Origin of the sequence: Rhodanobacter sp. C05 (assembly GCF_002001165.1) — a bacterium.
Lineage (GTDB): Bacteria > Pseudomonadota > Gammaproteobacteria > Xanthomonadales > Rhodanobacteraceae > Rhodanobacter.
Genome location: NZ_MUNQ01000016.1, coordinates 114,560 through 229,902 on the forward strand (window position 1 = coordinate 114,560; position 115,343 = coordinate 229,902).

The following is a 115,343-nucleotide window of genomic DNA, read 5'->3' on the forward strand; positions in this document are numbered from 1 at the left end:
AGGGAACAATATCTAAGCGGGCGCACGAAAACGACATCCTCGGCGAGTTCAGCTCAGAGTACGACCCGCTCCATCTCCTGAAGTACAAGATTGGGAAACTCAATGCCGCGCCACCTGATTGGTGGCAGCCACGAGGCGAAGCTCAGATAGATGCTGCGCGCTACCCTGCAACGGATTCGACCCTTGAATGGGCCAACGAAATCTTGGCCTTCGATCAGTTGCTCGTTGAGGGATTTCAGCTCAAACCGTTGCGAAAGCTATTAGAGGATAGGGGAGGGAAAGCAGATGCAAGTTGGGCCTCTCTGCGCGTGATTGCAGAAATCCTTGTTGTATCAGGAAAAACTGTCGATGACGCCAAGGCACTCCTCAAGCCGCTTAGCAGGCTTCATGCTTTGCGCAGCATCCTGAAGGCGCACAGCTCCGTCGAGGAGAAGAACAAGGAAGAGCAAGAGGCGCGTGCGGCATACGGAACACTAAGGGCCCACTTCAAGGATCTCGCGGGCCAATGCGACAAGAGCTTTGACACGATTCTGCTCGCCCTCGGAGCTGGCGATCTAAATCCATGAGCGAAAAACGCTACCCCCTTAGAAGCGGTTTTGGCGAACGACCGTTTTGGGGCATCGATGTTGATTCGTCGAACGACAGCAGAGGGTCAGTTTCCGCCGGTCTACGTGGATCTGCAGCTGATCATACTGGCCGGCGGGCTGGTCATCGTTGATCGGTCGTGTGATGCATTCAATCCGGTGTATGCAGCTGACCCTAGATAGCCTGGATGTCGTCATCGCTGGTGTGTGCTTCTCGCACTTTTCCGAGATATCCAGACCTTCCCTTGGGGCCGCGTGTTTCGCCCGAGGCGCTCAGTGGAAGTCCCGCGACCGCACATCGAGACCTCCGAGCAGCTCGCTCATGTCGAGCAACCGACTGGCAATCAGATGGCACACGCCATCGACTGCTTCCCAGCGTCCATCGATCCCCAGCAATTCTGACTCCAACAGCACCCGCCTGTGCGTTTCGGCGACATCGCGCCAGACGATGACGTTGACCATGCCGTGTTCGTCTTCCATCGTCAGGAACGTGACTCCGCTAGCCGTCTGTGGTCGCTGACGCATCGTGACGACGCCTGCAACACGCGCATAGCTGTTGTGAGGGCGCTTCCGCAGCGTTCGCGAGTCTGTGCATCGAGCGGCGCGCAACCGATCCCTGATCTGCGCCATGGGGTGCACGCCCAACGTCAGTCCGGTTCGTGCGTAGTCCGCGAGCGTGTCCTCGGCCTGCGTCGGCTTCGGCAACGTCACCTCGATCTCTGCCGGGCTGACGTTACCGAAGAGCGGCAGCTGCTTTTCTACGCCGGCGATCTCCCAGTGCGCGTGGTGCCGATGCTGTGACAGACCCCGCAGTGCACTGGCCTGCGCCAGCAAGTCCTGATGGCGCTTGTCCACGGCTGCTCGCGCGCAGAGATCCGCGATGTCGGCAAACGGCTGCTTTGCGCGGGCTGCCATGATCCGCCATGCGGCTTCTTCACTGAACCCGCGCACCTGGCGCAGGCCAAGCCGGATTGCAGGAGGTTCTTCTTCCCGGGTGATGAGCGTGTTGTCCCAGTCACTGCACTTTACGTCGATAGGGAAAACGTCGATGTCATGACGCCTAGCGTCTTGCACGATCTGGCTCGGTGCATAGAAGCCCATGGGCTGGCTGTTCAACAGCGCACAGGCGAAAGCCGCCGGCTCGTGACACTTCAGCCAGCAGCTCGCATAAACGATGCCGGCAAAGCTGGCAGCGTGAGATTCGGGGAATCCATACGACCCGAAACCCTTGATCTGCTCGAACAGCTTTTCGGCAAAGGCGGTGGTGTATCCGCGATCGGTCATGCCGGTCAGGATGCGTTCGCGGTGCTTCTCCAATCCGCCTCGCCGCTTCCACGCAGCCATGTCGCGCCTAAGCCCGTCCGCTTCGCCTGCTGTGTACCCGGCTGCGATCATGGCCAGCTTCATCACCTGTTCCTGGAAAAGCGGCACGCCCAGCGTGCGCTCGAACACTTCTTTCAACTCTTCCGAAGGATAGTCGACGGGCTCCTCGCCTCTGCGCCGCCGTAGATACGGGTGCACCATGTCACCCTGGATAGGGCCGGGCCGAACGATCGCGACTTGTACCACGAGATCGAAGAAGTTCTCCGGGCGGTGTCGCGGCAGCATGGCCATCTGTGCGCGTGACTCGATCTGGAACACGCCCACCGTGTCTGCACGCTGGATCATGGCGTAGGTGGCGGGATCCTCCGAAGGCAACGTGGCCATCGAGTAATCCATTCCGCGCTGGTCGCGCAGCATGTTCAAGCATTTCTGCACACACGTGAGCATGCCCAGCGCCAGACAATCGACCTTCAACAGATTCATGGTGTCGAGGTCATCCTTGTCCCACTCGATAATCGTGCGATCGGGCATGGCGGCGTTCTCCACCGGCACCAGTTCGCTCAATGGCGCATCGGAGATCACGAAACCGCCGACGTGCTGCGACAGGTGACGCGGCATGTCCAGGATCTCGGCCGTGAGCTTGATGATCCGTCGGATAACCGCGCTTTCAGGATCGAATCCACGTTCGCGCAACCGCTCATCGAGTGACTCATCGCCGTCCCACCACGCGAACACCTGGCTCAACTGATCGACCTGATCCAGCGGCAGCCCCATGGCCTTGGCCACGTCACGTACCGCACTCTTGCCGCGGTAGCAGATGACGGTCGCCGCCAGAGCAGCTCGTTCCCGCCCGTATTTCCGATAGATGTACTGGATGACCTCCTCGCGACGTTCGTGCTCGAAGTCGATGTCGATGTCCGGTGGCTCGTTGCGCTCCTTGGAGATGAACCGCTCGACCAGCAGGCTCATCTTCATCGGGTCGACCTCAGTCACGCCGAGCGCGAAGCAAACCGATGAGTTCGCCGCCGAGCCTCGACCTTGGCAAAGAATTCCCTGGCTACGTGCGAAACGCACAATGTCGTGCACGGTGAGGAAATAGGGCTCGTAGCCCAGCGACTCGATCAACCCCAATTCGTGCTCTAACTGCTTGTTCACCTTCTCTGACACGCCTTCCGGCCAGCGCCATCGCGCACCCTCCCCCACCAGCTGGCGCAACCAGCTGGTGGGGGTATGGCCCTCCGGGACGAGTTCCGCCGGATAGCGGTAGCGCAGTTCGTCGAGCGTGAAGGTGCATCGTGCAGCGATCCGGGCACTCTCTTCGAGCAAGGCCTCGGGGTAGAGCTTGGCGAGTACATGCCGGCGACGCAGATGTCGTTCGCCATTGCGTGCGATTAATCCGCCCGCCTCAGCAACCGGCACACGGTGCCGGATCGCGGTGAGCGTGTGCTGCAGGGCCAGCCGTCGCCGGATGTGCATGTGCACGTCGCCCGCCGCCACCAGTGGAAGACCAATCTCGCGGCCGATAGCTTCCAGTTCACGTACGCGCCGCGCGTCGTTCGGTCCACGATGCAGCTCAACGGCCAGCCACGCGCGATCGCCGAACGTCTGTCGCACCCAGCGACCGTGGTCCATGTCGACGACCAAGTCTGGCGCCCACAGGACCAACGTGCCCGGCAGGCCGCTGGCCACGTCGACACGGGTCAGGCGATAGGTGCCTTTCTCGGATGCGCGCCGCCCCATGGTGATGAGACCGCACAGCGACGTGTAGCCTTCCTTGGTTTCGCACAGCACGACGATCTTCGGGCCGTCGTCGAGCTGGATCTCCGAACCGACGATCAACGGCACGCCTGTATTACGCGAGGCTTCCAGCGCGCGAACGATGCCGGCGAGTGAGCACTCGTCGGTGATCGCCAGGGCGGCATAGCCACACGTCTTCGTACGCTCGAACAGTTCGCGTGCACTGGATGCGCCGCGGCCGAACGAGAAGCTCGACAGGCAGTGGAGTTCCGCGTAGGCCGTCATGCGAACCATCCGTGGATCATCCAGCCGGTTTGTTCGTCGGGCGCGCAGAACGCCCAGGCTTCCTGCCCCAGCGAGGTCTCGATGACGTAGTAATCGCGGCAGACTTCACCGCCATCCCACCAACCCGTTTCGAGGCGCTCCGGGCCGGCCAGGATTGTCGGCTCCCCACCGCGCAACGGAATGGGACGTGGAAGCAACCATGTGGGGCGTGGGTGCGGCTCGATCGGGACTTCATCGTGCGTAGCCTCGCGCTGTGCACGCTCAGGCCGGGGGTCCTGTGTGCTGCCCAGTCGATAAACCGCGCCATCCCCCAGCCGCGCGCGCAGTCGTTCGCGCACCTGCTCGATGGGCAACGCATTCGCCGGCCGCTCGTCGAACAGATCACGTCCCGCGGGCACGAACGCCGGCAGATCGCGGGCGATCAGGCGGAGCGCTAGTACCGGCTCAGGTAGCGTCACGTGTTCCAGTCGGCCCCGTGCGAACTCGAACAACAGAGCACCGTCGCGCTCCGAGGCCAGCAAGCCCACGGGCACATCGGTGAAGCGACCTTCGCGGTGCTCCAGGCGCAGCAGGAAGCGCTGCACCCCGCCGTCGCGACCGGCCAGATAGGCGGCCAGATCATCGACCATGCGCCGCACCGGAAAGATCAGCGCGGATTGATTCTCCACCTCATGGAGCAACTCGATGCGCAGATCGAAGGTGTCCGGTGGCCGATACAGCTCCAGGCCGGACGGCAGATCGCCGGTCAGGCGATCCAGGGACGCCAATAGTTCCGCGCCGAAGCGTCGACGCAGCCCGTCACGGGGTAGCGCCAGTACTTGACCCACCGTGCGAATGCCCATGCTCGGCAGCGCTGCGAGGGCGTTAGCGGGTAATCGACTCTTCGCGATCGGTACCCGCTGCAAGGCGTTGCGCAGGTTGTCCACGGATAACACCGCTTGCCCGTCGGAAACCGTGGTCAGCACGTGGGCGGCATGAGCGGTCGGCGCTGCCGCCATGCGATGACGGAACCCCAGATCGGTGAAGTCCGCGCGCAGCATGGATTCAAGGCGTGGCCATGGCCCGAACAGGCCCATACTTTTGCTGACCTCCAGCACGATCGCATGCGGCAGCAGGCTGACCTCGGAGCTGTAGCGGTAAGCCACGGCGGCCAGGAAGTGGAGCCAACGCTCCACCGACTCGCGGTCATACGGAATCGCTTCGAACTGCGATAGGAGTGCCTGCGCAGCGCTCAGCCGCTGCCCGACATGCAAGCCTGCCGCGCGAGCGGTCTCATTGGCCGAAACAATCGTGCGTGCGTTGATCGGCCCGTCGATGAGCACCAACGGTCCCTCTGTGGGACGGCGTCGGAGAATCCCATCCATCGCCAGATGCGGCAGTTTGATACAAGCCCAAAGCATGTCTGGTTGCCATCAATGGACAGAACGCGGCAACGGGATGGCCTGGGCGGGTACGGCCCCGCCTCGGCATTTACGCACCCAGATCTGCGGACGGGGCGGTGCTTCCAGTTCCAGACGCAGCGCGGCAGGTGATGCGTTGGACAGGTGGGAGCGGTCACGGAACACGAAAGCCAGCGCCTGCCCGGTGACCGCAGCCACCTGCAGGCGCCGCAAAGCACGATCGTCAGCGTGATGCGTCCATGCCAGCACCGCGGCGCAGCTTCCCGATCGCAGGCACTGCTCGGTGGCCCAGAGCACATCCTTCTCACCAGCATCGACGAATTCCACACGACGCATGTCAACGCCTTGCTGGCGCCAGCCGGCGACACACGGCGCATACGGAGGTGACACGATCACGACGTTGCGCTGACCTTGGGTCAACCTTGCAAGCGTGGGCAGCACGAGACGAAGCTCACCTACCCCATCGACAGGCAACAAGATTTCCGACAACGAAGCCTCGGGCCACCCGCCTGCAGGCAACACTGCATCAAGTGCACACCAACCGGTGGGCTGATCGCCGACTGATACCTCGTGAGCACGACCACGCCAGACCTGACGAGCATCGAGCAACGTAGAGAGTGGGACCACGGCGTTCATCAGCTACCCCGCAGCAAGCCCGCAAACAATCCTTCGATGGCGAAGTCTTCGGTGGGATCCACGTCAATGGGTTTGAAGCCCGGACTGTTCGGCATCAACCGGATCACATCGCCCTTCCAGTGCAGCCGCTTGATCGTGAAACGGTCGCCATCCACACGCGCGGCGACCACTTGGCCATGACGGGCCACCGGCGTGGCGTGCACTGCAACCAGATCACCGTCAAGGATGCCTTCGTCGCGCATCGAATCGCCCACCACCTTCACCAGGTAGTCCGGTCGCAACCGAAACAGCGAACGGGACACACGCAGGCTGCGATCGACCCGTGACTCCGAAAACAGGGGCTCGCCGGCCGCGATGCGACCGATCAGCGGCAGTTCCAGCGTGTCGGCATCCAAGGGATCGGATTCGCGCACCAGTCGGATACCGCGGGCATGGCCGGGTTCGATCGTCAGCCGACCTTTCGCTTCGAGCGAACGGACGTGTTTGAGCACCGCACTGACGTTGCCGATGCTCAGTGCGTCGCCGATTTCTTCAAGCGTGGGCGCCTGTCCGTCCCGCTCAATCCGGGCGCGGATGAAAGCGAGGACGTTCAATTGACGCTGGGTGATCTGGATGGTCATGGCTCGCATAGTTTCACCTATTTAGGTGAAAATGGAAGTTGAAAAAAAGCCGTACCCAACCACTTGAGACGGATCAATGGCTTAGCACGGTGATCGCATACGGCTTCGAAGGCGACTTCATCCCCAGCGTCCCCCGAAGTGATCTCACGGCGTGAGATAGCTCCGCGATTCACTGCTCCCATCACTCACCCAGGCCACCGCATGAACGCCCTTCCCGATCGCTATGCATCTGACGAACTCGTCCTGAGCAACCCCAGCGATGGCCGCTCGCTGGCGCAGCGGCTCACGAAGCGGTACGCGGCGAGGATCACCGGTGCTTTCATGGTGCCGGGCCGTGAAGGGACATTCGCCCCGTTACCCGACGATCTGCCACCTGCGCTCGCGCAAGCCTTGCGCTCACGTGGCATCGACCAGCTGTATAGCCACCAGACTGAGGCGTGGACGGCGACGCAATCCGGCGCCCATGTCGCCATCGTCACGCCTACCGCTTCCGGCAAGTCACTCTGCTACACGTTGCCTGTCATCACCGCCGCGATGACCCAGAACGCCAAGGCGCTGTATCTCTTTCCGACGAAAGCGCTGGCGCAAGATCAGGTGGCCGAACTACTCGAACTCAATCAAGCCGGCGATCTGGGCGTCAAAGCCTTCACCTTCGATGGCGACACGCCCGGTGACGCACGCCAAGCCATCCGGCTGCATGGCGACATCGTGGTCAGCAACCCGGACATGTTGCACCAGGCCATCCTGCCGCATCACACCAAGTGGGCGCAGTTCTTCGAGAACTTGCGCTACGTGGTGATCGACGAAGTGCATACCTACCGCGGCGTGTTCGGCTCGCATGTCGCCAATGTCATCCGCCGGCTCAAGCGTGTGTGTGCGTTCTATGGCGTGACGCCGCAGTTCATCCTCTGCTCCGCCACGATCGGCAATCCGAAGGAGCACGCCGAAGCACTGATCGAGGATGTCGTCACCGCGATCACCGAAAGCGGCGCTCCGACCGGCGACAAGCACGTGCTGCTGTGGAACCCGCCGGTGGTCAATCCGGATCTCGGCCTACGCGCCTCGGCGCGGTCGCAGACCAACCGCATCGCGCGACTGGCGATCAAGTCGGGCATGAAGACCCTGGTGTTTGCGCAGTCGCGCACCATGGTCGAAGTGCTGACCAAGTACTTGAAGGACGTGTTCGACAGTGATCCACGTAAACCCGCCAGGATTCGCGCCTACCGTGGCGGCTACCTGCCCAAGGAACGCCGCGCCGCAGAGCGTGAGATGCGTGCGGGCACAATTGATGGAATCGTGAGCACATCTGCCCTGGAGCTGGGCGTGGATATCGGCAGTCTCGATGTCGTCGTGCTCAACGGGTATCCCGGCTCCGTTGCCGCCACCTGGCAGCGGTTCGGCCGCGCCGGTCGCCGGCAGCAGGCAGCGCTCGGGGTGCTGGTGGCCAGCTCCGACCCGCTCGATCAATACCTTGTTCGACACCCGGAATTCTTCCAGGGCGCGCCGCCGGAACACGCCCGCATCCAGCCCGACCAGCCGCTGATCCTGCTCGACCACATTCGTTGTGCTGCTTTTGAGCTGCCGTTCATCGGTGACGAGATGTTCGGCACCGAAGTCGCGACCCCTTGGCTCGACGTGCTGGGTGAGGAAGGCGTGCTGCATCGCGAAGGCGAGCGTTGGGAATGGATCGCCGACAGCTACCCCGCGATTGCGGTATCCCTGCGCTCGGTCGCCGATGGCAACTTCGTGGTGGTCGATCGCACGAACGGACGCCAGACGATCATTGCCGAAGTCGACTACACCGCTGCGCCGGTGACGCTCTATGAGGGCGCCATCCACATGATCCAGTCGGTGCCCTACCAGGTTGAACGGCTCGACTGGGAAGGCCGCAAGGCCTACGTCACCCGTACGCACGTGGACTACTACACCGACGCGATCGACTACACAAAGCTCAAGGTGCTTGACTGCTTCGACACGTCCAACGCTGGCTGTGGGCAGGCTCACCATGGCGAAGTGCATGTCGTGCGCCGTGTGCCCGGCTACAAGAAGATCCGCTTCTACTCGCACGAGAACATCGGCTTTGGTCCGGTCAATCTGCCCGACCAGGAGTTGCACACCACAGCCGTGTGGTGGCAGCTCGCGCAGGTCGTGCTCGAAGCCGCCTTCGAAGATCGACACCAGGCACTCGATGGCTTTCTCGGTGCAGCCTATGCGCTGCATATCGTGGCTACCGTAGCCGTAATGGCCGAAACACGCGACCTGCAGAAGTCGGTGGGCAGCGGCGACGGCGCATGGTTCGTGAGTGCGGATATCAACGGTCGCGGGCAGATTCGCGGCAACGACGGACAAGCCGCCACTCCGGCTGCCGACGCCCCATTCACGCCGACCGTCTACCTCTACGACGCCTTTCCCGGTGGGATCGGTCAAAGCGAACCATTGTTCCACCGGCGCGAGGATCTGGTCGCGCAATCGGTGACCCTGATCGAGCGCTGCGATTGTCGTGGCGGCTGTCCAGGCTGCGTGGGGCCGGTGCTTGCTGCCAACGAGGATGTGGAAACGACGCCCAAAGCCTTAGCATTGCGCGTGCTGGCGCTGCTGGCGGCCCTGTGAGTGCGTTAGCGGCGCGGCTGCGCCAGCTTCGTACGCAGTCCGGCCAGCCGTCGTCCGTAGCTCCGCAGAAGTCTGCGCTTTCATCTGACGTGCTTCGCCTGATTCAGGGACGCAGCCGTATACAGAGCATGGCCCAGCGCGCCCCATCCAGTGATCGGATGGTACCTGGGGTCGAGATCACACCAGGGCTGTTTCTGGTCGAGACGATCATGGAGTGGGGACGCCCTACCCCGATGATCGACACCGCATTCGCAAGATGGGACGAACCCGTCGCGCACCATCGCTTGCTGCACTTCGATACGGAGACGACCGGCCTTGCTGGAGGCACTGGTACGCGCGCATGGATGATTGGGGCGGCGAACTGGCTGGCTGATGGGCGCTTTCGTCTCCGGCAGCTGACGACGACCACCATGGGTGCCGAAACCGCGATGCTGAGAACCTTCGCAGGATGGTTGCAACCTGACACCGTGCTTGTCAGCTATAACGGCAAAAGTTACGACTCCCCTCTCTTGCGCACACGTTTCCGCTTGGCAAGATTGCCTGACCCTCTCCTGGGACTTGGACACCTTGATTTGCTGCATCCGGTTCGTAGGCGATGGAAAGGAGCTTGGGAAAACTGTCGTCTGGCTACCGCCGAACGTGAGTTGCTCAGTGTGGTGCGCGAAGACGACTTACCCGGATCGGAGGCTCCTGCTGCATGGCTCACTTACCTGCGTGGAGGTTCTGCATTGAACCTTAGGCGAGTCTTGGCTCACAACGCGCAAGACTTGAAGAGCTTGGCCGGTGTGCTGCTTTACATGGCCAAATTGGCGGAGCTGCCAGCCTAAACGTAAGGCATACAACCAGTCGAAGCGACGACGACTAACGTGGGCGGTGCAGAACCTGTTCGACACGTAAAGAAAATTTTTACTCCAACACTCTATCAGGTGAAGCAAACCAGGCCGTGTTAGCAACTCCGTCAAACCTGGTGACCCGCACTTTGAACTACGAAAATTTGCCTTGTGTCCTGTAAAGCCCAAGCTTCCAACCCCCCAGCGCACCCTTCAATCACTCGCCTTGGGGGGGAGCGGGGGGAACGAGATATGCCGGTGGGTGACACATCTCGACTCGGCGATTAACGCCGAAGAGGAAACGGTGCCGATGGCGGTCATGCCCGGTTCGCCTACGCGGAAGCAATACATTCATTGACATCGACTGCGCACACCGATGAAGTTGATCAGTAGCACCGCTCGATCATGATCAGCGCACCAGCGTCCTGATCAGCGTGAGGCTACCGGCCGGAATCGGCCAGTAGTGGACGTCCAACTCTAGAATTGAACGGCGGCGAAGCCGTACGCCTTGATCGGTTAGGCGCTCTTGGCCCACTTTGCGAGCGACTTTTCAAATGGCCGGACGATGGATTGCCGACCAATGAAGTATTTCCTCTCATCTTTCGCAAGGCCTGCGATGGCGAACAGCATCGCTCTCTGTTGCCACGGGTCCATTGAGGGGTAGCCTTCCTTGAGTTCGCGAACCCAATCTAGGGCTCCATTCATTCGGGCAGCCAAGATCACTTCACGTCTCACGAAAGCGTCGGAAGACTGAAATAGCTTGTGCAACCTCGTAAAGTGATTGATATGCTCGTTCTTGGTGAAAAGACTCAAGACAAGCAGCCTGAAGTACTCACTGGACTTAACCTCAGGCGTGCGAAGTAGCTTAAGCAGCTTCGAGCCAACGCGTTTCCAATCTCTTGGTGGAACGGACTGGACGGATGCGAGATAGAAGCAGATGTTGGCAAAGCAGGGGCCAAGTGCGTCAAGGTGCTCAAGCGATACTTCGATAGCTCCGGGGTGACCGATCTGCGCCAACCGGCGATAGAACCAGCGCAGACGTATGTAGTCGACAGGATCCGCGGCAATGTACTCCTCTATTACTTTTCGAATGGACTCAGGGGAGATTGCAGCCCAATCGGCTGCTGATACTTGCGAGAAAGAGATTGTCTTATATGGATTCCCGCCGGAGTACTTTTTGATGAGCGCAAGAAGTGACCTCTCGTCCGAGTTGATTGGCCGGTCCTCGATCATCTGCGCGCAGATGTGACGGAACTCACTCGGCTCGTAGAATTTTGTCTTGTGACGTTGAAGTGTGAGCCGCTGCTGTTTGTCCAGTACAGTCGCGATAGTCGAGAGCGCCGTCTTTGCGTCCCGGCCTGACTTGCAGAAGACAATGATGTCATCCGCATACCTTATGAATCTTATTCCCGCAGATACAAGACTATTGTCAACTGGAATTAGCGTTGCTTCGGCTATCAGGTGTATAGGGTGCGGTCCGACCGGAACGCCGCGAGAAACACCTGCGGTTGTTGATTCCAGCAAGCCGATGATCCATTTCACCGCCTGATTCGGCAGTCCTGCAGAGATAAGTTGGTTCTCGACCGTGTGATGATAGATCTGGTTGTAGAAGTCAGCGATGTCGCAGTAAAGAATGTGTGAGTACTTCGCTGCGTAACTCTCCGCGGTCTTCCAGAAGTTGTTCCACGCTGTCTTGCTGCTGTATAGGCCGTCAGGCAGCGTGGGATCGAACCGATAGCTGAAGACACGCGTCGCGGGCAGCCGAAGGTCTTCAATTTGTTGACCATACTGAAAGACCAATGCAGACAGAATGATAGAGTCCTGTGGATCAAGCTGAGTCGCTTGTCGGTAGGAAACTTCGTCCTTCGGGACGATGAAGCGACGGCAACTGCCCGGTGGGAAAGTTCCCAGATCGGCGCCTGCGACTTGACCCACAAAGTGAGCTTTCTCTGCAGCCACCGCTTCAACTTCAAGCACCTTGGGGAAAAGGTCGCCATCTGAGTGGGCTTGGACGAAGTCGACCGCCCATTCTAGTGATGCTGAAAGTAGCGTCATGGTAGGAGTGTTTAGAGCGCCTAATTACAAATAGGCGGCCTAAATGCCGCGTTGCATCCAGTATGTTCGGTCCCGGGCGCGGTCGCAATTCGACAAATCCCACAGCCCGTCAGCGAGCTTCCCGATTGTTGCCGTCGCCAGGCGCACGACGCTGCCGGGCATTGCGCGGCACCTTGGATTACACCGGCGATTCAGAGGGTGTAACGGACCCTAACCTAGGGAAATGTTTGAAGTGCCGCCGGCGCGTCTGGGCACGTCAGGCACAACACGAACAGGATCGCGTTCGACTGCGACAACGGCTGCTCTGGGTCGGCAAGCGACCATCCCTCGGATGCTCCCCTAGTTGGCGAGGCCGTTCAAGATTGTGGCGAGCCTGATCGTTGTCCTTGAAAGCGGGGTAGAAACCAGCACAGTAGACGGCACTTGGCTCGCACTATTTCGGCGATAAACTCATGTTGGAACGTGATACATACGAGACGTCTAAGCCGCACCACGTTGCTATATCTGCATATATAGGAACTAACTAGTTGGTGAATCATAGAACTAACTAGTTAATGTTTCAAGGAACTATTATTTTTACGCTTTTAACTTTTCGGACATCTCGTCAAGCAACAGATGCCCGCAACTGGGTCCGCAGCCGGTTTCACAATGTCTGCGTCGGATAGCTGGACTTGGGGGCACGGTTGCTAGGCCAACGTGCGGCGAACCATGAACCACACCGTCCACGGAGCCGGCGCAAGCGGGTGCCTGAACCTGTGCGCTGCTACGCGCTACAAGTAATAGGGGGCGGCAGGTGGAGGAGGCAGAGGTAGCTGGGGGGCGCTGCCTGTCGTATCAAAGCGGCATAGAGGCTTGTCTGCGCGTCGCTCTGGCGTACACGGCGGATGGCGATGCTGCTCAGGATGCAGCGCTAGAGGCGCTGGGCCATCCTGTTGGCCGGAGACATCTGGCTATGGCTGGATCAAGGTTGCGGGGAGTCGACACCAGTAACGAACTGCTCCTGGCGAGCCGGAGGCGAATCAACGCCGGGAATGAACTCTACGAGTAAACGCTTACTGCGATTAATCGCCGCTTTTTTTGGTACCGCGCCCTTTCCAAACGTTCGATGGTTTTCCGGCACAGTCAATTTGATGTAGCGATCGGGCATTGTCATGGAGGTGATCACCTGCCGCAGTGACTCACGCGCTGCGCGATCGTGATCTGCAATCTTGCCTGTACCATTGTATTGATAATGACTAAGACCACGGTCAATAAACAATCCTTTGCCCAACGTCACGGTCTCTTCCCAACATCGTTTTAGCGCCATGGTGGCATTAACGGTTTCGTGCGCAAACCGACCATCCACAAAGATTATCAGGTGGGCATTAACGAACCTCCGTTCGCTAAATTCAAGCCTCCACGCATATCCAGAAAATAGGCCCTCAGGAAGGAATTTCTTGAAGTTTAGAAGAAACTGTTTCCGGTGCGCCACGAAGTCTCGACTGGCCATCGACGACCAATACTGTTGTCGGTAACCCAAATCTATACGAAGCCCATAAAGTGCTGAATAAATTGAACAGAGCTTCCTTGCATACCGGGTAAAACTGGCATGGTTCTTCCTCGCTGCGCGGTCGTGGTCATTCAACCGTTTTCTGAATATTTTGCTACGCGCTTCTGCACGAATGGCACTTATGCAAGCGTTGCACACATCCACATCATCATCGCAAATCATGGTCGCGGCGAAACCCAATCCACTGGTTTGACGATCGAAAAGATCGAATAGTGGATTGAATTCATGATAGTGAAAGTGGAATCTAACTTTTTCGACATCCGTGTTGGTCACGGACTGCAAGAAACTCTTACCGAGCCCCGTACTTCGAATTCGACGGGGTTTTCCCGTTGCCGCTTTTCTGAAGTGATCACCTTCTGATCGGATCAGCTTGGTCATCATCGCCACAACCTCTACCACGGAAGAAGCAAGGGCGGTCTCATCGGTTGTGTAAGCTACGACGCCTTGACCGTGGTCTGCGTAGTAACGCGTGGCTTTGATCAGCGCTATCCCGATTTCTTCCTTGCGATCTTTCATAGCCGCCTGCCTTTGTCGATCGCAGCAATTTCGCACTTGAAGGTGGCCATCACGTGCTTCGATATATGATCGCTCATGGCGCCGAACATAGAACATGCAATGGAGCGTGCACGATAGTGCACTCTCCGCTCCCACGCCGATAAAGAAGCGGCCACGGGGATCCACGCTCAACGAAGCCCAACGTGACAGAAGCAGAAACAAAAGCGGCTGGCATACCCAATGGTATACCAGCCGTTTTTGTTTTCTAAAAAGTGATGAAGTATCATTTACTTACATCATTTTATTGGCGGAGAGAGTGGGATTCGAACCCACGGTAGGCTCACACCTACGGCAGTTTTCAAGACTGCTGCCTTAAACCACTCGGCCATCTCTCCATAAACTTGTCGAACTCAGCACCCGTTCGCCCTGAGCGTAGGCCCGAAGGGCTGAAGTCGAAGGGCTGCCCTTCGACTCCGCTGCGCTCAGGGCGAACGGCTGAAGGTGCAAGGCCGCAAATTCTATCAGGAACCCTTCTGCGGTTGGCTGCTTGGGCCTTTCTTGGACAGCGCAATCAGGCACCCCACCAAGATCACGATCGGAATCAGCGCGCCGATCAGCGGGAACAGCAGCACGGGTTGGCGGATCACCATCGGCACGATCTGGGTGGCGGTGGCGAAGCCGATGGTCCACAGACGCCAGCGGCGGCTGTGGCGGCCGAACCAGAAGCTGGCGAGGACCAGCAGCATGGCGATGACCGAGAGGACGAAGTCGATGGTCGGCAGTTGCCACACGGTGGCGAAGGCCAGCCGGGTGCCGATGAAGGAGATCAGCACCAGCAGCAGGAAGTAGCTGGTGTAGAACTCGACCTTGTCCCACTTCCCGCGCACGGGCGCCGGCGCGTTCATGCCATGCGGTCCAGCCCGGCCATGTACGGGCGCAAGGCTTCGGGCACGCTGATCGAGCCGTCGGCGTTCTGGTAGTTCTCCATCACCGCGATCAGGGTGCGGCCGATGGCGAGGCCGGAGCCGTTCAAGGTATGCACGAGTTCGGGCTTGCCGGTGTCGGCGTTGCGCACGCGGGCCTGCAGGCGGCGTGCCTGGAAGTCTTCGCAGTTGGAGCAGCTGGAGATTTCGCGGTAGGTCTGCTGGCTGGGCAGCCACACTTCGAGGTCGTAGGTCTTGGTCGACTGGAAGCCCATGTCGCCGGTGCACAGCAGCAGCTTGCGGTATGGCAAATTGAGCTTCTGCAGCACCTTCTCGGCGTGGCCGACCATTTCCTCGAGTTGCGCGTAGGAGTCGCTGGCGCGGGCGACCTGTACCATCTCGACTTTCTCGAACTGGTGCTGGCGGATCATGCCGCGGGTGTCGCGGCCGTAGCTGCCGGCCTCGGCGCGGAAGCACAGCGAGTGCGCGGTGAAGCGCAGCGGCAGCGCGTCGGCTTCCTGGATGCTGTCGCGCACCAGGTTGGTCAGCGAGACTTCGGCGGTGGGAATCAGGTAACGCTTGGAGTCGCCGACATGGGTGGAGAACAGGTCCTCCTCGAACTTCGGCAACTGGGTGGTGCCGAGCATGCTGTCGGCGTTGACCAGCACCGGCACGTTGCATTCGAGGTAGCCGTGCTCGCCGGTGTGCAGGTCGAGCATGAACTGGCCGATCGCGCGATGCAGGTGCGCGAGCTGGCCGCGCAGCACGGTGAAGCGCGCGCCGGAGAGCTTGGCGCCGGCATCGCCGTCGAGCCAGCCGTGCCGCTCGCCCAGCACGACGTGATCCTTCACCTCGAACTCGAACGTATGCGGCGTGCCCCAGCGGCTGACTTCGAGGTTGTCGCTCTCGTCCTTGCCGACCGGCACCGACTCGTGCGGGATGTTCGGGATCAGCAGCGTGATGTCGGAAAGCTTGGCCTGCGCTTCGGCCAGCGCCTGCTCGTTGGCCTTGAGCTTGTCGCCGATGCCGGCGACTTCGGCCATCAGCGCGGCGACGTCCTCGCCCTTGGCCTTGGCCTGCCCGATCGCCTTGGAACGCGTGTTGCGCAGGTTCTGCAGTTCCTGCGTCTCCATCGCCAGCTGCTTGCGCGAGCTTTCCAGCGTCTCCATCGCGGAGACGTCCAGCGTGAAGCCGCGGGTTTCCTTGAGGCGTGCGGCGGTTTCGGCGAGGCGCGAACGCAGCAGTGCGGGATCCAGCATGATCGGGTCCAGATGAAGGCTTGAACTGCGAATTATCGCTGGGTGGTGGCAGACACCGCAATGAAGACGCCACGGGTGGCTGTTGCCGCAATGCAACTTGCGGTTGCGTGGGGACTTCACCCCTCCCCGGCCCTCCCCTGCTGCACGCAGGGGAGGGAGCGAAGCAGATCAGCTGGCCAGCTTGCGCTCGCTGCGACCCAGCCACCATGCCATCGCGGCGCCGGCGATCAGCCAGCCGATCAGCTGCTCGATCAGTGCGGCCCAGGTGAAATCGAGCGGGAAGCGGTACCAGTTCCAGTACGGCACCATCGTGCTCAACCACGCGAATACCGCCACCGCGGCCGCCAGCGCGAGGCGGCGCCGAAAGCCGAGTCCGGCCAGTCCCATCACGAAGGCCAGCGCCAGCGCGCTCAAGGTATCGGACGCCCACTGGCGCCCGATCTGCGGCCCCATCTGGGTCATGTCATCCCCTTGCGGCAGGTAGACCACCCAGGCGTAGGGCGAGCGGATGGCCTGTTGCTGATAGGCAATGACCTCCGCCTTGTCGCCCATTTTCTTCGGATCCAGCGACGGCAGGATGTAGACGCCGGCCTGGTCGCCGAGCCCCGCATGCAGGGCACTGAGTACCACGCTTTCGTTGGGCGGCTGCTTGAGGCCTACGTTGCCCAGGCCCAGCGCCATGTGCGCCACCACACCCCAGAGAAACATCAGGATGCCGCCGATCAGACCCGCTACGAGTACGCGCATGATTCACCCTCCCCGGTTGATGCGACGAAATCTAAGCCGGACGCCGAAAACCGTGCAAGGGCGCACGCAGCAGTCGTGCCATGTGTGCTGATTATTTGCCGCGGGCCTTCGCACGTGCTGCGCGCAGGGCCAGCAGTTTCTCGCGCAACTGCAGTTCCAGTCCGCGTTCGACCGGCTCGTAGAACACGCTGCCGACGAGTTCGTCGGGCAGGCATTGCTGGTCGAGGGCGATGCCGCCTTCGGCGTCGTGGTCGTACTGGTAACCCTTGCCGTAGCCGAGGCCTTTCATCAACTTGGTCGGCGCGTTGCGCAGGTGCATCGGCACTTCCAGCGTGCCGCCCTCGCGGATCGCGGCGCGGGCCTTGTTGTAGGCCATGTAGGCAGCGTTGCTCTTGGGCGAGATCGCCAGCCAGATCGCCAGCTGGGCCAGGCCCAACTCACCTTCGGGACTGCCCAGACGCTCGTAGGTATCCCACGCATCCAGCGCCATGCGCCAGGCGCGCGGTTCGGCCAGCCCGACGTCTTCCACCGCCATGCGCGTCATCCGACGTGCCAGATACAGCGGGTCGACGCCGCCATCGAGCATGCGGCACAGCCAGTACACCGCGGCATCGGGATCGGACGAGCGCACGGATTTGTGCAGCGCCGAGATCTGGTCGTAGAACTGCTCGCCCTGCTTGTCGAAGCGACGGGTGCGGTCGGCCAGCACCTGGGCCAGGGTGACCTCGTCGATCTTTTTGTCTTCGGCCAGCTCGGCGGCGATTTCCAGCAGGGTCAGCGCGCGGCGCACGTCGCCATCGGCAGCCTGGGCGATCGATTCCAGCGACACGTCGCCTACCTGCAGCTGCAATTCGCCGAGGCCCCGTTCGCTATCGGTCAATGCACGCTTGAGTGCAGCCACGATATCGTCGGTGGAGATCGGTTCCAGCACGTGCACGCGGCAACGCGACAGCAGCGCGGAGTTCAGTTCGAACGAGGGGTTCTCGGTGGTGGCACCGATGAAGATGATCACGCCTTTTTCGATATGCGGCAGGAAGGCATCCTGCTGGGTCTTGTTGAAGCGGTGCACCTCGTCGACGAAGAGCACCGTGCGCCGCCCCTGCGCGAAATTCACCTCGGCTTCGGCCAGCGCCTTGCGCACATCCGGCAGGCCGGACAACACGGCGGAGATCGCGCGGAAATCCGCGTCCGCATAACGCGCCACCAGCAGCGCCAGCGTGGTCTTGCCGCAACCAGGCGGCCCCCACAACACCATCGAATGGATCTTGCCGGCCTCCAGTGCACGGCGCAGCGCCTTGTCCGCGCCGACCAGCCGCTGCTGGCCGACGATCTCGTCGAGGCTGCGCGGGCGCATGCGCTCGGCCAGCGGCTTGAGTGCGTCGGGTTCGGCGAACAGGCCGGGGGTGCTGGGTGAAGCACGGGATGACATATTGGGATGATAAGACATCCGACCGGCTGCGAGCGGGAACGATCAGCGCGGCTTGATGACTAAGGATGGTCTGAATAATTCGTCATCCCAGCGAAAGCTGGGATCCAATGCCGTTCAAAGCGCTGAAGACGCTGGGTTCCAGCTTTCGCTGGAATGACGGGCAAAGCTTATTCAGACCATCCCCAAGGCTCGCCGCCGGGCAACTCGAATAGCGGAAATAAACCGCATTAACCGATTAATTTAAATATCCGTTATACGCATTTTATTTGTATTTAATTACCAGGCTTAGATTCAGCTTAGCGCATTAACTTTCGATTATATCGAAAGATATTCAATTAATACGGCTGTTACCAAATTGTCATGTTGGCTGACTAGGTTGGCGCCCCGCACTGCGCCCCTATCCAACAACAACTTTGGGACAACCCATGACGCGGCTGACCACGACCACCCTGCTTCGCAAACCCGCCCTGCTCGCCTTCTGCATCGCTGCGGCATTATCCGCTCCGGTCTTCGCCACCGATTCCACCGCAACTGGCAGCGCATCTGCATCGAACAATTCCGTTCTGAATAATGCAGCCGCGAATAATCCCGCTCCGAATAACGATGCGACTGCGACTACGTCAGTACAGAATGCGCAGAATCTCAGCGCCGTCCAGGTCACCGGCACCGCCAACACGGTAGGCAATATCGCGCCCACGCAGGGATCGATGGTGGCCGTGCAGCCACAGTCGATCATCGGCGAGCAGTACCTGCGTGAAAACATGTCGCCGACCGGCGACTACACCGACGCCATCTCGATCTCGCCCAGCGTATCCACGGTCGCGCCGAACGGACCTGGCCTGATGGAAGCGGCGAGCGTCACCATGCGCGGCTTCCAGGACGGCCAGTACAACGTCACCTTCGATGGCATCTCCTGGGGCGATTCGAACGACTTCACCCACCATTCGACCTCGTACTACACCAACCAGGATACCGGTGGCATCGTCGTCGATCGCGGCCCAGGCACCGCCAGCACCCTGGGCAACGCCACCTTCGGCGGCACCATCGCGGTGGATTCGCGCACGCCTTCCGGCACGTTCAGCCTCGAGCCCTCGCTGAGTTTCGGCAGCTGGGACACCCAGGTGCAGGACCTGCAAGTGAATACCGGCACGATCTCCCAGACCGGCGGCACCACGGCGTTCATCAACGTGCAGAACTCGACCTCGGACGGCTATCTGACCGATGCGGGGCAGCGCCGGCAGAACGTGTTCGCCAAGGTGGTCCAGCCGATCGGTGACAACACCACGCTCACCTTCGTCGGCATGTACAACCAGATCCATCAGTACGTGTCACTCGGCGAGACACGCGCGCAGATCGAGCAATATGGCCCGAACTACGGTCTGAGCAGCGACCCGACCAAGCAGAACTATTACGGTTACAACTTCGACCAGATCAGCACCTACATGGGCTACGTCGGGCTGCACTCGGCATTCGACGGCTGGACCATCGACAACAAGCTCTACACGCTCGCCTATAACCACTTCGGCTACAACGGCGAGGACCCGAATGGCGAAACGCCGAACGGCACGGTCTATGGACCCGACAACGTGCCCGGCCAGACGATGCGCAACTGGTATCGCTCCTGGGGCGACATCTTCCGCATCAGCAAGGAGCTCGGGCCCGGCGAGTTGCGCGCCGGCTTCTGGTACGACGACCAGGACAACCTGCGCTGGCAGAACGAGGTGGATGACACCCTGGATTTCGCACCGAACGGCATCCCTGCATCGACAGCCGTCGATCGCGACATGACCGATTCGCTGAAGACCTTCCAGCCGTTCATCGAATACAACTGGAACATCACCGATACGGCATGGCTGACCGGTGGCGTGAAATACGCCGACTTCCAGCGCGACATCAATGCCATCGTGAACCAGAAAACCGGCAAGCCGCTGAACTACAGCAAGGACTGGAGCAAGCCGTTGCCGTCGCTCGCCCTGCACTGGCAGTTCAGCCCGAACTGGACGGCCTACGCGCAGTGGGCGAAAGGCTTCCTGGCACCCAACCTCAACACGTTCTACACCACCAACCCGTCGGCCAGCAGCGACCTCAAGCCGGAACAGACCGTCAACCGCCAGCTCGGCACGACCTGGAGCGATGACCGCCTGACGCTGTCGGCCGACGTCTACAGCATCGACTTCAACAACCTGATCAACAGCCGCAAGATCGGCGGCGTCACTTATTTCTACAACGAGGGCGGCGCCGTCTACAAAGGCTTCGAGACTGAAGGCACCTACCTTCTCGGCGCCGGCTTCAGCGTCTACGCCAACGGTTCGCTCAATCGCGCCAACGACAAGGCTACCGGCGACTGGGTACCCAATGCACCGCACAAGACCGCTGCGCTGGGCCTGATCTACAAGGACGGCCCGTTCCATGCGTCGCTCATCGACAAATTCGTCGGCCACTCCTTTGGCGACACCGGCAACTCGCAGCCGATCGGCGGCTATGCCATCACCAATTTCGCCGCCAGCTATACGTTTGCGCAGGACATGGGCGACCTGAAGGACATCAAGCTCGGACTGCAGGTGAACAACATCTTCGACAACAAGAGCATCTACGACCTGGCCGGCTAGACGGCGCAGGACAATACACCGCTGTACTACACGATTCCCGAGCGCAACTATTTCGTCACCCTGTCGGCCAAGTTCCAATGATGCTTCGCGGTTTCCTGCTGCTTGCTGCACTGCTGCTGCCCGTCGCCCCGGCATTTGCCGCCGACGGGAACACCAGGACGGATGGCATCGACCTGACCCTGCTGCTGGCGCCACCGCCGGCAGCAGGGTCGCCAGCCGCGCTTGGCGATCTCCAGGCTGTCCTCGCTGCACAGGCAGCGCGGACGCCCACCGAGGACGAAGCGGCCAAGGCCGATGCGGTTCGTTCGGTGTTTCGCTTTACCGACGTGCTCGGCCCCGGCCTGGTACCCGCAACGCTGCCGCGCACGACAGCATTTTTCGAACGCGTCGAGCAACTCGACAAGGCCAGCGTCAAGCTGGCCAAGTCCTGGTGGAAACATCCGCGCCCGAGTGAGGTTTCGGACAAGGTGCATCCGCTGAGCGTGGAAAAGCCCGGCGACTGGAGCTATCCGAGCGGGCATGCCACGTTCGGTTACACCACCGCCATTCTGCTGGCCAACATGCTGCCGGAGAAACGGGCGGCGATCTTCGATCGTGCGGCGCTGTATGCCCATCATCGCGTGGTGATGGGCATGCATTTCCCGAGCGACGTGGAAGCGGGCCGGATCGCCGGCACGGTCATCGCAGCGCAACTGCTGCAGGATCCGCGCTGGCATGCGGACTTTGTCGCCGCACGCGACGAACTGAGGAAGTCGCTGGCATTGAAGCCGGCTGGCGACGAATAACCCGGGCCGCCAGGCATGGGCAAACAAGCATGGCTGATGCCGTCGGCCCTGACCTGGCTGCGCCCCCTTTACTGACCTGCTGGCGCAAAAGTAGGCAGCAATACCGGTATCATGCACTCCATTGCGACCTTGGTTCGCAAATGCATTGCCGGGGGGCAGGATCCAGGTGAAAGCGGGGACGCACATTTCGTTTGCATGGGCGACCATGGCGCGTGGCTGCGCCTGCGTGTGCATGGCCTGCACCCTGCAAGTGGCATGAACCACCCGCATCGCCGCCGCTTTCACTCGCGCTGCCTGGGCCTGCTCGGACTCGTTCTGCTGGTGTTCGGCATCGGTGTCACGCATGCATCGGGCAGTGACCCGTGGGCGCCGTTCGATGCACCCTGGTTCGATCGGGCCAGCAGCAGCGAAGGCGTACCGCAGTCGATCATTACCTCGCTGGCGCAGGACCGGAGCGGCCTGGTCTGGGTCGGCACGATGGTCGGCCTTGCCCGCTTTGACGGTTATCGCGCGCAGGTGTTCGACACCCGCAACGGCGGTGCGCAGGGACTGCCCGATGCCTATGTGCGCAGCCTGTTCGCGCTGCCCGATGGCAGTCTGCTGATCGGCACCAATGCCGGCGGACTGGTCCGTTTCGACCCCGCGACCAATCTCTTCCAGACTTATCCGATCGGAGCGAACGGCACCTCGGATCGCAAGATCTACGACCTTGCCGACGACCATGCCGGGGGCGTCTGGATTGCCACCGACTCCGGGCTGGACCACCTCGATCCGCGCACCGACAGGATCACCCGGTTGCACACTGGTGCCGGCATCGCGCCACGCAATTTCAGCGTGATGCAGGACCGTGCCGGCAACCTGTGGCTGGGCAACAACAGCGGACTGTTCGTCCGCCATGCCGGTTCGGCGACCTTCGTCAGGCCTGATTCTCCGGCTGGCATCGCGAGCACGGTGCTGGCCAACCAGATCTGGGCCATGCATGAAGATCGTGCGGGACGGCTGTGGGTGGGCAGCGGGCAGGCTGGCGCGGTCTACCGCGACACCGATGGCCAATGGCATCCGATACCGGGTTTCAGCGGCCACCAGAACGGCGCCCAGCAATCCACCGTGCGCGATTTTCTGGAAACCGCGCCCGGCACCATGTGGATCGCCACCGATGGCAGCGGCGTGCTCGCGTACAAGGTGGGCGACAGCCAGCTGCGCCGGATCAACCACGATGCCGCGATAGCCTCCTCGCTGCCTGGCGACTCCGTGCGCAGCCTGCTGCAGGATCGCTCCGGCAACATCTGGGCCGCCACCGACCTTGGCCTGGCGCGCACCGATCCCAACGCCCGCACCGCCTTCTCGCTGCTGCCCTCGCCGCTGGAACAGAATGCGCTTAGCGACACCAGCGTGCGTGGCATCTACGTCGATACCCGAAGCCGCATCTGGCTCGGGCTGGGTTCCGGCCGGATCGACATGATCGATCTCGTGGCCGGTCGCATGAAACACCTGCAGCTGGGCGGCGACCAGATCCATCGCGACGTGCAGACCTTCGTCGAGGCCGCCGACGGTTCCATCCTGGTGGGTACGCAGGGGCTGGCCCGGATCAATCCCGACACCCTGGCGATCCAGCCCTCGGTGTTGCCGGCACTCGAAAACAAGCCTGTACTGAGCCTGCAACGGGACGGCTCATACATCCTCATCGGCACCTACGACGGCCTGTATCGCTACGACACACATGGCGGCGCACTCGATCATGTCGGCCACGATCCGAATGATCCAGGCAGCCTCGGCAGCAACACCGTACGCGAGATCGCCCGCGTCGGCGACAGCTGGTGGTATGGCACTACCCGCGGCATCAGCATTGCGAGCAGCGTGCTGGACAATCGCGGTTTCGAAAACCTGACGCATCATGACGACGATCCATCGAGCCTGCCGCAGAACTACATCAGCTCGATCACACTGGTTCCGCAGGGCCAGTTGTGGGTCAGCACCTTCGGTGGACTGGGCGTCATCGACCATTACCAGCCTGGCGGCCCTTACCGCTTCCACACCATCGGCATCGCGCAGGGACTGGCCAGCGACAAGGTCAGCAGCCTGCTGGACGATGATCGCGGCGGTCTGTGGGTAAGCACCTCCAGCGGCGTGTCGATGATCGACAGCGATACGCATGCCGTGCACAACCTTGGTCCGCGCGATGGACTGCACATCCCCAGCTACCTTTATGTGGGCGCCGCCCGTGCACCGGGTGGCGAGCTGCTGTTTGGTGGCCTGGGCGGATTGACCGTGATCCGGCCGCACTGGCGGCCGCCGGCCAGCGCCGCGGCCGCGCTGGCCATCACCCATGCTGTCGTCAACGGCGACGAAATGCCGTTCGGGCAACTTCCGCAGGACGGCCAGAAGATCCAGCTGGATCCGCGCAACCGCAACCTGCGCGTGGATTTTGCCCTGCTCGACTACCAGACCCCGCTGGAGACCTCCTACAGCTATCGCATGGAGGGTCTCGACGACGGCTGGAACCAGATTCCCCGCGGCAGCCTGCCCAGTGCCATCTACACGAACCTGCCCCACGGCGAATACCACCTGCAGCTGCGCGCCGAAACCCACGGCATGCAGCCGCATACTGCCGAGACCCGCATCGGTGTCGTGGTCAAGCCGCGCTGGTACGAGACCCTGCTCAGCCGGCTGATTGCCATCCTGCTGTTGATCGCACTGGTTGTCTTGCTGGTGCATCTGCGCACGCTCTACCTCAGGCGGCAGGCCCTGCAGCTGCAACGGCAGATTGATGAGCACACGCGCGACCTGCTGTCGGCCAACCAGCGCCTCGACGAGCTGGCCGGCACCGATGGATTGACCGGTGTCTACAACCGTCGCCGCTTCCTTGAACTGGCCGGCGGCGAACACGAACTGGCGAAGGGGCGTTCCCTGTGCATCGCGTTGTTCGATCTGGATCGCTTCAAGCGGATCAACGATACCCATGGGCATCTGGCCGGCGATGCGGTGATCCGCTGTGCGATCGAGGTGATCCGGCAGCATTGCCGGCAAGGCGATCTGGTCGGGCGCTACGGTGGCGAGGAGTTCGTGCTGTGCCTGCCGGACACCGGCCTGCCGCATGCGCTCGATATCGCCGAGCGCATACGCAGCGAACTGGCCCATGCCGAAGTGATGCATGAGGGACGCTCGATCGGGGTGACTGTCAGCATCGGCGTCGCCGCCCTGCAGCCGAACGAATCCATCGAGCAGTGGCTGTCACGCGCCGACAAGGCCCTGTACGAAGCCAAGCATGCGGGGCGCAATCGCTGCGTCACCGCACACTGAGAAGCCACGATCAGCCCGCGTCAGCATGCGTTCCGGGGCTGGTTGTGTACTGGCAATACAGGCTGTAGGCCAGACCACACAGACCGGTCAGCACAGCAGGAATCAGCAGCGTTCGTTCCTGCAGCACGCCAAACAGCAACGCACCGGCGACACTGCCGAGCATGAAGCTGCCGATCACCAGCACGCAGACGCGCATGCGTAGCGTGTCCACTTGCAATCCGCGCAGGCGTTGCCCGATGTAGATGCCGAGGTCGGTGAACATGCCTGAGACATGCGTGGTGCGGAACACCATGCCGCTGTAGGTGCTGACCATGCCGTTCTGCAGCCCGGCACCCATCGAAGCCAGGTACAAGCCCGTCGAGCTGCCGCCATCGAGCAGCGGCACGGCGGCAAACAACAACAGCGATTCCAGCATCAGCGCCACGCCATAGCGGCGACCGAGCTTCAACGTACGCTGCTGCACCAGCAATCCGCTGAGGATGGCGCCGACCAGGAACGCACCGATTGAAAGCGCCCAATGCACGGCCTCGCCTGCGTCGGCCGTGCCCAGTGCGACGCCAAGCAAGCTGGTGGAGCCGGTCAGGTTGGTGATCGACTGATGGCGGAAACCCATGTAGCCGGCAGCATTCACGATGCCGGCGATGAAGGCCAGCACGCCGCCGCCGATCCAGGCCCAGCGTGGCAACTGGCGCAGGACGGGCACGACCGGATCAGTCTTTCAGTGGCTGGGTGGTGATCACCGGCGCGTCGCCGATCACGTCGGCGCCCTTGGGCGGCACGAAATTGAAGTCGGACGGCGGAATCGGCGCGTTGCGCTGCCAGCCGGAGAAGCGGATGTCGGTGGTGGAGCCGAGCTGGTCGCGGAAGGTCATGCGCGCCAGACCGTTTGCATCGAAGCCGAGATCGGCATGGTCGAACTGCGGATCCTTCGCGGTCGAGCTGAGCCGCAGCCAGACCAGTCCATCATGTTCTCCCTGCTCGACCACCTTGAAGTCCTTGTCCATCTGCTTGAGGTCGGTCAGCACGGTCAGTGGGCTATGCGCTTCCTCGGAACTCTGGATGCGCACGGTGACCTGCTCCAGCTCCGGGTCGTACATCCACACCCGGCTGCCATCGGCAACGATGGTCTGCTTGTACGGTGCCAGCGTGTCCCAGCGGAACTGCCGCGGCGCCTCCAGCGCCAGCGTGCCGGAGCTGGTCTTGCTGGTCTGACCGTTGATGTCGGTCAGCGACTGGGTGAAATGCCCGGTCAGCGAATGCAGGCCGGTGGCAAAGGCATCCAGCCGCGTGCGCGCCGGGCCGGTGGCGGCCTGCGCCACCGCACTCAGCGACAACGCCAGCACAAAGGCGGACAGGACCAGCATCAAGCGTTTCATCGGATTCCCTTGGAACATGGTGACGGCTTTGAAGTGTGGATCGTGCTGGCTTAACGGAAGGGTACGAGCGGGTGCTCAGTTCTTCGGCGGTGGCGGTGCCAGCACTTCGCGGTTGCCGTTGTGCTGCGGCGCGCTGACCACGCCATCCTGTTCCATCTGCTCGACCAGCCGCGCGGCGCGGTTGTAGCCGATGCGCAGATGGCGCTGCACACCCGAGATCGAGGCACGCCGGGTCTGCGTGACGATTGCCACCGCCTTGTCGTACAGCTGGGTATCGGCATCGCCACCGCCTTCCTCACCATCCTGCGGCAGGCCGGAGTCGTTGATGTACTTGCCGTCGCTGGTTGGTTGCGCCTCTTCCAGCACGCCTTCGATGTATTGCGGTGCGCCCTGCGATTTCAGCCACGCGACGACGTGATGCACCTCATGGTCATCGACGAAGGCACCGTGCACGCGTTCCGGCGTGGCGGTGCCGGGCGGCAGATAGAGCATGTCGCCGTGACCGAGCAGCGCTTCCGCACCGCTCTGGTCGAGGATCGTGCGCGAGTCGATCTTGCTGGAAACCTGGAACGCGATGCGGGTCGGAATGTTGGCCTTGATCAGGCCGGTGATCACGTCCACCGACGGGCGCTGGGTAGCGAGAATCAAGTGCACGCCGGCGGCACGCGCCTTCTGTGCCAGACGGGCGATCAGCTCCTCGACCTTCTTGCCGACGATCATCATCATGTCGGCGAATTCGTCGATGATGATCACGATGTACGGCAGCGGTTCCAGCGGTTCGGCGGCGAGATTCGGCATGTCGGGGTTGGGCCGGAACAGCGGATCGAGCAGCGGCTGACCGGCGTTCTCGGCGTCCTTCACCTTCTTGTTGAAGCCGCCGAGATTGCGCACGCCCACGGCGGCCATCAGCTTGTAGCGGCGTTCCATCTCGGCCACGCACCAGCGCAAGGCGTTGGCCGCTTCCTTCATGTCGGTGACCACCGGCGCCAGCAGGTGCGGGATGCCCTCGTACACCGAGAGCTCCAGCATCTTCGGGTCGATCATGATCATCCGCACGTCTTTCGCGCTGGCCTTGTACAGCAGCGAAAGCACCATCGCGTTGACCGCCACCGACTTGCCGGAGCCCGTCGTGCCGGCGACCAGCAGATGCGGCATCTTGGCCAGATCGACCACCACCGGCTTGCCGCCGATGTCCTTGCCCAGCGCCAGCGCCAGCGGCGACTTCAGCTGGTCGTATTTGTCCGAACGCAGGATCTCCGACAGGTAGACGATCTGCTTCTTGGTGTTGGGGATTTCCAGGCCGATCACGTTCTTGCCGGGGATCACGTCGACCACGCGCACGCTGACCACGGAAAGGCCGCGCGCGATGTCCTTGTCCAGGCTCGATACCTGCGAACCACGCACGCCAGCCGCCGGCTCCATCTCGAAGCGGGTGATCACCGGACCCGGATAGGCACCGACCACCTTGGCGTCGATCTTGAAATCCTTCAGCTTGAACTCGACCTGGCGCGAGAGAACCTCGAGGGTTTCCTCGGAATAGCCCGGGCCCTGCTCCGGCGCCTCGTCCAGCAGCGACAGCGGCGGCAGCTCGCCTGGCGTGGCGGCACCGACGAACAATGGAATCTGGGTCTCGAGCCTGGCCCGTTCGCTTTTCGCCACCGGTGCGGGAGGCGCCTCGATGCGCACCGGTTCACGCTTGGCCTGCTTGATGGCGTCGGCCTTCTTGACCACGTCGCGTTCGGTGCGCGCCTGCCGTGCAGCCAGCGCCTCTGGCGCCTCGCGCAGCTTGCTCTTGATCCAGTCGACCAGCTTCAGTACGCCCTGCCCGGTCCAGTCGGCCACCTTCAGCCATGACAAGCCGGTCGCCAACGTCACCGCCGCCAGAAACAGTGCCAGCACCAGCAGCGGCGCACCCTTGTCGAGGGCCTGCGAAAGCGGGCGTCCGACCCACAGGCCGATGATGCCGCCGGCACCCTGCGGAGGTACCGGGTCATCCCCGAAGTCGAGATACAGCAGCGCCGGACCGGTGACAAAGAAAAACACGGCGCCGATCAAGCGCAGCGAGGGCTCCCACGCGTGCGCCGTCCGCTCGCCGTGCTGACGCAGCACCTGCACGCCCAGCAGCAAAAGCAGCAGCGGAAAACAGTACGCCACGTAGCCGAAAATCCAGCGCAACAGATCGGCGATGTGCGCACCGAACGTACCGCCGAAATTCTGCACCAGGTTGATCTGGTTGGCGTTGGTCCAGCTGGGATCGCGCGCGTCGTAGGTGAGCAGGCAGATCAGCAGGTACAGGGCAAGCGGCACCAGCAGCAAAGCGCCGGCTTCACGCAGCCGGCGCTTCAGCTCCTCGCTGAGGCCTTCCTTCGGTTGTTGTTTGACGTTCGCGCTTCGCGCCACCTTGGAAGGCTTCCTTTTGCCAGTCTGGATCAGAGCATACCTTGCAATGCCGGATGTACCAGCTTGCCGCCGTCGACATTGATGCCGCCGGCGAGCGGAGCGAACTCGCGCCACTCGTTGCCGGCAGCCAGACGCTGCACGTACGGCAGGATCGCGGCGGAGATCGCCACCGACGAGGTCTGCGGCACCGCACCCGGCATGTTGGTCACGCAGAAGTGCGTCACGCCGTGCACGTCATAGGTCGGCTCCTTCCAGGTGGTCGGCTTCGAGGTCTCGAAGCAGCCGCCCTGATCGATCGAGATGTCGACCAGCACCGAGCCCGGCTCCATCGTCTTGACCATCGCTTCGGTGACCACACGCGGCGCCTTGGCGCTGGGGATCAGCACGGCACCGACCACGATGTCGGCATCGCGCACTTCCTCGGCGACCGAGGATTCATAGGCGTACAGCGCGGTGACGTTCGGGCCCATCGCCATCATCTCGGCGAGACGGTCCTGGCGCTTGTCGAACACCACCACGTTGGCACCGGCGGCAGCGGCCAATGCAGCGGCATTGCCACCGGCCGCGCCGGCGCCCAGCACCACCACCTTGCCACGCGGGGTCGAGGCCATGCCGCCCAGCAGCTTGCCCTTGCCGCCCTGCGGACGATGCAGCAGGGTCGTGCCGATCTGGGTGGCGATACGGCCGGCGATCACCGACATCGGCAGCAGCAGCGGCAGCACGCCGTTCTCGTCCACCGACTCGAACGCGATGCCGGTCAGGCCGATGTCGAGCAGGCTCTTGGTCAACGCCGGCTCGGCGGCCAGATGCAGGTAGCAGAACAGCAGGTGGTGCTTCTTCAACAAGGCCAGATCGCCGGCAACCGGCTCCTTCACCTTGACGATCAGCTCGCCCGCCTCGTACAGCGCAGCGGCGTCCGGCACGATCTTGATGCCCTGCTTGACGTAGGCCTCGTCGGCGAAGCCGCTCTTCAGGCCGGCACCGGCCTGCAGGAACACTTCGTGGCCACGGCGCACCAGGTCGGCGGCGGCGGCGGGAACGAGGGCAACGCGACCTTCAAGGGTCTTGGTTTCGGAGGGGATACCGATACGCATGGGAGCAGTCCTGTGGGTTCTTAGCAGGGGCGACTTGCGTGCACCCAGCCTGGTTAATAAAGCATCAATGGACTGGAAAGCTTGAATCGGGGTGCTCCCTTCCCCATCCTTGCGGATTCAGACTCCGCCGCGTGCCGCGAAACGGTTGCATGAAACCGCGGCAGGGGCTGAAGCGAATAACGATCAAAGCTGCCAGTTAACCCAAGGATTATACCCATGAGCGCCACCCCCAAACACTCTCGCCTGCTGATCCTCGGCTCCGGCCCCGCCGGCTACACCGCTGCGGTGTATGCGGCCCGTGCCAACCTGAAGCCGACCATGATCACCGGCCTGCAGCAGGGCGGCCAGCTGATGACCACCACCGACGTGGACAACTGGCCGGGCGACGTCGAGGGGCTGCAGGGTCCGGCGCTGATGCAGCGCATGGCCGAGCATGCCGAACGCTTCCATACCGAGATGATCTTCGACCATATCCACACCGCGGATCTGAAGCAGCGCCCGTTCCGGCTCAAGGGCGATTCCGGCGAGTACACCTGCGATGCACTGATCATCACCACCGGGGCCACCGCGAAGTACCTCGGCATCGCCAGCGAAGAGAAATACAAGGGCAAGGGCGTGTCCGCCTGCGCCACCTGCGACGGCTTCTTCTTCCGCGACCAGGACGTGGTGGTGATCGGCGGCGGCAATACCGCGGTCGAGGAAGCGCTGTACCTGGCCAACATCGGCCGCAAGGTCTATCTGGTGCATCGCCGCGACAAGCTGCGCGCCGAGAAGATCATGCAGGACAAGCTGTTCGAGAAGGCCGCCGCCGGCAAGATCGAGCTGGTCTGGAACCACAGCATCGACGAGGTACTCGGCGACGACACCGGCGTCACCGGCGTGCGCGTGAAGGACGTCAACTCCGGCGTCACCCGCGACATCGAGGCGACCGGCTTCTTCGTGGCGATCGGCCACACGCCGAACACCGGCATCTTCGAAAGCCAGCTCGACATGCACGATGGCTACATCAAGATCCACAGCGGCCAGCACGGCATGGCCACGATGACCTCGATCCCGGGCGTGTTCGCCGCCGGCGATGTCGCCGACCACGTGTATCGCCAGGCGGTCACCTCGGCCGGCTTCGGCTGCATGGCCGCGCTGGATGCGGAACGCTGGCTGGATCAGCAGACACCGGCCGGCTGATGAACCTGCGCGGCAGTGCGGCTACCAGCGCCAGCGTGCCTTGATCGAGGCACGCTTCCACCCGGCGATCGATCAGCTGCCGGCAGACGCATGGGACGCGCTGCGCGCCGACGCGAACCCGTTCGTGTCGCACGCGTTCCTCGCTGCGCTGGAACAAAGCGGCTGCATTCTTCCCGACTGGGGCTGGCAGGCGCATCACCTGGGCCTTTATGAGGATGGCCGGCTGCTCGCCGCTGCACCGCTGTATCTGAAAGGCAATTCGCACGGCGAGTTCGTGTTCGACTTCAGCTGGGCCAGCGCATGGCAACGCGCCGGTGGCGAGTACTACCCGAAGCTGCTCAACGCCGTGCCCTACTCGCCCGTGCCGGGTCCGCGCCTGCTCGCCGGTAACGACGAAGCGACACCACGGCTGCAACGCGCGCTGGTCGAAGCGATGCGTCGCGAGACCGAACGGCTCGGGCTGTCTTCGGTGCATGCCAACTTTCTGCAGGAAAGCGAACTCGATGCGTTCGGCACAGAGTGGCTGGCCCGCTCGGACGTGCAGTTCCACTGGCACAATCACGGTTACCGCCACTTCCCTGCCTTTCTCGCCACGCTCAACCACAAGAAGCGCAAGAACATCCTGCGCGAACGCAGCCAGGTCGAGGCCAGCGGCGTGGCGATCGAATGGCGCAGCGGCGATGCGCTCAGCGACAACGAATGGCGGCAGGTGCATGCGCTGTACCAAGCTACGTTCGATGCCAAAGGCAACCATGCGGCGCTGACAGCTGCGTTCTTTCATCAACTAGGCGCACTGGGCCAGACCGCGCAACTGGCACTGGCTCGCCACGACCAGGCCATCGTCGCGATGGCGTTGTTCGTACAAAGCGACCGCGTCCTGTATGGACGCTACTGGGGCAGCTCGGTCGATATGCCAGGGTTGCATTTCGAGCTGTGCTACTACCGCGGTATCGAGCATGCGATTGCGCAGCAGCTGATCCGCTTCGAGCCCGGTGCGCAAGGCGAACACAAGCTGGCGCGCGGCTTTCTGCCGGTGCGCACGTACTCGCAGCACTACCTGTCGAATCCGGGATTTCGTGCCGCGGTCGCCACGGCGCTTGCGCGCGAGGCGGAAGCGGTCGACGCTTACGCTGCCGAACTGCAAGATCACAGCCCGTACGCCGACCGCACCAGACGATGATTCATCTGCCGCAGCTCGCTGTCGATCTGCCGGATCGTTTCCCCGATCCACGCGCTGCGCTGGCCGAGCCGAACGGACTGCTGGCGTTCGGTGGCGACTTGTCACCGCAGCGGCTGCTGACTGCCTACAGCCTCGGCATCTTTCCATGGTTTGGCGAAGGCGAACCGATCCTGTGGTGGTCGCCCGATCCGCGTTGTGTGTTTCGCACCGAGAATCTGAAGATCAATCGCAGCCTGCGTCGCCAGCTGACCGGCAAGGGTTGGCGACTGACCGTCGACCACGCGTTCGACCAGGTGATCCGTGCCTGCGCCGCGCCACGCGCTGGGGAATCCGGTACCTGGCTGGTGCCGGCGATGATCGACGCCTATGCGCAGCTGCATCGCCAGGGTCATGCGCACAGTGTGGAAGTGTGGGACGGCACGCAGCTGATCGGCGGCATCTACGGTGTCACGATCGGCCGGCTGTTCTGCGGCGAATCGATGTTCAGTGCCGTGAGCGGTGCTTCGAAAATTGCGTTGATGGCGCTGGCCCAGTTGTTGCGCGAACTGGAATTCCCGCTGATCGACACGCAGGTGAGCAATCCGCACACACAGTCACTGGGTGCGGTCGAGGTACCGCGTGCGCAGTATCTGTCGGAGGTTGATCGCCTGATCCGGTTGCCCGGGCATGCGGGCAACTGGGCCGACCTCACGCCACGACTGCTGCAACCATGCATGGAGCAGCCTGCACGCTGAGCTGTCACGCCAGATCTAGTTGGCGTCAGTCTCACCCAGTTTCTTGAGTACGTCGTAATGCCCAAGGAACAGGGCCACCAGATTCGGATCGAGCTGGCTGCCAGCGGCGTTGCGCAGGTAATCCAGCACTTCCGCTTCGGGCCATGCCGGCTTGTACACGCGTGCCGTGATGAGGGCATCCCATACGTCGACCACGCTGAAGATGCGCGCGGCCAGTGGAATCTCGTCGCCACGCAAGCCCTGTGGGTAGCCAGTCCCGTCCCAGCGCTCATGGTGGCTATAAGGAATATCGGCCGCATCACGCAGAAAATCCACCCGCTGCAGCAGCTCGAAGCCTAGCCGTGGGTGCTGGCGCATTACCGCCATTTCCTCATCATCCAGCCGGCCCGGCTTGACCAGCACCGCATCGGGCATGGCCAGCTTGCCGATATCGTGCAGCAGCGCACCCAGGGCAAGGTTGCGCAGTGCGTGGCCATGCACCCCGGCCAACCGGGCCAGCCCGCCTGCCACGCGCATCACCCGATCGGAGTGATCGCCGGTTTCCCTGTGCCGGATATCCATCGCCGAAACCAGCACGCGCAAAGTCTGCTCGTGCCCATCCAGCAGCAACTGGTTGGCGGCATTGAGGCGGCGCATGTCGCGACCGATCATCCAGTACAGCACGATGCCGGTGAACAATACGAACACTCCACCCTTGACGCTTTGCAGGATGGTGAGTTCGGCCTGGCCATGCACCAGGGCATTCAGCGCGCGATCGGAAAACCAGATCCATAGCGCGGACAACACCACGTAGTAAAAGGCGATGCGAAACTGGGGACTGATCTTCACGGCAAGGCTCCGGCGAGGGGTCTCGCACGCGGCATTCACGCCACGCTTCGTCGTGGACAGGCGAAAGTTTGAAGCACCGACCACGAAGACAGTGTGACAGAAGCTTCAGCCAGCTCGCACCGTGTATTTGCGGGCGACATAGTCGTCCAGGATGCCCACGAATTCGTTGGCGATGTTGTCGCCGCGCAAGGTCATCGCCTTCTCACCGTCGATGAACACCGGTGCTGCCGGTGCCTCGCCGTTGCCCGGCAACGAGATGCCGATATTGGCGTGCTTGGATTCACCTGGACCGTTGACGATGCAGCCCATCACCGCCAGCGTGAGGTTCTCCACGCCGTCGTACTTCACCCGCCACAGCGGCATCTGCTCGCGCACGTGTTCCTGCACGGTCTTGGCCAGTTCCTGGAAGAACTCGCTGGTGGTGCGACCACAACCCGGGCAAGCGGTAACCAGTGGAGTGAACGAACGCAGACCCATCGTCTGCAACAGTTCCTGCGCCACGATCACTTCACCGGTCCGCGACGCACCCGGCTCCGGTGTCAGCGAGATGCGGATGGTGTCGCCGATGCCTTCCTGCAGCAGCACCGCCAGTGCGGCGCTCGATGCGGTGATGCCCTTGGAACCCATGCCGGCTTCGGTGAGGCCCAGATGCAGCGCGTAGTCGCATCGCGCGGCGAGGTCGCGATACACCGCGATCAGTTCCTGCACACCGGAAACCTTGCACGACAGGATGATGCGATCACGCGCCAGGCCGATCTCTTCGGCGCGCGCGGCGGAATCCAATGCCGAACGGATCAATGCCTCGCGCGCCACATGCGACGCATCCCACGGCTGGGCGCGCTGGTGGTTCTCGTCCATCAGCGTGGTGACCATGCTCTGGTCGAGCGAACCCCAGTTGGCACCGATGCGCACTGGCTTGTTGTAGCGCAGCGCCATCTCGATGATCGCGCCGAACTGGCTGTCCTTCTTCTTGCCGAAACCGACATTGCCCGGATTGATGCGGTACTTCGCCAGCGCCTCGGCGCAGGCCGGTTCGCGCTCCAGCAGCTGATGGCCGTTGTAGTGGAAGTCGCCGATGATCGGCACCTCCACGCCCATCATCGCCAGGCGTTCGGCGATGCGCGGCACCGCCGCCGCCGCAGCCGGCGTATTCACCGTGATGCGCACCAGCTCGGAGCCGGCGCGGGCCAGCTCGGCAATCTGTTTGGCAGTGCTGGCCGGATCTTCGGTGTCGGTATTGGTCATCGACTGCACCACGATCGGTGCACCGCCGCCTACTTTTACCTTGCCGATCTGCACGCCCACGCTGGGACGGCGCAAGGCGGGCTCGGCCAGACGTGGGGAGGAGGAAGCTGTTTCATTCATGGCGAACGTGACCGGATCGTACAGCGGCAACAACGGGGCGGCGAAGCTGCAAGGATAACCGAACCGGTGTGACCGCTTCAGCGTCGCAGTGCTGTCTGCAGCAGGCGACGCTGCACGCGATCGGCGAGCGTGCGCGGCGCTGTCAGTCCCATCCGCGCCAGGGCTTCGGCCTCGCCTGCAGCCACCGGACCGGGCCGGCAGACGGCACGCAGCAGGCGGAATTTGCCGAGCCACGTGCTGCTGGTGGACTTCAGCCAGTTCAGGGCGGGCAGCAGCAGCTGCTCGATTTCGGTGAAGTCGCTGCCGAACGGAAAAGCCGGGAACAGGCCTTTCTGCTGCATCGGCGCCAGCGCCTCATGCAGGTGTCGTGGATGGTGCCGACGCCAGGCTTCCGGTATCGCGAAATCCGCCGCCAGCTTGCCGTGTGCTTTCGCTTCGGCACACAACGCGTCGAGAAAACGCGCATCGCTGATCGACAGCATCGCCTCGATGCATTCGCTGTCGCTCTTGCCGCGCAGGTCGGCGACACCGTACTCGGTGATGATGAAGTCGCGCAGATGACGCGGAATGGTGGTCTGGCCGTAGCTCCAGCGGATATTGCTTTCGATGCCGCCGCGGGTGCTGCGCGTCGCACGCAACAGCAGCGCCGAGCGGCCATCGGGCAATTCATGCGCCATCGCCACGAAGTTGTACTGGCCGCCGACGCCACTGACCACCGCGCCGTCTTCAAGCGTATCGGACACCGCCGCGCCGAGCAGGGTCGCCATCATGCACGTATTGAAGAAACGCGCACCGCGCCGCTGCAGCATCGCCAGCGCCTGATGATCGCCATACAGCTGGTTGACGTTGGAGACCGGGCACATGTCGATCGCATCCGGATCGGCGGCCTCGGTGGCGTCGAGCCAGTCGTACAGTTCCTGCGAGCCGAGGAAGAACGCACCGCGCAGGTAGTGGCCGCCCGGCGTGGACTGATTCAGCCGACCGTTGGCGGAAGCACGCTCCAGCGCAAGATTGTCCCAGCTGCGCCGCTTCAGGATGCCGCCACGCTGCAAGTGCATGAAGCCATCCATCACCATTTCGCTGGCGCCGTACAGACCGGTCTGGAACGGCGCCAGGCCTCCCGTACGTCCAGCCAGTGCGTGGGTGACACCGCGTGGATCCAGCGCCACCAGGGCGCGTCGCCATTGCGTATTGTCGTGCTGGCGCAGCAGCAATGCCTTGACCAGCGCGTCGGACAGAGCACCGATGCCGATCTGCAGGCAACCGCCATCTCTGACCAGCGCACTGGCATGCAGGCCCAGCGCGTATTCCGCCAGATCGACCGGCAGCCGCGGCAGCATGAACAACCGCGGCGATTCCTGCGGGCACAGCTCCACATCGAAATACGCTTCCGCCACCTCGGCGGCACCGCTCATGTAGGGCAGATCCGGATGCACGACTGCCACGCACAACGGCCGCTGCCTGCCTGCGGTCTGCACCTGGCTGAGGAAATCCAGCGTGAGATCCGGATTGCACGACAGGCTGTAGTGCACGCCGTCCGGCCCCTCGCGCCGCGCCACCAGTTGCACCAGCAGGTTGATCTCCTGCACCGCCAGATCACGGGCGACGTGGGTGTAGTTCTGGCTGATGTAATTGCGCTGGGCTCGCGTCGAATGCAGCAGCGCACCGGACTGCAGGTAGAACTCATGTACTTCGACGTTTCCAGGCAACGCATCGCGCGCCTCATCCAGCGCGTACTGCGGATCGATCTGGTCGGCACCGAAATGCCGCTCGAGAAACGGACCGAGGAAACGCTGTTCCAGCCCCGGTGCCGGTTGTGGCTGCGTCAGTGAAAGCGCCGTATACAGACGCAACGATCGGGTCGGTTCGTTCCGGGTCAGCTGGTACAGCGCATTGAGCAGACCGTGTGGTTTGCCCAGACCCAGCGGAGCAGCGATGCGCAGATCCGGGCCCAGCTCGTCGGCGAGGTAGCGTGCACAGGCATCGGTGTCGCTGTAACGGTGCTCGATCGGCATGGTTCGGATCATGCCAGAAGCTCCGGGATGCTGGCGCCTGCGATGACCACAACCGGCCACCAAGTGCATCTCTGTGCCCGCCGCGGCATGCCTGATCGCTCATGGCCCATCGGTCCCACGATGCTGGCAGTCTGGTTCCGGGCCAATCCGGAGTAGCCATCTTTGGCGTCAAACGCCTGCAGCAGGCCGTGACCGCGCATCCCGATTTCACTGCTTGAAGCTGTTCATGCACTTTCCGCGTCAAGCGGATGTTTTCTCACGACTTGATACTGTCAGCATGCTAGGCTCGTATCCCTTATGCATGCGCCGTTCGACGAGACGCCACGCCACATACTGACCCCCAGCTCGCTCAACCGGCTGGTGCGCGATCTGCTGGGCGATGTGTTTCCGCTGGTATGGATCGAGGGCGAGCTGTCGAATGTGGCGAAACCGGCTTCCGGCCACCTGTACTTCACCCTGAAGGACAACGGTGCGCAGGTGCGTTGCGCGATGTTCAAGCCAAAGGCCGGCATGCTGCGCTTCCGTCCGGTCGACGGCATGCAGGTGCTGTTGCGTGCCAAGGTTGGCCTGTACGAACCACGCGGCGAGTTCCAGCTGGTCGCCGAAAGCATGGAGCCGGCTGGCGAAGGCGCATTGCAGCGTGAATTCGAACAGCTCAAGGCGCGGCTTGATGCCGAAGGTCTGTTTGCGCAGGCGCGCAAGCGCCCGCTGCCCCGTTACGCGCGGCGCATCGGCGTGATCACCTCGGCCACCGGCGCCGCCGTGCGCGATGTGCTGAGCGTGCTTGGCCGGCGCTGGCCGTTGGCCGATGTCGAGGTGTTGCCGGTGCCGGTGCAAGGTCGCGAGGCGCCCCCAGCGATTGCCGCGATGCTGCGCAAGGCCTCGGCCAGTGGCCGCTACGACGTGCTGCTGCTGACCCGCGGCGGCGGCTCGCTGGAAGACCTGTGGGCGTTCAACGACGAGACGGTGGCACGGGCGATCCACGCCAGCGCTGTACCGGTGGTTTCCGCCGTCGGCCACGAGATCGACTTCAGCATCGCCGACTTCGTCGCCGACCTGCGTGCACCCACACCCTCGGCCGCGGCCGAACTGCTGGTGCCCGATGCGGTAGCGGTCGGCCGTCATCTGCAGCAACTGCAGCAACGCATGGTCACCTTGCAGCAACGCCGGTTGCAGGCACAGTCGCAACGCGTCGATCACCTGCTGGTGCGACTGCAGACCCAGCGACCGCAGGCACGACTGGCCCGCGACCGCGAACGCCTGCTGCATCTGCAACACCGCCTGGGTGCCGTGCTGCGCGAACAGAGCCAACTGCGACAAACCCGGTTGGAACGGCTGCATGCGCGCCTGCTGGCACAGCATCCGCGCACGCAACTGTCGTTGCTGGCACGTCGGCTGGCCGAGCAGGACCAACGCCTGCGCCGCGCGATCACTTACACGCTGGAACGCCAGCAGACCGCACTACGTCATGCAGGTCATGCGCTGCATGCGATAAGCCCGCTGGCCACACTGGAACGCGGCTACGCGATCCTGTTCGACGAGGCGGGACAGGTAGTGCGCTCGGTCGCCGCTGTCAGCGAGGGCGACACCGTCAATGCCCGCGTGAGCGATGGCGAACTCAGGCTGCGAGTGCTTGACAAATAATCGACGAGGCTTGACAGCCATCTTCGGCTAGTGCGCGAACTATCACTGATCAAAGGCGAAGGATTGACGTTTGATTACCTCCATCCCCTTAAACTCACCTTATCACCAGCCTCTTATTGAATCGCTCACTAAAATACCATCGCACATCACGATATCGATGCCGCGAATGCGCTCGATCCTAATATCATGGGATCGAACCTGTGTGTTCATCACATCCACAAACACACGAAAATCATGCATGCTGGCGGGGAATCTTATCCATCCGCTGGACCAGAAGCTCAGCGAGACTCCATCACGAGGAATAATAAAAAAAGACCTGGCAGGCTCGGCACTTAGACCTTTTCTTACAACATCTTTGATTACCTTGATATCTGACCATTTCAAAAATAATACTGACCTTCCAAAAAAAATCCTAGAAATTCCGTTATCGTTGACCACCAAATCCATACAAATGACACGATCAATAAAAGCTAACACTATATTAAAAACGACACCAAAAATAAAAACAAGATTATCTTCATTGAATCCGCTTTGTCTAATTCCAATAATCGCTAAAAATGCACAAATTATCGCAAAAACACATACGTATATTAGTCCCGTCTTTCGGAATTTGAACGTCATTTATTTATCCTCAATACAGTGAACCGTGGCGCTACAAATCCTTGGTGATAAATAACATACGGGGCTGCTGTCGATGACGGCGGCGGGCTCGTCACAATAGGTTGTTGCATCTGTGGCGGCTGTTGAGCTGGCGGGAACATGGATGTCAAGCTGTGAGCGGCCATCAAACGGGACGGGGAAAATTAAATGTCGCCTGTCAGTGACTCACATCCCCTCAATCGCCGCCGCCCGTCGCCTTGTCAGCCAGCCGCACCAGCGCACTGGCTGCGCTGACGAATTCCGACGGCATCATCACGATGGTCATCGTGTTCTGCTCCGCGCCGACCTCGGTCAGCATCTGCATGCGGCGCAGCTCCATCGCCATCGGCATATGCGCCATCTTGGCGGCCGCTTCGGTGAGTTTCAGCGCAGCATCGTGCTCGGCTTCGGCCTTGATGATGCGGGCACGCTTCTCGCGATGCGCCTCGGCTTCCTGTGCCATCGCGCGCTGCATGGACTGCGGGATCTCCACATCCTTGATCTGCACACGATCGACTTCGACACCCCACGGCTCGGTGACCTTGTCGATGATCTCGCCGAGCATGCTGGACAGCTTCTCCTGTTCCTTCAGCAGCTCGTCCAGCGAATGCTGGCCCATTACGCTGCGCAGGCTGGTGAGTGCGGTCTGACGTACCGCATCCTCGAAGTTCGCCACCTGCACGATCGCCCGTTCCGGATTGATCACCTTGTACCAGACCACCGCACGCACCTTCACCGGCACGTTGTCATTGGTCATGGTCTCCTGCGGCTCGATGTCCTGGGTCATCACGCGCACATCGACGACCTGCATCCGTTCGATGACGGGGATGATCCAGGTCAGGCCCGGCTCGCGGGTGGCGCTGTAGCGACCGAGCCGGAACACCAGGCCGCGCTGGTATTGCTGCAGCACGCGCAGGCCGCTGAAACCGAGAAAAATCAGTACCACAACGAAACCGAATAGAGGCATGGAAATCACCCTGAGTGGACCGAGTCGAGAGCGCCAGTGTACGCGCGTGCCGCCATCGTGCTGCATCCCGGCTTGCACAAGGATTCCGGACTGATCGCCTGTCACGAATGCTGAACATGCCGCCCGTCTATGCTGTCCGGCAACCTGTTTCCATGGTCGCCACGATGCTCAAGAAAACCTATCCCTACTATCTCGCCAACCAGCCGCAACAGCCGAATACCGACCTGGTCGTGCTGGACAAGTACAGCGGCAAGATCGCCACGCGAGTCGCGGTACCGGATGCAAAGGCTACCGAAAAGGCGATCGTCGCCGCCGTCAAGGCCACCGCACCGATGCGCGCGTTCAAACCGTGGGCACGTCAGGCAGTTTTGCAGCACTGCGCGCAACGCTTTGCCGAGCGCCGCGACGAGCTGGCCGAGGCGCTGTGCATCGAGGCCGGCAAGCCGATCAAGGATGCTGCTGGTGAAGTGACCCGCCTGATCGAGACGTTCCGGATCGCCGCCGAAGAGGCCGTGCGCATCAATGGCGAGACGCTGAACCTGGAACTGGCCTCGCGCCTCGACGGTTACCACGGCTACACCAAACGCGTACCGCTGGGGCCGGTGTCGTTCATCACCCCGTTCAACTTCCCGCTGAACCTGGTCGCGCACAAGGTGGCGCCAGCGATCGCCGCCGGCTGCCCGTTCGTGCTGAAGCCGTCGGAGAAAACCCCGATCGGCGCGCTGATCATCGGCGAGGTGCTGGCCGAGACCGATCTGCCAAAGGGTGCGTTCTCGATCCTTACGCTGGACGGCAAACACGCCAGCCCGCTGGTCGAGGACGAACGCTTCAAGCTGCTCTCGTTCACCGGCGGCCAGATCGGCTGGGATCTCAAGGCACGTGCAGGCCGCAAGAAGGTCGTGCTGGAACTGGGCGGCAATGCCGCCTGCATCGTCGATGCGGATCAGAAGCCTCATCTCGATCATGTGGTCGAGCGGCTGATCTTCGGCGCGTTCTACCAGTCCGGCCAGAGCTGTATCGGCGTGCAGCGCATCTATGCCCATGCGGACATCTACGATGCATTGAAGAAGAAGCTGGTCGCCGCCACGAAGAAGCTCAAGGCCGGCGATCCGAAACAGAAAGACGTATTCCTCGGCCCGATGATCGACGAGGCCGCCGCCGAACGCCTGCATGACTGGATCCACGAAGCGAAGAAGGCCGGCGGCAAGGTCCTCTGCGGTGGCAAGCGCAGCGGCAACATGCTCGAAGCCACCTTGATGGAAGACGTGCCTCTCAGCGCCAGGGCCAACCGCCAGGAAGTCTTCGGCCCATTCGCCCTGCTCGCCCCGTTCAAGAAATTCAGCGACGCGATCGCGCTGGTCAACGATTCCGACTACGGCCTGCAGGCTGGCGTCTTCACCGACAGCCTCGATCATGCGATGCGTGCCTGGAACGAACTGGAACAGGGCGGCGTGATCGTCAACGACATCCCCAGCTTCCGCGTCGACAACATGCCCTACGGCGGCATCAAGCTGTCCGGGCTTGGCCGCGAGGGCGTGCGCTACGCGATCGAGGACATGACCGAAATCCGTTTGATGGTGATGCGCGAGAGATAACCTCCACGACTACAGTGCGCCAGGTTTTGTTGCGCGCACGTTCCAGCCCATGGCCTCGTACACGCGGTACTGCGCGATGCCGCCGTATTCGTGCAGGGCCAGATCCGTCATGGCGAAGTTGTATGACAACGGCTCCCATGAGCCGATACCGCTCACATATTCGGCCCGCACCGGCGTGGCCGGGATGCCGAAATGCGTGAAGTACAGCATGCCGCGACGCAGATGGTAGGCCGACGACACCAGCAGCACGCGATCCGCACCGTAAGCCTTCAGCAATGGGGCACTGAACTGTGCGTTCTGCCAGGTATTCATGCTGCGTGATTCCAGCAGCAGATCCGCAGCATCGACACCTAGCCGCTGCAATTGTTCGCTGTAGATCGCGGCTTCCGGATTGCCCAGCGCGCGCGCGTCACCGCCGCTCACTTCGACCTTGCACGACTGGCCACTCTGCCGGCAGGCGCGATACAGCGCCGCGGCCCTGTTGATGCGCCCGTAGGCATACAGACTTGCCTCCACATGACCGGTGTCCACCACGCGAACCGTGCCCGCACCCAGCAGCACGATCACATTGCGCTGTCCCCAGGTGACCGGTGCCTGCACCGCATAAGCTGATTGCAGTCGTGTCAGCAACCACGTCGGCACCGGGCCGCAACCAACTGCCAGCAACAGGATCAAGGCCAGCGCGATCAGCGCACGGCTGCAACGCCGCCACCTCAGCAACGCCAGCAGCATCGCCAGCAGGCTCAGCGCAAGCAGTACATTCAGAGTCATCGGCACAGCCCGCAGGAAAGTGGATCGCATTATGCCCGTGCACTAGACCGACGGGCGGCCTGCCCCTGCTGCGATCCCGTATCATCGTGACTCGCTGCTGCGCGGTTAAGCGGTTCCGTGCAAACTGCCAAACCGCCGCACCTGCCAAATCCGCACACGCATGCAAAAAAAGCCGATCTTCTTCGACCCCACCGGCCGACGGGCCAGCCATGTCTCGCGACTGGCGCTGCTTGCCGGCGTGGTCAGCACGCTGTTCGTGGTGGTGTGTGCGATCAGCCTGTTCGTCGGACCGAGCATGGTCGGGCTGCACCTTGGCGTAACACGGCATGCATTGACCGGGGTAAAGGCCGCAGCACCGGAACTGCTCAAGCCAGCTGCGAAACTGGCCGCCGAAGTGCGCGCCCGGCAGAAACTGCTGCATCCGTCACGCACACATGCCGGCAAGGGCAACGCGCCACGCACTCCACCACCACCGTCACTGGACAAGCCGGCCGGGCGGCCGCTGGTGATCGGTTTCTACGTCAACTGGGATGACAGCAGCTATGCGTCGCTGAAGCGCGGACTGCCCACGCTGGACTGGGTGATCCCCACCTGGATGAGCCTGAGCGGCCCGGACATGGCGCTGCATGCCAGCATCGACGCCAAGGCACTGGACCTGATCCGCACACAGAAACCCTCCACCCCGATCCTGCCCCTGCTGCAGAACGCCGTGGACAGCAACTGGGACGGCAAGGGTCTGGCTCGCATGCTGGCGAATCCAGCAATGCGCCAGGAACGCATCACGCAGATCGTTGCGTTCGTTGCCGCCAACCACCTCCAGGGCGTGACGGTGGACTTCGAGGAAGTCCCGGAGAACGCGCAAAAGAACCTCAAGGCCTTTCTCAACGAACTCAACGATGCGTTCGATCCGCACAACTGGGGCATCGTGCTGACCGTGCCCTTCGACGACGCCTCGTGGGACTACAAAGGCTACGCCGACATCGTCGACTTCGAACTGCTGATGGCCTACGACGAACACTGGGCCGGCAAGAACCCGGGCAGCATCGCCGGCCATGACTGGTTCGAACGCACGCTCGACAAGCGCATGAAGGTGCTCGATCCGGACCAGACCATCGTGGCGATCGGCAGTTACGGCTATGACTGGTCGCCCGGACAGAACGCCGAAGCGCTCACCTTCCAGGATGCGATGGACCGTGCGTCCGATGCGCAGGCCGACATCGCCTTCGACCCGGACACGCAGAACCCACACTTTTCGTACAGCGAAGACGATGGCACCAGGCACCAGGTCTGGTTCCTCGACGGCGTGACTGCGTACAACGAAATCCACACCGCCGACGACTACAAGCCCTACGGCTATGCGCTGTGGCGACTGGGTTCGGAGGACCCGTCGACCTGGTCGGTGCTGGGCCGCAACTACGGAGCACCGGCACCGGACCAGCTGCACACGATCGGCCAGGGCGAGGACATCGATATCGAAGGCCAGGGCGAGGTGCTCGAGATCGCCTCGCAGCCCGCACCGGGCACACGTACCGTCGACGTGGACAAGGACGACGGCAGCATCGATGACGAGGGCTACACCAGCCTGCCCACCTCCTATGTGATCCAGCGCGCCGGCACGCTGCCCCACAAGATCGCGCTGACTTTCGACGATGGCCCCGACCCGGAGTGGACGCCGCAGGTCCTCGACATCCTCAAGGCCAAACATGTGCCGGCGACGTTCTTCATCATCGGCGAGAACGCCGAGATGTCGCCGAAGCTGGTGCAGCGCGAGGTCAACGAGGGCCACGACGTCGGCAACCATACCTTTACCCACCCCAACCTGGGCGAGAGTCCGCCCGGGATCGTGGCACTGGAGCTCAACGCTACCCAGCGCCTGTTCGAGGCGCTGACCGGCCGCTCACTGCGACTGTTCCGTGCACCCTACTTCGGCGACGCCGAACCGACCACGGCGGACGAGCTGGTGCCGATCCAGATCGCCCAGCAGATGGGCTACATCTCGGTAGGCCTGCACATCGACCCGAACGACTGGCAGCGTCCGCCGGCGGACCAGATCGTCAACAGCGTGCTGACCCAGATCGCCACCACCAACCCGGACCGCAAAGGCCAGGTAGTGTTGCTGCACGATGGCGGCGGCGAGCGCTCGCAGACGCTGGCAGCGCTGCCGCGCATCATCGACGGGCTGCGTGCCGAGGGTTACGACTTCGTCACCGTGTCGACGCTGGCTGGCCTCAGCCGCGACCAGACCATGCCACCGCTGCCGCCCGGTTCGCTGTCGCGCTGGGCCGACCGCTCGGTGTTCATGACCCTGGGCATGTTCGGACACCTGACCAGCTGGCTGTTGCTGTCTGCCATTTCGCTCGGCGTGGCCCGGCTGCTGCTGCTCGGCGGTCTCGCTCTCGTCAATCTGGTACGCGAACGGCGCCGCACGCTGCCAGTGCTGGGCAGCGACCCGCCGCTGGTATCGGTGCTGATCCCCGCCTACAACGAGGAGAAGGTGATCGCCAGCTCGATCCGCCAGATCCTCAGGAGCCGCTACGCGAACCTCGAAGTGATCGTGGTCGATGACGGCTCTACCGACGCCACCTCGGAGGTAGTCAGCGAACACTACGCGCATGAACCGCGTGTGCGGCTGCTCACCATCCCGAACGGCGGCAAGGCACACGCGGTCAACACCGCGCTGCACGAATCGAAAGGCGCCGTCGTGGTAGCGCTGGACGCAGACACCCAGTTCGAGCCAGACACGATTCCGCGGCTGGTGCGCTGGTTCCTCGATCCCAGGGTCGGCGCCGTGGCCGGCAACGCCAAGGTCGGCAACCGGGTCAACCTGATCACCCTGTGGCAGGCACTGGAATACATCACCGCGCAGAACCTGGAGCGCCGCGCGCTGGCCGCACTGGGCGCGATCACCGTAGTGCCAGGTGCCGTCGGCGCCTGGCGGCGCGAGGTGCTGGAACAGCTCGGCGGCTTCCCGGCCGATACACTGGCCGAGGATCAGGACCTCACTCTCGCCGTGCAGAAAGCCGGCTACCATACCTTGTTCGACAGTGAGGCGATCGCCTGGACAGAAGCGCCGGATACTGCCGGTGGACTCGCCCGCCAGCGCTTCCGCTGGGCCTACGGCACCCTGCAGTGCCTGTGGAAACACCACGACGCAATCTTCCGCCCGCGCTATGGCGCGCTCGGCATGGTCGCACTGCCGCAGGTATGGCTGTTCCAGATCATTTTCTCGGTGGTATCGCCACTGGTCGATCTGGTGCTGGTGTGGCAGATCATTTCCACCAGCCTCGACTACCTGCAGCATCGCGGCCAGTTCAACGACGAGAACCTGATCAGGATGCTGATCTTCTATGCCGCCTTCATGGCGGTGGACCTCGCCGCCGCCGCGCTCGCCTTCGCGATGGAGAAGAAGGAGAAATGGAGCCTGCTGTGGTGGCTCGTGCTGCAACGCTTCGGCTACCGCCAGCTGATGTATTACGTGGTGGTGCGCTCGGTGTGGACAGCTATTCGCGGACCATCGGTGGGCTGGGGCAAGCAGGAACGCAAGGCGACGGTGAGCACAGCGGACGAAACGGAGCATTGATGCACTACCGCTTAAAACTTGAGACAGCATCCTGCCAAAGTGGCAGCATTCGTCTCATGCTGGACACCCCTCAACCTCCCCGTCACCATGGCGTCCATGAATCTTTCGTTTGACTTGTTTGACCATGCCGAAAGGGCGCCTGAAATTGAGGCGGCCATTTCGCACATGGCCGGACATGGCGAGACAGACCGTGGCGCCATTTTCACACGTCCGGAAGTGGTCGATGCAATCCTTGATCTTGCCGGATATCAATCTGATCGTCCGCTGCATGGGTTGCGCCTGCTAGAACCTTCGTTTGGCGCTGGCGACTTTCTACTCCGTGCTGCACGACGCTTATGGTCAGCTTTTGTGCGCGACGGCGGCACACCCGCAACAGCCGTGAAAAATCTGCGCAACGCCATCACCGCGGTGGAACTGCATCAGTCGACATTCGACCTGACCAGTCAGCGGCTCGTTGATCAGCTCACACAGCAAGGTCTCTGCCCACGCGATGCCGATGCCCTGTGCACGTCATGGCTAATCCGCGACGATTTCCTGCTAACGCCATTGGATGGATCGTTCGACTTTGTCATTGGCAATCCACCCTATGTCCGCCAGGAGCGAATTCCTGCCGCACTGCTGAACGAATACCGACGCCGTTTCCGTACACTCTACGACCGGGCCGATTTGTATATACCGTTTTTCGAACGTGCTCTGGACTTGCTCAATGAGGACGGAGTACTCGGCTATATCTGCGCCAATCGCTGGCTCAAGAACCGTTATGGTGGCCCGCTTCGGGAAAAGATCACGAATGGCTACTGGCTGAAATACTTCATCGATATGGAGGTCACCGACGCCTTCCATTCGGAGGTCATTGCCTATCCCGCCATCACCATTTTCCAACGCGCCATACCTGAACTCGCGACCCGACAATCCACCCGTGCCGCCGGGTCCGACGTCGTCGTCGCCCAATCGCTGCCGTTGCTGGTAGATGCCTTGCTTGATCCTTCAAATTCGTCCGGTGCTGTCTCGGAGTTCAAGCTGGATGCCGTGGGCTCGGCACCACTATTGCTGGATGACATCCCACGACTTGTGCTGCTTCGTCGCATTGAGCACGCGCTTCCGACACTTGAACAGGCCGGCTGCAAGGTTGGCATTGGCGTGGCAACCGGCTGCGACCGTGTTTTCATCGATGCCATGGATGCCCTGCCCGTCGAACCGGAACGCAAGCTGCCACTGGTGATGGCGCGCGACCTCGTAGACGGTAATATCCGCTGGGGCGGCAAGGCGGTGTTGAACCCGTTCGATGAATCGGGACAGCTCGTTCCACTTGAATCGTTTCCCCGCTTCAAACGCTATCTCCACGCACATCGCGACAGCGTGACAAGCCGTCATGTGGCACAACGCAACCCGGAAGGCTGGTATCGGACGATCGATCGCATCCAGCCAGGTCTGCTGGAGATGCCCAAGCTTCTGGTGCCGGACATCAAGGGCGAAGGTGTCTTCGTCATGGATGAAGGACGCTACTACCCGCATCACAATCTCTACTTCATCACCTCAAGCGAATGGGATTTGCGAGCACTTCAGACTGTGCTTCGCTCATCGCTGACGCTGATGGTCGTGGCAACTTATTGCACTCGCATGGCCGGAGGTTTTCTGCGGTTCCAGGCGCAGTATCTGCGCAGGATCCGCCTGCCCCACTGGCATAATGTCGACGATTGCGTGCGCGAACGCCTGATCGCCGCAACCATGACGAAGATCCAGGATGAAGTCGATGCGCCGGTATTCGAATTGTATGGATTAAGCACTGCGGAAGCTCTGCGAACACGGCAAATCGCCGATGTGGCACGCGTTGGAAAGGGATTACTCCAGTGACCATCAGCCTGCTTCCGCCATAGTTCGACGAACTCACTCGCCAAGCGGTTCATACCTTCTGGCATTCACGTAACAGCGGCACCGTCAATGCAGCACACGAAGGCGGGCGCGCAGCGGTCGTTGGCGGCAAGAACATGGATGGCTTCATCGAAGTCGTGCGTGCGGTCGTGACGCACTGCGGCCTAGCTGCCGATACCGTGCATGTACGCAAGTCCAAGGTGGTCCTCCCTGGCTTCTTTCGTGCGACCAAGAGCTGGGATGTACTGGTCGTCCACGAGAAGAGATTGCTTGGTGTTTTCGAGTTCAAATCGCAGGTCGGCTCGTTCGGAAACAACTTCAACAACCGCAGTGAAGAAGTCATCGGATCGGCTGCCGATCTCTGGGTAGCGCATCATCACGGCGCCTATGGCGGCATACCCAGAAACCGGAACGAAGTACGGGAATACGCGCCGGCACTGTTGAACCCGGTGATCCAGTCGGATCCGCGACCGCCATTTCTGGCGTGGCTGATGCTTCTCGAAGAATGCGATGCCTCCATGCGGTCCGTGCGCTGCGATGAACCGCACTTTCCCGTATTCGAGGAGTTTCGCGACGCCTCATACGCCCGCAGGTATCAGATCCTTTGCGAACGACTGGTAGAACGCCAGCTCTACAGCGCAGCGGCGCTGGAGCTGACGCCCACTGGCAAGGACAACCACCGGGCACTTTCACCTGCGACAAGCATCCGGAACATGTTCTCTGAGTTTGCCGGGCGCATCCTCGCTGCCGTGCAAGGCGTATAGCGCTCCTGCAGCTATCGTTCAGTCTTTAGTTGGTGACTCTCAGTTCGCCAGCGGCTCGGTCAGCATCGGGCGACGCACGCTCAACGCGGTACCCGCCGCCGCCACGATGATCGTCACGATGGCCAGCCACTGCAGCAGGCTGAGCTGCTCGCCCAGCAACGCCACACCGGCCAACGCGGCGATGGCCGGCTCCAGGCTCAGCAAAGTGCTGAACGTGCGCGCCGGCAAGCGGGTCAGCGCGACCATCTCCAGCGAATACGGCAGGGCCGAGCTCAGCACCGCCACGCCCAGCGCATACGGCAACAACGCGGGCGACAACAATGCGCTGCCGGCGTGCGCGATGCCGAACGGGATCGCCAGCAAGGCACCGATCGAAGTGCCCAGCGTCACCGCGTCCGCGCCGTAGACCGCTCCCGCCTTCTTCCCCAGCACGATGTACAACGCCCAGCCCACGCCGGCGGCCAGCGCGTACATCACGCCCACCGGATCGAGTGCCTGCACTTGTCCGCGTAGCGGCAGCAACAGGGCCAGCCCGGCAACGACCAGCGCGATCCAGACGAAGTCGAGCAACCGACGCGAACCGAACAACGCCAGCGCCAGCGGCCCGGTGAATTCCAGCGCCACCGCGATGCCCAGCGGGATCGTGCGCAACGACATGTAGAACACCAGGTTCATCGCGCCCATCGAGAGGCCATAGCCCCATAGCACGCGCCAGTCGCGCTGGCTGCCCGACCGCCGCCACGGCCGCCGCCACAGCAGCAGGAGCAGCGCGCTGAGCCCCAGTCGATAGGCAGTAGCACCCTGCGCACCGACCTTCGGAAACAGGTGCTTGGCCAGCGACGCGCCACATTGATACGAGACCATGCTGATCAACAGCATGCCGACCGCGAGCGCGACCGGAGCAAGGGTGGAACGTGATGACATGAGCGCAGCCGCGGCGGGAGAACAGTGCACCCATGATGCCCGCAGACCTGGACGAAACCCACCGTGCAGAGCATCTTGCTGGCACCATTGCTGACAGCATCTGACAGCAATGGTCGGCATGGCTCGCAGGGTGATGCATGAATGTCTAGACTCTACTCACGAGATTTGCGAGCGAATCCATCGCTTCGCAAGCTCGTCGCGAAAACGAACCAGGGGAGACCTTCGAATGCGTCGTCACTTCGTTCTGCTGCTTGGATCATTGATCGTGTTTCCAGCTGCGCATGCGCAAACCACCTACACGTGCATAGATTCAAACGGAAGCGCAACAAAATCTACGAAACCGTGCAAGGGATTGACCGCGCAAGCCATTCATGGATCGACAGGCAGCCCCGAGCGGGACAACTACATTGTTGTGCAAATGTCTCCCGGTGCGCTGAAAGCTGTCGAAGCGAATACGAAAACTTCAAATGAGCGAAAAAATGCTCAACGGACGGCAAATGGGAACGGCGACGTCGAGCACCCTGACGTGGGGTCGCACTAGGGTTATTAGGCGTCCGCTCCCGACCGATAAAGTAGACATCTAAAAAGTGGATCGGCTCTCTCTTATCTCAGCCAGCCCCGCGCACCCGCATCGTCAACCCCTTCAGAAAATTCCGCAGCAGCTGATCGCCGCACAACTTGAAATTCTTGTGGTCGGGCTGACGGAACAACGCGCTTAGCTCCGGCTTGGAAACCGGGAAACCGGCACTTTCAAGGATCTGGTGCATGTCCACATCCTTCAGCTCGAATGCCACGCGCAACTTCTTCAGCACCACGTTGTTGGTGACGCGCTTCTCCACCGGCCGTGGCGGCAGGCTTTCGTCGCGACCGCGACGGTAAAACACCAGGCCGTCGAGGAAGTGCGCCAGCACCTTGTTGCTGCACTCGACGTAACCCGGTTCCTCGTCCTTCTTCAGGAACGCCTGCACGTCCTCCTTCGCGATCGGGAAATTCGCGTCCGCCAGCTGGGTGATCTCCACCACCTTGCCATCGCTGAGGTCGAGCATGTAGCGGATGGCGCGCAGTACGTCGTTGTTGATCATGTCGTTCCAGTAAGCCTTGCCGAGATCGCCATGCTACCGCGCCACACGCGTAACGATTAACCCTGTTTGCATCGGGCCTGCGTTTCATCTCTCACGAATCGAAGGAAACCACTCTGTGAACACGAAAACCCGGTTGCATGAACAGGCTCATCGCAACACGTCATCGCGTTGAAATTTCCAGCCCCGATGCGTGTACAGCGACCGTGGCTGCAGGCTATTCCCCCGCTTGCAGTCATCCCCCAGTCGCTGCCACGCACCGGGGCTGGAGCCACTTGTCTGCGGATCAGTGATCCGGCACCTTCCGACCCGGACAGCCACCCCAGGCGCAAGCAACGCCGTATGGCATCCGAGGACAGATCGTCGGAATTCGCGCGTCACAACCTACCCGGCGGCGAGCGATTTGGCTTACCCTCGCCTCTTATGGATGCTGCGGTCGACCCCGATGCGATGCTGATGCTTGCCTATGCACGTGGCGATCTGGCTGCGTTCGAGGCGCTGTATGCGCGTCACCGCGGCATGTTGTACCGGTTCCTGTTGCGCAGCGTGCGCGACCCGCACCGCACCGACGAGCTGTTCCAGGAAACCTGGAGTCGGGTGATCAGTGCCCGTGCACGCTACCAGCCCCAGGCAAAATTCAGCACCTGGTTGCTGCAGATCGCGCACAACCTGATGATCGACAGTCTGCGGCGCCAGCGGCCGACGGCCGATGGTGACGAGGCCGAAACCGCCTTGGCCAACGTGGCGATGCCCGAGCGGTCACAGCCCGAGCATGTCCTGTCCGAGTTCGAACACCGTCGCAACCTGCAGCGTGCGATCGAGCAACTGCCGGAGGAACAACGTGCCGCCGTGCTGTTGCGACTGGAGCACGAGCTCAGCCTGGAGGAAATTGCCGAGGTGACCGGTGCCGGCCGCGAGACGGTGAAATCGCGCCTGCGCTATGCCATGAATCGTTTACGCGAAGTGCTGTCCGAATGACCGTCCAACTGCCACCGCAAGAGCCTGACGAGATGCTGCCCGGCGAAACCGAGCTGGCGGCACTGTATCGTCAGTTGCCGAAGAACGAGCCCGGCGCGGCACTGGACGCTGCCGTGCTGCAGGCGGCTGCGCAAGCCCTGGCGTCAGCCGAATCGGCCACGGTCCAGGCCACCGACCGCCGGAAGTTGCCGCGGGAACGCGGGGATTGGGTGCGCCCGAAACCCGATTCTGCAGCGAATTCAGACCAGCCCGATCCCGTGACAGCAACGCCATCCTTCAGCCGGCGAAAACCCGGTTCGCGCTGGCTGATCGCACTGAGCAGCGCCGCCACGCTGGTGCTGGTTGCCGGCTTGGCCTGGCGCATGCGCGGAATGCCGTCGACTGCAACCACACCAGATGCCGCCAGCTATCGGCCTGTCGCCAGCAGCCCGGTCGATATGGCGTCGCCTGCTGCCGCCGCCGCACCGTTGCCACCGCCAGCATCAGCGCCGGCTGCCCAGCAGGTCGTTGCGCAAGAGGCCGTCCAGCCGACCGAGCATGTCTCCGTCGCCGCCGCACCCGCAAGACTGCAGGCCGCACGAACGACGTCGGCCAACGGCGTCATGAAGCTGCGCAGCACACCGCCACCTTCAGTCGCAGAAGCGACTGCGTCCGCTGCTGCTGCGCCACTTGCCGATGCCGGCATGAGCAGCACGGCAAAACCCGTCGCAGAAAACTATTCATCGGAGCCGGTAGCGAAAGCGCCGGTAGCGGAGGCTGCAGCGACAGCCCCGGACAACCAAGCCAACCGGGCTGAAGTCGCCGCTGCGCCCGTACCCGCACCGCCACCACCGCCTCCCATGCTGGCCCCCATGCCCATGCAGGCAACCGCCGCCGCACCGATGCCAGCGCCCGCTCCACCAACGTTCACCGAAAAAACGACAGCCGCGAATCCCGCCGATACGCCTGCGCAGGAACTCGACAAGATCCAGCAGCTGTTCGCCCAAGGCCATGACGATGAAGCGCGACAGCGCCTGACCACCTTCCATCAAACGCACCCGCAATGGGAGCTGCCGGCGCAACTTGACGCCCAACTGCACAAGCCATGAGCGAAGGGTTGTCCACGCTGGCCCAGCATTGCCGGCATATGGAAGAAATCAAGAAGAGCCGCTTCCTCGCACTCGCCGCACCAGTGGATTCGACCGAGCAGGCGCAAGTCTTCCTGCGTGAAGTGAGCGACCCGTCTGCGACACACAACTGCTGGGCCTGGCGGATCGGCCAGGACTACCGCTTCAACGACGATGGCGAACCCGGCGGCACCGCCGGCCGGCCGATCCTGCAGGCGATCGAGGGCCAGGGCATCGACCGTGCCGTGGTCGTGGTGACGCGCTGGTACGGCGGCATCAAGCTTGGCGCCGGCGGCCTGGTGCGCGCCTACGGAGGTACCGCAGCGGAATGCCTGCGCCGCGCCGAGCGGGTGCCGATTGTGGCGATGAGCCGGCTCGCCGTGCATTGCGACTTTGCCGGACTGACTCTGCTCAAGGCTCGTCTGAAGGAGCTGCAGGCCGAAGTCGAACGTGAAGTGTTCGGCACTGATGGTGTGGAACTGTGGCTACGGCTGCCGGAAAGCCGCGTTATCGAGGCCCAGTTGCGCGTCAGCGACCTGAGCCGCGGACGCAGCGAGGCAAAACGTCTGGATTGAACCGCCTGGTGGTGGTGCGGAGGATTGAATCAGCCGCCGCGCGCCCCACTTGAATGCCATTGGCCGTGTCCTCTCGGGCCGGTGTCATCTGCAATCCACCCTGCGAGAGCCCATGAGCGACGCCACCAGCGACACCTCCCGCCCTGCCCGCCGCATCGGCGCCCTGCGCCAGCTATGGCCTTTTCTGAAGCCCCATCGTGCGCTGGCGCTGGGCTGGCTGGTGTTCCTCGGCGTGTCCTCGGCATCGACGCTGGTGCTGCCGGTGGCGATACGGCGCATGTTCGACCAGGGGTTTGGCCATTCCAGCGCGGTGGCGATCAATGCCACCTTCCTCGGCCTGTTTGGCGTGGCGCTGGTACTCGCCTTCGCGACCGCGGCTCGCTATTTCTGCATCACCCTGCTCGGCGAGCGTGCGCTGGCTTCGATGCGCTCGCAGCTTTACGCCCACGTGATCCGGCTCGATGTGGGCTTCTTCGAACGCAGTCGCGTTGGTGAACTGACCTCGCGCCTGGGCACCGATACCGAAGTGGTGCAGGCGCTGATCGGCTCGGGCATCTCGGTGGCTTTGCGCAGCCTGGTGATGCTGCTCGGCGCCGCCGCGATGATGGTATGGACCAGCCCGCGGCTGGCCGGCCTCACCGCCCTGGTGATTCCCGCGGTGATGTTGCCGATCCTTGTGTTTGGCCGGCGCGTGCAGAAACTCTCGCGTGCCAGTCAGGATCGCCTGGCGGACGCCGCCGCGATCGCCAACGAGACGCTCAATGCAGCGCCGGCGGTGAAGGCTTACGCGCGCGAAGACATCGAAAGTGTCCGCTACGGCAACGCGATCAACCGTGCGCTGTCCACGGCACGCAAACGCATCGGCATGCGCTCGCTGCTCACGGCAGCGGTAATCGTGCTGTTCTTCGGCGCGATCACGCTGGTGCTGTGGGTTGGCGCGCAGGATGTGCTGACCCGTACGCTGAGTCCCGGCGTGCTGGCCCAGTTCGTGTTTTACGCATTCTTCGCCGCCGGCTCGGTAGCGGGCTTGAGCGAGGTATGGGGCGATGTGCTGCGTGCGGCTGGTGCGATGGAGCGCATCGGCGAGCTGTTCGGCGAACGCTCGGACATTACCGACCCCGCACAGCCACTGGCATTGCCACGACCGATCCGCGGTGCGCTGCGCTTCGACAACGTGGCGTTCCACTACCCCACCCGACCGGATGCGCCCGCGCTGCACGACTTCAATCTCGCCATCCAGCCCGGCGAGACGGTGGCGCTGGTCGGTCCCTCCGGCGCTGGCAAGAGCACGGTGTTCGCGCTGCTGTTGCGTTTCTACGATCCGCAGAGCGGCCGCATCAGCCTGGACGGAATCGACCTGCGCGCGCTGGCTCTGCCCGAGCTGCGCGGTGCGATCGCCTTGGTACCGCAGGAGACGGTGATCTTCGGCGGCAGCGCAGCCGACAATATCCGCTTCGGTCGTCAGGATGCGGACAGCGACGAAGTGCGCGAAGCGGCCCGCGCAGCCGAGTCACATGAATTCATCAGCGCGCTGGCTGGCGGCTACGACGCCGAACTGGGCGAGCGCGGCGTGCGCCTGTCCGGCGGTCAGCGCCAGCGCATCGCGATCGCCCGCGCGATCCTGCGCGATGCGCCCTTGCTGTTGCTGGACGAAGCCACTTCGTCACTCGATGCGCAATCCGAAGCTGCGATCCAGCAGGCGCTCGAACGGCTGGAGAAAGGCCGCACCACCCTGGTGATCGCCCACCGCCTCGCCACCGTGCAGCGCGCCGATCGCATCGTGGTGATGGACGGTGGCCGCATCGTGGCGCAAGGCACGCATGAGAGTCTGCTGGCCGAAGGCGGGTTGTACGCGGAGCTGGCCCGGCTGCAATTCGTGGCTTGAGTAACTGCTGCGGATCGTTTCCAGCCGGGAGCCCGCGCTCGAAAGTGCACGCTGCCCCAGATTTCGGTCGGCGCAGACCGAACGCCATTTCGACATACCTGAACACCGCCCCTACTTTCACCCGAAAGTCACGCGCGCTTTCACGCCGTCGTCCTTAACGCGGTGGTCCCATGCTGACTGCATGAGTCTGCGCTGAGTGTCATTCGCAGACTCGCACTTCGGAACGAGGCCTGCGCAAGCCGGCGTCACCGATTCGTTTCCCCACACAAGGAGTTCCCCATGATCAAGCGCATGCTTCCCCTGTTGATTGGACTGTCGGTTTGCGGCGCTGCTTTCGCGCAGGACATGCCTGCCACTGCCCAGTCGACGACCAGTACCACTACCGCAAATCACACGACTACTACGACTACGACCACGTTGTGGCCAGCCCAACCGCCCGCTGACGGATCGACCGAGGATGCTGTCAAGACCGCGATCGCCAACGCCGGCTACAAGGAAGTGAAGGGCCTGAAATTCAAGAACGGTGTGTGGCGCAGCAAGGCGCGTGGCGGCAACAAGAAGTGGGTCAAACTCGCAGTCGGGCCGGTCAATGGCAAGGTGTATGCGGCCGATACACCGTCCAAGCTCAGCAAGGACGAGATCAGCGCCAAGCTGGCTACAGCCGGCTACCAGAACGTCAAGGACGTGAAGTTCGACGAAGGCCTGTGGGCCGCTGAAGCCAAGACGCCGCATGGCAACGACGTCGACCTGCTGGTCGATCCGGACGATGGCAGCGTGGTCGCCAAATCGCACGATTGATTCACTGCATCTGCGAAGAAGGTCTCGGGAGCCCGGCGCGTTGATGGCGCCGGGCTTCTTCGTTTGATGGAGGAAAACCTGCGCACCGTGCATGCGTGGCTTGCGCTCGCGAGGACGACCACCATTCCTGCCGCGTAACGCGAATCAGTGCACCGATCGCTCCCGCTCCGCATCCACCGCGTGCTTGATCGCGGCCACGAACTCGCGCCGCGCGGCAACCAGTTCGTCGGACGTCGCATGCGGCCACGCACCCACCTGGGCGATCACCAGCTGGCGCGCGGGATCGACGTAGACCATCTGGCCGAAGATGCCGATCGCGGCATAGCTGCCATCGGCATCCGTCCACCACAGATAGCCGTATCCGCGGTCGGGTTCGTCGACGCTTTCCTGGCGGCGCAGCGCACCCTCAAGCCATGCTTTGGCGACTGCTGGCTTGCCGGCGATGCGGCCGCCGTCGAGCATGAACTGCCCCAGCCGCGCGTAGTCGCCCAAGGTGGCCGACAGGCCGCTGCCGCCGGTGTCGCTGCCATCGCATTCGTCCTTGATCCAGTACGCATCGGCGGCCATGCCGTACGGCTGCCAGATGGTCTGTGACAGGTAGGCGGCCAGCGAGCGATGCGTGGCACGCTGCACCAGGATGCCGAGCAGATCGGTTTCCGCGGTGTTGTAGTTCCAGTGCGTGCCGGCGGGCCATTGCCGCGGCTGCTTGCGCAGGTACGACAGCACATGCGCCTGGCCGTCGACGCAGGCGTGGAGATACATCTGCGCCACATCCGACTTGGCGTCGGCGTAGTCCTCGTTCCAGTGCACGCCGGAGGTCATCGTCAGCAACTGCTGCACCGTGACCTTGGCGTAGGCGCTGTCGCGCAACTCCGGGATATAGGTGCCCAGTGTGTCGTCCATGCTGTGGATGTCACCCCGCTGCAACGCGATCCCGACCAGGGTGGAGGTGACCGACTTGGCCACCGAGAACGACTCCCAGCGCTGCTCCGGCCCGAAGCCCAGCGCATAGTGCTGCAAGCGAACGCGGCCGCCCTGCAACACCATCACGCCAGCGAGGTGATGCTGGTCCATGTAGCGAGTCAGCAACCCTGACACTCCCTGCCCGCCCAGGACCAGCGGCTTGCCCTGCGGCAACTCGTGCACATGCGTACCGTGCGCGGCGCGATCGCTGGGAAACAGCGTATACATCTGCCGGAACTGCGCCTCGCGCTGCGTCTGCGGCCAGAACAGCACGGCCTCGCGCTGTTCGCCAATGGTCGGTGTGTGCGGCTCGCTGGCTGCCGATGGCAGCGCGACAGTCAGGCACAGGGCGGCGGCGAGCAGGCGGAGACGGATCGTTGGGCACATGTCGGTGCGTGTCAGTCGGTGCGGGAGCACCATGTTAGCGGTCCGGGCCGTACCGCTGCGCGACGGCATGAAATCAGCTCACGTTGCTCGATACCTCGATGCCACGGTATGGATCAGCCATTGCGGCACGATCGCCCTGAGCAGGTGAACCTTTCTTGATCGAGTGGATGGCGGTTGCCTTCTCCAGCTATTGGCAACGCAGGGAAAGGGTCTTCCGTGCATCGATCTTGTAGTCGCACCTTCCAACCTTGTGGGCGAGCTTCTCGTCGACCGTGCTTCCATCGGCATATTTGCATCGAATCGAGACAAACCGCCCCGCGTCATAGACATATCCAAGCTGCCAGTAACCGGATCGCTCGTGCGCTTCGTCGGGAACCAGAGTAGCCATCTCCTCCGGCGAACCGTCAAAGACATCCACGGAGCGCAGCGTCGACTTGCCTTGAGCGGGGCAGACATCCACCGCATGAATGGGGGATGCGGAACAAGCGCAGAGACACGCAAGCAGGAAACAAAGAGGCAACCTATTCGACAACATAAAAATTGTCCCCGTTGTTGGACCGCCCGTGTGCTCCCCAGCGCAACACTCTTGGCCCGATCGCTTTCGGACTCGGCGGGGTGACGTATTGGTCGTAGACAAGCACTCCGGCGGAGTTTTGACTGACGTAGATCGCGGCGTGACCCTCGTAATGATCCGAGGCGTTGAACGTTGCGATCACTGTGCCTGAGGCGATGTTCGCATTGTTTCGGACAGCCGCCCCCTTCCTCCACTGGCTCGTGATGGGCAAAGAAGGGCAAACCTTCTTTACATACGATACGCACTGCCCGCACAGATCCGTTCCGCGGGTTTGGCCGTCCGTTGGCGCCTGATCGAAAGGCCCGAGGCGAGATGTCGGTGAGCACACCCATTTTCCAACGGGAGCATTGAGGTTGCTTGCATAGTTGCTGGATGTATACGCCATGGCAGACCGTCCTTGTTGCATGTGCGAGCTTTGGTTGTATCGGCATGTTGCCCCGAGTTTGACTCCGTGTCATCCATGGCCCGCCACCAACCCGTGGATCAGGCCTGGCAGAGGGTTCAAAGGCCGGCCAGGGACTCCCAGGGCGTACCTGGCATGGCATCGTCTTGTCATCATCGACAAAAGCTCAACCGTCCCCTTTCCTGGAATCTGGAGACGGCTACTATCACGTACCAGCACCACCACCTCTTTCAACAGGAACAACCATGAGCACTGTTCTGGTAACCGGCGGATCAGGCTTCATCGGCAGCCAGGCCATCCTGCAGCTGCTGGCGGCAGGCCACCTGGTACGCACCACGGTGCGCAGCCTGAAGCGCGAAGGCGATGTACGCGCGATGCTGAAGCAAGGTGGCGTTGAGTCGGACGAACGGCTCTCCTTTGTGGTCGCCGATCTCGAGAGCGACGCCGGCTGGCCGCAAGCCGTCGCCGGCTGCGAATACGTGCTGCACATCGCGTCGCCGTTTCCTGCCACCCTCCCCAAGCACGAGGACGAGTTGATCGTGCCCGCGCGCGAAGGTGCGCTCCGCGTCCTGCGCGCCGCGCGCGACGCTGGCGTCAAGCGCGTGGTGCTGACCTCCTCGTTCGCGGCGATCGGCTATGGGCAGGAAGTGCAGACGGCACCGTTCAACGAAAGCAACTGGACCGATCCCGCCGGCGAAGATGTGCAGCCCTACGCGAAATCGAAGACCCTGGCCGAACGCGCAGCCTGGGATTTCATCGCCAGCGAAGGCGGCGCCCTCGAACTTGCCGTGGTCAATCCGGTCGGCGTGTTCGGCCCGGTGCTGGGGCCGGACTACTCGACCTCGATCCTGCTGGTGCAGCGGCTGATGGACGGCGCCATGCCCGGTTGCCCGCAACTCACTTTCGGTGCCGTCGATGTGCGCGATGTCGCCGATCTGCACATCCGCGCCATGACCGATCCCGCCGCGAAGGGCGAGCGATTCCTCGCCGTCGCCGGCGATTTCCTCTCGATCCGCGACATCGCCAGGATCTTGAAGAACCGCTTGGGCGCCTCAGCCAAACGGGTGCCGACCCGGCAATTGCCGAACTGGATCGTGCGCCTCGCCTCGTTAGGCGACCCAGCGGTCAAACAGATCCTTCCCGAACTCGGCAGGCCGAAGAACGCCACCAGCGAAAAAGCCCAACGCATGCTCGGCTGGGCACCGCGTTCGAACGAAGACGCGATCGTCGCCACTGCCGAAAGCTTGTTGCGGCTCGGACTTTTGAAGGAAGGATCGGCTGGCTCAAAGAACAACTGAATCCGCCATGGTATGAACCTCGCGCTGTTTTTCCCTGGAATCCGGCAAGCATGAGCCCTTCACCGCCATCGCTGCGCCCGCGCAAGAAACCCGTGCAACCGCGTGCGGTCGAGACGTATGCCTGGATGCTGGAGGCGGCGGCACAGATCCTTGAAGCACAGGGCATCGGTGCCTTCAACACCAACCTCGTCGCCGAACGGGCGGGCGTGAGCATCGGTTCGCTCTACCAGTATTTTCCCGGCAAGGATGCGTTGCTGGTAGCGTTGATGCGCCGCGAGAAGGCCCGCTTCGGCGAAGACGCCGCGGCAGCGAGGGATGCACCCGACGGTCACGCTGCGCTGGCGCATCTGGTCAGCGCAGCCGTCCGTCATCAGTTCGAGCGTCCGGAGCTGGCACGACTGATCGATATCGAGGAAGCGCGCCCGGAAGTGCAGCAGGAAGTGGAAAGCGCCAGCGACTTCCGCGGACTGCTGCGCGCTGCACTCGACCATGCCGATCTTCCCCCGCAACCGAACCGCGAAATTGCCATCGACGACGTTGCCGCGCTGGTGCGCCTGCTGGTAGATGCCGCCGGCGCGCGCGGCGAATCCGACGCGCAGCGGCTGGAACGACGTGTATTGGGCGCGATCCTTGGCTACCTCGGCGCGTCACCCGGTGCCGACGGGCGTTGAAATGTGAGCAATGGAACAGCGAACTGAAAGGCGGCAGGCTCGAAGGACTGACAACGACGCTGGCAAGCGCAAAACGGCGCATGCGAGTAGGCCGGCACCGAAACGGGAGAGATCATGGCGTCTCCCGGATCGCACGATCCACTCACTCCCGGAATCCCCATGTCGAACGCGATTTCCCCAATGAAACTCAACCATCTCAGCTTCCCTTCGCACGAGCCGGCGCGCACGGCGGCATTCTTCGAAACCTACCTTGGCTTCACCATCGCGCCGACAGAGGGACACTGGATACTGAAACGCCCCGGTTTCGACGTGGTCATCGAGGATGTCGAAGCGCAGACGCCACAATGGCCGAGCACCTTCCATGTCGGCTTCGAACTGCCGTCACGCGCCGAGGTCGAATCACTCCACACACGGATGGTGGCGGATGGCGTGCCAATGGAAACGGACGTCATCGACCACGAGCGCGGCTCGCGCTTCTTCTGCCGCGCGCCCGGTGGAGTGATGTTCGAACTCAACACCCGCGCCGACGCGGCGCCGAAGTATCACGGCACCTTCGACTGAGTCGGGGCGCACGAGATGCTCGTTCGCGCATCGGCGCTTCTGTCAGAGAAGGGAGACGGAGGCACCTAATTCAAGTTAGTTATCTCTGACACGAATGGCGCTTACTTAAGCGCGAAACCTCACTTCTCGTCATTCCCGCGAAAGCGGGAATCCAGTGACTTCGACTGTTTTCAGATCACACAAGACACTGGATCCCCGCTTTCGCGGGGATGACGGCGCCTGAGTAAGCGCCATTTATCCCTGACACTTTTCCACGCAATCTCCATAGGAAATTCCGTGGATGGAAAACCTGGCTCACTTGATCTTGACTACGACCTTGCCCTTCGCGCGACCTGCCTCGACGTAGGCCAAAGCATCGTTGGTCGACTCGAATGGAAAGATGCGATCAATCATGGGTCGAATGGCCCCTACCTCGATGAGCTGGGTGATCTCGCGCAACTGGTCTCCGTTGGCCCGCATGAAGAGAAACGAATACTTCAGATCACGACGGCTCGCCTTTTTCCTGACGCCGGAACTCAGCACGCGGACGATGAGGCGTACAAACCACGGCGCTCCGATTCCTTTTGCGAAGGTGGGATCAGGAGGGCCGGAAATCGAGATGAGGGTTCCGCCGGGTTTCAGCACGCGCAGAGATTTCTCCAGCGCCGCCGCATCCTGGCTGTGCAGGACCACATCGTAGTTCTGCAGCACTTTCTCGAAATCGTCTTTCCTGTAGTCGATGACGATGTCCGCGCCGAGGCTCTTCACCAAGTCAGTGTTGGCGCTGCTCGTCGTGGTGGCTACCGTGGCCCCGAGATGCGTGGCCAGTTGAATGGCGAAGGTGCCGACGCCGCCTGATCCCGCCTGGATGAAGATCTTCTGCCCTTTCTTCGGCTGCGCTCGTTCAACCAGAGCCTGCCAGGCCGTCAGGCCGACCAGCGGAAGCGACGCCGCCTCTTCCATCGTGATGTTCCTGGGCTTGGGCGCGATATCGTTTTCATTCACGGCAATGAACTGCGCAAACGTACCGATGCGGTGATCAGGCACCCGCGAATAGACTTCATCACCCACTTTGAATTGCCGAACCCGCGACCCCACTTGAGCCACGACTCCCGCTACGTCATGGCCCAGTACCAGCGGCATGCGGTAAGGCAGGATCAGCTTGAACTCGCCACTTTTGATTTTGGAGTCCAGCAGGTTCAGGCCTGCGGCGTGAACTTCGATCAGCACATCGTCGTCGCGAACCTCGGGCCGTGGCATGTCCCCAAGCCGCATCGGATCCTTCTTGCCGTATCGATCAATGATGAAGGCCTTCATGATGTTTTCTCTCGCGTAGATGTATCGAGCCGCAGGTCTTTTCTAACCCCTGCATCCAGCACACCGGCAGGCGCAAATCTGCGCAACCATCGCATGCGGCTCGCCAGCCCCGGGGCATAACGGAGCTTCGGACGGTCAGCCATGGCCGCCTTCAGCACCATCTCGGCTACGACTTCAGGTCCGTCTGCGCCCACGAGCACTTCTTTCACCCGTTTCTCCACGCCTGTGCGAATCTCGCGGTAGACATCGAGGGGAGCGTCGGGTTTCATCAAGTTCGCATCGAACGGCGTGTTGATATAGGCAGGCTCGACGACAGAGACCCGGATGCCCATCGTGCGCAGCTCATGATCGAGCGCTTCCGAATAGCCCGCGACCGCATGCTTGGTGGCGGAATACAGCGCCATGTACGGCATCGGCAGGAAACCGAGCACGGAGCCGATGTTGATGATGCGACCGCTGCCCTGCTGTCGCATGTGCGGGACGACGGCGCGCGTCATCCGGACGATGCCCATGAAGTTGGTATCGAAGATCGCCTGCGCCTGCCCGATCGAGCTTTCTTCCGCACCGGCCGGAGCCACGCCGAAGCCGGCGTTGTTCACCAACAGGTCGATGCGGCCTTCCAATCGAATCACTTCCCTGACTGCAGTTTCAACCGACGCGTCACTGGTCACGTCAAGGGACAACATCGCAAAGCGTTGCTGGTTCCCCTGTGCTCCGCGTCTGCTGGTGCCGTACACCGTATAGCCCGCGGTAGTGAGTCGCTCTGCCGTGGCCTTTCCGATACCTGAGGACGCTCCCGTGACGAGCGCGACGGATTTTCTGGGTTTCATGGGAATGCCTTTCAGTGAGTGGTCGCGAAATCGATGGCGATGATGGCGATGATGGCGATGATGGCGATGCAGAGGCTGCTGGATCTGGACGGGAGTGCCGTTCGTTTCGCGTTCCTTATATGATGATTATCATATTTAATTCCAAGTGAAAGCGCCGACACCGGCGCGCTCAGGCACCGCCAGGGACGAGATGTTTCAACGCCGCCTTCAGCAACGCGTCGGAAAGCTTGGAATCGTCGACAGCACGCGCCATGACCAAGGCGCCAACCATCGTGGCCGCAGTGACCAGCGCGTGCTCATGCGCATCAGGCTGTCCCCAGTCGGGCAACTGACGGGCAATGACATCAATCATTTCCTTGATGCGACGCGTGGCGGCTCGACGCACTTCGGGCGCCTGACGAGGCATCTCCGAACCGAGGGAAGCCACCGGACAGCCCATTTCCAGGCTTTTAACATGCTCCTTCGATAGATAGGCGCGCAGCAACACCTGCAATGCCTGCTCCGGTGGCGCAGTGGCAGCGACGCGCGACGATGCGGCGACGGCCTCCGCGCCAGCGCGATCCGCCGCCTCGGCCAGCATCGCCTCACGCGATGGGAAGTGGGCATAGAACCCACCATGCGTGAGGCCAGCCTCCTTCATGATGTTTGCGACACTGGTGCCGTCATAACCACTGCGACGGATGGCGCGCGCGGCGGTCTCGACGATGCGTTCGTGCGTGGCTTCCTTGGATCGGGTGGTGGCTCGTTTCATATTACGTGTATCATATTTAAGTTTGACGGAAAAAACAAGGCAACGGACAAACAGATCCTTCCTGAACTCGGCACCCCTGCTATCGGCCTGCGTCGGGAATCATTCCGATGGTGCTCATCCATGTCTCGGCCAGGGCTGGCCATTGCGTGATCGGATTCGAGGTTGGCCTCAGCCCGAACGCATGCCCACCGTGCGCATACAGATGCATTTCCGTCGGCACGCCGGCCTTCTTCAGCGCAGCGAAATAAACCAGGGATTGCTGGACGCCGTCCACGTTGTCGTCTTCTGCCTGCACCAGAAACGTGGGTGGCGTTTCACGTGAGACAGGGACATTCGGATTCAACTTGCTGTCGTTGTCGACCGCGAGGTGCCCCGGATAGATGGGCATCGCGAAATCCGGGCGGGCACTTTCCTGGTCGGCAGCATCGACGGGTGCATACAGGCGCCGATTGAAGTTGGTGCTGATCTCCGCCACCAGATAACCACCCGCTGAAAACCCGATGACACCCACCTTGTGCAGATCGATGTGCCATTCCGCGGCGTGATGACGCACCAGCCGCATGGTTCTCTGGGCATCCTGCAACGAAGGTACCGATAGCTGGTAATTGTGCGGACGGCAATCGCACTTCCAGACATAGGGCACACTCGGAACGCGATACTTCAGCACGACACAGGTGATGCCCCTGGACGTCAGCCAGTCGCAGATTTCGGTGCCTTCGAGGTCCATGGCCAGGATCTGGAAACCGCCACCCGGAAACACCACGACCGCAGCGCCCGTGTTCTTCCCCTTGGGCGCATAGACCGTCATCGTGGGGCTGGTCACATTGGACACCGCGGTTACCGGCTTGCCGGCCAACAACTTGTCGCTCACCTTCAGCGTTTCCGGACCGGGAACTTGTTGGGCGTCAGGCGCCGCTCCCGGCCAGATCGGTATTTGAGCGTTTCCAGCTGCCGGTTGCCAAGCCGTCGTCGCTGCGTGCGCGCTTGCACATGCGGCCAGCAGGCACAGGGCAATCGTCCAAAGCTTCATGACGCTCCTCCATTTTGGCGCTCGCCAAAGTTGCACGATCAAGGCAGGGAATCAGGTCCAACCTCTCGATGCTGCAAGCCGCAACGGGCCTGCTGCAGCCGCTTCCGTGGATTTCTTCGGGCAAGCTTGCTGCAGGCACGGGGAGTTCGAGTTGCTGATGGGCCAGGAAAGCCTGGACGATGCGGGCGGCTCAACCCCGCCGCGCGGGCAAGAACCGGCTGTTGCGCAGCAATCCCGCCGAGATCAGCGACACCAACACGCCGACCGGGAAGATTTCCGCGAACGTCATCGGCAGGCGGTACATCGGGTTCGCATACTGCACCTTGAAAGCCTCCATGTCGGCGCTCAACTTCGCCAGCGCCTCGGCGCTCGCACCCTTCGCCTTTTCGCTCGCGATGATCGCGTTCGCATAGGAGGTGGCGAAATCCATGTGCGTCATCGCCTGCACCGCTTCCCACGCGACCACGTAGAAGATCCCGGCGATGAAGCTGACCCCCAGCCCGACCCCGAGCGCCGGCCAGAACCCGATCACCCCGCCTCGGTCCACATCGCGGTGCCGCTTGATCCCCACGAACACCGCGCTCAGTGCGATCAGCATGGTCGTATAACCGATCACCATGCCGTACTTCAGCGGCGGCATACCCGAGAACACGACGAAGGTGACGAGCTCGAAGCCGCCGACGACCAGGCCCGCGATCAGGCCGTACTTCAGGATGGTGCGCAACATGGTGTGACTCCTTGAGTGGTGGACAGGACCGTCATTGACCGCGATCCGGCGCCGCCCGGCAATCGCCCTAATGGATGATTTTGGTGTTTTCACCCCGAAAGGAGCCTCGCATAACTGCTTTTTTGTTCGTCATTCCCGCGAAAGCGGGAATGACGGCCTGGGGGGCAAGGCTCCACGAATAGGGCCGCATCAGGGCACGATCCCCAGCTCGCGCGCCCGGCGGATCGCCTCGGTTCGCCGTTTCGCGCCCAGCTTCTCGAACACTCGTGCCACGTGCGTCTTGACCGTGTTCGGCGAAATGTGGAGGCGCGCCGCGATCTCCTTGTTGGAGTGGCCGGCGGCCAGTTCGTGCAGCACCTCCAGCTCCCGCTCGCTCAGACCCAGCGCTGCCTGCGCCTTCGGGTTGCCGTCGAAGGCGACCGGCGCCGGCGCGGCGAAGACCCGCACGCCCAGCACGATGCCCAGCACCAGGAAGGCCACCGCGACCAGAAACAGGTAGACGTCGCCCGAATGCATCCGCACCAGGCGCTGATAGTCGAGCCACTGCAAGGCAAGCGTACCTGCCGCCAGCAGCGCCCCGTAGCCGACCACCCGCTTCCACATCCCCGCCTCCGCTCGCCCCGTACGAAGTTATCTTAGCTCCGGTCCACGGGCATAAAGAAAATGGCCGCCCGGTTCGACAACGGGCGGCCTCGGTCCAGCTCGTAACGTCTCAAAGAACTGCTTGGTCAGGGCGCACTCAAAGAATCCGGCCTGTTAAGAAGCGCGCTCTGCCCCCGGTTCTGGCTGCGTGCCAATGTTTGCGCCCAATGATTACTTCTTAACGCCTTTATTGTCCTGGCCATTTTGGTGTAACACGACGTACTTTATGTGCCCCGTACTGTCTGGAACAAACTCAACCTCGGCGTTCACAACTTTCCAAAAAAACCTGGTTTTCGATTCAGGGAAAATCGGAAGCTTCCGTTGATTCGTGGCCTGGGCCATCAACTGCCCTCCCTCGATCGTGAAGACCAGGCTGAAGTCCGGTGCCAATTGATATGTCCCAACGTAACCAGCAAGGACGGACCGATCCAACTCAACGGCGGTGCGTACTGGTGGCTGGAAATCAGGCCAGGCGTATGCAGTTGCGATGCTCATCATGACCTGCGAAGCGAGCCGCCCACCTCCTTTGGCGTTAGTCATGACGACTGCGCCCTCTCCATTGTGCTCATACCCAACCAAGAGGCTCTCGAAGCCCTCATCGACGCCTCCGTGGGAGAAATAGGGATCGGTCGGGGAGCCACCGATCTCAAGACCAAGGCCCCAATGTCCTTTGCCTGGATTGAGCATTTGCTTCGTCAGGTCTGGGCTGAGTACGTGGTTGGCTTTGCCCTGCAATGACTGCTGAACCTCGAGCACATACCGAGCGAGATCGGATGGCGTGGTCCAAAGGCCCGCGGCGGCCTTCTCTGGATAAGTATGTGCTCCGCCAGGAATAGGCTCTCCATGGGCACCGTAAGGCGTCGCCGCCTCGACCTTGAGCGAAATCGGCAGGGGCTGCTCATAGGTGCTGTGGATCATGCCTATCGGAATCAGCACCGTATCGTGAAGCAACTCGGTGAAAGGTCGCTTTGATGCGTCCAAAAGAAGTTGTTGCATGACGGTGTAACCACCGCCGGAATATTTCCACTTACTCCCCGGCACGCTTTCCAGTCGAATCGGTTCGTTGTTGGCGGGTTTTTCGCCATTCAGCACCTGAACAAGAGTCGGTACAGGCGTATTGGCCGCGTAACCGGGAAAGCCATGCACGGTAAATCCTGCCGTATGCGTGAGCAGTTCACGCAAGGTCACCGTCGCGCCGGGTGCTGCGGGACTCGCCGGCACCTTCCAGGTCGTGAGTACGCTATTCACATCCGCGTCGAGCGAGAGCTTGCCCTGCCGGACGAGACGAAGGGCTGCCATGGCTGCAATCGGCTTGCTGATCGATCCCGCTTGAAAGAGCGTCTCGGCGGTGACGGGTTCTCCGCCAATCCGCTCAACACCAAAGCCCTTTGCCCATTCGAGGGTCCCCTTGTGAATAACGGCAACGCTTATCCCGGGAACATGTAACGCCCGCATCCGCTCCGCGAGTGTGTGACAGGATGGCGGTTCGCCCTTGACGATGACAGGATCTGGAAGACAGGATTCAATTTCATTGATCCGTTGCCCCAAGTCATTCGGAAACTTGTTAGTGCCTGGCGTCACCTGACCAAACAATGGGCAATTGGCTATGCAGAGAAACGTACATATCGCGACAATCTTTGCACGATGAGCCACTGGCGTTTTCCTTTATCCATAAGGGGAAGGCAAAGGCACGAACTACATCTAGGCGGACCACTGATATTTTGCGCCCGATCAAAAATCCAAGATCAGGTTCACTTTCTCACGGCCGTAAGTGAACCTGACCCCGATAGTCTTGAACGAGCGGCTCGATCTGCGTCTTCAGCACCCGGAACTGTGCATCGACCATGAGCGGATTGGGGTCGTGGCCGACCTTGTCGAGCAGGATGTATTTCTTGGTCGGCGCTTTGATGCGGTCGAAATACGCCTTGGTCACGCTCGGCATGGTGAGGAGGTCTTCTTTGCCTTGGATGATGAAGACCGGCATGGGGAAGGTCGTGCCGAGGGCCGGCAAGTCGATGTGCGAGAGCATGCCATCGCCCTTCATGCCCACGAACTGCATGTACGAGTAGTCCTCACCGCCGGTATACGCCGTCTTGTAGGCCGCGGTGTCGTATGGCGACCGGGAATTCCACCACGTGTCCGGCGCGGGCTGGGTGGTCTTCGCCTCGTACCGGCGTGTGATGCGACGAACGATGCCGAAGGCGCGCGGGTTTTGCCACGGTGGTGCACCAAGGGCATCGAGCGAGGCGACCGCCTCTTTGTCGCCGGCGGCGCGCGTCAGCTCCAAGACGCGCGTGTAGGTGGCATTCTGGTTCGCGTGGTACTCGACCAACTGCGATGTGCCTTGGTAGGCGGAGAACAGCTTGGGCTGCAGCTTGAGCATGTTGATCGCCAGCGCCGAACCCCAGGAGCCGCCGAACAAGATCACCTGCCGCTTGCCCAGGCGATGCGTGGCATAGGCAGCCACCTCCACGCCATCCCTTGCCATCAGCGCCATCGTGAGCGGGCGAGTGGCCGTATCAGGGTTTTGCGCAAACGTCTTGCCGCTTCCGCGCTGGTCCCACTGCACAAGCGTGAAATCCTTCTCCCACGGGCCGTAGAGATTTTCGGCAAAAGGCGTTGATGGATTACCCGGGCCGCCATGCACCATCAGAACAACGGGATTGGCGCAGTCCGCACCACGAATGGTGACCCACTGTTCGATGCCGTCGATCGGCACGAAGCCTTCTTCCGAGATCTTCATGCCCGGCTTACATGCCGCGGACGTATCGCCTGCGACCGAAGGCCAGGACGCCAGCAATCCTGCGACCAAGCCGGCCGCAATCAACCATTTGTTCATACGTTCCCCAAAAGATCGGGGTCAGGTTCACTTACGGCCGTGAGAAAGTGAACCTGACCCATGCTAGAGCCGCGGACCGGACCCACACGAGTCGAATGCAAGCCCTTAGCCCTTTGGTTCAGAACAAAGTCGTCCGACGAGCCTCAGCTTTCGTTGTCCCAGAACACGTCGACCGCGTCGCGGTTCATGATGCCCCATATGGGCGTGCCCAGTCTCACCAGGCCAGTGCGTATGCGATGGAGGGATTCGTCGTAAGCAGAGATGCGAAAGATCATCTGGTACTTCGAGGTGGTGAGCCACATCGATAGCGGGACGGACAGCCAGAACGTGTTGGATTTCGCGTTCAGGATGCGCAAACCGCTGGCGTCGGCCCAGTTCCGCAGCAGCGCCTTGGCGTTCTGGTAATGGCGCCAGCTCAGCCAGATGACTCCGGCGATCAGCAGCAAAAAGAGTAGCGGCGTGGCTCTGGTCATCATGCCTCCAGGAATTTTCCATGCGAAGGCTAAGCGGTGCCTGCACGACCGCGCAAGCCGCCCGGCCGAGGGGACGGATGGCGGCGATGGGTGTGCCTAACCTGATGTGGCGCCCGACGCTTTTTGAATGGCGGCTAGGTGGCGCGCATTTGCAGAGGTCGACCGGCCGTTGTTGGCCGCTGTCATAAAAGGCACCACGCTCATTGAGCGGTTCGGACAGTGACGGTAAGTGAAGCTGCACCGATAGTTCGCATGAGAACTACACCATGTGCTTTATGTCCCGAGGCAGGCTCACCCAGGCGTGCATGCGCCCCCCGTACACCGAGACGCTGGGCGCGGGGAAGGACGGATCCGCGAAGGCACCCACCGGGATGGCCATGCTCTCTACATCGCCTTCCATGGTGTAGTAGACCGTCGAGCCGCAATGCGGGCAGAAGTTGAAGGTGGCTCGACTCCCTTCGTCGCCGACGCAAACGAACTGCTTTGCGTTTCCGCTGACAGTGACCGCACTGGCTGGAAACCGCGCCTGCACGCCAAACACGCTGCCGGTCCGACGCTGGCACGCGAGACAGTGGCAGATCGAGACGCGGATGGGCTCGGCTGAAGTTGTCGCGACCAATTGGCCGCAAGAGCATGAGGCAGAACGAGAAGGCATCAGCGGCTCCCAGGTGGAAAGGAATCGAGATTCTGACAGCGGTGCCGGATTTCTTCAGTCACCCATGCGGAGTGCGTGTCGCGACAACCCGCCGCTCGGCCAACCTGAAGGCGAAGGAATGGTCACTGACACCTTATTCCCTGCGTTTTGCCGGCATGGGTGTGTCCCGATGTGCAAAGGCTCGAGCAGCGTCGGCGAAACCCATCGGCCATAGCTGAAGAAAAAGTGTTGCAGGAAGTGGCTCTGACCAGCTTTTTTATCCCACCCTCATGACCGGTGACCGACTGACCAAATCATGAGAACGACAGCCCTATCTGGGGCTCGCGGACGGTGGGCAACTCCCTTGGGTACGACAAATCCTTCCTGAGGCCGAAGCTCAATGGAGCGATCCTCCAGGTCGACGATCAGTAAGCCATCCAGCACAAAAAAGAACTCATCATCGACATCGTGCTTGTGCCAATGATATTCGCCATGTCTGACGCCGAGACTGATGATGGAGTCATTTACCCGGCAAAGAGTTTGGTCACACCAATCCTCCTTGCATGCGTTGACCATGGCCGCAACATCGATCGTTGCAAGCGCTGGAAATCCGATAGCTGGATCGGTAGTGTTGGGGTGTGCGTCACCGTCTGTCATTGCGTATTCACCTATGACGTTGTTTTGTTGAACCTGTCAATCTCGTGTAAACCTGCCGCAGGCAAGGCGGCGTGGGATACCTCAAGCGCTTCAGCGCCTGAGGCTGTCAGATCGAGCATGACGCCAAGCACGAGTTTCGAACGAGCAACCATTGCCTCACTACCTTGCCATCTCCCGCGAGACGTTCGCTCAAGCGTTCAAAACCGCACGCTTCAACCACCCGGATTGAAGCGACATTGTGAGGCTCGATCTCGGCAAGCACTTCGACTGCGCCACGTGCGAATGCAACTGCCGTCAAGGCTCTTACTGCAGCGCCAGCTATGCCACGGCCACGGCAGCCCTTTGACACTCCATACAGAACTTCGACTCTCCCGGACTTGGGCTGGCCTTTGAAGGCACACCCACCAACAATCGCATGCTCCGGACCTTCCAGAATAAGAAAGGGTGACCACCATGGTTCGGGCTCACCCGCAGAGACCATTTCCAGAGCGCGGCGCATCACAAACGGAGGGGGCAGCGCCCCTTGATGTACAAAGCCAAGTGCGGAGAAAGAGCTGCCCTGCTCCAGGATGGCAGCAAGCTCCGACACGTTCAGTTGATGTAGCGTGACCAGCATGTCATGACACCTGACGATACGTAGAGCTAAAGGCTAAGCAGCTCCTTATCATCCCTGCAAACTCAATTCTGAAGTACACGACCCCAAGCGGTTCAAAGGCGCAGCTGCGCTAGCGCGTGCAACTTCACTGGCATAACCGGGATCCAAAACCGGAGTCAGAATGCACTTTATCGCATGCGCAACCGACATTCGCTCACAGACCCGCGTACGCGCGGCAAACCCCCCAAAGTGGCCATCGTGGCCGTCAAAGGATCGGGAGCATGTTCACTTTCTCACGGCAGTAAATGACCCCAATAGTCGAGCGGGAAAGCTCAAACTAACTTAATTACCTCCGTCCCCTTAGATTTCTGACGAAGGCTCATTGACCGAGGTCTTGTTCGTGTCGCCGAGCTTGCGTCAGTGAGCGAGAGTCGCGTCCCATAGCAGAACTGCCGAACGATGTGGCTCGAACGCGATCGCTACCAACGTCCCATCCGGCCGAAGAGCCAGCTGGGAGTCGCCAATGCGACCAATGCCGATCGACCCAAGTAGAACTTTTTTGGCGATGGGACGACATGTCGGTGTTGCACAATGCAGCAATGCGACAAAGGTCTCATAGTCCGGCGGCGGCGGATCGTTGCCTGCCGGAATTTTTGGGTATACGGCTTTTCCTTCGTAGACGATTGGCGCAAACACCGGCCGATCTTCGGAGTCCAATTCCGCAGCGAGTGAAATATTGTTGTCGACGCGGCTCACAGTGTGTGTCTCACGAACACCGGCGCAGTCGCTGTCGACACAATGCATGATGCGGAGCACGATTTCGCCGTCCATCTCCATTGTGTAGCCTATGACGGGAAGGCCCTGCGATCCTGCACGAAGGACGACCGCACGGAGGTTGGGTCCGCCGCCGCTGGTGGCCATTGTCGGCAGCGTGGCAACTCGCGAAGTGACGGTGTCTGCTTTGATGACGAGTTCGCGCACCGTCATTGCACTGCACATGCGATCTGCGCAATGCGCGAAAAACAGCGATGCATCGGATCCATTGGCACGCCCAGGGCCCGCGAAAGCGATCATGGCGCGCCCGTCGCGACCCACGGCGATCGAGGGATCGCCCGAATCGAACGTATTGATCGGTCCCACGGCGGTCAACATCGAGGGGGATGTACAGGCTGCATCCCGGCACATGGCGAGGCGCAGTTGCGTCGTAAGCGTGCGCTCATCGAACACGGAATAGATGATGATGGGAAAACCGTCCAATCCCATGGCGAGCCCTAACGCCTTGCCTGTCGCGACAGCGGTCGACGAGATTCTGGAGCACGCCCTGTCGTCACAATGAACCAGCAATATCGTGCTGCTAGAACGACCCTCACCCCTTGATACGGCCGCCATGGCGAGCCCGTCGGATCCGATGGCCAGAGCGACCGGGCCGATGAGCGACATGGCGCGCGTGGTTGTTGTGACGGCGTCGGGTCGGCATGGCTTCGTGCGGCAAATGGCAATCTCGAGCCAGCCTTCACGGCCGACCGCAGCGATCACCGCGTGACCCTCCGGATCGATCGCCAGGGCGGTCGAAACCCAGGTGTGTCCCGGCGTGGGAATAGCGATCGCATCATGGGCAATCGCCAGCGCGGGGATGGCGATCGCATGATGGGCAATCACCGGCGCGGGGATGGCGATCGCATGATGAGCAATCACCGGCGCGGGGATAGCAATCGCATCATGGGCAATCACCGGCGCGCCAGGCACAGTGCAGTGCTGCAAAGGATCTTCACCCTTGTGCGAACAAGTCTGCGGCAGCCGGATGCTGGCTGCGGGAGACCGCTCCTTGAATTCCGAAAACATCGCGAGCTTCACTTGACCGCCCGAGAGATCCAGCACCAGATCTTCGCTTGAGTCAGCCAGGCTGCCGTAGCGCACGGAACCGACATCGAATTTCAAGGTTTCCGGATGCAGTTTCCACAGCAGCGCCTGGCGACCTTTGGATGGCCCGTTGAGAAAGGTCGATAACCGGTCCGCATCGTTCCAGCCATCGGGTTTGCGCGGCCCGAGTTGCTCAAGCACTTCGTTGGCCTGCGCAACGAACACAGCTTCTGGAACCTGCGCCTTGGCTTCATCGGAAAAGTTCGCGTAGAGCTCGTGCATGCGGCCTTGATCGAACAGGTCCTGGAGGCGCTCCGCCTCGGCCAGCAACTCATGCACCGAAGGCAACGGCGGCAAAGCGATCTGCGCAGGAGGCGAATCAGGCACGTGTTCTGCGGTCTGTGGAATGAGTGTGGTATTCGCAGGAACCGGGCTTGGCGTCAGCCACCATTGGATCACTTCGAACGAGTGAGGTACGACCACGACAAAAGCCAGCGGTACGATCACGCCGTAGATGGCGATACGCAAGGCAAACGCGGGCATCCAACGCGATCTCATCTGGTTTTCCCTGTCGGCTTGGGTCTACCTTCTAACGCGTGGGCAAGCCGCATGGGGTTAAACCGCCCGTTCGGCATGGTAAGCCGATACGGGTTCCACCCCGTGAACGCGGACACCTCCAAGAAGACCGACGAGCGGCAACACGTCGTGGTAGGTAGATCTCCAACGTCTGTTATAGAGCAACCCGATACAGGCTGTGACCGGCAGCTCTTGGCCGGATGGCGACCCTTGCTCGGTGACCATCGAATGACCGGTGGGTAGGGTCACCCGATGGTCGCCGTGCGACCCTTTTCAGCCGATCACGACCGACTGCTTTCAGGAAAGCGGATCAACCACCATCTACCCAATTCGACGGCATTTTGCGCTTGGGGGTCGAGGTTAGCGGTAGCGCCAACGTCCGCTAGATCCTAGCGCGACAATTAGCCCGCGTTGCTTTCCTATCAGATTTTCGCCCCACATCTGCCTCGGAAGCTGCATGGGCATTCCTGCATAATCGCTAAAACGGAAGGATTCAGATGACAAGGATCAGCGCGGGTTTGATGTGGGCAGCTCTTGCACTCGTTTACTGCGGTACGTCGTTGCCAGTCGCAAAAGCGGCAACATCCACAACCCCCCAGGGAACCCCCGCCTTCGCCATGGCCCGTCCAGGCGCAAGCAAGCGATTTGTGACGGATGGTTCCTCAGGCTACATCATCGACGGCGCCGGCCACCTATGGGCCTGGGGAGACAACAAGGTCGGCGAACTGGGTGATGGGACAACCGTGGATCACGCAACTCCGGTGCGGGTCCAGTTCCCTGCCGACTTAGGGGATGCTTCGATCATCACTGTGGCTGTCAACGGTCACCACTCCGCCTACGCTCTCGACAGCGCTGGCCATCTCTGGGCCTGGGGAGACAATGCCCACGCCCAATTGGGTCTCGGCCATGGGGACCTTGCGAATCGTTCAAAACCGACGCAGGTGCGTTTCCCCGCCGCCTTGGGAGCCGCTTCGATTGTCAGCGTGGCGACCGTCCATAACGACTTCGGCCCCGTTTATGCCGTCGACAGCGTAGGCCATCTCTGGGCTTGGGGAAGCAACTGGCACACCCAACTGACGGATGGGCCAAGCAAGGATCTTTCCACCCCGGCGCGCGTCCTGTTTCCATTGCCTCTCGGGAATGCGTCGATCGTGCGCGTCGAGGTCGACGACGACGACAATGGCTTCCTCTCCATTTACGCACTCGACAGCGCTGGCCATCTCTGGGCCTGGGGAGACAACGAGGCCGGACAACTGGGCAATGGTTCGAAGAGTGGCTCCTTAACCCCTGCCCAGGTCCAGTTCCCCGGATCATTGGGGAGCTCCTCAATCGTCAGCATGGCGACTGGCAGCGCTGGCAACGGCTATGTCTACGCGCTCGACAGCACAGGCCATCTTTGGGCTTGGGGAAGCAACGGGTACGGCCTAGGGCTGGGCTCGACGACAGGTCAATCCACTCCGGCCCGTATTCGGTTCCCCAGCCCGTGGTGGCGGCGGTCGCCCTCGATTGTTCGCGTGATGGCCACCCATAACAGCGAGGGTACCGCCTATGCCATCGACAGCACCGGCCATCTCTGGGCTTGGGGAGGCAACAAATACGGTCAATTGGGCAATGGGACGCTCAAGGATCACGCCATCCCAGTGCGAGTCCAGTTCCCGTCCGCCTTGGGCGGTGCTTCGATTATTCGTGTAGAAGCTGATCGCTACGCCGCTTATGCCATCGACAACGCAGGTCATCTCTGGGCTTGGGGAAACAACCGGTATGGCCAACTTGGCAATGGCTTACTCGCGAATCGCTTCAATCCACCGGCGCTGGTACAAATTCCCGTTGCTCAGGGACCCGCGTCGATCGTCAGCATGGCGGCCATGAGCACCGACGCCCGCTCCGCTTCCGCTTACGCTATCGACAACGACGGCCATCTCTGGGCATGGGGATACAACCGGAACGGTCAACTCGGCAATGGGTCGAGCGAGATCGTCGCATCCCCAATGTTGGTGCCGTTTCAGCAAGACTTACCGGATCAGGCGCAGGCTCCCGCACGCGACAAATGGCGCGCCACTCCGGGTGCCTCGCTCCCGAAACCGCAATTCCTTTATGTAGCGAACAGCCGCAGCATCTCGGCCTACCGTATCAACGCCAGCACCGGCACCTTGACCGATGTCCCGGGCAGTCCGTTCGCGGATCAAGGAGGCCCAAAGTTTCTCGCGGTAAATCCGTCTGCCACCTTGGCCTATGTGGCAAACGTCACCGGGGGCACCGTCTCGGTCTACGGCGTCAACACCACCACCGGGGCCTTGACCGAAATCGCGGGCAGTCCGTTCGCAGCGGGAAGCCAGCCCTATGTCGTCAAGGTAAGCGCAGACGGCGCGATGGTCTATGTCGGGAACCGGATGAGCCAGGCTTTCACACCCTACCGCATCGCCCCCACCACGGGAGCAATCACCCCTGCCACAGGCGACAACGGGAATTCCATTCGCCATCTTGCCGAGTATCTTCCCGCCCCAGATGTGACTGTCAGTCCAGCAGGCCCATTCGCCTACTGGTTGGTCAACGACGGAATCGAGGCTTTCCGCATTGATGCCGCGGATGGCTCCAACCAAGAGATTCCCGGCACCAAGATCGCGAATCCAGATGCCAAATCGATCACGATCAATCCCGAGGGCACCTTGGCCTATGTGACGGAACAGCATCTCAACAACACCGGCGATGTCTTAGCCTACCGCCTCAACGCCACCACGGGCGAGCTCACGCCAGTCCCGCGCAATCCGGTCGCGACGGGACTTCAGAACCCCGTTGCTGTGGCGGTCAACCCCACAGGCACCTTCGCCTATGTGGCGAACAAAGGCTACGGATTCGCCGAAGGCACCATCTCTGCCTACCGCATAAATGCCACCACCGGGGCATTGACCGAAGTTCCTGGCAGTCCGTTCGCGACTGGAACTCGTCCCGCATTCATAACGGCCGTGCAGCCTTGATGGTTGAGTCCAAAACACAGGTTTGTAGCCAACCACGAAAGATCAACATGAAACACACACGACAGACCACTCCTACGACTGTCAAGCTCATTCTCGGCTTGATGGCAATCTTATCGATGACAGCGTGCTCCACGCTCGGGGGGATGCAATCAGCAGCACCCAAACCGCAGTACCTCTACGCCGCAAATGCTGGTGACAATACCGTGTCAGCCTACCGAATCAGCACCACCACCGGCGCGCTCACGCAAGTCCAAGGGAGCCCGTTTGCCATACGAGCGGCCAGCTCCTCCATCACGGTCAACCCCGCAGGCACTTTCGCCTATGTGCTGGACTATTTCGGAGGTAGGATCTCGGCCTATCGCATCAATGACTCCACCGGCGCACTTGCACCCATTCCGGGCAGTCCGTTTGGCATGGGGTATCAAGGAAGCCCTATTGCGATCAACCCAACGGGCACCTTCGCCTATGTGGCGAGCGGATATAGCAACACCGTGTCGGCCTACCGCATCGATGCCTCCACAGGTGCGCTCTCGCCCATTCCGGGTAGTCCGTTTCCTGCAGCACCGGGGGCTCTGTCAGTCACGATCGACCGAGCAGGCTCCTTCGCCTACGTCGTGGGTGGCAACATCGGCACGATCTCAGCTTTCAGCATTGACGCCGCTACTGGCGCGCTTTCTCCCGTCAAGGGCAGCCCATTTGTCACAGGAAACGCTGCCACGTCCGTGACGATTAATTCCCAAGGCACCTTCGCTTATACGGCGGGCAGAAACGGCATTTCGGCCTACCGCATCGATACCGCAACCGGCGCACTCACCCCGGTTGCAGGCAGTCCGTTCGCAGCGGCCGAATCCGGCTCCACATCCGTGGTTGTCAACCCCGCTGGCACCTTCGCCTATGTGACGGGCAACAGCACGATCTCAGCCTACCGCATCGATACGACATCAGGCGCGCTCACCCTGGTTGCGGGCGGTCTGCCCGCTTACGGCACTTCGGTAGTTATCAACCCCGCAGGCACCTTCGTTTATCAGGGGACTGGTGGCGGGAGCGCCGTCTCAGCTTTTAGGGTCAACCCCACAAACGGCGCCCTAACCCCTGTCCCAGGCAGTCCGTTCGCGGCGGGAGCGAACCCAGCGTATCTAGCGATCGCGCAACCTTGAGGCCGTGACGCTCAGCTATGCCTCCATTTACCGGGTCGAGTGCATCTTCGGATTCGTCGTCGGCATGAATTTCACGTTCGGCGCTGTGCTTTCCGCTCTGATCGCAGTTGTATTTGCAACAGTCTCAGTCGTGGCGCATTTCGTCTTCAGGACCATTCTGTCCGTAATACGATCTCCTGTCCGCCAAGTCCCGCTCGACAGTTCGTTCAAGCAGATAAGTGAAGCTGACCGCGATAGTCAGCTCCGCTCGGCCTCGCTGTGAGCGGAGTGAATGACAACCCTCACTTTTCACGGACCGCATTGGTAAAGTCCAGCGACCGATTGTCGGCATCGCGTCAGTGTCACGGGTAGTACGCGGGCAGCTGGAACTTGCCCGATTGAACACTAGCCAGGATGTCATTCAACCCCGCTTGTTCGCCCGGGTCCTTCGACTTTTTCAGGAGGTCGTTGAGAATGGTGACGTAAGCAGTTTTCATGGCCGAACTCGCCGGTACTGCCACATCCGGCTTCACGCCCACATGTTCCCAGTTGGTTTTGGTGATCGGGTTGATGGCACGTGCCACGGGGATGAAGGCCATGAAGCCATGCCCGAGCGGCATCCAGCCGCCTGGATTGGCGGCACCCGCTGTGGTTTCACCGACCAGCGTGGCGCGCTTCTGGGTTTGCAGGTCGTAGGCGCATTCCTCGGCGCCGGAGCCCGTATGCTGCGAGGTGAGCACGTAGATGGGACCGGCGAAGCGGGGCATCGCAGATGGAACCGTCCAGAACTGGCGTGTGTCGTTGTCAGCACGGACATAAATATCATTGAGGTGTCGATCATCGCCCACAGCGAAAAAGTGACTGATCAGATAGGCCACGCCGTCCGGTTCGCCGCCGTGGTTCTGCCGCAGGTCGAGTACCAGCGCCTTGGTTCCAGCGACCAGCGACATGGCCGCGTCGTAAGCGGCACCGACGATTTCCGTATGACCGAAGTTTCGAAGGTCGATGTAGCTGACGTCGCCGGGCAACAATTGCACGCGGCTGATGCCATAGCTCTCGCGGGCCGAAGCGGACCGCATCTGCGCGATCATTTCCGCCATCTCTTTGGCGGTCGCATCTTTGTCACCCTGGCCTTTGTCATCACCGCCTTTGTCATCATTTTGCGGCGGCGGTGACAAGTCCGGCGCGAACTTGACGGCAAGATGCTTGTCGTTGCCGATGGACCTCAAGTCCTTGGACAACGCTTTGGCAAATACCGTCGTAGTGTTGGCATCGCGGTAGTCGCCATGCGCCGCCTTGGCCGAGAGCGCGACGGCTGTCTCGGCAGCAACGTCGGGGAAAACGTACTGAGACTTCAACTGCTGACCCAGGGCCGCGATGACCGCGGACTGCTCGGCAGCATTGATCGGTGTGTTTGATGGCGATGATGTCTGGGCGAACGCGACGGAACTGAAAATCAGAGTCAACAGCGACAGAGGCAATGCATAGCGTAAATACATGAGTATCTCGTCGGGTGGCCACGAATGATGGCCGTTCGAACATAGAGATACGCGCAAGCTGGTCGCAGTTGCACCAGTGCACTTACAACCGATGGGCTGCTGGAAGATCGGGGCCAGATTCACTTACTGCCGTGAGAAAGTGAACCTGACCCCGATAGTTGCTGGTAGTCAGCACCGCCTCGCGCATGGCCGCATGCAAGGCGGCCATGCTCAGTGGTAATCGTCTTCGCGCTGGTGCCGCACCGCCAATACGGTGACGGTTTTGGCGTCATCGATTTCAAACAGCGCCACATAGCCGGATGCGCCGAAGGCGACGATCAACTCACGCAGAAACGTGTTGTCAGGTGCGGCCTTTCTGCAACTGAATGGTGAACTAGCCAGCAAGCCCAGGCCATTGCGGATGGCGTCCAGCGCGCGCTCGGCCGTGGTCCAGTCGCCATCCTCACGTGCCAAGGCAAAGTCATACAGCCGTTCAAGATCGGCCAACGCTTCCTCCGTGAAGCGGATCTTGAATATCATGCGGAAGCTTTCTTTGCCTTGGCCAATCGCGCTTCAAGTTTTTTCAGCACCGCGCCAGACGAAAAGTACACGCCGGTAGCTTTGGCCTGATCACGCGAAGCCAATCCACGGGCGATGAAGGCAGCTTGCTCCTGGCGTTGCTGAATCTGCGCCCGCACCGCGTACTCGATAAAGCCGGACAGACTTTCCCCGTCGCGCAAGACTTCCTCTGCGGCTCGACGCAGAACCGGTTCAACACGCAGCGAAGGGATGGTTGCGGTTTTCATGGAAACTCCGAATGCGATGCAATTGCGATTCATTCTGGCGCAGTTCGATGACAGGGGCAAATCGCCCGGAAAGAAGGTAAGGACGTTCCCTGGAAGCAACGCTTGCTCGCCCTTGGGCAGCTTGAGCAAGCGCACCCACCAAGTTGTCCCCGACCCCATTTCCCGGAAGGCGTCCGATCACTCGACTGAGCGAGATTGCCGTGACTGCAGGGCGACGCGTACCAGATACACGACGATCGCGATGTTGGCGATCAGCGCAACCAATTTGAACCCGCTGAAACGGTGCACCGCTTCGTAGATTTCCAGCGGCACCAGCGAGCCGGTGGCGACTACCGTGAACCATTCCGCCCAGTACTTCTGCAACCACAGCCCGATGCCCTCGGTCGCGAAGATCGCGGCATAGGCCAGCGCGACCAGTCCGATCGCCACGAACTTGCTCGGGCCCATCGACTGCAGCTTCTCCACCAGCCTCCAGCGCAGGCCGTTGCTGTCGCTCAGCGACAACTGCTCCAGCCAGTGCACCAGATGTTCGAAGTTCTGCGAACGATCCAGATGGAAGGCCGCGATCGCCACGAGGATCAAGCCGATGGTCTTGGCGGCCTTGTACACCGCGATGACACGCAGCCACCCATGGTTGCGGGACTTGCGCGTATCGGTCGGCCCGGCTTGGGAGTCGCGGCGGATAACGGACATGGCAAGACATCCCGGGAATCAGAACCCGAGTGTGCTTTTGCTGGCGTGAACAATCGATGCAGCATCGGCGGCCACCGTTCGTCCGGCTCAGCGCGATTTCAACCTGAATTCTTTTTGGACCGTTGCCCGCTCACGTCGTGCTGCCGGGTCCTTGGACGTGCGATCAGGTGAACGCGCATAACCCATTCGACTTAACTTCCTTCGTTCCGGTTTCCGAGCAACTCATCCAGCCGCGCCTTCGCGAAATCGACAAATGGAACGCTCTCCATGAGCTGACAGCGTGCCGAACCGATCGTCTTGCTGCGAATCAGACCGGCGGCATCGGCTTCGGCACCCAGTTGCGGAAAGTAGACGCCGTTGTCATCGCCCACATCGGGTGCCTCCATCCAGAGGCGATCCCTCCCGACCAGAGCGGGAAACCGGCGAAGCTTCGTCCGATGACGAGGCGTCAGCGATTCCGCGTAATGCAGGAACGAGTTGCGGTTGTGGCCCACCCCCAGCAGCAGAATGTAGGTACCCAACCCGTACATTCTGTCGAACGGCGAGTTTTTCCCGAGTGCATACACAAGCGGATGATCGACCGTGATCTCACGGGCACGAACGCCAAGGGCGGCAACGGATGCCTGAGGATGATCGCTGCGCAAGCGCCCGGGACGAGACAGGATCGCGCTGGGAACCGCACCCATCGGGGTCGGCAGGTCATCACGAAAGAGGGATACGTTTCGGCGGGCTTCATCGGCCAACGGGTCGTCGAATGCGCGCGACTGCGGATGTGGATCGGAGACCTGGGGTGTAAACGTCGGCACTACCAGCGTTCCCGCATCACCGACGCAACACAGCACCGCATCGATCACCGCTTGCGCTCCGCCCTCTACCGCACCGAATGCCGACAGCGACGAGTGAACCACGACAACAGCCCCCCGAGGTACGCCGAGGATCCGAAGTTCCTGCTCAAGGAACCTCGCGTCGATGGATTTGGCTGATATGTCTGACACCGACGTTCCCCTTGTCTCGCCCGGTGAATTCAACTCCGAGCTGTTGCAATGTGCACTATGAGGAGCGGACATTGCTAGTTCGATTTAACTTCCTCCGTCCCTGAGGTTCGTTTTCGCAGCGGTTACGCTGCCAGCAGTTTTGCATCGGCCAGCTTGGCGGCCTTGGCATCCAAGGTAAGCATGGGGGCCTTCCCCTCAACCCAGCATGCTGCGGCGTGCAAGCAGTCCGCAAAGTCTGCCGTGCCCTGCCGATAGGCATGCAATGCACGTTCGACGGCAGGCTCGGTCTGAAACTCCAGTTCCCGGGTTTCGAGCAGGGCGTTCAACGCCAGCAGGATGTCGGGTTTGGCAAAGGCGTAGCGGGAGCGCAACACCCACTCCAGTTCCAGCATGACCGTCAGGGGTACGAAAAGGGTTTCATCCCGGCGCGCTGCGGACTCGAGCATTTCCGCGATACGGCGCGACTGGCCGGCGTCGTCATCCACCAGCCAGCGCACCAGGACATTGGTATCCAGCCCGGCCATCAGCGCCGGCCGATGCGCATGTCGTCCAGCGATACCTTGCGTTTGTTCCCGGCGGATTTCAGCATGCCCTTGATCTCACCCATCGAACGAGTCTTGGCACGCATGACGGTGGAACCGTCGTCGAGCTGGGTAAACACTACGCGTTCGCCCGCGACCAGGCCGAGCGCCTTGCGGATGTCGGCGGGGATGGTGACCTGGCCCTTGCTGGTCATGGCGGCTTCGGACATGGCGAGTCTCCTTACTATTTGATAAATAGTAAGGAATCTTTCCAGGCCGCGCAAGCTCGTGACCAAGGGTCTTTCCGTGCGAAACCCGGGTCGGGTCGGAACGCACTTCGATGATCGAGAGCAGTAGTCACTACTGATCGGGGCAGGTTCACTTTCTCACGGCAGTAAGTGAACCTGCCCCCCCCGATAGTCTCGAATGATCACCATGCCAATCCGCCGGCTTCGTTGGGGTGCCGCTCCAGAAATCCGAAACGACGGGATACGCGCCAGCGAGCGCAACTGGCACACTGGCGCGCGCGCGTGCCGGTCAATGGTAGGCGGGCAGTTGCCGCACGATGGGCAACGCATGGCTCATCGGCACGCGCATGGGCAGCGCGAGGTAGCTGGCCTGCTCCTCGCGCACGCCCGGTTTCGTGCCGTGCGGCTCATCGAGCCGCTGCGCGCAATCGACCTCACGGATGAGGTCTTGCAACCTCTCCGCATGCTCGAGGATGGCATCGCCCATGATCGACAGTGTGACGTCGGCGAAATCCGCCTGATCCGTGGCGACCACCACGTCGCCATGGGCGCGGAGAATGTCGCCCAGCCGGGCCAGCTCGTCGATCTGATCCAGGGTGACGCCAGCCACGTAGCGCTTGGTCGCCTCGTTCATCGCCGACCCGGCAAGTTCCGGTTCGGTGCCGTCCGTGTCCGCCGCTGCCGTGACGGCGGCGGCTTTCGGCTCGGCGTCACGTTCGGCCTTGGCCTCGGGCGCAGGCACCCTTTCGCGACGCTCGGCCGGCCAGGAGAGTTCATCCAGCACCTGCCCGATCTGCTCCTCCAGCAACTCCATGCAGATCGCCACTTCACCCGGGCGAATCTCTGCATACCACTCCTGATCCTCATCCGGCCTGCGCGGTCGCGCCAGATGGGTCAGGAACCCCACGTATTCGCGTAGCTGCTTCAGCCGCAGCTGGCTGTCCTCCGGCAGAAAATAGCCCGTCGTTTCCAGATCATCCGAATCGAACGTCGACATGGTCGCCTCCTAGTTCCATAGAAGTACCCGTCCACGGCATGACGACGGACGGGGTGTCGGGAGGTTCGAAACCGCGTACAGACGGCGGGCATATTCCCCCGAAGGGTGTTGTATTAGCCGCCCTCCCGACGCAGGCTTCGCGTCGGCTTGCACCTGCGAACAGGTACAAAAAAACCACCGGTTTGTCGGAGGTGGGTACCGCTGTACGGGGGAGTTTCGACGCTCCTTGAGATGGAGTCTGCTATTGCAGCTGGATGGTGTCAACCGTCGCGCTTTGGCCGCTGCGCTGCGCACCTGACGCACAGAAGTAGGCACTCGGCCATGTGCAAACGCCTGAACTGAGCCGCGCCGCGAAGCGGCGGCGGCTTGTGCATATCCCACTCGAAAGTCGGCCAGTATGATTAGTCTCTGTCGACGCCAACCGGCAGAAACCGCCACCCAAAGCAGACCTTCAAAAGAAGCGTTGAGCATGTTCGAACCGCATGTAGCTAAGATGCATGAAAGCAAAGGGGCACTATGAGTATTTCGCACTATTGGGGTTTGCTTTTGGTGCCGACCGCGATCATATACGTGGCATTGGCAATGAGGCAGCACCATCAAACCGTAGGGGATACAGAGATTTACAGAATTCCCTATGCCTATACTTTCTTATGTTTCGCGGGCTTTGTATTTTTTGAGATCCTCCCGCTCTGGAAAAGCGTCCCGAGCGACGCCGTTTCATTTGTGGTTTACCACGTATTTTTCCCGCTTCCCTTTTTTGTGATTTGGCTCCGAAACCTGATGTATAGAGTTGAAGTTACAGGCAGCAAGGTCGTGGTAGGAGCGTTCCCAAGGCATCAGTTTGATATGCATGACGTCGTCGACTCTGATCTGACGGAAGGGCGGGCGCAGTTGCTGACCCTTCGACTGCGTAATGGAAAAAAACGATACATATCGGGATACATAGCTGACTTCAAACCGCTTGCTGCGAAGCTCGTCAGGCAGGTCGGAAGAATTGATTAGTGGTCCGCCACTGGCCGGTAAGCGACCGTTGGTCGCCGTTCGACGATTCGTCAGCCGACAGGTGTTGCTCGATGGTCGCTGACCGACCCATTTCTGCCGTTCGCGAAGCCGATATGTGGCGACGCTGTATCCTCTTCCACACGAGTCCGGAGGGCGAGCATGTACTGGCAAGTCATAGGTACGAACATTCGCATTCTTGGATCAATGCACCTGCTCCCAGCCAACAACTGCGGATTGCCTGCTTGGGCCACGCAGGCGTTCGAGTGGGCGGAGGCTCTTGTACTCGAGTCTGATCCGCCAACAATTCTTCCCCTGCTCCGGTCTCCCACTGCCGTCGACCTTCAGACGCAGTTGTCTCCCGTTACGTGGGCCAGGATTCACGACTTATGGCCGACGTCTAGTCCGTTGCCTCCATTGAAGGCCGTTCGGCCATGGGCGGCGCTATTTCTAGCAACAGTTCTCACGCAGCGAACGGCGGCCGGAATCGAAGGTCAGTTTATTCAATGGGCAAGCGAGCAATCCAAGCCCGTTGAGTTCCTCGAAACTGCGGAAGAAGTCGTTGCTGCCTTCGAGTCCGCACCGCTCTTGGAGGTGCACCAAGGGTTGGAATTACTGGCATCGGACCTTTCTGCTCCGCAGCGTTCACTTGAAGCAATGTACGCAGCTTGGCTGCGAGGTGACCTAGCAGCGCTCTATAACGTCGCAGCGCAATCGCCGCTGTTTCGCTTTGAAGGTCTGAGAGCCGCTGTTCTGCAGCGTCGGAATCAAGCGTGGGCTCCAGCGTTGTCCAAACTCTTGCAATCACCGCTTCGCACCCTCGTTGCTGTCGGAGCGCTGCATCTCCACGGATCTGGAAATGCAATTGAGTATTTGGGGCAACATGTCCAACTGATTCCACCAGGAGGCTAACCCCTCCATCGAGCGGACGTCCGGATGAGATTCTCTAAAGATAAAGATCGGGGTCAGGTTCACTTTCTCACGAAGTAAGTGAACAAGTGAACCTGACCCGATAGTCAGTACCACCTGCGAATAGCTCTCCTGAACAAGCTTCCCAGTTTCAAGCTCCATCATTGCTTGACACTGCACGTGCGGCGATGCGCAACTTCCACATAAGACGTGCAATTACTGCGATCAACGGTAGCAAGCTCAGTACGGTGTAAAACGCGTTCGCCACGAGTTCGTCAGTCGAGCTTTGTACCGGCCTCGAGCAGTAAGTGCCGGGAGGGCAATCCGTGCTCCAGATGATGGAAATAGCTACTCCCGCCAATACAAGGCACGGGATCGCCAATATGACACTTCCACCGAAACGGTGTGAACTCGTGCTGACGTCCTTGGGCGCGCGCGAAAGCTCGTCGTATTTGTCACTATCGACATCGCTTTCTCCCTGGTTGTACGTTCCCCTCTGTATGTCTTCAAGGATCTCGCAAGCGCGGGCTTGATCCGAAGCAAGTACAAAGATCCGGACGCCTCCCATCGCTTGCGTCCACAACGGGTTGGCCTCCACCGTCTGCAGACCTGCCGTATGAGCATCGATGCCTTCGGCGTGCAGACGGCCCAGCAGCACATGAGCCTCAGTGGGCGTCAGGAAGCGCTTTAGTTGCACGAAACCAGCATGTTCTGCATCGGCCTCGTCGTCTCCATCGGGCTCTGCATCTGTCTCTGTGTTTGGTAACGCAAGTCCCCGGCCAATAGCTTCTTCCTGCGCAATTGCTGCGGCCAAAACCGTCAATTGGCTCGACTGCAGGCGTTCCAACAAAACTTCATCGGAGAACCCAGCGAAGCGCCGGCGCAATTCTTGTTCGCTCATATCACCCCCCTGTGGCGTAGCTCGCTATTCCACAACACCGAAGAACTTTCAATGATCACTGTCCAACCGGACAGCGGCATCCAACTTAGCAAGGAAGCTGTTACGTGACCTCAGTTTCCCGGCAAGCTCGGTTGCGGTTCCCAGTTGTTCTTTGCTTAGCCCACGTGCAACATGCTCCATGGCAATCGAAGCGTTCTTTTGGGTGGAGTCACTGCGCGAAGCTGCAACACTCAGCAAAGCATATGCCACCATTGGGTCCTTACGCACACCAACGCCTCTTTCGTACATAGAAGCTAAATTGACCTGTGCTGACACATCTCCCTGCGAAGCAGCGCTGCGATACCAGGTAATGGCCGCATTGGTGTCCTGAGCGATGCCTAAACCCCGTTCGCAGAGCCAGCCCATACCATTTTGCGCGCTGGCATTTCCCCGCATTGCTGCCGCTCGCCACCACCGAGCTGCTGAGCTGTAGTCTTGCTTCGCACCATCACCTTTGGCGAATGACAGGCCAAGGTTGAATTGCGCCACGATATGACCTTGTTCGGCGGCCTTCTCCCACCAGGCATGCGCCAGCTTTGCGCTCCCTTTAACTCCGCGTCCATCTTTGTATAAGACGCCAAGATGGAATTGCGCCACCGAATATCCCTTTACGGCAGACTGCTTGAACAGATCAACAGCCAATGGAAGGTTTTGTGCAACGCCATGACCGTCCTCGTACATGGTCCCTAGGTTGTATAGAGCTGGAGGGTATCCCTGGTCGGCAGATCTTTGAAACAATTCGACAGCCATACGATAAGTGGCATCATCGACCCCATTTACTGCATATGTTTGGCCCAGCTGGTTTTCAGCTTCAGGGCTTCTCACTGCAGCCATATCACTCGTTGAATTTTTTTCTAACTTGCCGGGCTCAGGCAAGGTCGATTTTGCTTCCGTCGAAACAGGCGTCGCCTCGTAAAGAGTAGCCTTCTGGTCAGGCAATGAAAAATGACTGCCGAGTATGCTCATCACACCCAGAAACGGAAAAATAATCATCCATCCTATGGGTGAACCTCTAGAACGTCGCTGCTGCCGCCTAGGTGGAATAGGCTTCGTTTCCTGCGCATGCCTTTCGTCATAAGCAGCCGACAGACTCGCATTGGTTCGAAGTTTTTGTCTCCACCAATCAAATGCTTCTTGGCTGAAACGTTCATTGAGCTCATGCTTGAACGCTGCATGGCGATCCAGCACACGATTCGCATTAGCGATCTGCCAAGGCTCGACCCTCGTAGTGGGCTTCCGCTTGATCAAGGTATAGAGTCTTACCGCTTCGGCGAGCGTTTCATGATCTGCAGCATTACCGGCTGTTAACAGGCGCCGCAATGTCTGCTGACGCTGCATACGGTGAACAAGATCAGGGCGTAGCGCAGCTAGGTGCCTGCTTGATGTTTCCCAGATGAATAGATCGCAAGCTTTATCCAAGAGGAAAACATCGATCGGCCTGGCAAAGGCTCGTACAAGAACCGCTTGTTCGAATAGTGCCTTTGCGTCAAGTGAGGTCAAGCGTACATCATGGGAATAGGCTGCAAGAATGGCACCCATGGGTGCTGCATAAGGCGCGTAAGCTGCATCGACGAATTCGCGAAATACTTGTTGGGCCAACTCGCCAGCTTCATCTATCGGAACAGTCTTGCGAGTATTACTGGCCGTCGGCGCAACACTGACGGTTGAAGTATTATCCAGCGCTCCATGTACAAGTACGGAAGGCGGCGTTTTCGCTGTCGCCTCGACACGCTTTGCCCATTGCAGCGCCCATTCATACGCCTCGCGAATCCGTTGAAAACGGGCAGCTTCAGTCGCCGGATCGCATTGTTTTATCGCTTTGGCGTAGGCCTTGCGGATAGTACTTGTGTCTGCACTTTTATCTATCCCCAGCGTTTCAAATACCCACTGCATGCGCCTCCCCAATAAAAAGTCTAAGTTCAAGCGTCGATTAAGGGACTACTTTCAAAGCTATCCAGCCACGACTGAAATTGCTCACGGGCCGTGGCGATTTCATGTGGTTCCTGCCTTCCAAGGATTGACTCGAATTGCGCCAGAGCCCTAGATATTTGCATACGGGCCGGCCCCAAAGCCTCCTCGAAGAGGCGATTGCCTCGCGCCATAAGAGCCGCATTGCGCACGTCTTCTCTAGGATGCAACTTAAGACTCGCGAGCGCATCAAGACGTTCTCGGATTTCATCGTTTGACAATACGCCCGAGTGCTCTTCAATAACGATGCTGCCTTTGATGTTTGTACCATGAACAGTCGCCTCGACTTCAAGCAGACCATTCACATCGTAAGTAAAGCGAACGTTCGCCCCAGCCCCACCCGCCGGCATGCCGGGCGGCATGTCGATGACAAACTTGCCGAGAGGGATATTCTCTTTTACAAGGCGCGCTTCACCCTGGTAGACATCGATGCCAAGTTTTGGTTGGCCATCGCGTACCGTATAGACATCTTTGCTTCGACTGGCCGGCACAACGGTATTACGTTCAATAATAGGCAGGTAAAAGCCGTCGACGAAGGCGCCACCAGGACCACTCAGTTGCTGTGACGTATTGATGCCAAGCGTATAAGGACAGACGTCAGTCATGACTATCTCGTCCAACGCCACGTCGTCCATAGCCAAGCCCGCCTGTACGGCAACCCCGAGCGCCACCACCTCGTCGGGATTCAACGTCGTTACGGGGAAACGGCCAAACATGCGCGTGACCAGTTTGCGCACGATTGGCATTCGCGTCGCTCCACCAGCGAGAACAATCTCATATAGATCCGAAGCGCGTATCCGCGCATCGCGAAGTGCACGCTCAACTGGTATCCGTAGTCGTTGCAAGAGTGGATCGCAAAGCTCTATGTAGCGATCTTCGTTCAGACTGTAAGAAATATTCTTTCCGCGTAAGCGAAGTGACAGCTCGGCCAAAGGTGCCGCCGACAGCGTTCGCTTCATTTTCTCTGCAGCTTCCCGCAGTCGTTGTCGATCTCCAGGCGATAAGTCGTTGTTGCAAAGCTCTGATTGACAAGAAGCAAGAATGTCCTCGACAAGAATATCGAGAAAGTCCTCTCCGCCGAGGAAGTTGTCGCCAGCGCTTGCACGCACCTCCATGACGCCCTCGAATATCTCCAAAACAGAGACATCGAATGTTCCACCGCCCAGATCAAAAACGAGAAACTTACGCTCACTTCCGGCGTCGCGTACGCCATAGGCAAGCGCTGCGGCTGTCGGCTCGTTGACCAGTCGCTCCACGCGAAGCCCGGCAAGCTGACCTGCCGCTCGCGTAGCTTTGCGCTGAGCATCACTAAAGTAGGCAGGCACACTAATGATGGCGTCTTGCACTGTTTCGCCAAGGAAAGCCTCCGCGTCGGCCTTAAGTGAGCGGAGCACAAATGACGACACTTCTTCAGGACGGAACTTGCGCTTGCCAAGTTCGCATTCGCGTGCTGAACCCATGTAGCGCTTGAAATTAGCGATTGTCTGTTTTGGGTGTGTCTGCAAGCGATCTTTTGCAGCCTGACCTATCAGTAGTTCACCACTGTCCGAAAACCCGACGCACGAGGGTGTCAGCACTACACCGAGGGCATTGGGTATAAGAACCGGGGCGCCCTCCTTCCACACAGCGACAAGACTATTGGTAGTCCCTAGATCAATGCCGATGATCAAAATATCCCCCTTTACAATCAATCAACCATCATTTTTGGCAACATCCGCGAGCAGCAGAGTGATCTCAATAGCACACCCAACCCGACCGCCCGACGCATATCACCCTTCAGAAACGGCACGTTAACTCGCAAGAGACCTCGAATTATTCGTAGAGATCAAAAAGGCATAGTGCGAAACTCAGGTCAGAGTGCATTTAGAGTGCCCGCTTCGGGTCGAAGCAGACATTTTTTGGACCAAGCATCCTCAACGGCGACTTTCGTCCCTCAAATCTCCAAACAATCAAACCGTCGATCCGCCTCCACCTCAGCGTCATAGTCCACATCCACCCGATCAAACCCGAACAGCTGCAAAAACTCGTGCTTGTACCCGGCGTAGTCGGTGATCTGCTTGAGGTTTTCGGTGGTGACGGTGGGCCAGAGGGTCTTGCAGGGGATCTGCACGTCGTCGCGCAGCTCCCAATCGTCCAAGCGCAGGCGGCCTTCATCGTCGGTGGGTGCCGCTTTACCATCGGCACGGTAGAGGCGGTCGTGGAACAGGCGGTTGGCCTGTTCGATGGGGCCTTCGTGGATGCCCTTCTCCTTCATGATCTTGAAGGCGATGGAAACGTACAGCGGGATCACCGGGATGGCGGCACTGGCCTGGGTGACGACGGACTTCATCACGCCGACGTAAGCGTCGAGGCCGGGGTGGCGGCTGCGCAGTTGCCTGGCGGTGTTGTCCAGGTGCTGCTTGGCCTGGCCCAGGGTGCCGTGCCAGTACATCGGCCAGGTGATCTCGGTGCCGATGTAGCTGTAGGCGACGGTCTTGGCGTGCTCGGCCAGTACGCCGGCGGCGCTCAGCGCGTCGATCCACAGCGCCCAGTCCTCGCCGCCCATCACGGTGACGGTGTCCTTGATTTCCTGCTCGGTGGCCGGCTCGATGGTGGCCTCGATCACGGTGTCCTTGTTGGTGTCGACCGAGGTGTTGGTGAACGGCTGGCCGATGGTCTTGAGCGCCGAGCGCACCACTTCGCCGGTGTCCGGCAGCTTGCGTACGGGCGAGGCGAGCGAATAGACCACCAGGTCGATCGGGCCGCCCATCTCGTTCTTGATGATCTCGATTGCGCGGGCGCGGGTTTCGTTGGCGAACGCGTCGCCGTTGATCGACTTGCTGTACAGGCCGGCCTGCTTGGCCGCCTTGTCGAACGCGGCGGAGTTGTACCAGCCGGCGGTGCCGGTCTTTTCCGAGCTGCTGGGCTTCTCGAAGAACACGCCGAGCGTGGCGGCGCCGTAGCCGAAGGCGGCCGTGATGCGTGAGGCCAGGCCGTAGCCGGTGGAGGCGCCGATCACCAGCACGCGCTTCGGGCCCTTCGCCTTGTCGTGGCCCGCGGCCTGGGTGACCTTGATCTGGTCGAGCACGTTGTGTTCGCAGCCGACTGGATGGGCGGTGATGCAGATGAATCCGCGGACTTTGGGCTTGATGATCACTCGGGTGGCTCCTGCTGCTGTTCGGCAATTCGCCATATTAACCAAGGTGGGAGGCCATGCGCTGCCGTAGGGGGTATCGGGTGACTCATTCCTTAGTTCGTCATCCCTGCGAAGGCAGGGATCGCATGTCGCTGTTGCGAAAGGCTGAAGGGATGGGCCGCTTCGTTGTTGAAGAGCGATTCCTGCTTTCGCAGGAATGACGATATGGGGAGGTTTTCTTACTCGTCATCCCGGCTGACCCACAAAAGGGGGCAAGGGCCGGGATCGCAGTTGCTGTTGCGAAGGGCTGAAGGGATGACTGGCTTCGTTGTTGAGATGCGATTCCTGCCGTTGCCCCCTTTTTGTGGGGTTCGCAGGAATGACGATGTTGGGAGGTTTTTGAGATTCTCTGCGGGATCATCTCTATCTAAAACCCGTTGCGGAATCGCAGCGGAGCCTTTCACCACCTCGATCAGGCAGCCGGTGCCGTGATGCGCCGGAGATAATCCATCACCGGCGCGTGATCAGTGTCCGCCGCCACCAGGCCGACGTAATTGTCCGGTCGGATCACGAAAAGGGCATCGTCGCTGTAGGCAGTACGGGCATGGCCCTGCTCATCCACAAGGTTCGTCGCAGCGTGCGGTGATGCGGCGATGACATAGCCCCGCACGTCGTCACCGAACGTTGCGGCGCACGCGTCGACCACCGATCGCCAGCGTGTGCCGAAGCCGAGCAAGGTGATGTGCGGTCCCCGCAATAGATCGAAGATGCGCGTCGACTCGCCAGCGCCGGACAGGCCGGGCGCATCCGGCGCGCGGTCGCCTGCACGCAGGCCATCGCCGTCTGGCCGCTGGTCCTGCGACAGGCTGCAGCCGCGGTAGCCCAGGCCCAGTTGCAGGGTCTTTTCGTCGCGGCTGAGCACGAAGCCACGCGCGGCCACTGCAGCATTCATCAACTCGTTGGAGACGCCCAGCACCCATGAGGCGATCGGCAGGCGCTCCTCGCCGTAGGTGTCGATCAGGCTCGCGTCGGCGCCGCCCAGCACGGCGGCGAGTTTCCAGCCCAGGTTGTAGGCATCCTGGATGCCGGTATTCATGCCCTGCCCGCCGGCGGGCGAATGGACGTGGGCGGCATCGCCGGCCAGCAGCACGCGGCCGGCGCGATAGCGGTCGACCATGCGCACGTTGGCCCGCCACATCGATTCCCAGCCGGTCTCCTCCACGCGGATGTCCTGTCGTCCCGTGCGTCGATCGATCAGGCGCTGAAAAGCCTCCCGCGACGGCTGATCGTCCTGGCCCGGTGCGATCGAGGCCTGCAACTGGAACGTGTCGGTGGAGGGCAGCGGGCAAAGCGCCAGGAAGCCTTCGGCGCTGCGCCACACGTGCCAGTGGTCGCGATCGAGCCCCGTCAGGCGGACATCGCCCAGCATCATCCGGACGGTCTCGAGGGTCTCGCCCAGGAAAGAAATATCTTCTTGCTGTCGGATCGAACTCTTGCCGCCATCGCAACCGATCAGCCAGCCCACCCGCAGGGTCTCTTCGCCTGCGGATCCGGCCAGTTGCACGGTCACGCCGTCGTCGTCCTGGACATAGCTGGAGAGCGTCACGCCGAATTCGACCTCGCCGCCGAGGTCGCCCAGCCTGGCGCGCAACGCTTCCTCGACACGCCATTGCGGCGTCAGCAACGCCGACAGGTAGGGCGCATCTGGCCTGGGCGGAAGGTAACGGCGAGGCACCTCCGTGGAGGCGCCGGTCTCGTCGTGCTGGAGCATGTTCATGTCGAAGCTGCCGTTGGCGATCACCCGATCGACGATGCCCAGGTCATCGAACAATTCCAGCGTGCGCGGCTGCAGTCCCTTTCCGCGCGAACCCGCCTGCGGCGAAGGCGAGGCCTCGATGATGCGGAAGCGCACCTTCCGCTGCGCCAGCGTGCAAGCCAGGGTCAGGCCTGTCGGGCCCGCGCCTACGATCAGGACATCAGTATTCGGCATGGGTGATCCTGATGGTTGGTGGCAGTGGATGGTGGCCGTCAAATCCAGTTTCTGTCTGGAGCGAAGCTTAGCCTCGTCCGGCATCGTTCAACGCAACAAGGATGCCTCGTATCTGTTCCACATCGCTGCGCCATTCTCCGCCCTGCATATCCGTCAACAACGACGGCTGCCAGCGCATGCCGGACGAATGCTGCCGTTTCGCCGACGCGTGAAATTCATTTGCCCCCGTCATCTCCTGCAGCTTGCCGATGTTCCCGGCATCCACGCCCGCCCCCGGCATCACGACGATACGCCCGGTCGACAGCTCGACCAGCTGACGAATCAGCTCCGCCCCCTCGAGCGCAGTGGGCTGGCCACCCGACGTCAGCACGCGCTCGCAGCCGAGTTCGATCAGGTCTCCCAATGACGACAACGGATCGCGCGTGAGGTCGAAAGCGCGGTGGAAGGTGACGCCCAGGTTGCCTGCGGCAGAGACCAGCGCGCGGCAGCGCGGCCTGTCGACCTCGCCATCGGCATCGAGCGCACCGAATACCACGCCATCACAGCCGAGCGCCACGCAGGCTTCGATGTCCCGCAGCATCACCTCGCACTCGATATCGCTGTAGAGAAAGTCGCCGGCGCGCGGACGAATCAATACATACAGCGGAATGCGTAGGTGTTCCCGAGCCAGTGCGATCTGCGCGTGCGAAGGCGTCAGTCCGCCCAGTTCCAGCGCTGTGCAAAGTTCGACACGCCCCGCCCCAACTTCCTGGGCAGCCAGCGCGGAGGCGACCGAGTTCGCGGCGATTTCCAGGATCATGAGTAGTTCGTCGTGTAGACGCTTTGCGACGGGATCAAGCCGTCCTGCTTCTTCGCATCGCACACGGCGTAGGAGAAGCCGCGCTGGATCGCGTATGCGCCGACCTCGCCTGCGCGATTCATCGCCAGGAAGCCGACCTGCAGGGTCTTGGAGGCTTCGCGGCGTTTCTTGACGATGCGCATCACCGCTTCCTTGCAGGCTTCGTGCGGTGAGTGCCCCTGACGCATCAGCTCGACCACCAGGAAGCTGCCGGCGTTACGAATCACTTCCTCGCCGACGCCGGTGGAGGTGGCGCCGCCGATCTCGCCGTCGACGTACAGGCCGGCGCCGATGATCGGGCTATCGCCGACGCGGCCGCGCATTTTCCACGCCATGCCGCTGGTGGTGCACGCGCCGGCCATGCGTCCCTGCGCGTCGATCGCCAGCATGCCGATGGTGTCGTGGTTGTTGGCGCCGCCAGGCATGCCGGTGGTGCTGCCCTTGCCGTAGTCGTGCACTTCGCTGTTGATCGACGGGTTGTACTTTGCCGTCTTCAGCCATTCGTGCCAGGCCTTTTCGGACTCCGGCGTGAGCAGTTCTTCCTTCTTGAAGCCCTGCTCCAGTGCGAACTGCAGCGCGCCCTCGCCGACCAGCAGCACGTGCGGCGTGCGCTCCATCACCCGCCGCGCGACCGAGATCGGGTGCGCGATGTGTTCGATCGCGGCGACCGCGCCGCAGTTGCCGTCGGCGTCCATGATGCTGGCGTCGAGGGTGACGTGGCCGTCGCGGTCCGGATAGCCGGCCCTGCCGACGCTGTGGTTCTTCAGGTCGGCCTCGGGCACCCTCGCACCGGCCTCGACCGCATCCAGCGCATGCCCGCCCTTGCCGAGGATCGTCCATGCCGCCTGGTTCGCGGCGATGCCGAAGTCCCAGGTCGAGACCACCCGTGCCACCGTCGTCGTCGGCGTTTGGGGCACCGGACCGGCGGCCAGCTTGCCGCTTCGGTTTATCGGTCCGGCGGCCAACTTGCCGCCCCAGGCCAGCATCGAAGCGGAAGCGCCCAGTAAGGAAGCCTTGAGGAAACCCCTGCGATCAGTCATCACTTTCTCCAGCTCACCAAAGGAAACCTCGAAAAACCCTCAAACCTCCGTCATTCCAGCGAAAGCTGGAATCCAGCGCCTTGGCTATCCAAGGACTTGGAGGCGCTGGATCCCAGCGTTCGCTGGGATGACGAGCTTGAAGCAGGGGATGTTTCGATACTCCCCCAAAGCAAAAAACCCCGCACAGGATGCGGGGTTTCATTCTTGCTGTACAACGCGTTGCCTGGCTAATCAGGCAGCTTCGACCGCGGAAGCCTGGGCGCCCTTCGGCCCCTGGGTGATTTCGAACTTCACGCGCTGACCTTCCTGCAGGCTGCGAAAGCCCTTGCTGGTGATCGCCGAAAAATGGACGAAAACGTCCGCCCCTCCGTCCTCAGGCGAGATGAAACCGAAACCCTTGGCGTCGTTGAACCATTTGACCGTACCGAAACTCATTGCGCGAACCTCTGGATCCATGGAATGGGTGCGCCAGGATATGTGCTGAACCCCCTTGCCCCCCTGCGGCTCGCCGCCCTGGCCGGGGGAAAGTATCAACATGTGAAGGTGCAACGCAATATGTGAAAACGGATTGGCTACCCGAAGATGGGGGTCGGGCTCAACTTTCGAGCATCGCCGCAAGGATGCGCGGCACCTCGGCGGTGGCCGCGGCCAGATGCGCGAAGATCTCTTCGATGCTGATTTCTGCCTCGTCCCCGCAGCCGGCGGCAAAATTCGCCACCAGCGCCAGGCAGGCGTATTCGAGCTCCAGCTCCCGCGCCAGCGCCGCCTCGGGCATGCCGGTCATGCCGACCAGATCGCAGCCATCGCGCTTCATCCGTGCGATCTCGGCGCGGGTTTCCAGCCGCGGACCCTGCGTGGCACCGTAGCAACCGCTGCCGATCACGGTGATCTCCACCGCCCGCGCCGCCGTCAGCAAGCGCTGGCGCAATGACTCGGTATACGGCTCGCTGAAGTCGATGTGCTTCACCTCGGCACCGTCGACATCGCAGAAACTGGTGTAGCGGCCATGGGTGTAGTCGATCAGCTGGTCGGGTACCACGACCACGCGCGGGCCCATGTCGCCACGGATGCCGCCGACCGCATTGACACCGATCACCCGCCGCACGCCCAGACTGTGCAGCGCCCACAGGTTGGCGCGGTAATTGACCCGGTGCGGCGGCAAGGTGTGGCTCTCGCCATGGCGCGCGAGGAAGGCCACCCGCTTGCCGGCAAAGTCGCCGATCGCCACGTCGCCCGAAGCCGCACCATAGGGCGTCTCCACCGCGTGACGCGTGACGTTTTCCAGGCCCGGAAACTTGTACAGGCCGCTGCCGCCGATCACGGCGAGGTCAATCGTGCTCATGCGGAGGTCTCCTTCAGTGCATAGATGCCCGGCAAGTTGCGCCCCTGCTCGTGGTAATCCATGCCATAGCCGAATACGTAGCGATCCGGCAGCTCGACGCCGTTGAAATCGGAGGCGATGCCTTCGGCCAGGCGATCATGCCGCTTGGTGCACAGGCTGGCGATCAGCACGCGCCTGGCACCGCGCTTGTAGCAATCGTCACGCACCGCCTTCAGCGTGTGGCCTTCATCGAGGATGTCGTCGACCAGCAGCACCACGCGACCGGCCAGCGGCACGAGTGGCTCACGCAGCCAGTGCAGATCGCTGCCGGAGGTGGCGCCGCGGTAGCGCGTCGCATGCACGTAGTCGAACTCCAGATCGGTGCGGATCGCCAGCGCCAGCTGGCCCGCAAAGATCAAGGCGCCGTTCATCACGGTGAGAAAGACGGCGCGCTCGCCATCCAGCGCGGCATCGATCTGGCGCCCCATGTCGGCGATCACGGTTTCCAGTTCGTCGCGCTCGTGCAGAACATCCGACTGTGCGAGGGCATCGGCAAGTGAAGGAGTTGAGGTATTCATGCCATTCCTGGTTCGGCATTCAGTGCCGTGATGCGCGCGACAAAACGGTCACGCTGCGGATTGTCGGTGAGGCTGGCCCAGCTGGCGCCGAGCGCGCCGCGCATGGCTGCCAGCTGCAGCGGTAGCGTCGTGCTGCGATCCTGCATCGCGGCGATCGCTTCGTCGACGACCTCGGGAAAACAGGCCAGCACCAGATCGCAACCGGCGTCCAGGTGCGCGCGCACACGCTCACCCACGCTGCCGGCGGCGCCAGCGGCAGCCATGCTGATGTCGTCGCTGATCACCGCGCCGGCAAAACCCAGCTCGCCGCGCAGGATCTGCCCGATCCACACCTTCGAATAACCGGCCGGCTGGCTGTCCACCGCCGGATAGGTCACATGCGCCATCATCACCGCCTCGACCCGCGCCTCGATGCACTCGGCAAACGGCAGCAGATCGTCGCGGCGGATCTGGTCGAGGCTGCACGGATCGATCGCCTGCGCCTTGTGCGTATCGACGGCGACCGAGCCATGCCCCGGGAAGTGCTTCAGCACCGCCGCCATGCCACCCAGGTGCATGCCGCGTACATAGGCTTGTGCCAACTCGGCGGTCACCGCCGGATCGGCGTGGAACGCGCGCAAACCGATGGCCGCGTTGCCCCGGGCCAGGTCGACCACGGGTGCAAAACTGAAATCGACGCCGCTGGCGCGCAGCTCGCTGGCCATCACCCAGGCGTGCTCCTCGGCAAGGCGCACCGCCTCGCCGGGATCACGGTCGTATACCGCGCCGACCGCTGCCAGCGGTGGCAGGCGGGTGAAACCATCCCGGAAACGCTGTACCGGACCGCCTTCCTGATCGACCGCGATCAGCAGTTCGTCACCACCTGTTTCGCGAATCGACTCGCACAGGGCAATCAACTGTTCGCGCGACTGATAGTTGCGCGCAAACAACAGCACGCCGGCGACTCCCGCCGCCGTGAGCCAGTGCCGTTCGTGTTCGGCCAGTTGCAGTCCGGCCACGCCGATCATCAGCATGCGGCATCCTCGGCAGCACGCTCGGCCGGCGACCAATGCCGGTACGGGTGCGTGATCAGGTTGACGTTGTAGTAGCGCGTCAGTGCACTTACCTCGCGACCCAGCCACGTTGGCCGCGGAAACGATGCATCGACGGCCGGCAATTCGACTTCGGCAACGATCAGCCCCGCGTTGTCGCCGAGAAATTCATCGATCTCGAACAGCACGCCGTCGACGTGGACATGATGGCGGATCTTTTCCAGCACGCCATCGCATAGCGTGGCCAGCAACACCTTGGCATCAGCGACCGGTATTGCGTATTCGAACTCGGCTCGTGCGATACCTGGTGTGGCCGCCTTGATGTTCAGCCACGCCTGTTCGCCAGCAAGCCGCGCGCGCACCGAGGCACGTGCGCTGCCATCGCGCAGCGCCTGCGCGCCCACCAGATAACCCTGTGCGATCGACTCGCTGCGCTCGATGGCTGCGCGCCAGCCGTCATTGGCCAGCAGGAATTTTCGTTCGATCTCGATGGCCATGGTTTTGTTTTACATGAAGAGTGCGGCCATGGATGGCCGCTTTTTGATTTTCGCATTCAAGGAAGAATGCATAAGTTACCGTTCAAACAGCGCGATGGATTCGACATGCGCGGTATGCGGGAACATGTCCATCACACCGGCCGATTTCAACTTGAAACCATGCTGGTTCACCAGGATGCCGGCATCGCGCGCCAGCGAGGCTGGATGGCAGGACACATACACGATGCGGCTGGTGTGCTTGTGCGGCAGGTACTCCAGCACCTTGTCGGCGCCGGCACGTGGCGGATCGAGCAGCAGCTTGTCCCACGGCTGGCGCGCCCAGTCGGCGCTGCGCTGATCCTCGAACAGGTTGGCCACATGGAAGTGTGCGTTGGCGATGCCATTGCGCGCGGCATTTTGCGCGGCGCGCTCGACCAGACCATGCTCGCCTTCCACACCGACCACTTCAGCGACACGACGGGCGATCGGCAGGGTGAAATTGCCGAGACCGCAGAACAGGTCGAGCACGCGATCGGTCGGTTGGGGATCGAGCAGTTCCATCGTGCGCGCCAGCATGCGCTGGTTCATGTCGGCATTGACCTGCACGAAATCGAGCGGCAGGAACTCCAGCTCGACATCGTCGTATCGCGTATCGCCACTGGCAATGCGGAACGCCAGCCGTGGCTGCTCCGGCCACAACGGATGCACGCTGCTGTTGCCGCCCGGCTGCAGGTAGATCGCCAACTCGTGCTGTTGCGCAAACGCGATCAGGGCGGCGCGGTCACGCTCGCTCAGCGGCTGCATGTGGCGAAACACCAGCGCCATGGTGTCGTCGCCCGCGGCGAACTCGATCTGCGGGATGTCATTGGCCGCATCCATGCCGTTGAGCAGCTCGGCGAGCAGGCCGACTTTCGGGCCAAGCGCCGGGTGCATCACTTCGCATTGCTGGATATCGGCAACGAAGCGCGGATTCTCCTCTTCGCGGAAACCCACCAGCACGCGGCCCTTCTTCACCACGTTGCGTACCGACAGACGACCCTTGCGCCGGTAGCCCCAGGGTTCGCCGGTGAGCGGTGGCAGCCATGACTGCGGCGTCACCTTGCCGATGCGTTCGAAGTTCTCCGCCAATACACGCTGCTTGGTGGCGATCTGCGATTCGGCATCAAGATGCTGGAACGAGCAGCCGCTGCATTCGCCGAAATGCCGGCAACGCGGCTCCACCCGATGCGGCGAGCGGGTGATCAGCTCGACGACCTCAGCCTCGTCGAAGTGGCGATGGCGCTTGCGCAGGCGCGCCAGCACCTGCTCGCCCAGCAGGGCGCCGCTGACGAATACCGCCTTGCCGTCGATACGGGCCACGCCACGACCGTCATGGCTGAGGTCAGTGATGTGAGCTTCAAACGGAGTCGACGGAACGGAGTTGGATCGAGACATGAGGCTTGGACGAATAAGGCCGTACTGGCTGGCCGCCAATTATCACAGATCGGCCCGAACACCGCCCATCATCCGGTGCCTGGGCTTATTTCCTTTGCCAGGCGCCGCCCGCGTCCTGGTAATACCAGCCGGCATGCGCCTTCTCGGTCCAGCCCTTGGCGAACGCCGCACGGATCTGCGGCTCCCACTCGGGGTGATTATTGGCATTGGCGATTTCGCGATACAGCGCGGCGCGGTCGCGGTTCTCGTCGGCCACGGCAGCATTGGCCGGCGCGCGCTGACTCAACGGCACCTTGGCCGCATCACGCATGGTCACCATGCCGTCATTGGTGAAGCCGACAGCACCGCTGTCCAGCAAAGCGCCGAGCACGCCCTGGAAACGTTCGCGCATGCGCCCACGAATCGCTTCGCTGGTGCTGGTCTGGATCAGAAGGTTCGGCGTCTCGGCGGCGTCTGCGGCAGGAATCAACAGATCGAGCAGCATTGCCGACGGCTGTTGCTCATGATTGCTTTTGGCGGGTGCTGGCTGCTTTGGTGCCGGGGTCGTGGTTTGCCCGGCATCATCCAGCACATTGCCGATGAACTGGTCAGCCGCCTTCTGCGCCGCTGCTTCCGGGAAATACACGTTGATGGTGACGCAGCCGACCAACGCCACGGCCAGTGAGGTCAGGATGACGTAGACAAGCTTGCGCATGACAGACTCCATCAGTCAAAACACATGAGAAAAACAGATAGCGCACGCGTCAACGGACTTCCGGTGCCGTGCCATTGATGGCATCACGCAATCGCCGCACCAGGGTCGGCCAGTCGACTTGGGTCTGATGACCGATCACCTGCAGATGCGGCAAGCCACTACCTTCGACGATAGTGTAACCGCCGCCGCCAGCCCCCAACCCACTCATCTGGCAGACCGTGCCCTGCAGGCTGCAGTTGAGGCCGATCCGGTTGTAGCCGAACGTCTTGAACAGTTTCAGCATGGCTGCCTGCAGCCCGCTCGCCACGCCGCCGCCACCGACAGCGGTAAGGTTGTTCACCGCGCGCTGGCTGATCCGGCCGCCGCTGTCGGCCAGCAGGCTCGCCTTGAACGCGACCGGACTCCAGTTGACCAGCCGCAGGTCGTCGATCGAACCGTCCATGCGACCGGTGATATTGCCGAAATCGAACACGCTGGTGATGGCGCCCAGATCGAGCTGTTTCAGGGCAAGGTCGCCACTCAGCACCGGGCTGGCTCCGAACGGTTGCTGCAGCGAGAGCCGGGTGATGTCGACGAAGCCGCCGAACACATTGGCCGACAGGCCGCCCTGCAGCTCGAAGCGGTCATCGACCCAGCGCAGCGAGGGAATCGCGCCGCCAAGTGTGCCGGGGAAGGCCGGCCATCCCATCGCATGACTGAATGCCGCCATGTCGACACCCGTGAGTACCAGCGAAGTCTCCAACCGCTGCCCTTTCGCTGCCGCCGGTCGCCAGTCCAGCTCACCGACATGCAGCAAGCCTTTCAGCACCGGGATCTCGAACGGCTGGCGCAGGCCGAGCGTGCCCGCGCGGCTCTGCCATTGCGACTGCGCAGCGCCATTGGCTATCCGGTAAAACTCCAGACTGCGCCAGCCAAGTGCGGTTGCCGGCCTTTCACCCTGGGCCGCCCAGTCCAGGCCGCCATGCAGGCCTTCGATCGCCAGCCGGCCATTCGCATCCGCCAGATTCAGGTCACCTGTGTCGAACGCAAAGCTGCGCAGGCCATCGGCGCCCAGTTCCAGACTCCCGTTCAACTGGCCGACGATGTCCATACCGCGTAGCCCAAGGGTGTTGAGCCACGCTTGGCCGTAGCGCTGGTAAGCCGTCGGGAAACTGGCGTGGACATGATCCAGCTTCAGCGTCTTCAACTCGCCCCTGGCATCCCATGCGAGCGCACCATCGAGCTGCAACGCGTCCGCATCACTTACCCGCAGGCGATGGACGTCAAACGCACCGCCCTGCACGCTGGCATGCAGGCCCAACTGCACCGCATGATCCGGCAACTTCGCGTAGAGCGGACCCAGCAGCAACTCGCCGCCGCGCAGGCTGGCGTCCAGATCGATCGCTGCCGGTCCAGCCGTGGTATCGAGGCTGAAGTGGCCATTGCCATTCACCGCCTGCCCGGCCAGCGTGCCGGTCGGCGTATCGAAACCGATGCCATTGAGCGTGAACTGCCCGGACGACTGCAGCCCGACATCACGCACGTCCAGCGCCAGTTCCGCGTCGAGCCTCCCGCCGGTAGGGCGCCCTGTCCAAACCGTGCCGAGCAGGCCCTGCAACCAGCCGGCAGGAAGATTCTTCAGGCTGATCTGGGCATGGCTGAGCTGATCCAGCGGCAAGGCCGTATTGGCCTGCGCCTTGCCTTGCAGGATGTTGACCAGGAGCGTATTTGCCGACTCGCTCAACTGGATGTTGACGTGGGCATCGCTGAGCGCGCCGCCTGGCGCCCCGACCAGATGCACGTTGCCGTCGAACAGCCAGCGCAGGCGTTCGTCGCGCTGCAGGCTGCCGTCGAGTGTCAGGCCCAGCCGTTGCCAACCCATGGCTGACACATCCGCCTGTGTTGCACTCAGCTGCAGATGCAGCCCACCGGTGGTGTCCTCGGCGATCCTCACCGTCACCTGCTGCAGATGGGCACCGGGCACGCTTACTGATCTGGCCGTCAGCAGCACATCCGCACGCGCAGGCACGACCCAGCCGATGCCCAGCAGCAGGCAACAACACAGCAAAAGATGGCTTGATGTGGGACGCATGTCGCGCCATTCTGCCAAATAAAGCTGAACGACAAGGATTTCGTCATGCCGACCCACCCTGATACTCCATTCATCGCGCCTGTCTCCGCCATGCCGCCACGGGTACTGGTGGCCGACGATGACGCCGCCAGCTGCCGTTTCCTGTGCGATGGCCTGCGCTCGCTGGGCGCCCAGGCACTGGCCTGCGGCGATGGCATGATGGCTCTGCAACATGCCTGCGCCGAGGTATTCGACCTGCTGCTGCTGGACTGCCGCATGCCGGGAGCCGGTGCGTTGCAGGTTCTTACCTCGCTGCGTGGCAATCCACAGGCCGGCTCGGCTGAATGCATCGCCGTCGCCACCACCGCCGAGCTGGCACCGCGTGACCGCCAGTCGCTGCTCGCCGCCGGCTTCACCGAGATCTTGCTCAAGCCCTGCAGCATGGCTGATCTGCAGCGTGTGCTGATGCTGGTTCAGCCGGAACGGTCCGACGCCTGCGTGCTTGATGACCAGGCCGCGCTCAGCAGCTCAGGCGACACCGCCACCATGCTGGCGCTGCGACGGCTGCTGCGAGAAGAGCTGATCCTGCTTGAACAGGAACTGGAGCCGCTGAGTCGCGATCGGTTCGGCTTTGGCGAGCGCCTGCATCGATTGCGCTCATCGTGTGGATTCTGTGGCGCTGCCGCGCTGTCGACCCAGACGATATGGCTGCAGCAACGCTTGTCGGAACGCGAGGCGACGCCTGCCGCACTGACCCGCTTCCGCAAGACGCTGCTGACGACGTTGCAGGCGCTGGACCGCTAGCCGTGCTGTCGGCTGCCGTGCATTCAGCGGCGTGATACGGCCAACGCCAGCACTCGCCAGGCACGCAGCTCAGCACCGCCAAGATGGAAGCGGATCACTTCGCGCATCAGGTCGCGCAGGCTCTTCAGGCCGGCGCGGTCAGGCGGTTGATCCTGCGCCAGGGCCAGCAGGTCGCTGCCGCGCAACGCCTGCGCATGACCCGGCGCACAGCGCACGACACCCTGCTCGACCAGATAGCGATAGTGCGCGCCTGGCTCCAGCGGCTCGCCGCTGTCCGATTCGTATTGCAGCTGCAGGCCGTAGCCAATCGCCTCCAGCAGGTCGCGCTCGAAGCGGCGCAGGCTCCACGCCAGTGACTCGTCTCCGGCCAGTCGCACCAGTGTCTGTCCATACACATCGAACAGCAATGGCAGCGGATCCTGCCGCTCGGTCAGGCGCACCACCAGTTCGTTGAGGTAGAGTCCGGCCAGACCAGCGTCGCCAGCCAGTCGCAAGGGTGTGCCGACAGTCTCCACTGCAGTGAGCGTCGCCAGCTCGCCGCGCAGCAGAAGATCCAGCGCCAGCGGCTGGAAAGGCTCAAGCTGGGCACGACGCAGGCGACTGCGTTCGCCCCGCACCCCGCGCGCCACCACACCGAGCCGGCCATGTTCCCGGGTCAGACATTCCAGCAGCAACGACGTCTCGCGATACGGCCGCGCGTGCAGGACATAGGCGGATTGCTGTTCGATGCGCACCCTTTATCCTGCGTCCTGTTTCCCGCTGTCAGTCCGTATAGCCGAACTTCTTCAGCATGTTCTCGTCGTCGACCCAGCCTTCGCGCACCTTCACCCACAGCTTCAGGAACACTTTGCGCTCGAACATGCGCTCCATATGGCGCCGTGCGCTGGTGCCGATGGCCTTGAGCTGGGCACCGCCATTGCCGATCACGATGGCTTTCTGGCCGTCGCGCTCGACCCAGATGATCGCGTGGATTTCGGCGATGCCGTCGGGGCGGTCGCTGAACTGCTCGATCTCCACCGTGGTGGCGTACGGCAGTTCCTGATCGAGCCGCAGCATCAGTTGCTCGCGCACCATCTCGGCAGCCAGGAAACGCTCGCTGCGATCGGTGATCTCGTCTTCGCCGTACACCGGCGCCTGCACCGGCAGACGCTTCAGGATCGCCTGCTCCAGCTCCTTCAGGCCTTGCGCCTTGAGCGCGCTGACGTAATGGATTTCGTCGTAGCTGTGCTTCGCCACCAGCTCGGCAACGAACGGCAGCATCACCGTCTTGTCCTTGTTCAGATCGACCTTGTTGATCACCAGGAAGCGCGGCGACGACTGCTCGACCAGGGCGGCATACAGCGCCTCGTCCTCGTCGGTGAAGCGGCCGGCTTCGATCACCTGCACCGCCAGATCCACATCGCTGATCGCCGAACGCGCGGCACGGTTCAGGCTGCGGTTCATCGCCCGCTTGGCGCCGCGATGCAGGCCCGGCGTATCGACGTACATGATCTGTCCGGCCTCGCTGTTGGCGATGCCGAGAATGCGATGGCGGGTAGTCTGCGGTCGCGGGCTGACAATCGACAGCCGAAAGCCGATCAGCGCATTGAGCAGGGTCGACTTGCCCACGTTGGGCCGCCCGGCCAGCGCGACCAGACCGCAGCGAAAATCCTCATGCGGCAGGCCATCGTCGGTATCGGCAGCGGGTTCCAGTTCGTGGTTCATGGCGCAATGTACTCGGCAAGTCGGATGGCAAGTGTAGTGCTTCGCGGAAACGGCGGCGGCCGGCACGCATGACGGCGACCGGCGGGCACGCCTGCCGCCATGGTGCGCGTGAGGCAAGAATCAGGCTTTGCGGTGCCGCTCCAGCAGCTGGTTGAACACGATCTCGGCTGCATCCTGCTCGGCGGCACGACGACTGACGCCACGGGCTTCGGCACTGAGCGGCAGCGGCTCGCCGATCGTGCAGCTGACATCGAACGTCTTGGCATGATCCTCGCCGTGACTGGCGATCAGATGATACTGCGGCAATGGCCAGCCACTGGCCTGCAGCCATTCCTGCAGGCGGGTCTTGGCATCCTTGGAGGATTTTCGCAGGGCCGCGATCCGCTCGCCAAACAGCTCGCGCACAACCTGACGGCAGGCATCGAAGCCAGCATCCACATACACCGCCGCCACCAATGCCTCGAAGGCATCGGCCAGAATCGAGTCGCGCCGGAAACCACCGCTCTTCAATTCGCCGGGGCCGAGCTTCAATCCGTCGCCCAGCTCGAGCTCACGCGCCAGCACCGCCAATGCCTGGCCGTTGACCAGCTGGGCACGCAGTCGCGACAGCTCTCCTTCGCTGGCCTTGGGATGAATCTCGTAAAGCATCTCGGCGATGACCGCACCCAGCAGTGCATCGCCGAGAAATTCAAGCCGCTCGTTGTTCGGTTTGCCGATGCTGCGGTGGGTCAGTGCCAGCTGCGCCAGCGCCGGGTCACGAAAACGGTGAGGCAGATTCAAGGATCACTCGCCTACATTGCCCTGCAGTTGCACGCTCTTTTCGAAGTGCAGCAGGAAATCGATGTTGTACATGAACGGGATCTGCTTGTCGTACGCCACATGCAGCTGATTGCCGCCGCCGCTGTCGCGCACGATGGTGATATTCGCCGGCTTGATGGTGGCGTCATCGACGTACTGGAAACCCATCTTGAACATCAGCGCACGCCGGATATCGTCCAGCGACTTGCCATTGGTGCCCTCGGTGGAGACCTGGTTCATGGCCTTGACCACGCCCATGTACTCCGAATACGACGGGAACAGCTTCATCGCCATGAAGGCAAAAAAGGCCACGATGGCCATGATGAACAGAAACCCGATCAGGGTGACGCCCGACTGCTTCGATTTCATAGTCCCCTCGCTATGCCGACTTTGCGGCGTGGCCATCGTTGCCTTGATCTGGCGATCCCCCTACCGGACCAGTCCGGATGGGGCGATTATGCCAGCGGATTCTCGCACTGTTGCCGGCCACGCGTACGGGGCCATCGACCCCGTCACGCTTTGGCTCGCCAGCCTGACTCAATGAATCACGGTACCGATCCGCGAGAAGTCTACGCCACCGGTACCCCAACCCTTCCAGCTCATCCAGATCAGGAAGGCCTTGCCGGCCAGATTCTTCTCGGGCATGCAACCCCACCAGCGGCTGTCGAGACTGTTTTCGCGATCGTCTCCCATCACCAGATAGCAGCCCTGCGGCACGACCGACGGCACCAAGGCATTGGGAATCTCATTGGTCGACATGCGCGTCGGCATGCGTGCAATGAGGTGATCCACCTTGCCCAGGTGCTCGTTCCACACGGTGGCGTTGAAATGTAGCAGCTCTGCATCCGCATCACGCTGCTCATTGCCCACGAACGGCCCCACTTCGCTGGCCATCACGGGCTTGCCGTTGATGATGATCTGGCTGTCGTGTACCTCAACGGTATCTCCGGGCAGACCAATCACGCGCTTGATCCAGTTCTGGTTCTTGATCGGCAACCGTGGGACCGGGCAAGCATAGTCTGGCCCAAGACTCGGTGGGCCACCCTCGTCACCACCCACGCGCGCCAGCTGACCGTTTTCGTCCAGGCATCTGTAACCCGGGAAGCGGAACACCACCACATCGCCACGCTTCGGCTCGCCGAGGCTCAGGAACTTGTTGTTGAACGCCGGCATGCGCAGGCCGTAAGCGAATTTGTTGACCAGGATGAAATCGCCCACGTCCAGCGTCGGCATCATCGAGCCGGACGGAATCCGGAATGGCTCGGCCACGAACGAGCGCAGCAGCAAGACCACCAGCACCACCGGAAACAGCGAGCGCGCCCAGTCCACCGGCATCGGGTCGCTGTATTCCTTGCCGGACGCGTCCAGACGGGCCTTGCGCTTCTTGTACAGGAACAGGCGATCCAGGCCCCACACCACGCCGAACAGCACGGTGAGGCCAAGCAGAATCGCCGAAAAATCGAATTCCATGCCTTAACTCCAGATTGCCTGACGGATCATTGCTGATCGCATGTGTTATTTGTCCACTTTCAGCACTGCAAGGAAGGCTTCCTGGGGAATCTCCACGCGGCCGACCTGCTTCATGCGCTTCTTGCCTTCCTTCTGCTTCTCCAGGAGCTTCTTCTTGCGGCTGACGTCGCCGCCGTAGCACTTGGCCAGAACATTCTTGCGCAGGGCTTTCACCGTCGAACGCGCGATGATCTGTGCGCCGATGGCTGCCTGGATCGCTACGTCGAACTGCTGGCGCGGAATCAGATCCTTCATCCGCTCGACCAGTTCGCGTCCTTTGCGGTCGGCGTGGCTGCGATGCAGGATCAGGCTCAGCGCGTCGACGCGCTCGCCGTTGATCAGCACATCGGTACGCACGAACGGACCGGCTTCGAAGCGCTCGAAGTGATAGTCCATCGAGGCATAGCCGCGCGAGACCGATTTCAGCCGGTCGAAGAAATCCATCACCACTTCGGCCAGCGGCATCTCGTAGCTGATCTGCACCTGGGTGGCCAGATACTGGATCGAACGCTGTACACCGCGCTTTTCCTCGCACAAGGTGATCACGTTGCCGATGTATTCCGGCGGCGTGAGGATATTGGCGACGATGATCGGCTCGCGGATTTCCTGCACCAGGCTGGAGTTGGTCGGCAGCTTGGCCGGGTTGTCCAGCATCAGGATCGAACCGTCGGTCTTGAGCACCTCGTACACCACGGTCGGTGCGGTGGTGATCAGATTCAGATCGTATTCGCGCTCCAGCCGCTCCTGCACGATTTCCATGTGCAGCATGCCGAGGAAGCCGCAGCGGAAGCCGAAGCCCATCGCCTCGGAGGATTCCGGCTCGAAGAACAGCGCAGCGTCGTTGAGGCGCAGCTTGTCCAGCGCCTCGCGCATCGCCGGATAATCATCCGAGGACACCGGGAACAGCCCGGCGAACACGCGCGGTTGCATGGTCTGGAAGCCAGGCAGCGGCTTGTCGGCCGGCTTGCCGGCGTGGGTCAAGGTGTCGCCGACCGGCGCGCCGTGCACGTCCTTGATCGAGGCATTGATCCAGCCCACCTCACCGGCGCCGAGCTTGTCCAGCTTCTTGCGCTTGGGCGTGAACACGCCGACATCCCCCACTTCGTGGGTGCGGCCAGTCGACATCACCAGCAGCTTGTCACCGGACTTGATTTCGCCCTGCATGACGCGCACCAGCGAGACCACGCCGAGGTAATTGTCGAACCAGGAATCGATGATCAGCGCCTGCAGCCGGTCGGTATCGCGCGGCTTCGGCGGCGGGATGCGCGCGATGATCGCTTCCAGCACCTCGATCACGTTCAGACCGGTCTTGGCACTGATCGCCACCGCGTCGGTGGCATCGACGCCGATCACCGCCTCGATTTCGAGTTTCACCTTTTCCACATCGGCGGTCGGCAGATCGATCTTGTTGATCACCGGCACCACTTCCAGCCCCTGCTCCACCGCGGTGTAGCAGTTCGCCACCGACTGAGCCTCGACGCCCTGCGCCGCATCCACCACCAGCAGCGCGCCTTCGCAGGCAGCCAGCGAACGGCTGACCTCGTAGGAGAAATCGACGTGGCCGGGGGTGTCGATGAAATTCAGCTGATAGGTCTTGCCGTCGCGCGCGGTGTACGGCAGCGATACCGACTGCGCCTTGATCGTGATGCCACGCTCGCGCTCGATCGGATTGTTGTCCAGCACCTGCGCTTCCATTTCGCGCTCGGCCAGGCCACCACAGATCTGGATGATGCGGTCGGCGAGGGTCGACTTGCCGTGGTCGATATGGGCAATGATGGAGAAGTTGCGGATCAATTCCATGGAGCGCGGATGGCCTGTCGGGCTTGGGTTTTGCCACCACGCACCATGCATGACAGCGCATCACCATCGGGCGACGCTAACCCGGCATTATCGCATGGAACCCGCCATTGCCGCCGCATCATGCACAGTACGGGTATCCCGCCGGACACCCGCACTGATACTGATACCTGCCGCTGCAGGCGACCGCCTGATTACTTGCCGCCCGGCACGGTCAGACCGATGAACTGGCTCTGCTCGCCACGGCGTACCAGCAGCAACACCGTGCTGCCGGCCTTCACGTCCCTGGTCGCGGCCTGGAACTCGGCCACATTGCCGGTCTTCTGCTGGTTGACCATCAGGATCACGTCGCCGGTCTGCAAACCGGCCTGTGCCGCGACCGGACCGCTGACATCGCTGATCACCACGCCCTGCCCCAGCGGCAACCCCAGCTGCTTGCGGGTGTCATTGTCCAACGGCTGCACGGTCAGGCCGAGCGCGGCGGTACCGCCGTGCGCTGATGGTGCCGCACCCGATTTGTTCGCTGCAGCCTGATCGCGTGAAGTTTCGGTAATGGTGACCTCCAGAGTCTGCTTCTTGCCACTGCGCAAAATCTCGACCGGTACCTTGCTGCCCGACTTGGTCATGCCTACCAGCGGCGGCAGATCCGCAGACTGCTGCAGCACCTGGCCGTTGTAGCTGAGAATGATGTCGCCGACCTGGATGCCGGCCCTGGCTGCGCCACTGCCAGGAGTGACATCGACCACTGCGGCGCCGGCGCCATTGTCGAGCTTGAACGCCTTGACCATGTCGTCGTTAACTGCCTGTACGGTGACGCCGAGCATGCCGCGCGACACGTAACCCTTGGTCTTGATCTGCTGCACCGCATTCATCGCCATGTCGATCGGGATCGAGAACGACACGCCCAGGTAATCGCCGGTATTGGAATAGATCTGCGAGTTGATGCCGACCACCTGACCCTGCAAGTTGAACAGCGGGCCACCGGAATTGCCGCGATTGATCGGTACGTCGGTCTGGATGAACGAGGTGTACGCCTGGTCACTCTCGCCCAGATTGCGTCCGACGGCGCTCACGATGCCTTGCGTCACCGTGTAGTCGAAACCGAACGGCGAACCGATCGCCAGCACCCACTGGCCCGGCTTGAGGCTGTGTGAATCACCGATGCTCACCGTCGGCAGGCTGCCGCCGGCATCGACCTTGAGCAAGGCTATGTCATAGGTGGGGTCAGTACCGACCACCTTCGCGGTCAGCGTGCGTCGATCCTGCAATCGCACGATGACCTTGTCCGCATGATCGACGACGTGGTTATTGGTGAGGATGTAACCGTTGCTGGAAATGATGAAGCCCGAACCGAGCGAGGTGTGCTTCTGCTCCTGCGGCGACGGCATCGTCGGCATGCCGAAGAAGCGCCGGAAGAATTCGGCTTGCGGATCGTCCGGGATACCCTGCCCTGGTGTCGCCTGTCCATCCGCAGCCTGGTTTTTCTGGGCTGCTTCACCCGTATAGCGGGCCTCGACGTGCACCACGGCAGCCGCATTTTTCTCCACGATGGCGGTGAAATCCGGCAGCGCCGCAGGGCTGGGCGCCGGTTGCGCCTGCACGCCACCAACGACGGCAACGCTGATCAATGCAGAGCACGCGAAAGTGCGCAAGATGGAACGATTCATGACTCCTCCTTGGTTGATTTAATCTGGAAGACCACAGCGTGCATGGTCTTCGGGAAATGCAGGATATGCAGACATCGTGCTGTATTCACACACGCCAGCATCCGGCCCGTTGCCGGGCCGAATGGAGCAGGAACAGTGGTGGTCGGACCGCGGACAGGCACACGCGATTCGTTTATTGACCGACAGCAGCAGCCCGATGCGACATATCGGCAGGGGCGACCCGCGGTTGCGGGTCCAGCAACAGCAGATAACTGCCGTCCTTGTTGTCGAGCGTGCGATACCTGGGCAGCGACGGATACGCCGACAAGCGACGGGTATAAATCGGCTGGTTTGCATCAAACGGCGCGCCCAGCGTGGCTGAGGCCTGCTGGCTGAGCAAGTCCGTGGAATTGGCACTCAGCCACGGTGGCACAACAGCTGGAGTCGCCGACCGGTTTGCCGGCAACGCATGGGCGGCCGTACTGGTCTGCTGCTGGCTGCTCAGTGCTGCCGTAGCGTTGCGTCCGGTATCGCCGGTCGGCTGGCTGATCATCAAGGCAGCAGCAGCCACGCTCGCGGCAATCGCGCCACCCGCCGACCAGTGCAACCAATGACGACGACTGGTGCCAACAGGTAACGACTCCCGCTCGATTGCCAGCATGACCCGGGCAGCGAAATCGGGCGTTGCCATCGTCGGCAATTCCCGACGCAGCCCGTCACCAGCAAGCTGGTAGCGAGTCCATACCTGCTTCAGCTTGGGATCATGGTCGATTTGGCGCAACAAAAACCGCAGCTGCTCTTTCGCCAACTCGCCGTCGATGCCGGCTGAAAGATTTTCCCGGATGTTCTGGTTCATGCCTAATCCTCGCGGTCCGACAACAGGGGCCGCAGCTTTTCGTCGATCGCCTCACGCGCCCGGAAGATGCGCGAACGCACCGTACCGATCGGGCAGCCCATCGCTTCGGCGATTTCATCGTAGCTGAGACCGTCCACCTCGCGAAGCGTGATGGCTGTCCGCAGCTCTTCGGGCAGGGCTTGGACAGTGGAAAATACGGATTGTTCAATTTCCTGACGCATCATCTCGCGTTCGGGCGTGGCGCTGTCGTGCATGCGCTCGGCACCGGCCATGAACACGGCATCCTCGGCGTCGATATCATCGGTCGGCGGCCGCCGACCCATCGCCACCAGGTGATTCTTGGCGGTGTTCACCGCGATCTTGTAAAGCCAGGTGTAGAACGCGCTGTCGCCGCGGAACGAACCGATGGCCCGCCAGGCACGGATGAACGATTCCTGCGCGATGTCCTCACACTCGGCATGGCTCCTTACGTAGCGGGACACCAAGCCGATCACCTTGTGCTGATACTTGAGCACCAGCAGATCGAAGGCCCGCTTGTCTCCACTCTGGACACGTTCGACCAGCGCGCGATCCAGTTCGTTTTCGCCCGAGCGGGCCGTATCCGTCGTCAATGCCGTCATCCGCTGCGGGAGCTTAAAGTTGGGAGCTGTAGAAACTGAACGCGCCGCTCAGACCGCCAACGATCGCGCAAGTTCAGCATGCGTGGAATAGCACACCAACATAACGCACAGCCTGTTCACTGGTTGTCATGCCATGGCTGACCCGTCCAGCGCGCGACCGCAGGTACACCCCTACACTTATGGGGACACCTGTCAGCAGCTCAAGCCGGTTCGGCTTCGCGCGGCTCCAGCAGGCGCTGCCGCTCGGCCAGCAGTTTGTCAAAACTGATCGTCTGCAGCGGGCGGCAGAACAGATAGCCCTGCAATTCATCGCAGGCATGACTGCGCAGAAATTCGAAATGCTGCTCGGTCTCGACACCCTCCGCCACCACGGCCCGCTTCAGGCGATGGGCCATATCGATGGTGGCGCGCACGATCGCCTCGTCGTCAGGATCGACTCCGATATTGCGCACGAAGCTCTGGTCGATCTTGATGCGGTCGGCCGGCAAACGGCGAAGGTAGTCCAGCGAGGCGGCACCTGTACCGAAATCGTCGATCGCAATATGGCAACCCAGCCGGTGCAGTGCATGCAGATTCTCCACCAGGTTCGGTGCCTCCTTGATGCTGATGCTCTCGGTGATCTCCAGTTCCAGCAGCGTCGGATCCAGACCGGTCTCGCGCAGTACCGTGGTTACCGTTTCCAGCAGTTTCGGCTCCATCAATTGCACGGCGGACAGATTCACACCCAGCCGCAAGCGCAGTCCATAGCGCTGTTCCCATTCCTTGGCCTGGCGGCAGGCGGTGCGCATCACCCATTCGCCGATCGACACAATCAGGCCGCTCTCCTCGGCCAGTGGAATGAATACTGCCGGGCTGATCATGCCCTGCTCAGGGTGTTCCCAACGCACCAGCGCTTCCATGCCGACGATATCCTCACTCTCGGCATCGACCTGGGGCTGGTAGACCACTCGCAGCTCGCCATTGCCTTCGGCATGGCGCAGGCGGGTCTTCAAGGCCATGCCGTGTTCCTGGGCATACTCCGGGCTTACCTCATAGATCTGGAAATTGTTGCGGCCGAGATGCTTGGCCGCATACATCGCCTCGTCGGCATGCTTGAGCAGGGTCTGGGCATCGCCTGCATCGTCAGGGAAGAAACTCAGTCCCATCGACGCGGTGACCTGAAGTTCGGTACCGTCCTCGAGGTACAGCGGTGTCTCCATCACCTGAACGATCTTTTCGGCCACGCGCAGCACGTCGTCATTCTTGACGATATGCCGCAGCACAATGGTGAACTCGTCGCCGGCATAGCGCGCCACGGTGTCGGAAGCGCGGATGCTGCCGCACAGGCGCTGCGTGACCGTCCGCAATACCTGGTCACCGGCGGCATGCCCATAGGTGTCGTTGATTGCCTTGAAGCGATCGAGGTCGACAAACAGCACGGCAAAGCATTCACCGTTGCGGATCGCCTCGCGGATGATCGTGTCCAGTCGGTCATTGAACAGCAGGCGGTTCGGCAACCCGGTCAATGCATCGACCAGACCTTCGGCACGACCCTGCTCACGCGTGTGTCCCAGCTCCAGCACCTGTGCGAAACGGGCCGCGGAACAGCGCAGCACCGGCTCGATGATGCCCAGCTCGCTGAATCCCCGCCGGCAGCCAGCCAGCATCGCGCCAAGTACCGTGTGCCGCTCGTCGTGCAGCGGCAGGCCGACGAACCCGGCCAGGTCGAGTTGCTGCAGCAAAGGGTCGTTCGGTGCCAGCCGCTTTGCATCGGATCGATGCATGAGTGTCTTGCCGCCCAGCACCAGCTGCAATGAACTCTGCATTTGTGCTGGCGGCCATGCGGGTTCGTCGCCATTCCACAATTGAAGCAGTTGTGTCGGTGCATCAGCACCGTCCTGACGTGTCGACCAGACGGCCAGATAATCCAGGCCCAGTTCGTCGAACAGCAGACGACCGACCGCGCCCTGGGAATCAACACCACTGGCCGAGGCGAAGATGCGGGACAGCAGGGACAGGGCTGCCTCGGCGCGCAAATCGGCACGATCGCTGCGGAACATCAGGGCCAGTGCGTCGTGCCCGGCATGGCGGATTCGCCGCACAT

At 61.6% G+C, this 115,343-nt stretch carries 94 protein-coding genes, 1 tRNA gene and 1 pseudogene (2 of these 96 running past the window's edge); 27 read left to right on the top strand and 69 right to left on the bottom strand.

Annotation, left to right across the window (positions count from 1 at the left end; translation table 11 throughout):
• Positions 1-566, top strand: partial view of a hypothetical protein gene (locus B0E51_RS13830; RefSeq protein WP_077445456.1) — the final stretch only. The gene continues 1,147 nt to the left of window position 1, outside the view; only the last 566 of its 1,713 coding nucleotides appear in the window; the start codon falls outside the window, past its left edge; its stop codon occupies positions 564-566.
• 291 nt (positions 567-857) lie between these two features.
• On the opposite strand, the gene B0E51_RS13835 is transcribed toward B0E51_RS13830, so the two are convergent.
• From B0E51_RS13835 to lexA, 4 genes are read right to left on the bottom strand one after another with little or no spacing between them, the layout of a single operon-like run.
• Positions 858-3,929 (bottom strand): error-prone DNA polymerase, encoded by a 3,072-nt coding sequence (locus B0E51_RS13835; RefSeq protein WP_077445457.1) that lies wholly within the window; start codon positions 3,927-3,929, stop codon positions 858-860.
• Positions 3,926-5,329 carry a DNA polymerase Y family protein gene (locus B0E51_RS13840; protein WP_077445458.1) on the bottom strand — a complete coding sequence of 468 codons (1,404 nt, stop codon included), beginning with the start codon at positions 5,327-5,329 and terminating at the stop codon, positions 3,926-3,928. Before B0E51_RS13840 ends, B0E51_RS13835 begins: the two co-directional genes overlap by 4 nt.
• A 12-nt stretch (positions 5,330-5,341) precedes the next feature.
• Entirely contained in the window at positions 5,342-5,965 is a 624-nt protein-coding gene (gene imuA, locus B0E51_RS13845; RefSeq protein WP_077445459.1) for a translesion DNA synthesis-associated protein ImuA, read from the bottom strand.
• Positions 5,965-6,585: a transcriptional repressor LexA gene (lexA, locus tag B0E51_RS13850; RefSeq protein ID WP_077445460.1), complete on the bottom strand. Its 621-nt coding sequence runs from the start codon at positions 6,583-6,585 to the stop codon at positions 5,965-5,967. The genes imuA and lexA overlap by 1 nt, the downstream gene beginning before the upstream one ends.
• A gap of 201 nt (positions 6,586-6,786) precedes the next feature.
• Between lexA and B0E51_RS13855 the strand changes: the two genes are divergently transcribed.
• Both B0E51_RS13855 and B0E51_RS13860 read left to right on the top strand, forming a co-directional pair.
• On the top strand, positions 6,787-9,195 hold the full coding sequence (locus tag B0E51_RS13855; RefSeq protein ID WP_077445461.1) for a DEAD/DEAH box helicase: 2,409 nt from the start codon (positions 6,787-6,789) through the stop codon (positions 9,193-9,195).
• Positions 9,192-10,022, top strand: coding sequence for a ribonuclease H-like domain-containing protein (locus B0E51_RS13860; protein ID WP_168172638.1), 831 nt, complete (start codon positions 9,192-9,194; stop codon positions 10,020-10,022). Before B0E51_RS13855 ends, B0E51_RS13860 begins: the two co-directional genes overlap by 4 nt.
• Before the next feature lie 519 nt (positions 10,023-10,541).
• Here B0E51_RS13860 and B0E51_RS13865 read toward each other — a convergent pair.
• From B0E51_RS13865 to B0E51_RS13895, 7 genes are all read right to left on the bottom strand, one after another.
• Positions 10,542-12,080, bottom strand: a complete 1,539-nt coding sequence (locus tag B0E51_RS13865) for a reverse transcriptase domain-containing protein (RefSeq protein ID WP_077445462.1) — start codon at positions 12,078-12,080, stop codon at positions 10,542-10,544.
• A gap of 961 nt (positions 12,081-13,041) precedes the next feature.
• Positions 13,042-14,145 (bottom strand): hypothetical protein, encoded by a 1,104-nt coding sequence (locus tag B0E51_RS13870; protein WP_077445463.1) that lies wholly within the window; start codon positions 14,143-14,145, stop codon positions 13,042-13,044.
• Between the two features lie 284 nt (positions 14,146-14,429).
• Positions 14,430-14,519 (bottom strand) — tRNA-Ser (locus B0E51_RS13875).
• A 126-nt stretch (positions 14,520-14,645) separates the two neighbouring features.
• Positions 14,646-15,029 (bottom strand): LrgA, encoded by a 384-nt coding sequence (locus tag B0E51_RS13880; protein ID WP_077445464.1) that lies wholly within the window; start codon positions 15,027-15,029, stop codon positions 14,646-14,648.
• Positions 15,026-16,306 (bottom strand): serine--tRNA ligase, encoded by a 1,281-nt coding sequence (gene serS, locus B0E51_RS13885; protein WP_077445465.1) that lies wholly within the window; start codon positions 16,304-16,306, stop codon positions 15,026-15,028. Before serS ends, B0E51_RS13880 begins: the two co-directional genes overlap by 4 nt.
• Before the next feature lie 168 nt (positions 16,307-16,474).
• Entirely contained in the window at positions 16,475-17,053 is a 579-nt protein-coding gene (locus tag B0E51_RS13890) for a hypothetical protein (RefSeq protein WP_077445466.1), read from the bottom strand.
• Between the two features lie 91 nt (positions 17,054-17,144).
• A complete protein-coding gene (locus B0E51_RS13895; protein ID WP_077445467.1) occupies positions 17,145-18,482 on the bottom strand; it encodes a replication-associated recombination protein A in 1,338 nt (445 codons plus the stop codon).
• A 425-nt stretch (positions 18,483-18,907) separates the two neighbouring features.
• On the opposite strand from B0E51_RS13895, the gene B0E51_RS13900 reads away from it, so the two are divergent.
• The 3 genes from B0E51_RS13900 (at position 18,908) to B0E51_RS13910 (ending at position 25,176) form a co-directional block, all read left to right on the top strand.
• Entirely contained in the window at positions 18,908-21,091 is a 2,184-nt protein-coding gene (locus B0E51_RS13900; RefSeq protein WP_077445468.1) for a TonB-dependent receptor, read from the top strand.
• A gap of 77 nt (positions 21,092-21,168) precedes the next feature.
• Positions 21,169-21,876, top strand: a complete 708-nt coding sequence (locus B0E51_RS13905) for a phosphatase PAP2 family protein (RefSeq protein ID WP_077445469.1) — start codon at positions 21,169-21,171, stop codon at positions 21,874-21,876.
• Between the two features lie 255 nt (positions 21,877-22,131).
• Positions 22,132-25,176 carry a ligand-binding sensor domain-containing diguanylate cyclase gene (locus B0E51_RS13910; protein WP_077445559.1) on the top strand — a complete coding sequence of 1,015 codons (3,045 nt, stop codon included), beginning with the start codon at positions 22,132-22,134 and terminating at the stop codon, positions 25,174-25,176.
• 10 nt (positions 25,177-25,186) lie between these two features.
• Here B0E51_RS13910 and B0E51_RS13915 read toward each other — a convergent pair whose 3' ends face one another.
• The 4 genes from B0E51_RS13915 to ald form a co-directional block, all read right to left on the bottom strand.
• Positions 25,187-25,879 carry a YoaK family protein gene (locus tag B0E51_RS13915; RefSeq protein WP_077445470.1) on the bottom strand — a complete coding sequence of 231 codons (693 nt, stop codon included), beginning with the start codon at positions 25,877-25,879 and terminating at the stop codon, positions 25,187-25,189.
• 7 nt (positions 25,880-25,886) lie between these two features.
• The gene (gene lolA, locus B0E51_RS13920; protein WP_077445560.1) at positions 25,887-26,552 is read right to left on the bottom strand and encodes an outer membrane lipoprotein chaperone LolA; all 666 of its coding nucleotides are present in this window, start codon (positions 26,550-26,552) and stop codon (positions 25,887-25,889) included.
• 75 nt (positions 26,553-26,627) lie between these two features.
• Positions 26,628-28,898 carry a DNA translocase FtsK gene (locus B0E51_RS13925; protein WP_254424529.1) on the bottom strand — a complete coding sequence of 757 codons (2,271 nt, stop codon included), beginning with the start codon at positions 28,896-28,898 and terminating at the stop codon, positions 26,628-26,630.
• An 83-nt stretch (positions 28,899-28,981) separates the two neighbouring features.
• The gene (ald, locus tag B0E51_RS13930) at positions 28,982-30,046 is read right to left on the bottom strand and encodes an alanine dehydrogenase (RefSeq protein ID WP_077445472.1); all 1,065 of its coding nucleotides are present in this window, start codon (positions 30,044-30,046) and stop codon (positions 28,982-28,984) included.
• Between the two features lie 216 nt (positions 30,047-30,262).
• Here ald and trxB point away from each other — a divergent pair, with 216 nt between their 5' ends.
• The 3 genes from trxB to aat are packed head-to-tail and all read left to right on the top strand — an operon-like array spanning position 30,263 to position 33,142.
• The gene (trxB, locus tag B0E51_RS13935) at positions 30,263-31,228 is read left to right on the top strand and encodes a thioredoxin-disulfide reductase (protein ID WP_077445473.1); all 966 of its coding nucleotides are present in this window, start codon (positions 30,263-30,265) and stop codon (positions 31,226-31,228) included.
• A gap of 40 nt (positions 31,229-31,268) precedes the next feature.
• Positions 31,269-32,408 carry a GNAT family N-acetyltransferase gene (locus B0E51_RS13940; protein WP_077445561.1) on the top strand — a complete coding sequence of 380 codons (1,140 nt, stop codon included), beginning with the start codon at positions 31,269-31,271 and terminating at the stop codon, positions 32,406-32,408.
• A complete protein-coding gene (gene aat, locus B0E51_RS13945; protein ID WP_077445474.1) occupies positions 32,405-33,142 on the top strand; it encodes a leucyl/phenylalanyl-tRNA--protein transferase in 738 nt (245 codons plus the stop codon). The genes B0E51_RS13940 and aat overlap by 4 nt, the downstream gene beginning before the upstream one ends.
• Before the next feature lie 15 nt (positions 33,143-33,157).
• Here the strand turns inward: aat and B0E51_RS13950 are convergent, their stop codons facing one another.
• From B0E51_RS13950 to B0E51_RS13960, 3 genes are all read right to left on the bottom strand, one after another.
• Positions 33,158-33,970, bottom strand: coding sequence for an HD domain-containing phosphohydrolase (locus B0E51_RS13950; protein WP_077445475.1), 813 nt, complete (start codon positions 33,968-33,970; stop codon positions 33,158-33,160).
• Between the two features lie 105 nt (positions 33,971-34,075).
• Positions 34,076-35,335, bottom strand: coding sequence for a flavodoxin-dependent (E)-4-hydroxy-3-methylbut-2-enyl-diphosphate synthase (ispG, locus tag B0E51_RS13955; RefSeq protein ID WP_077445562.1), 1,260 nt, complete (start codon positions 35,333-35,335; stop codon positions 34,076-34,078).
• A gap of 77 nt (positions 35,336-35,412) precedes the next feature.
• Positions 35,413-37,362: an acetyl-CoA hydrolase/transferase C-terminal domain-containing protein gene (locus B0E51_RS13960; RefSeq protein ID WP_077445476.1), complete on the bottom strand. Its 1,950-nt coding sequence runs from the start codon at positions 37,360-37,362 to the stop codon at positions 35,413-35,415.
• A gap of 285 nt (positions 37,363-37,647) precedes the next feature.
• Between B0E51_RS13960 and xseA the strand changes: the two genes are divergently transcribed.
• A complete protein-coding gene (gene xseA, locus B0E51_RS13970; protein ID WP_077445478.1) occupies positions 37,648-38,994 on the top strand; it encodes an exodeoxyribonuclease VII large subunit in 1,347 nt (448 codons plus the stop codon).
• Positions 38,995-39,096: 102 nt separating this feature from the next.
• On the opposite strand, the gene B0E51_RS19320 is transcribed toward xseA, so the two are convergent.
• Together B0E51_RS19320 and B0E51_RS13975 are read right to left on the bottom strand one after the other, a co-directional pair.
• Positions 39,097-39,615 carry a hypothetical protein gene (locus B0E51_RS19320; protein ID WP_143525932.1) on the bottom strand — a complete coding sequence of 173 codons (519 nt, stop codon included), beginning with the start codon at positions 39,613-39,615 and terminating at the stop codon, positions 39,097-39,099.
• Between the two features lie 214 nt (positions 39,616-39,829).
• On the bottom strand, positions 39,830-40,600 hold the full coding sequence (locus B0E51_RS13975; RefSeq protein WP_077445563.1) for a slipin family protein: 771 nt from the start codon (positions 40,598-40,600) through the stop codon (positions 39,830-39,832).
• 164 nt (positions 40,601-40,764) lie between these two features.
• Here B0E51_RS13975 and B0E51_RS13980 point away from each other — a divergent pair, with 164 nt between their 5' ends.
• A complete protein-coding gene (locus B0E51_RS13980; RefSeq protein WP_077445564.1) occupies positions 40,765-42,195 on the top strand; it encodes an aldehyde dehydrogenase family protein in 1,431 nt (476 codons plus the stop codon).
• Between the two features lie 9 nt (positions 42,196-42,204).
• Here B0E51_RS13980 and B0E51_RS13985 read toward each other — a convergent pair whose 3' ends face one another.
• Positions 42,205-42,966 carry a YdcF family protein gene (locus B0E51_RS13985; RefSeq protein WP_077445479.1) on the bottom strand — a complete coding sequence of 254 codons (762 nt, stop codon included), beginning with the start codon at positions 42,964-42,966 and terminating at the stop codon, positions 42,205-42,207.
• A 160-nt stretch (positions 42,967-43,126) separates the two neighbouring features.
• On the opposite strand from B0E51_RS13985, the gene B0E51_RS13990 reads away from it, so the two are divergent.
• From B0E51_RS13990 to B0E51_RS14000, 3 genes and pseudogenes are all read left to right on the top strand, one after another.
• On the top strand, positions 43,127-46,546 hold the full coding sequence (locus tag B0E51_RS13990) for a glycosyltransferase (RefSeq protein WP_077445480.1): 3,420 nt from the start codon (positions 43,127-43,129) through the stop codon (positions 46,544-46,546).
• A gap of 96 nt (positions 46,547-46,642) precedes the next feature.
• On the top strand, positions 46,643-48,400 hold the full coding sequence (locus B0E51_RS13995; RefSeq protein ID WP_077445565.1) for an Eco57I restriction-modification methylase domain-containing protein: 1,758 nt from the start codon (positions 46,643-46,645) through the stop codon (positions 48,398-48,400).
• Between the two features lie 101 nt (positions 48,401-48,501).
• Positions 48,502-49,182: pseudogene (locus B0E51_RS14000) on the top strand (PaeR7I family type II restriction endonuclease); the annotation flags it as partial.
• Positions 49,183-49,221: 39 nt separating this feature from the next.
• Here the strand turns inward: B0E51_RS14000 and B0E51_RS14005 are convergent.
• Positions 49,222-50,106, bottom strand: a complete 885-nt coding sequence (locus tag B0E51_RS14005) for an EamA family transporter (protein WP_077445482.1) — start codon at positions 50,104-50,106, stop codon at positions 49,222-49,224.
• A gap of 608 nt (positions 50,107-50,714) precedes the next feature.
• Positions 50,715-51,188 carry a DUF1456 family protein gene (locus B0E51_RS14010; RefSeq protein WP_077445483.1) on the bottom strand — a complete coding sequence of 158 codons (474 nt, stop codon included), beginning with the start codon at positions 51,186-51,188 and terminating at the stop codon, positions 50,715-50,717.
• A gap of 420 nt (positions 51,189-51,608) precedes the next feature.
• Between B0E51_RS14010 and B0E51_RS14015 the strand changes: the two genes are divergently transcribed.
• The 5 genes from B0E51_RS14015 to B0E51_RS14035 all read left to right on the top strand — a co-directional run bounded on the left by B0E51_RS14015 (position 51,609) and on the right by B0E51_RS14035 (position 56,527).
• On the top strand, positions 51,609-52,163 hold the full coding sequence (locus B0E51_RS14015) for an RNA polymerase sigma factor (RefSeq protein WP_077445484.1): 555 nt from the start codon (positions 51,609-51,611) through the stop codon (positions 52,161-52,163).
• Positions 52,160-53,251, top strand: a complete 1,092-nt coding sequence (locus B0E51_RS14020) for a hypothetical protein (RefSeq protein WP_077445485.1) — start codon at positions 52,160-52,162, stop codon at positions 53,249-53,251. The genes B0E51_RS14015 and B0E51_RS14020 overlap by 4 nt, the downstream gene beginning before the upstream one ends.
• On the top strand, positions 53,248-53,844 hold the full coding sequence (locus B0E51_RS14025) for a YigZ family protein (protein ID WP_077445486.1): 597 nt from the start codon (positions 53,248-53,250) through the stop codon (positions 53,842-53,844). Before B0E51_RS14020 ends, B0E51_RS14025 begins: the two co-directional genes overlap by 4 nt.
• A gap of 112 nt (positions 53,845-53,956) precedes the next feature.
• A complete protein-coding gene (locus B0E51_RS14030; protein WP_077445487.1) occupies positions 53,957-55,729 on the top strand; it encodes an ABC transporter transmembrane domain-containing protein in 1,773 nt (590 codons plus the stop codon).
• A 279-nt stretch (positions 55,730-56,008) separates the two neighbouring features.
• A complete protein-coding gene (locus B0E51_RS14035) occupies positions 56,009-56,527 on the top strand; it encodes a PepSY domain-containing protein (RefSeq protein WP_077445488.1) in 519 nt (172 codons plus the stop codon).
• Positions 56,528-56,671: 144 nt separating this feature from the next.
• On the opposite strand, the gene B0E51_RS14040 is transcribed toward B0E51_RS14035, so the two are convergent.
• Positions 56,672-57,877, bottom strand: a complete 1,206-nt coding sequence (locus tag B0E51_RS14040; protein WP_077445566.1) for a serine hydrolase — start codon at positions 57,875-57,877, stop codon at positions 56,672-56,674.
• 1,222 nt (positions 57,878-59,099) lie between these two features.
• Between B0E51_RS14040 and B0E51_RS14055 the strand changes: the two genes are divergently transcribed.
• The 3 genes from B0E51_RS14055 to B0E51_RS14065 all read left to right on the top strand — a co-directional run bounded on the left by B0E51_RS14055 (position 59,100) and on the right by B0E51_RS14065 (position 61,384).
• Positions 59,100-60,152, top strand: a complete 1,053-nt coding sequence (locus B0E51_RS14055) for an aldehyde reductase (protein WP_077445491.1) — start codon at positions 59,100-59,102, stop codon at positions 60,150-60,152.
• A gap of 50 nt (positions 60,153-60,202) precedes the next feature.
• Entirely contained in the window at positions 60,203-60,823 is a 621-nt protein-coding gene (locus tag B0E51_RS14060; RefSeq protein ID WP_077445492.1) for a TetR/AcrR family transcriptional regulator, read from the top strand.
• A 159-nt stretch (positions 60,824-60,982) separates the two neighbouring features.
• Positions 60,983-61,384, top strand: coding sequence for a VOC family protein (locus tag B0E51_RS14065; protein ID WP_174570676.1), 402 nt, complete (start codon positions 60,983-60,985; stop codon positions 61,382-61,384).
• A gap of 294 nt (positions 61,385-61,678) precedes the next feature.
• Here B0E51_RS14065 and B0E51_RS14070 read toward each other — a convergent pair whose 3' ends face one another.
• The 12 genes from B0E51_RS14070 to B0E51_RS14130 form a co-directional block, all read right to left on the bottom strand.
• Positions 61,679-62,680, bottom strand: coding sequence for an NADP-dependent oxidoreductase (locus B0E51_RS14070; protein WP_077445494.1), 1,002 nt, complete (start codon positions 62,678-62,680; stop codon positions 61,679-61,681).
• The gene (locus B0E51_RS14075; protein ID WP_077445495.1) at positions 62,677-63,510 is read right to left on the bottom strand and encodes an oxidoreductase; all 834 of its coding nucleotides are present in this window, start codon (positions 63,508-63,510) and stop codon (positions 62,677-62,679) included. The genes B0E51_RS14070 and B0E51_RS14075 overlap by 4 nt, the downstream gene beginning before the upstream one ends.
• A 169-nt stretch (positions 63,511-63,679) precedes the next feature.
• Positions 63,680-64,261 carry a TetR/AcrR family transcriptional regulator gene (locus B0E51_RS14080; protein ID WP_077445496.1) on the bottom strand — a complete coding sequence of 194 codons (582 nt, stop codon included), beginning with the start codon at positions 64,259-64,261 and terminating at the stop codon, positions 63,680-63,682.
• A 79-nt stretch (positions 64,262-64,340) separates the two neighbouring features.
• A complete protein-coding gene (locus tag B0E51_RS14085; RefSeq protein WP_077445497.1) occupies positions 64,341-65,291 on the bottom strand; it encodes an alpha/beta hydrolase in 951 nt (316 codons plus the stop codon).
• Positions 65,292-65,481: 190 nt separating this feature from the next.
• Complete coding sequence (locus B0E51_RS14090) at positions 65,482-66,018, bottom strand: DUF4199 domain-containing protein (protein ID WP_077445498.1); 537 nt, start codon at positions 66,016-66,018, stop codon at positions 65,482-65,484.
• A gap of 189 nt (positions 66,019-66,207) precedes the next feature.
• Positions 66,208-66,621, bottom strand: coding sequence for a response regulator transcription factor (locus B0E51_RS19845; protein ID WP_077445499.1), 414 nt, complete (start codon positions 66,619-66,621; stop codon positions 66,208-66,210).
• 210 nt (positions 66,622-66,831) lie between these two features.
• Positions 66,832-68,313 carry a serine hydrolase gene (locus B0E51_RS14100; protein ID WP_143525933.1) on the bottom strand — a complete coding sequence of 494 codons (1,482 nt, stop codon included), beginning with the start codon at positions 68,311-68,313 and terminating at the stop codon, positions 66,832-66,834.
• 106 nt (positions 68,314-68,419) lie between these two features.
• Positions 68,420-69,499 carry an alpha/beta hydrolase gene (locus tag B0E51_RS14105; protein ID WP_077445501.1) on the bottom strand — a complete coding sequence of 360 codons (1,080 nt, stop codon included), beginning with the start codon at positions 69,497-69,499 and terminating at the stop codon, positions 68,420-68,422.
• A gap of 143 nt (positions 69,500-69,642) precedes the next feature.
• Positions 69,643-69,972, bottom strand: a complete 330-nt coding sequence (locus B0E51_RS14110; protein WP_077445567.1) for a hypothetical protein — start codon at positions 69,970-69,972, stop codon at positions 69,643-69,645.
• A 259-nt stretch (positions 69,973-70,231) separates the two neighbouring features.
• Complete coding sequence (locus B0E51_RS14115; RefSeq protein ID WP_077445502.1) at positions 70,232-70,627, bottom strand: GFA family protein; 396 nt, start codon at positions 70,625-70,627, stop codon at positions 70,232-70,234.
• Positions 70,628-71,369: 742 nt separating this feature from the next.
• Positions 71,370-71,879, bottom strand: a complete 510-nt coding sequence (locus B0E51_RS14125; RefSeq protein WP_077445504.1) for a GNAT family protein — start codon at positions 71,877-71,879, stop codon at positions 71,370-71,372.
• A 396-nt stretch (positions 71,880-72,275) separates the two neighbouring features.
• Positions 72,276-74,276 carry a hypothetical protein gene (locus B0E51_RS14130; RefSeq protein WP_143525934.1) on the bottom strand — a complete coding sequence of 667 codons (2,001 nt, stop codon included), beginning with the start codon at positions 74,274-74,276 and terminating at the stop codon, positions 72,276-72,278.
• Positions 74,277-74,791: 515 nt separating this feature from the next.
• Between B0E51_RS14130 and B0E51_RS14135 the strand changes: the two genes are divergently transcribed.
• From B0E51_RS14135 to B0E51_RS19680, 3 genes are read left to right on the top strand one after another with little or no spacing between them, the layout of a single operon-like run.
• Positions 74,792-77,269, top strand: a complete 2,478-nt coding sequence (locus B0E51_RS14135) for a beta-propeller fold lactonase family protein (protein ID WP_077445506.1) — start codon at positions 74,792-74,794, stop codon at positions 77,267-77,269.
• Between the two features lie 47 nt (positions 77,270-77,316).
• A complete protein-coding gene (locus B0E51_RS14140) occupies positions 77,317-78,426 on the top strand; it encodes a beta-propeller fold lactonase family protein (protein ID WP_168172640.1) in 1,110 nt (369 codons plus the stop codon).
• 4 nt (positions 78,427-78,430) lie between these two features.
• On the top strand, positions 78,431-78,688 hold the full coding sequence (locus B0E51_RS19680; RefSeq protein WP_077445508.1) for a hypothetical protein: 258 nt from the start codon (positions 78,431-78,433) through the stop codon (positions 78,686-78,688).
• A 79-nt stretch (positions 78,689-78,767) separates the two neighbouring features.
• On the opposite strand, the gene B0E51_RS14150 is transcribed toward B0E51_RS19680, so the two are convergent.
• From B0E51_RS14150 to B0E51_RS14185, 8 genes are all read right to left on the bottom strand, one after another.
• Positions 78,768-79,904, bottom strand: a complete 1,137-nt coding sequence (locus tag B0E51_RS14150; RefSeq protein ID WP_077445509.1) for a S41 family peptidase — start codon at positions 79,902-79,904, stop codon at positions 78,768-78,770.
• A gap of 210 nt (positions 79,905-80,114) precedes the next feature.
• The gene (locus B0E51_RS14155) at positions 80,115-80,423 is read right to left on the bottom strand and encodes a type II toxin-antitoxin system RelE/ParE family toxin (protein WP_077445510.1); all 309 of its coding nucleotides are present in this window, start codon (positions 80,421-80,423) and stop codon (positions 80,115-80,117) included.
• Positions 80,420-80,689, bottom strand: coding sequence for a YlcI/YnfO family protein (locus B0E51_RS14160; RefSeq protein WP_077445568.1), 270 nt, complete (start codon positions 80,687-80,689; stop codon positions 80,420-80,422). The genes B0E51_RS14155 and B0E51_RS14160 overlap by 4 nt, the downstream gene beginning before the upstream one ends.
• Positions 80,690-80,866: 177 nt before the next feature.
• Positions 80,867-81,382 (bottom strand): DUF2127 domain-containing protein, encoded by a 516-nt coding sequence (locus tag B0E51_RS14165; RefSeq protein WP_077445511.1) that lies wholly within the window; start codon positions 81,380-81,382, stop codon positions 80,867-80,869.
• Positions 81,383-81,573: 191 nt separating this feature from the next.
• Entirely contained in the window at positions 81,574-82,377 is an 804-nt protein-coding gene (locus B0E51_RS14170) for an AAC(3) family N-acetyltransferase (RefSeq protein WP_217333107.1), read from the bottom strand.
• A gap of 122 nt (positions 82,378-82,499) precedes the next feature.
• Positions 82,500-82,901: a type II toxin-antitoxin system VapC family toxin gene (locus B0E51_RS14175; protein WP_077445513.1), complete on the bottom strand. Its 402-nt coding sequence runs from the start codon at positions 82,899-82,901 to the stop codon at positions 82,500-82,502.
• Entirely contained in the window at positions 82,901-83,128 is a 228-nt protein-coding gene (locus B0E51_RS14180) for a type II toxin-antitoxin system PrlF family antitoxin (protein ID WP_077445514.1), read from the bottom strand. The genes B0E51_RS14175 and B0E51_RS14180 overlap by 1 nt, the downstream gene beginning before the upstream one ends.
• A gap of 307 nt (positions 83,129-83,435) precedes the next feature.
• On the bottom strand, positions 83,436-84,143 hold the full coding sequence (locus tag B0E51_RS14185) for a hypothetical protein (protein ID WP_077445515.1): 708 nt from the start codon (positions 84,141-84,143) through the stop codon (positions 83,436-83,438).
• Positions 84,144-84,659: 516 nt separating this feature from the next.
• Here B0E51_RS14185 and B0E51_RS14195 point away from each other — a divergent pair.
• On the top strand, positions 84,660-85,145 hold the full coding sequence (locus B0E51_RS14195) for a hypothetical protein (RefSeq protein ID WP_077445517.1): 486 nt from the start codon (positions 84,660-84,662) through the stop codon (positions 85,143-85,145).
• A gap of 1,057 nt (positions 85,146-86,202) precedes the next feature.
• Here B0E51_RS14195 and B0E51_RS14205 read toward each other — a convergent pair.
• From B0E51_RS14205 to B0E51_RS14275, 15 genes are all read right to left on the bottom strand, one after another.
• On the bottom strand, positions 86,203-86,952 hold the full coding sequence (locus B0E51_RS14205) for a DUF2007 domain-containing protein (RefSeq protein ID WP_143525935.1): 750 nt from the start codon (positions 86,950-86,952) through the stop codon (positions 86,203-86,205).
• A 48-nt stretch (positions 86,953-87,000) separates the two neighbouring features.
• Entirely contained in the window at positions 87,001-88,884 is a 1,884-nt protein-coding gene (locus tag B0E51_RS14210; protein ID WP_143525936.1) for an SEL1-like repeat protein, read from the bottom strand.
• 26 nt (positions 88,885-88,910) lie between these two features.
• Positions 88,911-90,629, bottom strand: a complete 1,719-nt coding sequence (locus B0E51_RS14215; RefSeq protein ID WP_077445569.1) for a molecular chaperone HscC — start codon at positions 90,627-90,629, stop codon at positions 88,911-88,913.
• Positions 90,630-90,892: 263 nt separating this feature from the next.
• The gene (gene fabV / locus B0E51_RS14220; RefSeq protein WP_077445521.1) at positions 90,893-92,095 is read right to left on the bottom strand and encodes an enoyl-ACP reductase FabV; all 1,203 of its coding nucleotides are present in this window, start codon (positions 92,093-92,095) and stop codon (positions 90,893-90,895) included.
• 451 nt (positions 92,096-92,546) lie between these two features.
• Complete coding sequence (locus tag B0E51_RS14225; protein WP_343124669.1) at positions 92,547-94,148, bottom strand: FAD-dependent oxidoreductase; 1,602 nt, start codon at positions 94,146-94,148, stop codon at positions 92,547-92,549.
• Positions 94,132-94,863, bottom strand: a complete 732-nt coding sequence (locus B0E51_RS14230) for a copper homeostasis protein CutC (RefSeq protein ID WP_077445523.1) — start codon at positions 94,861-94,863, stop codon at positions 94,132-94,134. Before B0E51_RS14230 ends, B0E51_RS14225 begins: the two co-directional genes overlap by 17 nt.
• A complete protein-coding gene (locus B0E51_RS14235) occupies positions 94,860-95,942 on the bottom strand; it encodes a N(4)-(beta-N-acetylglucosaminyl)-L-asparaginase (RefSeq protein WP_077445524.1) in 1,083 nt (360 codons plus the stop codon). The genes B0E51_RS14230 and B0E51_RS14235 overlap by 4 nt, the downstream gene beginning before the upstream one ends.
• A gap of 231 nt (positions 95,943-96,173) precedes the next feature.
• Positions 96,174-96,377 carry a cold-shock protein gene (locus B0E51_RS14240; RefSeq protein ID WP_077445525.1) on the bottom strand — a complete coding sequence of 68 codons (204 nt, stop codon included), beginning with the start codon at positions 96,375-96,377 and terminating at the stop codon, positions 96,174-96,176.
• Between the two features lie 160 nt (positions 96,378-96,537).
• A complete protein-coding gene (locus tag B0E51_RS14245; protein ID WP_077445526.1) occupies positions 96,538-97,284 on the bottom strand; it encodes an S-methyl-5'-thioinosine phosphorylase in 747 nt (248 codons plus the stop codon).
• Positions 97,281-97,841, bottom strand: coding sequence for a hypoxanthine-guanine phosphoribosyltransferase (locus B0E51_RS14250; protein ID WP_077445527.1), 561 nt, complete (start codon positions 97,839-97,841; stop codon positions 97,281-97,283). The genes B0E51_RS14245 and B0E51_RS14250 overlap by 4 nt, the downstream gene beginning before the upstream one ends.
• A complete protein-coding gene (gene nagZ / locus B0E51_RS14255) occupies positions 97,838-98,854 on the bottom strand; it encodes a beta-N-acetylhexosaminidase (protein ID WP_077445528.1) in 1,017 nt (338 codons plus the stop codon). Before nagZ ends, B0E51_RS14250 begins: the two co-directional genes overlap by 4 nt.
• Positions 98,848-99,369 carry a CYTH domain-containing protein gene (locus B0E51_RS14260; RefSeq protein WP_077445529.1) on the bottom strand — a complete coding sequence of 174 codons (522 nt, stop codon included), beginning with the start codon at positions 99,367-99,369 and terminating at the stop codon, positions 98,848-98,850. The genes nagZ and B0E51_RS14260 overlap by 7 nt, the downstream gene beginning before the upstream one ends.
• A gap of 75 nt (positions 99,370-99,444) precedes the next feature.
• Positions 99,445-100,782 carry a 23S rRNA (uracil(1939)-C(5))-methyltransferase RlmD gene (gene rlmD, locus B0E51_RS14265; RefSeq protein ID WP_077445530.1) on the bottom strand — a complete coding sequence of 446 codons (1,338 nt, stop codon included), beginning with the start codon at positions 100,780-100,782 and terminating at the stop codon, positions 99,445-99,447.
• 85 nt (positions 100,783-100,867) lie between these two features.
• Positions 100,868-101,476 (bottom strand): YdbL family protein, encoded by a 609-nt coding sequence (locus tag B0E51_RS14270; protein WP_077445531.1) that lies wholly within the window; start codon positions 101,474-101,476, stop codon positions 100,868-100,870.
• Positions 101,477-101,525: 49 nt separating this feature from the next.
• Positions 101,526-103,547, bottom strand: a complete 2,022-nt coding sequence (locus B0E51_RS14275; protein ID WP_077445570.1) for a hypothetical protein — start codon at positions 103,545-103,547, stop codon at positions 101,526-101,528.
• A gap of 45 nt (positions 103,548-103,592) precedes the next feature.
• Between B0E51_RS14275 and B0E51_RS14280 the strand changes: the two genes are divergently transcribed.
• Positions 103,593-104,330, top strand: coding sequence for a response regulator (locus B0E51_RS14280; RefSeq protein ID WP_254424527.1), 738 nt, complete (start codon positions 103,593-103,595; stop codon positions 104,328-104,330).
• Positions 104,331-104,353: 23 nt separating this feature from the next.
• On the opposite strand, the gene recO is transcribed toward B0E51_RS14280, so the two are convergent.
• The 10 genes from recO to B0E51_RS14330 form a co-directional block, all read right to left on the bottom strand.
• The gene (gene recO, locus B0E51_RS14285) at positions 104,354-105,064 is read right to left on the bottom strand and encodes a DNA repair protein RecO (protein WP_077445533.1); all 711 of its coding nucleotides are present in this window, start codon (positions 105,062-105,064) and stop codon (positions 104,354-104,356) included.
• A 28-nt stretch (positions 105,065-105,092) separates the two neighbouring features.
• Positions 105,093-106,034 carry a GTPase Era gene (era, locus tag B0E51_RS14290; protein ID WP_077445534.1) on the bottom strand — a complete coding sequence of 314 codons (942 nt, stop codon included), beginning with the start codon at positions 106,032-106,034 and terminating at the stop codon, positions 105,093-105,095.
• Positions 106,035-106,154: 120 nt separating this feature from the next.
• Positions 106,155-106,814 (bottom strand): ribonuclease III, encoded by a 660-nt coding sequence (rnc, locus tag B0E51_RS14295; protein WP_077445535.1) that lies wholly within the window; start codon positions 106,812-106,814, stop codon positions 106,155-106,157.
• A 3-nt stretch (positions 106,815-106,817) separates the two neighbouring features.
• Positions 106,818-107,201 carry a DUF4845 domain-containing protein gene (locus B0E51_RS14300; protein ID WP_077445536.1) on the bottom strand — a complete coding sequence of 128 codons (384 nt, stop codon included), beginning with the start codon at positions 107,199-107,201 and terminating at the stop codon, positions 106,818-106,820.
• A 168-nt stretch (positions 107,202-107,369) separates the two neighbouring features.
• A complete protein-coding gene (lepB, locus tag B0E51_RS14305) occupies positions 107,370-108,302 on the bottom strand; it encodes a signal peptidase I (protein ID WP_077445537.1) in 933 nt (310 codons plus the stop codon).
• Positions 108,303-108,347: 45 nt separating this feature from the next.
• Positions 108,348-110,141, bottom strand: a complete 1,794-nt coding sequence (lepA, locus tag B0E51_RS14310) for a translation elongation factor 4 (protein ID WP_077445538.1) — start codon at positions 110,139-110,141, stop codon at positions 108,348-108,350.
• 191 nt (positions 110,142-110,332) lie between these two features.
• Complete coding sequence (locus B0E51_RS14315) at positions 110,333-111,805, bottom strand: Do family serine endopeptidase (RefSeq protein ID WP_077445539.1); 1,473 nt, start codon at positions 111,803-111,805, stop codon at positions 110,333-110,335.
• 172 nt (positions 111,806-111,977) lie between these two features.
• Positions 111,978-112,640 (bottom strand): sigma-E factor negative regulatory protein, encoded by a 663-nt coding sequence (locus B0E51_RS14320; RefSeq protein ID WP_077445540.1) that lies wholly within the window; start codon positions 112,638-112,640, stop codon positions 111,978-111,980.
• Between the two features lie 2 nt (positions 112,641-112,642).
• On the bottom strand, positions 112,643-113,260 hold the full coding sequence (gene rpoE, locus B0E51_RS14325; protein ID WP_174570678.1) for an RNA polymerase sigma factor RpoE: 618 nt from the start codon (positions 113,258-113,260) through the stop codon (positions 112,643-112,645).
• Between the two features lie 200 nt (positions 113,261-113,460).
• On the bottom strand, positions 113,461-115,343 hold the 3' portion of the coding sequence (locus B0E51_RS14330; protein ID WP_077445541.1) for an EAL domain-containing protein. The gene runs 679 nt beyond the window's last position; the window shows 1,883 of its 2,562 coding nt (coding positions 680-2,562); its start codon lies off the right edge, out of view; its stop codon occupies positions 113,461-113,463.

Excerpts from the sequence above, each read along its gene's own strand:
- B0E51_RS14005 (WP_077445482.1), bottom strand. The coding sequence starts at position 50,106 with ATGTCATCACGTTCCACCCTTGCTCCGGTCGCGCTCGCGGTCGGCATG.
- B0E51_RS14070 (WP_077445494.1), bottom strand. The coding sequence starts at position 62,680 with ATGAAGGCCTTCATCATTGATCGATACGGCAAGAAGGATCCGATGCGG.
- B0E51_RS14240 (WP_077445525.1), bottom strand. The coding sequence starts at position 96,377 with ATGAGTTTCGGTACGGTCAAATGGTTCAACGACGCCAAGGGTTTCGGT.
- lexA (WP_077445460.1), bottom strand. The coding sequence starts at position 6,585 with ATGACCATCCAGATCACCCAGCGTCAATTGAACGTCCTCGCTTTCATC.
- B0E51_RS14010 (WP_077445483.1), bottom strand. The coding sequence starts at position 51,188 with ATGATCAACAACGACGTACTGCGCGCCATCCGCTACATGCTCGACCTC.
- B0E51_RS14085 (WP_077445497.1), bottom strand. The coding sequence starts at position 65,291 with ATGAAGCTTTGGACGATTGCCCTGTGCCTGCTGGCCGCATGTGCAAGC.
- B0E51_RS13905 (WP_077445469.1), top strand. The coding sequence starts at position 21,169 with ATGATGCTTCGCGGTTTCCTGCTGCTTGCTGCACTGCTGCTGCCCGTC.
- B0E51_RS14275 (WP_077445570.1), bottom strand. The coding sequence starts at position 103,547 with ATGCGTCCCACATCAAGCCATCTTTTGCTGTGTTGTTGCCTGCTGCTG.
- rpoE (WP_174570678.1), bottom strand. The coding sequence starts at position 113,260 with ATGACGGCATTGACGACGGATACGGCCCGCTCGGGCGAAAACGAACTG.
- B0E51_RS14180 (WP_077445514.1), bottom strand. The coding sequence starts at position 83,128 with ATGTCCGAAGCCGCCATGACCAGCAAGGGCCAGGTCACCATCCCCGCC.
- trxB (WP_077445473.1), top strand. The coding sequence starts at position 30,263 with ATGAGCGCCACCCCCAAACACTCTCGCCTGCTGATCCTCGGCTCCGGC.
- B0E51_RS14125 (WP_077445504.1), bottom strand. The coding sequence starts at position 71,879 with ATGCTGGTCACGCTACATCAACTGAACGTGTCGGAGCTTGCTGCCATC.
- B0E51_RS13985 (WP_077445479.1), bottom strand. The coding sequence starts at position 42,966 with ATGACTCTGAATGTACTGCTTGCGCTGAGCCTGCTGGCGATGCTGCTG.
- B0E51_RS14235 (WP_077445524.1), bottom strand. The coding sequence starts at position 95,942 with ATGACTGATCGCAGGGGTTTCCTCAAGGCTTCCTTACTGGGCGCTTCC.
- B0E51_RS14260 (WP_077445529.1), bottom strand. The coding sequence starts at position 99,369 with ATGGCCATCGAGATCGAACGAAAATTCCTGCTGGCCAATGACGGCTGG.
- B0E51_RS14035 (WP_077445488.1), top strand. The coding sequence starts at position 56,009 with ATGATCAAGCGCATGCTTCCCCTGTTGATTGGACTGTCGGTTTGCGGC.
- xseA (WP_077445478.1), top strand. The coding sequence starts at position 37,648 with ATGCATGCGCCGTTCGACGAGACGCCACGCCACATACTGACCCCCAGC.
- B0E51_RS14150 (WP_077445509.1), bottom strand. The coding sequence starts at position 79,904 with ATGTATTTACGCTATGCATTGCCTCTGTCGCTGTTGACTCTGATTTTC.
- B0E51_RS13840 (WP_077445458.1), bottom strand. The coding sequence starts at position 5,329 with ATGCTTTGGGCTTGTATCAAACTGCCGCATCTGGCGATGGATGGGATT.
- B0E51_RS14040 (WP_077445566.1), bottom strand. The coding sequence starts at position 57,877 with ATGTGCCCAACGATCCGTCTCCGCCTGCTCGCCGCCGCCCTGTGCCTG.
- B0E51_RS14205 (WP_143525935.1), bottom strand. The coding sequence starts at position 86,952 with ATGAGCGAACAAGAATTGCGCCGGCGCTTCGCTGGGTTCTCCGATGAA.
- lolA (WP_077445560.1), bottom strand. The coding sequence starts at position 26,552 with ATGAAACGCTTGATGCTGGTCCTGTCCGCCTTTGTGCTGGCGTTGTCG.
- ald (WP_077445472.1), bottom strand. The coding sequence starts at position 30,046 with ATGCGTATCGGTATCCCCTCCGAAACCAAGACCCTTGAAGGTCGCGTT.
- B0E51_RS14075 (WP_077445495.1), bottom strand. The coding sequence starts at position 63,510 with ATGAAACCCAGAAAATCCGTCGCGCTCGTCACGGGAGCGTCCTCAGGT.
- B0E51_RS14320 (WP_077445540.1), bottom strand. The coding sequence starts at position 112,640 with ATGAACCAGAACATCCGGGAAAATCTTTCAGCCGGCATCGACGGCGAG.
- B0E51_RS13890 (WP_077445466.1), bottom strand. The coding sequence starts at position 17,053 with ATGCGCGTACTCGTAGCGGGTCTGATCGGCGGCATCCTGATGTTTCTC.
- nagZ (WP_077445528.1), bottom strand. The coding sequence starts at position 98,854 with ATGCTGATGATCGGCGTGGCCGGACTGCAACTGGCCGAACACGAACGG.
- B0E51_RS19320 (WP_143525932.1), bottom strand. The coding sequence starts at position 39,615 with ATGACGTTCAAATTCCGAAAGACGGGACTAATATACGTATGTGTTTTT.
- B0E51_RS14245 (WP_077445526.1), bottom strand. The coding sequence starts at position 97,284 with ATGAGCACGATTGACCTCGCCGTGATCGGCGGCAGCGGCCTGTACAAG.
- B0E51_RS14015 (WP_077445484.1), top strand. The coding sequence starts at position 51,609 with ATGGATGCTGCGGTCGACCCCGATGCGATGCTGATGCTTGCCTATGCA.
- serS (WP_077445465.1), bottom strand. The coding sequence starts at position 16,306 with ATGCTGGATCCCGCACTGCTGCGTTCGCGCCTCGCCGAAACCGCCGCA.
- B0E51_RS14225 (WP_343124669.1), bottom strand. The coding sequence starts at position 94,148 with ATGCCGGACGAGGCTAAGCTTCGCTCCAGACAGAAACTGGATTTGACG.
- B0E51_RS14090 (WP_077445498.1), bottom strand. The coding sequence starts at position 66,018 with ATGTTGCGCACCATCCTGAAGTACGGCCTGATCGCGGGCCTGGTCGTC.
- B0E51_RS13995 (WP_077445565.1), top strand. The coding sequence starts at position 46,643 with ATGAATCTTTCGTTTGACTTGTTTGACCATGCCGAAAGGGCGCCTGAA.
- B0E51_RS13900 (WP_077445468.1), top strand. The coding sequence starts at position 18,908 with ATGACGCGGCTGACCACGACCACCCTGCTTCGCAAACCCGCCCTGCTC.
- B0E51_RS14135 (WP_077445506.1), top strand. The coding sequence starts at position 74,792 with ATGACAAGGATCAGCGCGGGTTTGATGTGGGCAGCTCTTGCACTCGTT.
- B0E51_RS14025 (WP_077445486.1), top strand. The coding sequence starts at position 53,248 with ATGAGCGAAGGGTTGTCCACGCTGGCCCAGCATTGCCGGCATATGGAA.
- B0E51_RS14270 (WP_077445531.1), bottom strand. The coding sequence starts at position 101,476 with ATGCGCAAGCTTGTCTACGTCATCCTGACCTCACTGGCCGTGGCGTTG.
- B0E51_RS14115 (WP_077445502.1), bottom strand. The coding sequence starts at position 70,627 with ATGCCTTCTCGTTCTGCCTCATGCTCTTGCGGCCAATTGGTCGCGACA.
- B0E51_RS14210 (WP_143525936.1), bottom strand. The coding sequence starts at position 88,884 with ATGCAGTGGGTATTTGAAACGCTGGGGATAGATAAAAGTGCAGACACA.
- B0E51_RS19845 (WP_077445499.1), bottom strand. The coding sequence starts at position 66,621 with ATGTGGAAGCGGGTGGTCGGCTACGGGGCGCTGCTGGCGGCAGGTACG.
- B0E51_RS14110 (WP_077445567.1), bottom strand. The coding sequence starts at position 69,972 with ATGACCAGAGCCACGCCGCTACTCTTTTTGCTGCTGATCGCCGGAGTC.
- B0E51_RS14060 (WP_077445492.1), top strand. The coding sequence starts at position 60,203 with ATGAGCCCTTCACCGCCATCGCTGCGCCCGCGCAAGAAACCCGTGCAA.
- B0E51_RS13980 (WP_077445564.1), top strand. The coding sequence starts at position 40,765 with ATGCTCAAGAAAACCTATCCCTACTATCTCGCCAACCAGCCGCAACAG.
- B0E51_RS14155 (WP_077445510.1), bottom strand. The coding sequence starts at position 80,423 with ATGATATTCAAGATCCGCTTCACGGAGGAAGCGTTGGCCGATCTTGAA.
- B0E51_RS14250 (WP_077445527.1), bottom strand. The coding sequence starts at position 97,841 with ATGAATACCTCAACTCCTTCACTTGCCGATGCCCTCGCACAGTCGGAT.
- aat (WP_077445474.1), top strand. The coding sequence starts at position 32,405 with ATGATTCATCTGCCGCAGCTCGCTGTCGATCTGCCGGATCGTTTCCCC.
- B0E51_RS14175 (WP_077445513.1), bottom strand. The coding sequence starts at position 82,901 with ATGGCCGGGCTGGATACCAATGTCCTGGTGCGCTGGCTGGTGGATGAC.
- B0E51_RS13990 (WP_077445480.1), top strand. The coding sequence starts at position 43,127 with ATGCAAAAAAAGCCGATCTTCTTCGACCCCACCGGCCGACGGGCCAGC.
- B0E51_RS14020 (WP_077445485.1), top strand. The coding sequence starts at position 52,160 with ATGACCGTCCAACTGCCACCGCAAGAGCCTGACGAGATGCTGCCCGGC.
- B0E51_RS13870 (WP_077445463.1), bottom strand. The coding sequence starts at position 14,145 with ATGAAAGATCGCAAGGAAGAAATCGGGATAGCGCTGATCAAAGCCACG.
- B0E51_RS13895 (WP_077445467.1), bottom strand. The coding sequence starts at position 18,482 with ATGTCATCCCGTGCTTCACCCAGCACCCCCGGCCTGTTCGCCGAACCC.
- B0E51_RS14140 (WP_168172640.1), top strand. The coding sequence starts at position 77,317 with ATGAAACACACACGACAGACCACTCCTACGACTGTCAAGCTCATTCTC.
- B0E51_RS14185 (WP_077445515.1), bottom strand. The coding sequence starts at position 84,143 with ATGTCGACGTTCGATTCGGATGATCTGGAAACGACGGGCTATTTTCTG.
- ispG (WP_077445562.1), bottom strand. The coding sequence starts at position 35,335 with ATGAATGAAACAGCTTCCTCCTCCCCACGTCTGGCCGAGCCCGCCTTG.
- B0E51_RS13960 (WP_077445476.1), bottom strand. The coding sequence starts at position 37,362 with ATGATCCGAACCATGCCGATCGAGCACCGTTACAGCGACACCGATGCC.
- B0E51_RS13880 (WP_077445464.1), bottom strand. The coding sequence starts at position 15,029 with ATGAACGCGCCGGCGCCCGTGCGCGGGAAGTGGGACAAGGTCGAGTTC.
- lepA (WP_077445538.1), bottom strand. The coding sequence starts at position 110,141 with ATGGAATTGATCCGCAACTTCTCCATCATTGCCCATATCGACCACGGC.
- B0E51_RS14165 (WP_077445511.1), bottom strand. The coding sequence starts at position 81,382 with ATGTCCGTTATCCGCCGCGACTCCCAAGCCGGGCCGACCGATACGCGC.
- imuA (WP_077445459.1), bottom strand. The coding sequence starts at position 5,965 with ATGAACGCCGTGGTCCCACTCTCTACGTTGCTCGATGCTCGTCAGGTC.
- B0E51_RS14230 (WP_077445523.1), bottom strand. The coding sequence starts at position 94,863 with ATGATCCTGGAAATCGCCGCGAACTCGGTCGCCTCCGCGCTGGCTGCC.
- B0E51_RS14105 (WP_077445501.1), bottom strand. The coding sequence starts at position 69,499 with ATGAACAAATGGTTGATTGCGGCCGGCTTGGTCGCAGGATTGCTGGCG.
- B0E51_RS14195 (WP_077445517.1), top strand. The coding sequence starts at position 84,660 with ATGAGTATTTCGCACTATTGGGGTTTGCTTTTGGTGCCGACCGCGATC.
- B0E51_RS14315 (WP_077445539.1), bottom strand. The coding sequence starts at position 111,805 with ATGAATCGTTCCATCTTGCGCACTTTCGCGTGCTCTGCATTGATCAGC.
- B0E51_RS13865 (WP_077445462.1), bottom strand. The coding sequence starts at position 12,080 with ATGACGCTACTTTCAGCATCACTAGAATGGGCGGTCGACTTCGTCCAA.
- B0E51_RS13975 (WP_077445563.1), bottom strand. The coding sequence starts at position 40,600 with ATGCCTCTATTCGGTTTCGTTGTGGTACTGATTTTTCTCGGTTTCAGC.
- B0E51_RS14280 (WP_254424527.1), top strand. The coding sequence starts at position 103,593 with ATGCCGACCCACCCTGATACTCCATTCATCGCGCCTGTCTCCGCCATG.
- B0E51_RS13910 (WP_077445559.1), top strand. The coding sequence starts at position 22,132 with ATGAACCACCCGCATCGCCGCCGCTTTCACTCGCGCTGCCTGGGCCTG.
- B0E51_RS14030 (WP_077445487.1), top strand. The coding sequence starts at position 53,957 with ATGAGCGACGCCACCAGCGACACCTCCCGCCCTGCCCGCCGCATCGGC.
- lepB (WP_077445537.1), bottom strand. The coding sequence starts at position 108,302 with ATGGAATTCGATTTTTCGGCGATTCTGCTTGGCCTCACCGTGCTGTTC.
- B0E51_RS14080 (WP_077445496.1), bottom strand. The coding sequence starts at position 64,261 with ATGAAACGAGCCACCACCCGATCCAAGGAAGCCACGCACGAACGCATC.
- B0E51_RS13835 (WP_077445457.1), bottom strand. The coding sequence starts at position 3,929 with ATGACGGCCTACGCGGAACTCCACTGCCTGTCGAGCTTCTCGTTCGGC.
- B0E51_RS14300 (WP_077445536.1), bottom strand. The coding sequence starts at position 107,201 with ATGAAATCGAAGCAGTCGGGCGTCACCCTGATCGGGTTTCTGTTCATC.
- B0E51_RS14065 (WP_174570676.1), top strand. The coding sequence starts at position 60,983 with ATGTCGAACGCGATTTCCCCAATGAAACTCAACCATCTCAGCTTCCCT.
- era (WP_077445534.1), bottom strand. The coding sequence starts at position 106,034 with ATGAACCACGAACTGGAACCCGCTGCCGATACCGACGATGGCCTGCCG.
- B0E51_RS13855 (WP_077445461.1), top strand. The coding sequence starts at position 6,787 with ATGAACGCCCTTCCCGATCGCTATGCATCTGACGAACTCGTCCTGAGC.
- rlmD (WP_077445530.1), bottom strand. The coding sequence starts at position 100,782 with ATGTCTCGATCCAACTCCGTTCCGTCGACTCCGTTTGAAGCTCACATC.
- B0E51_RS14160 (WP_077445568.1), bottom strand. The coding sequence starts at position 80,689 with ATGAAAACCGCAACCATCCCTTCGCTGCGTGTTGAACCGGTTCTGCGT.
- B0E51_RS14130 (WP_143525934.1), bottom strand. The coding sequence starts at position 74,276 with ATGAGATCGCGTTGGATGCCCGCGTTTGCCTTGCGTATCGCCATCTAC.
- B0E51_RS14055 (WP_077445491.1), top strand. The coding sequence starts at position 59,100 with ATGAGCACTGTTCTGGTAACCGGCGGATCAGGCTTCATCGGCAGCCAG.